Source organism: Mesorhizobium sp. WSM4820, from assembly GCF_055811075.1.
On the sequence record NZ_JBVVQN010000027.1, the window covers coordinates 1 to 94,588 of the forward strand.

At 63.3% G+C, this 94,588-nt stretch carries 96 protein-coding genes, 1 tRNA gene, 1 other RNA gene and 2 pseudogenes; 64 read left to right on the forward strand and 36 right to left on the reverse strand.

Annotation, left to right across the window (positions count from 1 at the left end):
• Together AC0L2R_RS30265 and AC0L2R_RS30270 are read right to left on the reverse strand one after the other, a co-directional pair.
• Nucleotides 1-471, reverse strand: a 471-nt coding sequence (locus AC0L2R_RS30265) for an aldo/keto reductase (RefSeq protein ID WP_473513235.1), incomplete at its 3' end; no start/stop codon positions are given.
• 213 nt (nt 472-684) lie between these two features.
• Nucleotides 685-1,347: a YggS family pyridoxal phosphate-dependent enzyme gene (locus AC0L2R_RS30270; RefSeq protein ID WP_473513236.1), complete on the reverse strand. Its 663-nt coding sequence runs from the start codon at nt 1,345-1,347 to the stop codon at nt 685-687.
• A gap of 146 nt (nt 1,348-1,493) precedes the next feature.
• Between AC0L2R_RS30270 and leuS the strand changes: the two genes are divergently transcribed.
• On the forward strand, nt 1,494-4,118 hold the full coding sequence (leuS, locus tag AC0L2R_RS30275; protein ID WP_473513237.1) for a leucine--tRNA ligase: 2,625 nt from the start codon (nt 1,494-1,496) through the stop codon (nt 4,116-4,118).
• Nucleotides 4,105-4,692: an LPS assembly lipoprotein LptE gene (locus tag AC0L2R_RS30280; protein WP_091600163.1), complete on the forward strand. Its 588-nt coding sequence runs from the start codon at nt 4,105-4,107 to the stop codon at nt 4,690-4,692. The genes leuS and AC0L2R_RS30280 overlap by 14 nt, the downstream gene beginning before the upstream one ends.
• Nucleotides 4,693-4,818: 126 nt before the next feature.
• Here AC0L2R_RS30280 and fsa read toward each other — a convergent pair whose 3' ends face one another.
• Complete coding sequence (fsa, locus tag AC0L2R_RS30285; protein ID WP_236384724.1) at nt 4,819-5,472, reverse strand: fructose-6-phosphate aldolase; 654 nt, start codon at nt 5,470-5,472, stop codon at nt 4,819-4,821.
• Between the two features lie 189 nt (nt 5,473-5,661).
• On the opposite strand from fsa, the gene AC0L2R_RS30290 reads away from it, so the two are divergent.
• The 7 genes from AC0L2R_RS30290 (at nt 5,662) to AC0L2R_RS30320 (ending at nt 13,974) form a co-directional block, all read left to right on the forward strand.
• Nucleotides 5,662-7,845: a primosomal protein N' gene (locus tag AC0L2R_RS30290; protein WP_473513240.1), complete on the forward strand. Its 2,184-nt coding sequence runs from the start codon at nt 5,662-5,664 to the stop codon at nt 7,843-7,845.
• 292 nt (nt 7,846-8,137) lie between these two features.
• Nucleotides 8,138-8,533 carry an AGROH133_08824 family phage infection protein gene (locus AC0L2R_RS30295; RefSeq protein WP_473513242.1) on the forward strand — a complete coding sequence of 132 codons (396 nt, stop codon included), beginning with the start codon at nt 8,138-8,140 and terminating at the stop codon, nt 8,531-8,533.
• Between the two features lie 246 nt (nt 8,534-8,779).
• On the forward strand, nt 8,780-9,340 hold the full coding sequence (locus AC0L2R_RS30300) for a F0F1 ATP synthase subunit delta (protein ID WP_023800087.1): 561 nt from the start codon (nt 8,780-8,782) through the stop codon (nt 9,338-9,340).
• Nucleotides 9,340-10,869 carry a F0F1 ATP synthase subunit alpha gene (gene atpA / locus AC0L2R_RS30305; RefSeq protein WP_023800086.1) on the forward strand — a complete coding sequence of 510 codons (1,530 nt, stop codon included), beginning with the start codon at nt 9,340-9,342 and terminating at the stop codon, nt 10,867-10,869. Before AC0L2R_RS30300 ends, atpA begins: the two co-directional genes overlap by 1 nt.
• Before the next feature lie 34 nt (nt 10,870-10,903).
• Nucleotides 10,904-11,788 (forward strand): F0F1 ATP synthase subunit gamma, encoded by an 885-nt coding sequence (locus AC0L2R_RS30310; RefSeq protein ID WP_287247004.1) that lies wholly within the window; start codon nt 10,904-10,906, stop codon nt 11,786-11,788.
• 73 nt (nt 11,789-11,861) lie between these two features.
• Nucleotides 11,862-13,445 carry a F0F1 ATP synthase subunit beta gene (gene atpD, locus AC0L2R_RS30315; RefSeq protein ID WP_473513243.1) on the forward strand — a complete coding sequence of 528 codons (1,584 nt, stop codon included), beginning with the start codon at nt 11,862-11,864 and terminating at the stop codon, nt 13,443-13,445.
• Between the two features lie 121 nt (nt 13,446-13,566).
• The gene (locus AC0L2R_RS30320) at nt 13,567-13,974 is read left to right on the forward strand and encodes a F0F1 ATP synthase subunit epsilon (RefSeq protein ID WP_473513245.1); all 408 of its coding nucleotides are present in this window, start codon (nt 13,567-13,569) and stop codon (nt 13,972-13,974) included.
• A 238-nt stretch (nt 13,975-14,212) separates the two neighbouring features.
• On the opposite strand, the gene AC0L2R_RS30325 is transcribed toward AC0L2R_RS30320, so the two are convergent.
• The gene (locus AC0L2R_RS30325; RefSeq protein ID WP_473513247.1) at nt 14,213-15,697 is read right to left on the reverse strand and encodes a mannitol dehydrogenase family protein; all 1,485 of its coding nucleotides are present in this window, start codon (nt 15,695-15,697) and stop codon (nt 14,213-14,215) included.
• 176 nt (nt 15,698-15,873) lie between these two features.
• Here AC0L2R_RS30325 and uxaC point away from each other — a divergent pair, with 176 nt between their 5' ends.
• From uxaC to recQ, 9 genes are all read left to right on the forward strand, one after another.
• Nucleotides 15,874-17,283, forward strand: a complete 1,410-nt coding sequence (uxaC, locus tag AC0L2R_RS30330) for a glucuronate isomerase (protein ID WP_473513249.1) — start codon at nt 15,874-15,876, stop codon at nt 17,281-17,283.
• A 36-nt stretch (nt 17,284-17,319) separates the two neighbouring features.
• Nucleotides 17,320-18,297 carry a TRAP transporter substrate-binding protein gene (locus AC0L2R_RS30335; RefSeq protein WP_287050659.1) on the forward strand — a complete coding sequence of 326 codons (978 nt, stop codon included), beginning with the start codon at nt 17,320-17,322 and terminating at the stop codon, nt 18,295-18,297.
• Between the two features lie 103 nt (nt 18,298-18,400).
• Nucleotides 18,401-18,928, forward strand: a complete 528-nt coding sequence (locus AC0L2R_RS30340) for a TRAP transporter small permease (protein WP_091600171.1) — start codon at nt 18,401-18,403, stop codon at nt 18,926-18,928.
• A gap of 4 nt (nt 18,929-18,932) precedes the next feature.
• Nucleotides 18,933-20,213, forward strand: a complete 1,281-nt coding sequence (locus tag AC0L2R_RS30345) for a TRAP transporter large permease (RefSeq protein WP_292597357.1) — start codon at nt 18,933-18,935, stop codon at nt 20,211-20,213.
• 9 nt (nt 20,214-20,222) lie between these two features.
• Nucleotides 20,223-20,999 carry a FadR/GntR family transcriptional regulator gene (locus AC0L2R_RS30350; protein ID WP_473513250.1) on the forward strand — a complete coding sequence of 259 codons (777 nt, stop codon included), beginning with the start codon at nt 20,223-20,225 and terminating at the stop codon, nt 20,997-20,999.
• A 27-nt stretch (nt 21,000-21,026) separates the two neighbouring features.
• Nucleotides 21,027-21,884, forward strand: coding sequence for a 5-dehydro-4-deoxy-D-glucuronate isomerase (kduI, locus tag AC0L2R_RS30355; RefSeq protein ID WP_473513252.1), 858 nt, complete (start codon nt 21,027-21,029; stop codon nt 21,882-21,884).
• Nucleotides 21,881-22,648 (forward strand): 2-dehydro-3-deoxy-D-gluconate 5-dehydrogenase KduD, encoded by a 768-nt coding sequence (gene kduD / locus AC0L2R_RS30360; RefSeq protein ID WP_287072167.1) that lies wholly within the window; start codon nt 21,881-21,883, stop codon nt 22,646-22,648. The genes kduI and kduD overlap by 4 nt, the downstream gene beginning before the upstream one ends.
• A gap of 28 nt (nt 22,649-22,676) precedes the next feature.
• Complete coding sequence (locus AC0L2R_RS30365) at nt 22,677-23,015, forward strand: cupin domain-containing protein (protein ID WP_473513255.1); 339 nt, start codon at nt 22,677-22,679, stop codon at nt 23,013-23,015.
• Nucleotides 23,016-23,437: 422 nt separating this feature from the next.
• Nucleotides 23,438-25,282 (forward strand): DNA helicase RecQ, encoded by a 1,845-nt coding sequence (gene recQ / locus AC0L2R_RS30370; protein WP_473513257.1) that lies wholly within the window; start codon nt 23,438-23,440, stop codon nt 25,280-25,282.
• 36 nt (nt 25,283-25,318) lie between these two features.
• Here recQ and AC0L2R_RS30375 read toward each other — a convergent pair whose 3' ends face one another.
• The 3 genes from AC0L2R_RS30375 to AC0L2R_RS30385 form a co-directional block, all read right to left on the reverse strand.
• A complete protein-coding gene (locus AC0L2R_RS30375) occupies nt 25,319-26,140 on the reverse strand; it encodes a DUF1186 domain-containing protein (RefSeq protein WP_473513259.1) in 822 nt (273 codons plus the stop codon).
• Nucleotides 26,141-26,464 (reverse strand): hypothetical protein, encoded by a 324-nt coding sequence (locus tag AC0L2R_RS30380; RefSeq protein ID WP_473513260.1) that lies wholly within the window; start codon nt 26,462-26,464, stop codon nt 26,141-26,143.
• Between the two features lie 78 nt (nt 26,465-26,542).
• Complete coding sequence (locus tag AC0L2R_RS30385; protein WP_473513262.1) at nt 26,543-27,436, reverse strand: alpha/beta fold hydrolase; 894 nt, start codon at nt 27,434-27,436, stop codon at nt 26,543-26,545.
• A gap of 189 nt (nt 27,437-27,625) precedes the next feature.
• On the opposite strand from AC0L2R_RS30385, the gene AC0L2R_RS30390 reads away from it, so the two are divergent.
• Nucleotides 27,626-28,606, forward strand: a complete 981-nt coding sequence (locus AC0L2R_RS30390) for a Tim44 domain-containing protein (RefSeq protein WP_287345563.1) — start codon at nt 27,626-27,628, stop codon at nt 28,604-28,606.
• An 82-nt stretch (nt 28,607-28,688) separates the two neighbouring features.
• On the opposite strand, the gene AC0L2R_RS30395 is transcribed toward AC0L2R_RS30390, so the two are convergent.
• From AC0L2R_RS30395 to AC0L2R_RS30405, 3 genes are all read right to left on the reverse strand, one after another.
• Entirely contained in the window at nt 28,689-29,582 is an 894-nt protein-coding gene (locus AC0L2R_RS30395; protein WP_473513264.1) for a LysR family transcriptional regulator, read from the reverse strand.
• A gap of 134 nt (nt 29,583-29,716) precedes the next feature.
• A complete protein-coding gene (locus AC0L2R_RS30400) occupies nt 29,717-30,127 on the reverse strand; it encodes a cyclophilin-like fold protein (RefSeq protein ID WP_473513266.1) in 411 nt (136 codons plus the stop codon).
• Between the two features lie 65 nt (nt 30,128-30,192).
• Nucleotides 30,193-31,311 carry an alpha/beta hydrolase gene (locus tag AC0L2R_RS30405; RefSeq protein WP_473513267.1) on the reverse strand — a complete coding sequence of 373 codons (1,119 nt, stop codon included), beginning with the start codon at nt 31,309-31,311 and terminating at the stop codon, nt 30,193-30,195.
• A gap of 202 nt (nt 31,312-31,513) precedes the next feature.
• On the opposite strand from AC0L2R_RS30405, the pseudogene AC0L2R_RS30410 reads away from it, so the two are divergent.
• Nucleotides 31,514-31,664: pseudogene (locus AC0L2R_RS30410) on the forward strand (IS481 family transposase); the annotation flags it as partial.
• A 192-nt stretch (nt 31,665-31,856) separates the two neighbouring features.
• On the opposite strand, the gene AC0L2R_RS30415 reads toward AC0L2R_RS30410, so the two are convergent.
• Both AC0L2R_RS30415 and AC0L2R_RS30420 read right to left on the reverse strand, forming a co-directional pair.
• Nucleotides 31,857-32,573, reverse strand: coding sequence for a pentapeptide repeat-containing protein (locus AC0L2R_RS30415; RefSeq protein WP_473513354.1), 717 nt, complete (start codon nt 32,571-32,573; stop codon nt 31,857-31,859).
• Nucleotides 32,574-33,045: 472 nt separating this feature from the next.
• Nucleotides 33,046-33,135 (reverse strand) — tRNA-Ser (locus AC0L2R_RS30420).
• A 322-nt stretch (nt 33,136-33,457) separates the two neighbouring features.
• On the opposite strand from AC0L2R_RS30420, the gene AC0L2R_RS30425 reads away from it, so the two are divergent.
• The 3 genes from AC0L2R_RS30425 to AC0L2R_RS30435 all read left to right on the forward strand — a co-directional run bounded on the left by AC0L2R_RS30425 (nt 33,458) and on the right by AC0L2R_RS30435 (nt 35,222).
• Complete coding sequence (locus AC0L2R_RS30425) at nt 33,458-34,150, forward strand: 50S ribosomal protein L21 (protein WP_473513269.1); 693 nt, start codon at nt 33,458-33,460, stop codon at nt 34,148-34,150.
• A gap of 99 nt (nt 34,151-34,249) precedes the next feature.
• Nucleotides 34,250-34,519, forward strand: a complete 270-nt coding sequence (rpmA, locus tag AC0L2R_RS30430) for a 50S ribosomal protein L27 (protein WP_023678077.1) — start codon at nt 34,250-34,252, stop codon at nt 34,517-34,519.
• A gap of 115 nt (nt 34,520-34,634) precedes the next feature.
• Nucleotides 34,635-35,222: a GNAT family N-acetyltransferase gene (locus AC0L2R_RS30435; RefSeq protein WP_473513271.1), complete on the forward strand. Its 588-nt coding sequence runs from the start codon at nt 34,635-34,637 to the stop codon at nt 35,220-35,222.
• A 170-nt stretch (nt 35,223-35,392) separates the two neighbouring features.
• Here AC0L2R_RS30435 and AC0L2R_RS30440 read toward each other — a convergent pair whose 3' ends face one another.
• Nucleotides 35,393-36,262 (reverse strand): endonuclease/exonuclease/phosphatase family protein, encoded by an 870-nt coding sequence (locus tag AC0L2R_RS30440; RefSeq protein WP_473513273.1) that lies wholly within the window; start codon nt 36,260-36,262, stop codon nt 35,393-35,395.
• A gap of 179 nt (nt 36,263-36,441) precedes the next feature.
• Between AC0L2R_RS30440 and obgE the strand changes: the two genes are divergently transcribed.
• The 5 genes from obgE to AC0L2R_RS30465 all read left to right on the forward strand — a co-directional run bounded on the left by obgE (nt 36,442) and on the right by AC0L2R_RS30465 (nt 42,217).
• Nucleotides 36,442-37,470: a GTPase ObgE gene (obgE, locus tag AC0L2R_RS30445; protein ID WP_128168566.1), complete on the forward strand. Its 1,029-nt coding sequence runs from the start codon at nt 36,442-36,444 to the stop codon at nt 37,468-37,470.
• 2 nt (nt 37,471-37,472) lie between these two features.
• Complete coding sequence (gene proB, locus AC0L2R_RS30450) at nt 37,473-38,669, forward strand: glutamate 5-kinase (protein ID WP_128245913.1); 1,197 nt, start codon at nt 37,473-37,475, stop codon at nt 38,667-38,669.
• Between the two features lie 3 nt (nt 38,670-38,672).
• Nucleotides 38,673-39,959, forward strand: a complete 1,287-nt coding sequence (locus AC0L2R_RS30455) for a glutamate-5-semialdehyde dehydrogenase (protein ID WP_473513275.1) — start codon at nt 38,673-38,675, stop codon at nt 39,957-39,959.
• A 115-nt stretch (nt 39,960-40,074) separates the two neighbouring features.
• Nucleotides 40,075-40,662: a nicotinate-nucleotide adenylyltransferase gene (locus AC0L2R_RS30460; protein WP_473513277.1), complete on the forward strand. Its 588-nt coding sequence runs from the start codon at nt 40,075-40,077 to the stop codon at nt 40,660-40,662.
• A 259-nt stretch (nt 40,663-40,921) separates the two neighbouring features.
• The gene (locus AC0L2R_RS30465) at nt 40,922-42,217 is read left to right on the forward strand and encodes an MFS transporter (RefSeq protein WP_473492135.1); all 1,296 of its coding nucleotides are present in this window, start codon (nt 40,922-40,924) and stop codon (nt 42,215-42,217) included.
• 21 nt (nt 42,218-42,238) lie between these two features.
• Here AC0L2R_RS30465 and AC0L2R_RS30470 read toward each other — a convergent pair whose 3' ends face one another.
• Entirely contained in the window at nt 42,239-43,093 is an 855-nt protein-coding gene (locus AC0L2R_RS30470) for a mechanosensitive ion channel family protein (RefSeq protein WP_473513279.1), read from the reverse strand.
• A gap of 240 nt (nt 43,094-43,333) precedes the next feature.
• On the opposite strand from AC0L2R_RS30470, the gene rsfS reads away from it, so the two are divergent.
• The 8 genes from rsfS to AC0L2R_RS30510 all read left to right on the forward strand — a co-directional run bounded on the left by rsfS (nt 43,334) and on the right by AC0L2R_RS30510 (nt 51,673).
• Nucleotides 43,334-43,711: a ribosome silencing factor gene (rsfS, locus tag AC0L2R_RS30475; protein ID WP_023800052.1), complete on the forward strand. Its 378-nt coding sequence runs from the start codon at nt 43,334-43,336 to the stop codon at nt 43,709-43,711.
• A gap of 81 nt (nt 43,712-43,792) precedes the next feature.
• Nucleotides 43,793-44,275, forward strand: coding sequence for a 23S rRNA (pseudouridine(1915)-N(3))-methyltransferase RlmH (rlmH, locus tag AC0L2R_RS30480; RefSeq protein WP_473513281.1), 483 nt, complete (start codon nt 43,793-43,795; stop codon nt 44,273-44,275).
• A 146-nt stretch (nt 44,276-44,421) separates the two neighbouring features.
• Nucleotides 44,422-45,828, forward strand: a complete 1,407-nt coding sequence (locus AC0L2R_RS30485) for a murein hydrolase activator EnvC family protein (RefSeq protein WP_473513282.1) — start codon at nt 44,422-44,424, stop codon at nt 45,826-45,828.
• Nucleotide 45,829: 1 nt separating this feature from the next.
• Nucleotides 45,830-47,155 (forward strand): S41 family peptidase, encoded by a 1,326-nt coding sequence (locus AC0L2R_RS30490; protein WP_473513284.1) that lies wholly within the window; start codon nt 45,830-45,832, stop codon nt 47,153-47,155.
• Between the two features lie 130 nt (nt 47,156-47,285).
• A complete protein-coding gene (locus AC0L2R_RS30495; protein ID WP_473513286.1) occupies nt 47,286-48,497 on the forward strand; it encodes a divergent polysaccharide deacetylase family protein in 1,212 nt (403 codons plus the stop codon).
• A 2-nt stretch (nt 48,498-48,499) separates the two neighbouring features.
• Nucleotides 48,500-49,021 (forward strand): RNA pyrophosphohydrolase, encoded by a 522-nt coding sequence (locus AC0L2R_RS30500; RefSeq protein WP_473513288.1) that lies wholly within the window; start codon nt 48,500-48,502, stop codon nt 49,019-49,021.
• Between the two features lie 89 nt (nt 49,022-49,110).
• The gene (gene alr / locus AC0L2R_RS30505) at nt 49,111-50,262 is read left to right on the forward strand and encodes an alanine racemase (protein WP_473513290.1); all 1,152 of its coding nucleotides are present in this window, start codon (nt 49,111-49,113) and stop codon (nt 50,260-50,262) included.
• Between the two features lie 154 nt (nt 50,263-50,416).
• Nucleotides 50,417-51,673, forward strand: coding sequence for a D-amino acid dehydrogenase (locus tag AC0L2R_RS30510; protein ID WP_473513292.1), 1,257 nt, complete (start codon nt 50,417-50,419; stop codon nt 51,671-51,673).
• A 95-nt stretch (nt 51,674-51,768) separates the two neighbouring features.
• On the opposite strand, the gene AC0L2R_RS30515 is transcribed toward AC0L2R_RS30510, so the two are convergent.
• Entirely contained in the window at nt 51,769-52,650 is an 882-nt protein-coding gene (locus tag AC0L2R_RS30515) for a LysR family transcriptional regulator (protein ID WP_473513294.1), read from the reverse strand.
• Between the two features lie 232 nt (nt 52,651-52,882).
• On the opposite strand from AC0L2R_RS30515, the gene AC0L2R_RS30520 reads away from it, so the two are divergent.
• From AC0L2R_RS30520 to AC0L2R_RS30530, 3 genes are all read left to right on the forward strand, one after another.
• Nucleotides 52,883-54,379, forward strand: a complete 1,497-nt coding sequence (locus tag AC0L2R_RS30520) for a CoA-acylating methylmalonate-semialdehyde dehydrogenase (protein WP_473513296.1) — start codon at nt 52,883-52,885, stop codon at nt 54,377-54,379.
• 430 nt (nt 54,380-54,809) lie between these two features.
• Nucleotides 54,810-55,109, forward strand: a complete 300-nt coding sequence (locus tag AC0L2R_RS30525) for a hypothetical protein (protein WP_473513298.1) — start codon at nt 54,810-54,812, stop codon at nt 55,107-55,109.
• A 320-nt stretch (nt 55,110-55,429) separates the two neighbouring features.
• Nucleotides 55,430-55,684, forward strand: coding sequence for a hypothetical protein (locus AC0L2R_RS30530; protein WP_473513300.1), 255 nt, complete (start codon nt 55,430-55,432; stop codon nt 55,682-55,684).
• 67 nt (nt 55,685-55,751) lie between these two features.
• On the opposite strand, the gene AC0L2R_RS30535 is transcribed toward AC0L2R_RS30530, so the two are convergent.
• Nucleotides 55,752-56,444 (reverse strand): GntR family transcriptional regulator, encoded by a 693-nt coding sequence (locus AC0L2R_RS30535; protein WP_473513302.1) that lies wholly within the window; start codon nt 56,442-56,444, stop codon nt 55,752-55,754.
• Between the two features lie 68 nt (nt 56,445-56,512).
• Between AC0L2R_RS30535 and AC0L2R_RS30540 the strand changes: the two genes are divergently transcribed.
• The 13 genes and pseudogenes from AC0L2R_RS30540 (at nt 56,513) to AC0L2R_RS30600 (ending at nt 71,074) form a co-directional block, all read left to right on the forward strand.
• Nucleotides 56,513-57,406, forward strand: coding sequence for a dihydrodipicolinate synthase family protein (locus AC0L2R_RS30540; protein WP_473513303.1), 894 nt, complete (start codon nt 56,513-56,515; stop codon nt 57,404-57,406).
• A gap of 106 nt (nt 57,407-57,512) precedes the next feature.
• On the forward strand, nt 57,513-57,827 hold the full coding sequence (locus AC0L2R_RS30545; protein WP_473513305.1) for a GNAT family N-acetyltransferase: 315 nt from the start codon (nt 57,513-57,515) through the stop codon (nt 57,825-57,827).
• 34 nt (nt 57,828-57,861) lie between these two features.
• Nucleotides 57,862-59,115: an NAD(P)/FAD-dependent oxidoreductase gene (locus AC0L2R_RS30550; RefSeq protein ID WP_473513307.1), complete on the forward strand. Its 1,254-nt coding sequence runs from the start codon at nt 57,862-57,864 to the stop codon at nt 59,113-59,115.
• Between the two features lie 12 nt (nt 59,116-59,127).
• A complete protein-coding gene (locus AC0L2R_RS30555; RefSeq protein WP_473513309.1) occupies nt 59,128-60,129 on the forward strand; it encodes a 4-hydroxyproline epimerase in 1,002 nt (333 codons plus the stop codon).
• A 335-nt stretch (nt 60,130-60,464) separates the two neighbouring features.
• The gene (locus tag AC0L2R_RS30560) at nt 60,465-61,367 is read left to right on the forward strand and encodes a branched-chain amino acid ABC transporter permease (protein ID WP_473513311.1); all 903 of its coding nucleotides are present in this window, start codon (nt 60,465-60,467) and stop codon (nt 61,365-61,367) included.
• A 106-nt stretch (nt 61,368-61,473) separates the two neighbouring features.
• A pseudogene (gene livM, locus AC0L2R_RS30565) lies at nt 61,474-62,967 on the forward strand (high-affinity branched-chain amino acid ABC transporter permease LivM); the annotation flags it as partial.
• Nucleotides 62,967-64,112: an ABC transporter ATP-binding protein gene (locus tag AC0L2R_RS30570; protein WP_473513313.1), complete on the forward strand. Its 1,146-nt coding sequence runs from the start codon at nt 62,967-62,969 to the stop codon at nt 64,110-64,112. The pseudogene livM and the gene AC0L2R_RS30570, both read left to right, overlap by 1 nt.
• The gene (locus tag AC0L2R_RS30575; RefSeq protein WP_473513356.1) at nt 64,112-64,840 is read left to right on the forward strand and encodes an ABC transporter ATP-binding protein; all 729 of its coding nucleotides are present in this window, start codon (nt 64,112-64,114) and stop codon (nt 64,838-64,840) included. Before AC0L2R_RS30570 ends, AC0L2R_RS30575 begins: the two co-directional genes overlap by 1 nt.
• Nucleotides 64,841-64,857: 17 nt before the next feature.
• Nucleotides 64,858-65,205 carry a DUF6867 family protein gene (locus tag AC0L2R_RS30580; RefSeq protein WP_027152865.1) on the forward strand — a complete coding sequence of 116 codons (348 nt, stop codon included), beginning with the start codon at nt 64,858-64,860 and terminating at the stop codon, nt 65,203-65,205.
• A gap of 139 nt (nt 65,206-65,344) precedes the next feature.
• Complete coding sequence (locus AC0L2R_RS30585; RefSeq protein WP_287240313.1) at nt 65,345-66,463, forward strand: branched-chain amino acid ABC transporter substrate-binding protein; 1,119 nt, start codon at nt 65,345-65,347, stop codon at nt 66,461-66,463.
• A 227-nt stretch (nt 66,464-66,690) separates the two neighbouring features.
• Nucleotides 66,691-70,149, forward strand: a complete 3,459-nt coding sequence (gene pyc, locus AC0L2R_RS30590) for a pyruvate carboxylase (RefSeq protein WP_473513315.1) — start codon at nt 66,691-66,693, stop codon at nt 70,147-70,149.
• 160 nt (nt 70,150-70,309) lie between these two features.
• The gene (locus tag AC0L2R_RS30595; RefSeq protein WP_023800031.1) at nt 70,310-70,570 is read left to right on the forward strand and encodes a DUF2312 domain-containing protein; all 261 of its coding nucleotides are present in this window, start codon (nt 70,310-70,312) and stop codon (nt 70,568-70,570) included.
• A 48-nt stretch (nt 70,571-70,618) separates the two neighbouring features.
• Nucleotides 70,619-71,074: a hypothetical protein gene (locus tag AC0L2R_RS30600; RefSeq protein ID WP_128181502.1), complete on the forward strand. Its 456-nt coding sequence runs from the start codon at nt 70,619-70,621 to the stop codon at nt 71,072-71,074.
• Between the two features lie 22 nt (nt 71,075-71,096).
• Here the strand turns inward: AC0L2R_RS30600 and AC0L2R_RS30605 are convergent, their stop codons facing one another.
• Nucleotides 71,097-71,606: an arsenate reductase ArsC gene (locus AC0L2R_RS30605; RefSeq protein WP_473513317.1), complete on the reverse strand. Its 510-nt coding sequence runs from the start codon at nt 71,604-71,606 to the stop codon at nt 71,097-71,099.
• 217 nt (nt 71,607-71,823) lie between these two features.
• Here AC0L2R_RS30605 and AC0L2R_RS30610 point away from each other — a divergent pair, with 217 nt between their 5' ends.
• A complete protein-coding gene (locus tag AC0L2R_RS30610) occupies nt 71,824-72,168 on the forward strand; it encodes a hypothetical protein (protein ID WP_473513319.1) in 345 nt (114 codons plus the stop codon).
• Nucleotides 72,169-72,228: 60 nt separating this feature from the next.
• Here the strand turns inward: AC0L2R_RS30610 and msrB are convergent, their stop codons facing one another.
• The 6 genes from msrB to AC0L2R_RS30640 all read right to left on the reverse strand — a co-directional run bounded on the left by msrB (nt 72,229) and on the right by AC0L2R_RS30640 (nt 76,528).
• Nucleotides 72,229-72,633, reverse strand: coding sequence for a peptide-methionine (R)-S-oxide reductase MsrB (msrB, locus tag AC0L2R_RS30615; RefSeq protein ID WP_473513321.1), 405 nt, complete (start codon nt 72,631-72,633; stop codon nt 72,229-72,231).
• Between the two features lie 108 nt (nt 72,634-72,741).
• Complete coding sequence (locus AC0L2R_RS30620; protein WP_473513323.1) at nt 72,742-73,563, reverse strand: MBL fold metallo-hydrolase; 822 nt, start codon at nt 73,561-73,563, stop codon at nt 72,742-72,744.
• Nucleotides 73,564-74,754: a vWA domain-containing protein gene (locus AC0L2R_RS30625; RefSeq protein WP_473513324.1), complete on the reverse strand. Its 1,191-nt coding sequence runs from the start codon at nt 74,752-74,754 to the stop codon at nt 73,564-73,566.
• Nucleotides 74,755-74,757: 3 nt separating this feature from the next.
• Nucleotides 74,758-75,018, reverse strand: a complete 261-nt coding sequence (locus AC0L2R_RS30630; protein ID WP_473513326.1) for a type II toxin-antitoxin system HicB family antitoxin — start codon at nt 75,016-75,018, stop codon at nt 74,758-74,760.
• A gap of 46 nt (nt 75,019-75,064) precedes the next feature.
• Nucleotides 75,065-75,511: a GNAT family N-acetyltransferase gene (locus AC0L2R_RS30635; RefSeq protein ID WP_473513328.1), complete on the reverse strand. Its 447-nt coding sequence runs from the start codon at nt 75,509-75,511 to the stop codon at nt 75,065-75,067.
• 177 nt (nt 75,512-75,688) lie between these two features.
• Complete coding sequence (locus tag AC0L2R_RS30640; protein WP_473513329.1) at nt 75,689-76,528, reverse strand: AAA family ATPase; 840 nt, start codon at nt 76,526-76,528, stop codon at nt 75,689-75,691.
• Between the two features lie 181 nt (nt 76,529-76,709).
• Between AC0L2R_RS30640 and ssrS the strand changes: the two genes are divergently transcribed.
• The 4 genes from ssrS to AC0L2R_RS30660 all read left to right on the forward strand — a co-directional run bounded on the left by ssrS (nt 76,710) and on the right by AC0L2R_RS30660 (nt 79,292).
• Nucleotides 76,710-76,865: non-coding RNA, 6S RNA (gene ssrS / locus AC0L2R_RS30645), on the forward strand.
• A gap of 93 nt (nt 76,866-76,958) precedes the next feature.
• Nucleotides 76,959-77,546: a 5-formyltetrahydrofolate cyclo-ligase gene (locus tag AC0L2R_RS30650; protein ID WP_473513331.1), complete on the forward strand. Its 588-nt coding sequence runs from the start codon at nt 76,959-76,961 to the stop codon at nt 77,544-77,546.
• A gap of 81 nt (nt 77,547-77,627) precedes the next feature.
• Nucleotides 77,628-78,452 carry a TIGR00282 family metallophosphoesterase gene (locus AC0L2R_RS30655; RefSeq protein ID WP_023800020.1) on the forward strand — a complete coding sequence of 275 codons (825 nt, stop codon included), beginning with the start codon at nt 77,628-77,630 and terminating at the stop codon, nt 78,450-78,452.
• 72 nt (nt 78,453-78,524) lie between these two features.
• The gene (locus AC0L2R_RS30660; protein ID WP_473492175.1) at nt 78,525-79,292 is read left to right on the forward strand and encodes a TerC family protein; all 768 of its coding nucleotides are present in this window, start codon (nt 78,525-78,527) and stop codon (nt 79,290-79,292) included.
• Between the two features lie 294 nt (nt 79,293-79,586).
• Here AC0L2R_RS30660 and AC0L2R_RS30665 read toward each other — a convergent pair whose 3' ends face one another.
• Genes AC0L2R_RS30665 through AC0L2R_RS30675 form a run of 3 tightly spaced genes read right to left on the reverse strand, consistent with a single transcriptional unit; the run spans nt 79,587 to nt 80,937 of the window.
• Nucleotides 79,587-80,048 carry an SRPBCC family protein gene (locus tag AC0L2R_RS30665; protein WP_473513332.1) on the reverse strand — a complete coding sequence of 154 codons (462 nt, stop codon included), beginning with the start codon at nt 80,046-80,048 and terminating at the stop codon, nt 79,587-79,589.
• Nucleotides 80,049-80,075: 27 nt separating this feature from the next.
• A complete protein-coding gene (locus AC0L2R_RS30670; protein ID WP_473513334.1) occupies nt 80,076-80,438 on the reverse strand; it encodes a hypothetical protein in 363 nt (120 codons plus the stop codon).
• Nucleotides 80,439-80,454: 16 nt separating this feature from the next.
• Nucleotides 80,455-80,937, reverse strand: a complete 483-nt coding sequence (locus tag AC0L2R_RS30675) for an SRPBCC domain-containing protein (protein ID WP_128170691.1) — start codon at nt 80,935-80,937, stop codon at nt 80,455-80,457.
• 51 nt (nt 80,938-80,988) lie between these two features.
• Between AC0L2R_RS30675 and AC0L2R_RS30680 the strand changes: the two genes are divergently transcribed.
• The 3 genes from AC0L2R_RS30680 to AC0L2R_RS30690 all read left to right on the forward strand — a co-directional run bounded on the left by AC0L2R_RS30680 (nt 80,989) and on the right by AC0L2R_RS30690 (nt 82,678).
• Entirely contained in the window at nt 80,989-81,312 is a 324-nt protein-coding gene (locus AC0L2R_RS30680) for an ArsR/SmtB family transcription factor (protein WP_023800015.1), read from the forward strand.
• A 225-nt stretch (nt 81,313-81,537) separates the two neighbouring features.
• Nucleotides 81,538-82,287 (forward strand): YebC/PmpR family DNA-binding transcriptional regulator, encoded by a 750-nt coding sequence (locus tag AC0L2R_RS30685; protein ID WP_023800014.1) that lies wholly within the window; start codon nt 81,538-81,540, stop codon nt 82,285-82,287.
• A gap of 64 nt (nt 82,288-82,351) precedes the next feature.
• Nucleotides 82,352-82,678, forward strand: coding sequence for an Rdx family protein (locus tag AC0L2R_RS30690; RefSeq protein WP_023800013.1), 327 nt, complete (start codon nt 82,352-82,354; stop codon nt 82,676-82,678).
• 29 nt (nt 82,679-82,707) lie between these two features.
• On the opposite strand, the gene AC0L2R_RS30695 is transcribed toward AC0L2R_RS30690, so the two are convergent.
• Nucleotides 82,708-83,187: an anthrone oxygenase family protein gene (locus AC0L2R_RS30695; protein WP_473513336.1), complete on the reverse strand. Its 480-nt coding sequence runs from the start codon at nt 83,185-83,187 to the stop codon at nt 82,708-82,710.
• Nucleotide 83,188: 1 nt separating this feature from the next.
• The gene (locus tag AC0L2R_RS30700) at nt 83,189-84,022 is read right to left on the reverse strand and encodes an NAD(P)H-binding protein (RefSeq protein WP_473513338.1); all 834 of its coding nucleotides are present in this window, start codon (nt 84,020-84,022) and stop codon (nt 83,189-83,191) included.
• 111 nt (nt 84,023-84,133) lie between these two features.
• Between AC0L2R_RS30700 and AC0L2R_RS30705 the strand changes: the two genes are divergently transcribed.
• The gene (locus AC0L2R_RS30705; protein ID WP_091593561.1) at nt 84,134-84,775 is read left to right on the forward strand and encodes a TetR/AcrR family transcriptional regulator; all 642 of its coding nucleotides are present in this window, start codon (nt 84,134-84,136) and stop codon (nt 84,773-84,775) included.
• A 69-nt stretch (nt 84,776-84,844) separates the two neighbouring features.
• Here AC0L2R_RS30705 and rpmE read toward each other — a convergent pair whose 3' ends face one another.
• Nucleotides 84,845-85,066, reverse strand: coding sequence for a 50S ribosomal protein L31 (rpmE, locus tag AC0L2R_RS30710; protein ID WP_006327661.1), 222 nt, complete (start codon nt 85,064-85,066; stop codon nt 84,845-84,847).
• Here rpmE and AC0L2R_RS30715 point away from each other — a divergent pair.
• Together AC0L2R_RS30715 and AC0L2R_RS30720 are read left to right on the forward strand one after the other, a co-directional pair.
• Nucleotides 85,049-85,237 carry a hypothetical protein gene (locus AC0L2R_RS30715; RefSeq protein WP_139172593.1) on the forward strand — a complete coding sequence of 63 codons (189 nt, stop codon included), beginning with the start codon at nt 85,049-85,051 and terminating at the stop codon, nt 85,235-85,237. The two genes, rpmE and AC0L2R_RS30715, sit on opposite strands and share 18 nt — an antisense overlap.
• A 35-nt stretch (nt 85,238-85,272) precedes the next feature.
• Nucleotides 85,273-87,075, forward strand: coding sequence for an ABC transporter transmembrane domain-containing protein (locus AC0L2R_RS30720; RefSeq protein WP_473513341.1), 1,803 nt, complete (start codon nt 85,273-85,275; stop codon nt 87,073-87,075).
• A 93-nt stretch (nt 87,076-87,168) separates the two neighbouring features.
• Here AC0L2R_RS30720 and AC0L2R_RS30725 read toward each other — a convergent pair whose 3' ends face one another.
• Nucleotides 87,169-88,668, reverse strand: coding sequence for a carboxypeptidase M32 (locus AC0L2R_RS30725; protein ID WP_473513343.1), 1,500 nt, complete (start codon nt 88,666-88,668; stop codon nt 87,169-87,171).
• Between the two features lie 188 nt (nt 88,669-88,856).
• Between AC0L2R_RS30725 and AC0L2R_RS30730 the strand changes: the two genes are divergently transcribed.
• Nucleotides 88,857-89,210, forward strand: coding sequence for a DUF1304 domain-containing protein (locus AC0L2R_RS30730; RefSeq protein WP_023800007.1), 354 nt, complete (start codon nt 88,857-88,859; stop codon nt 89,208-89,210).
• Between the two features lie 93 nt (nt 89,211-89,303).
• Here the strand turns inward: AC0L2R_RS30730 and AC0L2R_RS30735 are convergent, their stop codons facing one another.
• The 6 genes from AC0L2R_RS30735 to efp form a co-directional block, all read right to left on the reverse strand.
• Nucleotides 89,304-89,729 carry a hypothetical protein gene (locus AC0L2R_RS30735; protein ID WP_473513345.1) on the reverse strand — a complete coding sequence of 142 codons (426 nt, stop codon included), beginning with the start codon at nt 89,727-89,729 and terminating at the stop codon, nt 89,304-89,306.
• A 227-nt stretch (nt 89,730-89,956) separates the two neighbouring features.
• The gene (locus AC0L2R_RS30740) at nt 89,957-90,988 is read right to left on the reverse strand and encodes a peptidoglycan -binding protein (RefSeq protein ID WP_473513347.1); all 1,032 of its coding nucleotides are present in this window, start codon (nt 90,986-90,988) and stop codon (nt 89,957-89,959) included.
• Nucleotide 90,989: 1 nt separating this feature from the next.
• Nucleotides 90,990-92,015: a MotA/TolQ/ExbB proton channel family protein gene (locus AC0L2R_RS30745; RefSeq protein WP_473513349.1), complete on the reverse strand. Its 1,026-nt coding sequence runs from the start codon at nt 92,013-92,015 to the stop codon at nt 90,990-90,992.
• A gap of 115 nt (nt 92,016-92,130) precedes the next feature.
• The gene (gene trhA / locus AC0L2R_RS30750; protein WP_473513350.1) at nt 92,131-92,838 is read right to left on the reverse strand and encodes a PAQR family membrane homeostasis protein TrhA; all 708 of its coding nucleotides are present in this window, start codon (nt 92,836-92,838) and stop codon (nt 92,131-92,133) included.
• A 122-nt stretch (nt 92,839-92,960) separates the two neighbouring features.
• Complete coding sequence (locus tag AC0L2R_RS30755; RefSeq protein ID WP_473513352.1) at nt 92,961-93,758, reverse strand: inositol monophosphatase family protein; 798 nt, start codon at nt 93,756-93,758, stop codon at nt 92,961-92,963.
• Between the two features lie 138 nt (nt 93,759-93,896).
• Nucleotides 93,897-94,463, reverse strand: coding sequence for an elongation factor P (efp, locus tag AC0L2R_RS30760; RefSeq protein WP_023800001.1), 567 nt, complete (start codon nt 94,461-94,463; stop codon nt 93,897-93,899).
• Nucleotides 94,464-94,588: the final 125 nt, after the last annotated feature.

The window sequence follows — 94,588 nt, forward strand, 5'->3', positions numbered from 1 at the left end:
GACCTTACCGCTGGCAACCAGATCGTCGAGCGCCCTGAGCGTCTCGTCGATCGGCGTTACCGCGTCGGTGCCGTGCAACTGATAGAGATCGATATGGTCCAGCTGCAGCCGTTCGAGACTGCCGTCGACCGAATCCATGATGTGGCCGCGCGAGGAGCCGCGCTGGTTGGGGCCGTCGCCCATGGCGCCATGGACTTTGGTGGCGATGATCACGTCCTGCCGCTCGATGCCGAGATTGCGCAGCGACTGGCCGAGAAACCGTTCTGATGCGCCGAAGGAATAGACATCGGCCGTGTCGAAGAAATTAATGCCGGCGGCGAGCGAGCGCTGGACGATCCTGTCGACGCCATCCTGGTCGAGGCTGGCGATCAGGCCCCATTGGTTGTTTTGGTCGGCGGCGCCGAAGGTCATGGTGCCGAGACAAAGTTCGGAGACAAACATCCCCGTGTTTCCAAGTTGACTGTAGCGCATGGTGCGGCTCCGGAAAGTTTTGGAATGACCCGGCCGATATAGGAACGATACGTTTCGTTTCTACTTGTTGGCGTAACGGCCTGGTGGTTCTGGACCAAGCTCCGCGACCGACGATCCGGTGCAACGGGAAACAGGTCAGATTGTCCAAGGGTCGAGGACCGTCACCGGGCCCGACTATCAAGGCTGATCGCTAAACTGCCGCTAAAATGCCCGCTAGCGGCTGCCGAAGATCGCCGAGCCGACCCTGATGCTGGTCGCGCCGAAGGCGATCGCGGTTTCGTAGTCGCCGGACATGCCCATCGAAAGCGTCTCCACCCCTGCCTCCGTGCCGAGCTTTTCCAGCAGCGCGAAATGCGGGCCGGGGTTCTCATCGGCCGGCGGAATGCACATCAGGCCTTCGATGGCGAGGCCATGGACCTCGCGGCAGCGCGTAACGAAGGGTACGGCTTCGCGCGGTTCGATCCCTGTCTTTTGCGGTTCCGAGCCGGTGTTGACCTGAACGTAGAGTTTTGGTGACCGGCCTTGCCTGGCGATTTCCTTGGCGAGTTCGGCGGCGATCTTCTCGCGATCGACCGTCTCGATGACGTCGAACAGGGCGACTGCTTCCTTCGCCTTGTTCGATTGCAGCGGACCGATCAGGTGCAGTTCGATGTCGGGGAAGCCTTGCTTCAGCGCTGGCCATTTGGCTTGTGCTTCCTGGACGCGGTTCTCGCCGAAGACGCGCTGCCCGGCGTCGATGACCGGGCGGATATCGTCGGCGCTGAAGGTCTTCGAGACCGCGACCAGCGTCGCCGCGCCGGCTTGCCGTCCTGCCTCGCGCTCGGCGGCGGCGATCCTCGCCTTGACCGTGAAAAACTGTTCGACGGCGCTCGCCATGCCTATATCCTGACTCTGGTTTTTGTCCTGGCCGGGGCGTCGCAGTTGACGGGTCCGGCAATCCATGGTGAACACCGCGACGACATTTCCTGAGCCGCCGGGCATGTCCGGCTGTTCGCGCATGCTTTTTAAGTGAAAAACACCCAATGGCAACCGAACGATACAATCCGCGCGCATCAGAGCCCAAATGGCAGAAGGCCTGGGACGCCAAGAAGCTGTTCGAGGCTGACAACGACGACCCGCGTCCGAAATACTACGTGCTCGAGATGTTTCCGTATCCGTCGGGGCGCATCCATATCGGCCATACCCGCAACTACACGATGGGCGACGTGGTGGCGCGCTACAAGCGGGCCAAGGGTTTCAACGTGCTGCACCCGATGGGCTGGGACGCCTTCGGCATGCCGGCCGAGAACGCGGCGATGCAGAACAAGGTCCATCCCAAGGACTGGACCTATCAGAACATCGCCGCCATGCGCGAGCAGCTCAAGGTCATGGGCCTGTCGCTCGACTGGGCGCGCGAATTCGCCACCTGCGATGTCGACTACTACCACCGCCAGCAGATGCTGTTCCTCGATTTCGTCGAGAAGGGGCTGGTGACGCGCAAATCCTCCAAGGTCAACTGGGATCCGGAGGACATGACGGTGCTTGCCAACGAGCAGGTCATCGACGGACGCGGCTGGCGCTCCGGTGCGCTGGTCGAGCAGCGCGAGCTGACGCAGTGGTTCTTCAAGATCACCGACTATGCGCAGGACCTGCTGGACTCGCTGGAAGGCCTCGACGAATGGCCGGAAAAAGTGAAGCTGATGCAGGCGAACTGGATCGGCCGTTCGGAAGGCCTGCTGATCCGCTGGCCGCTGGCCACTCCAGTTGACGGCGAAGATGAGCTGGAGGTCTACACGACGCGGCCCGACACCATCTTCGGCGCCTCCTTCATGGCGGTCGCAGTTGACCATCCGCTGGCCAAGAAGGCGGCCGAAAACAATCCGGCGCTGGCCAAGTTCATCGATGAAGTCCATCACATGGGCACTTCGGTGGCAGCACTGGAGACAGCCGAGAAAAAGGGCATGGATACCGGTATACGAGTCGTCCATCCGTTCGATGCGAACTGGACTCTGCCTGTCTACGTCGCCAATTTCGTGCTGATGGAGTACGGCACCGGCGCCATATTCGGTTGCCCGTCCGGTGACCAGCGCGACCTCGACTTCGCTAACCGATATGGCCTGCCGGTCATTCCGGTGGTGATGCCGGAAGGCGAGATCCAGGGAAACTTCCAGATCATCGACGAGGCCTATGTCGGCGACGGCGTGATGATCAATTCGCGCTTCCTCGACGGCATGAAGCCTGATCAGGCGTTCGACGAAGTGGCCAAGCTGCTGGAACAAAAGACCATCGGCAACCGGCCGATGGCCGAGCGCAAGGTCAACTTCCGCCTGCGCGACTGGGGCATTTCGCGCCAGCGCTACTGGGGCTGCCCGATCCCGATGATCCATTGCGAGGATTGCGGCGTGGTGCCGGTGCCGAAGGCGGACCTGCCGGTCAAGCTTCCCGACGACATCGAGTTCGACCGGCCGGGCAATCCGCTCGATCGCCATCCGACATGGCGGCATGTCAAATGCCCGCAATGCGGCAAGGATGCACGCCGCGAAACCGACACGATGGACACGTTCGTCGATTCGTCGTGGTATTTCGCGCGCTTCACCGCGCCCCGGGCGAACGACCCAACCGATCCCAAGGCAGCTACCGAATGGCTGCCGGTCGACCAGTATATTGGCGGCATCGAGCACGCCATTTTACACCTGCTCTATTCGCGCTTCTTCACCCGCGCCATGCGTGAGACCGGCCATGTCGACCTCGCCGAGCCGTTCAGGGGCCTGTTCACGCAAGGCATGGTGGTGCACGAGACCTATCGGGTCGGCAGTGGCGCGAACAGCCGCTGGCTTGCGCCCAGCGAGGTGCGGCTGGAGGACGTCGATGGCAAGCGCCGCGCCATAGAAATCGCGACCGGCGAAGAGGCGGTGATCGGCCCGCTCGAAAAAATGTCGAAGTCGAAGAAGAACACGGTGAGCCCCGAAGAGATCACCGACGGCTACGGCGCCGACACCGCGCGCTGGTTCATGCTGTCGGACTCGCCGCCCGAACGTGACGTCGAATGGACCGACGAGGGCGCCGCCGGCGCGCACCGCTTCATCCAGCGCATCTGGCGCCTGGTGTCGACAGCCGCCGAATCGCTCGCCGGAATCCAGCCGGCAGCGGCGAAGCAGGGCGAGGCAGGGACTGTTTCCAAGGCCACGCACAAGATCCTGAAATCGGTGGGTGAGGACATTGAAAAGCTCGCCTTCAACCGCGCCATCGCCCGCATCTACGAACTCGCCAATGCGCTCAACACGCCGCTCAACGAGGCGGCCGAAGGCAAGGCCGATCCGGCGCTCAAGGCTTCTTGCCGGCAAGCCGTCGACATCCTCGTGCATTTGATTGCGCCGGTCATGCCGCATCTGGCCGAGGAATGCTGGCAGGCGCTCGGCGGCACCGATCTGGTCGCCGAACGGCCCTGGCCTGTCTTTGATCCGTCGCTTGTCGCCGACAGCGAGATCGTGCTGCCTGTCCAGGTCAACGGCAAGAAGCGCGGCGATTTGACAATTGCCCGCGACGCGGACCAAGGTGCCGTCGAAAAAGCGGTTCTGGCTCTCGACTTCGTGCAGAAAGCGCTCGAAGGTAAGGCACCGCGCAAGGTGATCATCGTCCCGCAGAGGATCGTCAATGTCGTTGCCTGATCCGAGGAAGACAGAAGTGACGCATTTGCTGCGCCGTGCCGCGCTGTATGGGCTGGTCGCTTCGGTTGCGCTGGTTTCGGCCTGCACGGTGCGCCCGCTCTATTCGAGCGCGCCGCTGTCGGCCGGTTCGCAAGTTGGCGCTGCCGCCGAACTCGGGTCCATCTCGGTCAAGCCGGTCAACACGCGCTACGCCCAGCAGGTCCGCAACAATCTGATTTTCGCGCTCGGTCAGGGTGCGGGCGAGCCGGCGTCGCCCGCCTATTCGCTCGATCTCGGCGTTACCGAACTTATTGAATCCGCTGCAAAGGTGCAGGTCACGACCGATGACGACGAACCAACCGCGGGCACGGTGACACTGACCGCGAATTATGTGCTGACCGACGCCAGGACCGGCACGACGATCGCGACCGGCAAGCGCTCGATAGCGTCGTCCTTCGACCGGCCCCGTCAGGAGTTCGCCTCCTACCGGGCGCAAATCGACGCCGAGAACCGCGCGGCGCGCGAACTGGCGGACCTGCTGCGCCTGTCGATCGCCCAGGCTCTGGTCAAGCACGGCAAGACGGTGGCGGGTTAGCGCCGTTCGGCCTGGATCGAGACGTTCCGGCTACCGCCGAGGCCTGATTGCTGGCACAAAAAAAGGCCGATTGCTCGGCCTTTTCTACGGGAACACGGCGTTTGATTTCAGCCGATCTTCTTGATTTCAGCCGATTGTCTGGCCGGTCTTGGCCCAGTCGGCGAGGAACTGCTCCAGGCCCTTGTCGGTCAGCGGGTGCTTGACCAGCGCCTTCAGCGTCGCCGGCGGCGCGGTGATGACGTCGGCGCCGATCAGTGCGGCCTGCTTGACGTGGTTCACCGTGCGCACCGAGGCGGTCAGGATCTCGGTCTGGAAATCATAATTGTCGTAGATGGTGCGGATATCGGCGATCAGTTCCATGCCGTCCCAGCCGCTGTCGTCGATGCGGCCGACGAAGGGCGAGATGAAGGAGGCGCCGGCCTTGGCGGCGAGCAGCGCCTGGGTAGCCGAGAAGCACAGCGTGACATTGACCATGCGGCCGTCCGAGCGGATGTCCTTGCAGGCCCTCAGGCCGTCGAGCGTCAGCGGCACCTTGATGCAGACGTTGTCGGCGATCCTGGCCAGGATCTTGGCCTCCGCCATCATGTCCTTGTATTCGGTGGCGACGACTTCGGCCGAGACCGGGCCCTTGACGATCTCGCAGATCTCTCTGGTGACTTCGGCGATCTTGCCGCCGGATTTGAGGATCAGCGAAGGATTGGTGGTGACGCCGTCGAGCAGCCCCAAATCGTTCAGTTCACGGATTTCCTTGACATCGGCGGTGTCGACAAAAAATTTCATGACGGTCTCCTGAAGATTTTTATCGCATCGGCCCGAAAATCGAATCGATTTTCGGAAGCACGATGCGAGGTTTAAAGTTCTAGAGCGTACTTTGTGCGTCCGGATGGACGCACGTCGCTCTAGTGCATGTCATGCACCTCTGAGGGTCGGACTTTGATCTAGACGAAAGTCGGGGCAAGGTCACGCCTCATGATCGAAGATTCGCCCTTTGTCGCGGCCGCACCGGTGCTGGTGCCGATGCCCGCCGAGCGGCCCTACACCTATGCCGTGCCCGCCGGCATGCGCGTGGTGCCGGGCTCGATCGTGCGCGTGCCGCTCGGTCCGCGCCAGGTCGCCGGCATCGTCTGGGACGGCGCCGTCGAAAAGGTCGATGCCAAAAAACTGCGCTCGATCGAGCAGGTCTTCGACTGCCCGCCGATCGGCCGCGCCATGCGCCGCTTCGTCGACTGGATTGCGCAATACACGCTGTCGCCGCCCGGCATGGTGGCGCGCATGCTGCTGCGGGCGCCGGAGGCCTTCGACCCGGAACCGTGGATCGAAGGCCTGCAACGCACCTTGGCCAGACCCGACCGTGTGACGGATGCGAGGATGCGCGTGCTGGAGACAGCCGAAGGCGGGCTCGCCTGGACGCGGTCCGGGCTGGCGCATGCGGCCGGCGTGTCGTCGACGGTCATCGACGGGCTGAAGGCGCAAGGCGTGTTCGAGACCGTCATGATCCCGCCGCGACCGGTGGTCGCAGCACCCGACCCAGGCTACGCCCAACCATCGCTGATGCCGGACCAGCGCGATGCAGCCGAGATGCTGCGCAGCAATGTCGCGGCCGGCGCATTCGGCGTCACGCTGCTCGACGGGGTGACCGGATCGGGCAAGACCGAGGTCTATTTCGAGGCGGTGTCGGCGGCGCTCGACCGCGGCAAGCAGGTGCTGATCCTGCTGCCGGAGATCGCGCTGACCCACGCTTTCCTCGAGCGCTTCCAGGAACGGTTCGGCGCCAAGCCGGCCGAATGGCATTCGGACCTGCCGCCAAGAATGCGCGAGCGTGTCTGGCGGCAGGTGGCGGAAGGTGGCGTGCGCGTCGTTGCCGGCGCGCGTTCGGCGCTGTTTTTGCCGTTCAGGGAGCTTGGGCTGATCGTCGTCGACGAGGAGCACGACCCCGCCTACAAGCAGGAAGACCGCGTCTTCTACAATGCCCGCGACATGGCGGTGGTGCGCGGCCACATCGGCGGCTTTCCGGTCGTGCTCGCCTCGGCGACACCGTCGGTCGAAAGCCGGGTCAATGCGAGCCAAGGCCGCTATAGCAGGGCGGTGCTATCGGCGCGCTTTGCCGAAGCGGCGCTTCCCGACCTGAAGACGATCGACATGCGCCGCGCCCCGCCGGCACGCGGCGGCTTCCTGTCGCCGGTGCTGCTTGGCCATATGCGCCAGACACTGGAGAAGAAGGAACAGTCGCTGCTGTTCCTCAACCGGCGCGGCTATGCGCCGCTGACGCTGTGCCGGGTCTGCGGCCATCGCTTCGGTTGCCCGGTCTGCTCGGCCTGGCTGGTCGAGCACCGCTTTCGCGGCCAGCTCGTCTGCCACCATTGCGGGCACAATGAGCGGCGGCCCGAGGCCTGCCCGGAATGCGGCACGCTCGACCATCTGGTCGCCTGCGGGCCGGGCGTCGAGCGCATCGCCGAAGAGGTCGTCGCGCATTTCCCCGACGCCCGCACCATCGTCCTGTCGTCCGACCTGATGGGCGGCGTGCGGCGGCTGAGGCTGGAGCTTGAAGCCATCGCAAATGGCGAGGCCGACATCGTCATCGGCACGCAGCTCGTCGCCAAGGGCCACAATTTCCCCAACATGACACTGGTTGGCGTGGTCGACGCCGACCTCGGCCTGGCCAATGGCGATCCGCGCGCCGCCGAGCGCACCTTCCAGCTGCTCAGCCAGGTGACCGGCCGCGCCGGCCGCACCGGCAAGAAGAGTCTTGGCCTGCTGCAGACCTTCCAGCCCGACTACCCGGTCATGCGGGCGATCGTCTCCGGCGACGCCGAGGCTTTTTACGAGCGCGAGATCGCCGAGCGCGAGCGGGCGGTGCTGCCGCCTTTCGGCCGGCTCGCCGGCGTCATCGTCAGTGCTGCGACGCGGGCGGAAGCGGAGGGCCATGCGCGGGGTTTGCGGCGCGCCGCACCTCAGGCCGCCGACCTGTTCGTGCTCGGCCCGGCCGAGGCGCCGCTGTCGCTGATCGGCGGCCGCCATCGCTTTCGCCTGCTGATCCAGGGCGAACGGCGCGCCGACATTCAGGGGTTCATTCGCGCCATGCTGGCCGAGGGACCGAAGCTGCGGGGCTCGGTGCGCGTGCAGGTCGACATCGACCCGCAGAGCTTTTTGTGAGGCGTTTGGAGTTAGCCTAGTCAGCCGCAGGCGGGTCTTGCAATATATTCCAGCACCACACCTCGAGCGCCTCACTCCCTGTGTGGTCTCATGTGGTCATAATGCATAGCGTTCCATAAAGGAGGAACAGCCCGTCATGAAGCTCTTGGTACGACGCGCATCCATACCGAGGCGGCGGTCGTGTTCGCGTTGGACTGATGCGCGCCCGTAATTCGTGACGCGCATCTGGCGCATGGCTCTTGCTTCGCTAGAATGCCCGAAATTTCGAAACAGCCATTTGCGAGGGGACAGTATGGAATTTGCGTTTCCGTGGCCGATGAGCCAGGGCGAGTGGCTGGCGTGGTCGAGCGCCGTCGTGACCTTGCTGTTCGGGCTGATGTTGTTCCTGGCGCCGGCACTGGCTTTCCGGATACTCAGACTGCAGGTCAAGCCCGAAAAGGCGGCGGCGATCGCCGAAGGGCGCGGCAGGATGTCGGGCTTCTATCTCGGCGTCGGCCTGTGCTGCATTCTGCTTGCGCAACCGCTGCTCTACATGGCGCTTGGCTTTTCCTGGCTGTTCACCGCCTTCGGCCGCCTGCTGTCGATGATGTCAGATGGCGCCAACACGCCCTTCAATTGGGTTTCCATCGTGCTGGAACTGGTGCTGGCGGCGCTGCCGCTTGCCTTCGCCTTCGGCTTTGTGCCTTGAATCAAAGGCTAATTCGGGACCGGCGGTCGAACCGCGCCGCCGGATGCGACAATAGTGCCTGAAAACCATGCGGGGCGACGCATTGCGGTCTTAAAATGCCTGTGCTAGACGGCAATCGACTTTCGGCCGGGGATAGCGGAAGCCGCGTCTTCGTGCTTGGAAAAATGCAGTAAGGTCAAAGATTTAGCCAGAGTTTTCGCTCGCGCCAATAATCTGCGGCCTGTCAGACAAGAGAAAAGACGGTCCGTGGCCCAATCGTCATCGCCAATCTCAGGTGTCGCAGAGCGCTATGCGGGTTCGCTGTTCGAGCTCGCGCTCCAGGCGAATTCGGTCGGCCAGGTCGAGGCCGACCTCAACAGTTTCGCGGCGATGCTCGAAGGCAGTGCTGATCTGACCCGCCTGATCAATAGTCCGGTGTTCTCCAGCGAGGACCAGGCCAAGGCCATTGCGGCGATCGCCGACAAGGCGGGGATCACCGGCCTTACCGGCAATTTCCTGCGCGTCGTCGCCCAGAACCGCCGTCTGTTCGCCATCCCCGGCATGATCAAGGCATTCCGCCAGATCGCCGCCGAGCATCGTGGCGAGACCGCCGCTGAAGTGACCTCGGCGCATGCGCTGACCGACGCCCAGCAAACCGAGCTGAAGGCGGCGCTGAAAAGCGTTGCCGGCAAGGATGTCGCGATCACCGTGACCGTCGATCCGTCGCTGCTCGGCGGGCTGGTGGTCAAGATAGGCTCGCGCCAGATCGATACGTCGCTCAAAACCAAACTCAATTCGCTCAAGCTTGCACTGAAAGAGGTCGGCTGATGGACATCCGCGCCGCGGAAATTTCCGCAATTCTGAAAGACCAGATCAAGAATTTCGGCAAGGAGGCCGAGGTCTCCGAAGTCGGCCAGGTTCTGTCCGTCGGTGACGGCATCGCCCGCGTCTATGGCCTCGACAATGTCCAGGCCGGCGAGATGGTCGAATTCCCCGGCGGCATCCGCGGCATGGCGCTCAATCTCGAAGCCGACAATGTCGGCGTCGTCATCTTCGGCGCCGACCGCGACATCAAGGAAGGCGATATCGTCAAGCGCACCGGCGCCATCGTCGATACGCCGGTCGGCATGGGCCTGCTCGGCCGCGTCGTCGATGCGCTCGGCAACCCGATCGACGGCAAGGGCCCGATCCAGGCGACCGAGCGCAAGCGCGTCGACGTCAAGGCGCCCGGCATCATTCCGCGCAAATCGGTGAACGAGCCGATGTCGACCGGCCTCAAGGCCATCGATGCGCTGATCCCGGTCGGGCGCGGCCAGCGCGAGCTGGTCATCGGCGATCGCCAGACCGGCAAGACCGCGATCATCCTCGACACGATGCTCAACCAGAAATCGGTGCACGAGCACGGCCCGGAGAAGGAAAAGCTCTACTGCGTCTACGTCGCCGTCGGCCAGAAGCGCTCGACCGTTGCGCAGTTCGTGAAAGTTCTCGAAGAGCGCGGCGCGCTCGATTATTCGATCATCATCGCCGCCACCGCTTCCGATCCGGCGCCGATGCAGTTCCTGGCGCCGTTCACCGCCTGCACGATGGGCGAATATTTCCGCGACAACGGCATGCACGCGCTGATCAGTTACGACGATCTGTCCAAGCAGGCCGTCGCCTATCGCCAGATGTCGCTGCTGCTGCGCCGCCCGCCTGGCCGCGAAGCCTATCCGGGCGACGTCTTCTACCTGCATTCGCGCCTTCTGGAGCGTGCCGCCAAGCTCAATGACGACAATGGCGGCGGTTCGCTGACGGCTCTGCCGATCATCGAGACCCAGGCCAACGACGTGTCGGCCTATATCCCGACCAACGTCATCTCGATCACCGACGGCCAGATCTTCCTGGAAACCAATCTGTTCTTCCAGGGCGTCCGCCCGGCGGTCAATGTCGGCCTGTCGGTGTCGCGCGTCGGCTCCTCGGCGCAGATCAAGGCGATGAAGCAGGTCGCCGGCTCGATCAAGGGCGAACTCGCGCAGTACCGCGAAATGGCGGCCTTCGCCCAGTTCGGCTCCGACCTCGACGCCGCGACGCAGCGCCTGCTGAACCGCGGTGCACGCCTGACCGAACTCCTGAAGCAGCCGCAATTCTCGCCGCTCAGGGTCGAAGAACAGGTCGCGGTGATCTTCGCCGGCGTCAACGGCTATCTCGACAAGTTGGCGATCGACCAGGTCAGCAAATTCGAGCATGGCTTGCTCAGCCACATGCGCTCGGCCGGCAAGGAGGTGCTCGACGGCATCCGCAAGGAGAAGGCGCTGTCGGACGATCTGCGCGCCAAGCTGAAGGCGGAGATCGACACCTTCGCCAAGACCTTTGCTTGAACGACGGCCGGACGGACGAGATCAGGTTTGAAGCATGCCTTCACTAAAAGACCTTCGTAACCGTATCGCCTCGGTCAAGGCGACGCAGAAGATCACCAAGGCGATGCAGATGGTCGCCGCGGCGAAGCTGCGCCGCGCACAGGAGGCGGCGGAAGCAGCGCGCCCCTATTCAGAGCGCATGGGTGCGGTGCTGGCCAACATCACCCAGGCGATCGGCGGCGGCGGCGAGGCCCCGGCGCTGATGACCGGCACCGGCAAGGACGACGTGCATCTGCTCGTCGTCTGCACCGCCGAGCGTGGTCTGTGCGGCGGCTTCAATTCGCAGATCGCACGCCTTGCCCGCGACCACATCCGCAAGCTTTTGGCCGACGGGAAACAGGTCAAGATCATCTGCGTCGGCAAGAAGGGGTTCGACATCCTGCGTCGCGACTATGCGGCGCTGATCCTCGAGCGCGTCGACTTGCGCGAGGTGAAGACGCTGGGCTTCGTCAATGCCGATGGCATTGCCAAGAAGGTCATCCAGCTCTTCAACGAGGGCGGCTTCGACATCTGCACGCTGTTTTATTCGCAGTTCAAATCGGTGATCAGCCAGATCCCGACAACCCAGCAGATCATCCCGGCAGGCGTGCCTACCGCTCCCGCCGAAGCGACGGACGGCGGCAGTGCCGTCTATGAATACGAGCCGGAGCCGGGCGAAATCCTCTCCGACCTCATTCCGCGCAACATTTCCGTACAGGTTTTTCGCGCTCTGCTCGAAAACGCCGCCGGCGAGATGGGCGCCAAGATGAGCGCCATGGACAATGCGACGCGCAACGCAGGCGATATGATCAACAAATTGTCGATCACCTACAACCGCCAGCGGCAGGCGCAGATCACCAAGGAATTGATCGAAATCATTTCGGGCGCCGAGGCGCTCTAGGCGCGCTCCCATGAAGGTCAGCGACCTTCAGGCGGATCGCGTGAGAAACAAAGAGACGAAAAGGGTAAAGACGATGGCGAAAGCAGCGACCCCCCAGAAGGCGGCCCCGAAGACCGCCGCGACGGCGGCAGCACCGGCAAAGGCTCCGGCGGCGGCAGCGAAGACGGCTCCGGCCAAGAAGGCGGCAGCGCCCGCCAAGGCTGCCGCGGCGAAGGCGCCGACCGTTGCCATCAACAAGACCGGCTTGGCTGGCAAGGTTCGCCAGGTCATCGGCGCTGTTGTCGACGTTCAGTTCGGCGAACATCTGCCGGCGATCCTGAACGCCCTGGAAACGTCCAATGTCGGCAATCGTCTCGTGCTCGAGGTGGCTCAGCATCTCGGCGAGAACACGGTGCGCTGCATCGCCATGGACTCGACCGAAGGTCTGGTTCGCGGCCAGGACGTCTATGACACCGGCGCGCCGATCACCGTGCCGGTCGGTCCGGGCATGCTCGGCCGCATCATCAACGTCATCGGCGAGCCGGTCGACGAGGCGGGCCCGGTCGACGGCATCGAGATGCGCTCCATCCACCAGCCGGCGCCGACCTATGTCGAGCAGTCGACGGAAGCACAAATCCTGGTCACCGGCATCAAGGTTCTCGACCTGCTGGCACCCTATGCCCGCGGCGGCAAGATCGGCCTGTTCGGCGGCGCCGGCGTCGGCAAGACGGTGCTGATCCAGGAATTGATCAACAACGTCGCCAAGGCGCATGGCGGCTTCTCGGTGTTCGCCGGCGTCGGTGAGCGCACCCGCGAAGGCAACGATCTCTATCATGAGTTCATCGAGTCCGGCGTCAACAAGAAGGGCGGCGGCGAAGGATCCAAGGCGGCGCTCGTCTATGGCCAGATGAACGAGCCGCCGGGCGCGCGAGCCCGCGTCGGCCTAACCGGGCTGACAGTTGCCGAATATTTCCGCGACCAGGGCCAGGACGTGCTGTTCTTCGTCGACAACATCTTCCGCTTTACGCAGGCTGGCTCCGAAGTGTCGGCGCTGCTCGGCCGAATTCCTTCGGCCGTGGGCTATCAGCCGACGCTGGCCACCGACATGGGCGCGCTGCAGGAGCGCATCACGACGACGACCAAGGGCTCGATCACCTCGGTGCAGGCGATCTACGTGCCGGCCGACGATCTGACCGATCCGGCGCCCGCGACCTCGTTCGCCCACCTCGACGCGACGACCGTGCTCAACCGCGCGATCTCGGAAAAGGGCATCTATCCGGCCGTCGATCCGCTCGATTCGACCTCGCGCATGCTCGACCCGATGGTCGTCGGCGAAGAGCACTACCAGGTCGCCCGCCAGGTGCAGTCGATCCTGCAGCGCTACAAGTCGCTGCAGGACATCATCGCCATCCTGGGCATGGACGAGTTGTCGGAAGAGGACAAGCAGACGGTGGCCCGCGCCCGCAAGATCGAGCGCTTCCTGTCGCAGCCCTTCTTCGTCGCCGAAGTGTTCACCGGCGCGCCGGGCAAGCTGGTCGATCTCGCCGACACCATCAAGGGCTTCAAGGGCCTCTGCAACGGCGACTACGACCACCTGCCGGAAGCCGCCTTCTACATGGTCGGCGGCATCGAAGAAGCGGTCGAGAAGGCACAGCGCCTGGCGGCCGAAGCGGCGTGATTGGTGAATGGTCAACAGTGAATTGTGAATTGTGAATGGGGAGCAGCGGACAGGAAATCGGGGCTGAGTGAAGGTCTTCGGATCGTTCACCATTCACCATTCACCATTCGCTGAGTTGATCATGCCTGAAGCTTTCAAATTCGAACTGGTCTCGCCGGAGCGGCTGCTGGTTTCCGAGCAGGTCGAATCCGTCGTCATTCCGGGCGCCGAAGGTGAAATGACCGTCATGGCCCATCACGCGCCGGTCATGACCACGATCAAGCCCGGCGTCGTCACGGTAAAGACCGCGGAAGGCAAGGCAGAGCGCTACGTCGTGTTCGGCGGCTTTGCCGACATTGTTCCGGCCGGCTGCACGCTGCTGGCCGAATCGGCTGTAGCCGTCGGCGACATCGACCGCGCCGACCTCGCCCGCCGTATCCAGGAAGCCAGGGAAGACGTCGCCGACGCCAAGGACGACGAGACGCGCAGCAAGGCCGAGCAGTTCCTTAGCCAGCTCACCACACTCGAAGGCGCGATTTTGTCGGCATAGAGGCCACGAATCCTCGGCCGGGCGCCACTTCCCTTCTCCCCTTGTGGGAGAAGGTGGATTGGCGCGCAGCGCCAAGACGGTTGAGGGGTATTGGAAGAAATGAGGCGTCGGCGTTCTCGGGAACACCCCTCATCCGACCGCGCTTCGCGCGGCCACCTTCTCCCACAAGGGGAGAAGGGAAGTGCGTTGCCCAGCCCGTTCGCGATCTACCGCGCGCATGGCGCGTTGCAGGCCGGCCTCATGGCTTTTTACTGACTATCCCCAGCGCTGTGAAAGCAGCAGCCACGCCGCCCTGGCGCAGGCGTTCGAGATGGGCGGCCGCGAGGTCGATCAGCGTCAGGCGCTCGGCACCGCCCTTGGCGAAGCCGGCCAGGTCGAACACCGCCACCACCGCTTCGCCAGCCGACAGATGCCGAGTGTCGAGTGCGGCCAAAGCCAGGTCGAGCGGGTCGGTGAAGTGGTTTTCCGGCAAGGCTTTGCCGCGCGCCTCGCAAGCCGCGATCCAGGCGGCGACCACCAGCATCAGATAGGCGGGCGGGGCACCGTCACTCATCCGTTCCATTGCCGAGGCAATGATGCGCTGGGGCAGTTTCTGGCTGCCATCATTGGCGATCTGCGCCGTCCGATGGGCGAGCGCGGTGCTCGAATAGCGCTTGGCAAGCTGGGCCGTGTAGTCGGTCGTGTCGAGCCCGGCGTCCTTCGGCAGTGTCGTGATCGCCTCGGCCCACAATCCGTCGACAAATTGCTGGATCGCCGGATCGGCGAAGGCGCGGTCGACCGTCTCAAAGCCGCTGAGCAGGCCAAGATAGGCGATCGCCGAATGCGAGCCGTTGAGCAGGCGCAGCTTCATGTCCTCGAACGGCCCGACGTCACCGACCATGGTGACCCCGAACCTTTCCCAGGCCGGCCTGCCCGCCGGGAAATCGTCTTCGACCACCCATTGGCAGAACGGCTCGGTCATGACAGGCCAGGCGTCATCGACGTCGAGCTGGCCTGATATCCGTGCCCGGTCGGCATCGGTGGTCGCCGGCACGATGCGATCCACCATGCTCGACGGAAACGCCACCTCATCGGCGATGTGGCGGGCGAGATCGGTACCGCGCAAAGCGGCGAATTCGACCAGCAGCCGGCGCAGCGTGGCGCCGTTGGCCGGGAGATTGTCGCAGCACAGCACTGTGAATGGCTGGATACCGGCGGCGCGGCGGCGCGCAAGCGATTCGGCCAGAAAACCATGCGCCGTTCGCGGCATTTGCGGGTTGGCCAAATCGTGGACGATGTCGGCTTGGGCTGTGTCCAGTCCGCCACCTGCCGCCCTGAGATAGGCTTTTTCGGTGATCGTCAGCGTGACGATGGCGGTGCGCGGATCGGTCAGCGCGGCCAGCACCGCGCCGGGATCTTCCGGGGCCACCAGCATCGACAGGATCGAGCCGACGACGCGCAGGCTTTCGCTGTCGCTGCTCCTGACCGCCAGCGTGTAGAGCCCGTCCTGCGGCGCCAGCGCGTCGCGTGTGTCGGCGCTGCGCAGCGAAACGCCGACAATGCCCCAATCCATCTCTCCCGCCGCCAGGCAGTCGTCGACATAGGCTGCCTGATGGGCGCGATGGAATGCGCCGACGCCGAGATGGACGATGCCGGGTACGGCACGGTCGCGGTCGTATCCGGGGACCGCGACCGAGGCCGGCAATGCCTGCCGCGTGCTGTTGGAAAGGCGTCTGTCTGTCATCGTGCGATGGGTCTGATCGAGCTCGTGCCGGGCGTGGCAGGCATGCGGCGTAACATCCGTTTCGTTCCCGCACAATGGGCTGACGTTGCGTTAAAGTCATCATACAACAATCTATTTTTTGTATGTTGACATTATTTCTTTCCGATCCTACCGATGGCCGGGTTGGGAGGAACGACGTGGCCGTATTGACCGATCCGGATTTGCTGTTTCCCTCGGAGGCGCGTCCGCTGTCGCTCGCCCGCGACCTTTACGCCGCTGTCAAGGATCTGCCGATCGTCAGCCCGCACGGTCACACCGATCCACGCTGGTATGCGCTCAACGAGGCGTTTTCCGATCCGGCGCAATTGCTTGTTGTGCCGGACCATTACATCTTCCGGATGCTGTTCAGCCAGGGCGTCCGGCTCGAGGATCTCGGCGTGCCAACGCTCGACGGCTCACCGGTGGAGACTGACGGCAGAACGATCTGGCGGCGCTTCGCCGAGCACTATCATCTGTTCCGCGGCACGCCGACGCGGCTGTGGTTCGACCATGTGCTTGCCCATCTGTTCGGCATCGAAGAGCCGCTGACGGCCGCAACCGCCGACGGCCATTACGACACGATCTCGTCCTTGCTGCAGTGGGAGAATTTTCGCCCGCGAGCCCTGTTCGAGCGCTTCAACATCGAGGTCATCGCGACGACCGAAGGCGCGCTCGACGATCTCAGATGGCACCAGATGATCCGCGACAGCGGCTGGGAGGGCCGCGTCGTCACCGCCTACCGGCCGGACGCCGTCGTCGATCCCGATTTCGAAGGCTTTTCTGCCAATCTCGATCGACTCGGCGACATCACCGGCTGCGATACCGGCAGCTGGGCCGGCTATCTCGATGCGCATCGCCAGAGAAGAGCCTTCTTCAAAAGTTTTGGCGCGACCGCGTCGGATCACGGCCATCCGACGGCGGAGACCGCCAATCTGTCGGATGCTGCCGCGCATGAACTGTTCAACCGCATCCGCCGGGGCTCGGACGACGAGCGTGAGCGAAAACTGTTTCGCGCCCAGATGCTGACCGAGATGGCCAAGATGAGCCGCGACGACGGGCTGGTCCTGCAGATCCATCCCGGCTCCTGGCGCAATCATTCGCCTGCCGTCTTCCACAAGTTCGGCAGGGACAAGGGTTTCGATATCCCGACCAGAACCGACTATGTGACGGCGCTGAAGCCGCTGCTCGACTGCGTCGGCCTGGAGCGCGACCTTGCAATCATCCTCTTCACGCTCGACGAGACCAGCTATGCGCGCGAACTGGCGCCACTCGCTGGCGTCTATCCTGCGCTGAAGCTCGGGCCGGCCTGGTGGTTCCACGACAGCCCTGAGGGCATGCGCCGGTTCCGCGAGATGACCACCGAGACTGCCGGCTTCTACAACACCGTCGGCTTCAACGACGACACCCGCGCCTTTCCATCCATCCCGGCCCGCCATGATGTGGCGCGTCGGGTCGATTGCGCCTTTCTTGCGCGTCTCGTCGCCGAGCACCGGCTCCGCGAGGACGAGGCGCACGAGCTGGCGCAGGAACTTGCCTATACGCTCGCAAAAAAGGCGTACCGGCTCTAACGGCGCTTGCCGCCATCGTTCAAACGGGAGGAACCAATGCTGCATTTTTCTAGACTGGCGGGAGCTACGCTACTGGCCGCCGCACTGATGGCCGGAACGGCAAGCGCCCAGACGGTCCTGCGCTCGTCCGACACGCACCCGGACGGCTATCCGACGGTCGAGGCTGTCAAATATTTTGGCGAGCTGGTGAAGGAGCGCACGGCCGGCCGCTATTCGGTCGATGTCTATCATTCCGCGCAGCTCGGCGAGGAAAAGGACACGATCGAGCAGGTGCGCTCGGGCGTGATCGACCTCAACCGCGTCTCGATGGCGCCGTTCAACGGACTCATCCCCGAAACCACCGTTCCCTCGCTGCCCTACATCTTCCGCTCGGAAGACCATATGCACAAGGTCATGGACGGACCGGTCGGCGACCAGATCGCGGCGGCGTTCGAACAGGTCGGGCTGGTGCTGCTCGCCTTTTATGACGGCGGCGCGCGCTCCTTCTACAATTCGAAGAAGCCGATCAACACTGTAGCCGATATGGCCGGCTTGAAATTCCGCGTCATCCAGTCCGACATCTTCGTCGACATGGTGGCCGCACTCGGCGCCAACGCGACGCCGATGCCGTATGGCGAGGTGTATTCGGCGATCGAAACCGGGGTCATCGACGGCGCGGAGAACAATTTTCCGAGCTACGACACCGCCAAGCATGCGGAAGTCGCCAAGCACTATTCGCTCGACGAGCACACGATGGTGCCGGAAGCCTTTGTCATGGCAAAGTCGAGCTGGGACAAGCTGACGCCGGAAGACCAGGCGATCTTCAAAGCGGCCGCCAAGGAAAGCGTCGCCAAGCAGCGTGAGCTGTGGGCCGCCAAGGTCAAGGAATCGCGTGCCAAGGTCGAGGCGGCCGGTTCGCAGATCACGACGCCGGACAAGCAGCCCTTCATCGACGCGATGGGACCGGTCTACGAAAAGCACGTCAAGGACGACAAGCTGAAGGCGATGGTCGAAGCCATTAGGGCCGTTCAGTGATCAAGCGGCGGCGCGGGCATTACGCGCCGCCACCCTCTTGCGGAGAGAACCAGTGACCTCCAGCTCAGAACAGAGACCGTCCCTGTCCGGCATCGCGCGCGTGATGTCCCGCGTCAGCACGGCGGCGCTGTGGATCGCCGGCATCGGGCTGGTGCTGATGACCGCCTTCGTCGCCTGGCAGGTGTTCGGCCGCTATGTTCTGAACCGCTCGCCGAGCTGGACCGAGCAGGGCTCGGTGATGCTGATGAGCTGGTTCATTTTCCTCGGCGCTGCCGTCGGGGTGCGCGAGAACTATCACCTCGGCTTCGACGTCCTGCTCTACGTGCTGCCGAAAGGCGGAAAGCGTTGGCTGAGGATGATCTCGGATCTCGTCGCGCTCGCCTTCGGCATCGGCATGATCTGGTATGGCAGCCAGCTGGTCGCGCTGACCTGGGGCGCCACCTTGCCGTCGCTCGGCATATCGGGGGGCTGGGACTACGTCCCGCTTGTCGCGGGAGGCGCGCTCATCGTGCTGTTCACGCTGGAGCGCATCGTGCTTCGCCTCTCCGGTGCGCCGATCGACGATGCGCTCGATGAGCTGCCGCCGGCGGAAGTCGCAGCCGAACTCGACACAGCCAACGTGAAGGTCTGACGCCATGGAACTCTGGATACTCTTTGGCGTCTTCACCGTCCTGATGCTCATCGGCACGCCGATCGCTTTCTGCCTCGGCGTCGCAAGCTTTGCCACCGTCCTCTATATCGGCCTGCCGCCGCTCATCGTGTTCCAGCGCCTGAATTCCGGCATGAGCGTCTTTTCGCTGCTGGCCATTCCGTTTTTCATCTACGCCGGCGACCTGATGGTGCGCGGCGGCATCGCCAGCAAGATCGTTGCCTTCGCCGGCTCGCTCGTCGGCCACATGCGCGGCGGCCTCGGGCAGGTCAACATCGCGACCGCTACACTGTTCGGCGGCATTTCGGGCTCCGCGGTGGCGGAGGCAGCGGCGGTCGGCGGCTTGATGATCCCGCAGATGAAGGCGCGTGGCTATGGAGCGGATTACGCCGTCAACGTCACGTCGATGGCGGCGCTGATCGCGCTGCTGCTGCCGCCGTCGCACAACATGATCATCTATTCGATCTCGGCAGGCGGAAAGATCTCCATCGCCGACCTGTTCACCGCCGGCATCATCCCGGGCCTGCTGTTGGCCCTGGCACTGATGATCACCGCCTATTTCGTGGCGCGCTCACGCGGTTATCCGACCGAGCCGTTTCCGGGCTTCGCCGCCGTCGCGCATCTCTTCGCCGTCGCGGTGCCTGGCCTGCTGCTGATCGCGATCATCTTCGGCGGCGTGCGATCGGGCGTTTTCACGGCCACAGAGAGTTCCTGCATCGCCGTCATCTATGCATTGCTCGTGACTGTCCTGGTCTACCGGCAGATGACCTGGGAAGGTTTCGTTCATGCCACCCATGGCGCCGTGCGCACCACGGCCATGGTGCTGCTCATCATTGGCATGGCAGCGGCGTTCTCGTGGTTGATGGCCTTCCTCAAAGTGCCGGCAGCGCTGATAGCCTCGATGAACGCGATCTCGGAAGATCCGCTGGTCGTGCTGCTCCTGCTCAACCTCTTGATGCTGTTCCTCGGCACCTTCATGGACATGGGACCGACGATTATCATCTGCACGCCGATCTTCCTGCCCGTGGCACAGGCCTACGGCGTCGATCCGGTGCATTTCGGCGTCATCATGATCCTCAACTTCGGCATCGGGCTGAACACCCCGCCGGTCGGCGCAGTGCAGTTCGTGGCGTGCGCGGTGGGCAAGATATCCGTCTGGGAAGCGATGCGCTCGATCTGGCCGTTCTATGGGGCCGGCCTCGTGGTGCTGGGGCTCGTCACTTACATTCCGGCCATCTCGCTATGGTTGCCGAGCGTCTTCAAATAGGGGCTGGCAATGGCATCGGATATGGCAATCAACCTGAAGGTCGAACGCAAGCCCAAGCTGTCGGAGACCGTGGTCGCGGCGATCCGCAAGCAGTTGCAGGCGGGCGAGATCCAGCCAGGCCAAAAGCTGCCGACCGAGGGTCGGCTGACCGAAACCTTCGGGGTCAGCCGCACCGTCATCCGCGAAGCGCTGGCCAAGCTTGCCGCCGACGGTCTGGTCGAGCCGCGCCAAGGCGCCGGGGTCTTCGTCACCGAGCACATTTCGACGATGTTCGGCACGCTGGCCGCGGACATCCGCAGCAAGGATTCGATCGCGCTCAACGTGCTGGAGGTGCGCCTGGCGATAGAGATCGAATCCGCCGGGCTGGCCGCTATCCGTCGCAATGCCGCGCAGGAAGCGGCGATCCAGGAGGCGTTCTTCGAGTTCGAGCGGCTGCTGTTGAACAGCGAGCCGACAGGTCCGGCCGACCTCGCCTTCCACCGGGCGATCGCCAGCGCCACCAACAATCCGTTCTATGTCGAGATGCTCGACGTGCTCGGCCGGCGCGCCATTCCTTGCGACGTGACATCGCCGTGGTCGACAGAACTCGCCCAATCCGACGCCTATCAGCGCGGCCTGCAAGACGAGCATCTGGTGATCCTGAACGCCATTACATCAGGCGATGCCGAGTTGGCGCGCGAAGCGATGCGCGCGCATCTCAGCGCCAGCCAGCAGCGCTATCGCGAGCGCCTGCATGCACGTCAGATTTTTTATGCCGATTCGGTCAAGGCCGCGGCAACCGAATGACCAATGAGGCAGCCCAATGGGACAGCAATGAATCACACTGAAAACCACACCGACTTCACCTCGCGCTTCGCCATCGACCCTGTCACCGCCGCGGCAATGGGGACGGACGAGCTCCGCCACAATTTTCTGATCGAAGGCCTGTTCCAGCCCGGCCGCATCGGCCTGACCTATACGCATTACGACCGCATGATCGTTGGCGGCGCCATGCCTGCCGGGACACCGCTTCCGCTGCAGGCGATCAAGCCGACCGGAACAAAGAACTTTCTCGATCGCCGCGAAATGATCGCCGTCAACATCGGCGGCGCCGGCATCGTGAAAGCCGGCGGCCAGTCCTACGAGCTGCAGCCGCGCGACATGCTGTATCTCGGCATGGGCGCCAATGAGGTGTCATTCGCCTCAGTCAATCCAGCCGAGCCGGCCAAGTTCTATCTGCTCAGCGCGCCGGCGCATCAGAGCCATCGCAGCCAGCTGATCCGCATCGGCGATGCCAAGCGCCTCGATCTCGGCAGTCAGGCGACCTGCAACGAGCGCTCGATCTTCCAGTTCATCCATGCCGAGGGCGTCAAAACCTGCCAACTCGTCGTCGGCATGACCCAGCTCGCCCCAGGTTCGGTCTGGAACACCATGCCGTGCCATGTGCATGACCGGCGCATGGAGGCCTATCTCTATTTCGACCTGCCGGAGACGGCGCGGGTGTTTCATTTCATGGGCGAGCCGGACGAGACGCGCCATCTCGTCATGCGCAACGAGGAAGCGGTGCTGTCGCCGGGTTGGTCGATCCATTCGGGCGCCGGCACCTCCAACTACGCCTTCATCTGGGCGATGGCCGGCGACAATGTCGACTATACGGATGTCGACCCGGTAACGATGGAAGAGCTGCGATGAGCGACCTCTCGGCTTTCAGCCTGGCCGGCAAGCGCATTCTCGTCACCGGCGCCAACACCGGCATTGGCCAAGGCATCGCCCTGTCGATCGCGCGCGCCGGTGGTGCGGTGGTCGGCGTCGGCCGCTCTGCAATGGATGAGACCGCGGAAAAGATCGCTGCTGCGGGCGGCGGCTTCGAGGCGGTGCGCTGCGATCTTGCCGACCACGCCGCCGCCCAGGCGATGCTCGATCGCGTCTGGGACGAAACCGGGCCGCTCGACGGACTGGTCAACAATGCAGGGATCATCCGGCGCGCCGACGCCGTCGATCTGGGGCAAGCCGATTGGGAGGATGTCATGGACGTCAACCTGAAGACGGTGTTTTTTCTCAGCCAGAGCTTCGCCCGGCGCGTGCTTGCCGATCCCGAACGGCGCGGCAAGATCGTCAACATCGCCTCGGTGCTGAGCTTCCAGGGCGGCATCCGCGTCGCCTCCTACACCGCCTCGAAACATGGCGTGCTCGGCATCACCCGGTTGCTCGCCTGCGAATGGGCGTCGAAAGGCATCAACGTCAACAGCATTGCGCCCGGCTACATCGAAACCAACAACACCGAGGCGCTACGTGCCGACCCGGACCGCAGCACGGCCATTCTGGCGCGCATTCCGGCCGGGCGCTGGGGCGGGCCGGAAGACATCGGCGACGCGGCCGTCTTCCTGCTGGCGCCGGCGTCAAACTACATGCATGGCGCGGTTGTGCCGGTGGACGGCGGCTGGCTGGCACGATGAGGCGCATGCCCATGATGAGGATGTGGCGATGACCGGAACGAAGATCTTTGCGCATGCCGGCGAGGGCGCGTGGACGCCGACCGCGGATGGTAACCGCAGGCGCGTTCTGCTGCACACGGACGAACTGATGATGGTCGAGTTTGGGTTCGACAAGGGCGGTGTCGGCGCGCTGCATTCGCACCCGCATGTCCAGGCGAGCTATGTCGCCGAGGGCCGCTTCGAGGTCACCATCGACGGCACGACCGAGATCCTGGAAACGGGAAGCAGCTTCATCGTCCCTTCCAACCTGATCCACGGCGTCAAGGCGCTCGAGGCCGGCCGCCTCGTCGACAGCTTTACCCCGCATCGCGCCGATTTCCTCGTCTGACGAGAACCCCGCAGGTCACTACGAAGCGGCAGCCGATCTCGGAAGCAAAAAGCCCGCGCCTCCGGAGAGACGCGGGCGTGTTGCCTGGGCGCTTGTGGCGCCGCGGTACTCAAAACATCACCGCAGGACCTGACCCTGCCGAATCATGGTGAAGATAGGATTAATCGGCCCGAGCCGTTGCGCGATATTCACAGCCAAAGTGAATAGAGGCTGGAATCACGCTCGCATATCCGCCAATGAGGGGGATAACTTTTCAGACGGAGCCGACGGAGACAGGACTTGAGGAGCGTTCGAATGTCCGAATCGGCTGTCCAAGCGGTCACCCGACGATTCGCCAGGGAGCTTTGGCAGGTAACGTCGCCGCTGACTCGGGCCGTTCCCCCAATGCCTTTTCGGGCAGCGCCGATCATAGAAATTCCCTGATGCAGGCAGCGGCGGCGAGCGTCCCGGCGGAGGATCCCAAGCGGCGCGTCCTGAAGGACGTGTTCGGCTTCGACGATTTTCGTCCCGGCCAGGACGCCGTGACGGAGGCGCTGCTGGCCGGGCGTCATGTGCTGGCTGTCATGCCGACCGGCGCCGGCAAATCACTCTGCTACCAGGTTCCGGCGCTGGTCCTGGGCGGCCTCACCATTGTCGTTTCGCCGCTGGTGGCGCTGATGCAGGACCAGGTCGCCGCATTGCGTCTTGCCGGCGTGGCGGCCGATACGATCAATTCCTCGCTCGACCGCGATGCCAATGTCGCCGCATGGCGCCGCGTCGCGGCGGGCCAGACGCGCCTGCTCTATCTTGCACCCGAGCGGCTCATGACCGCGCGGATGCTCGAGGCGCTGGCCAGGCTCGACATCCGGCTGATCGCTGTCGACGAGGCGCATTGCATCTCCCAGTGGGGGCCGTCGTTCCGGCGCGAATATGAAGAGTTGTCGCGGCTGCGCGACATTTTCCCTGATGTGCCGATCATTGCGCTGACGGCGACAGCGGACGAGGCGACGCGCACCGACATCGCCGGACAGCTGTTCGCCGGGCGTGTCGAAACCCTGGTGCTGGGCTTCGACCGGCCGAACATCAAGCTTGGCGTCGAGGCCAAGCACGACAGCAAGCGCCAATTGCTGGGCTTCGTACAGCGTCATGCCGGCCGCAGCGGGATTGTCTATTGCCTGTCGCGCAAGAAGACGGAAGAGATGGCGGCGTTCCTCGAGAAGAACGGCGTGCGCGCCCTGGCCTATCATGCCGGCATGAGCAAGGACGCGCGTGAAGCAAATCAAAACGCTTTCATGACCCTGTCGGGCGTGGTGATGGTGGCGACCATCGCCTTCGGCATGGGGATCGACAAGCCTGACGTCGCCTATGTCTTCCACACCGACCTGCCGGGCAGCCTCGAAGCCTATTATCAGGAAATCGGCCGCGCCGGCCGCGACGGGCGGGCTGCCGAGGCACATATGCTCTTCGGTCTCGGCGACATTCGCATGCGGCGGCTTTTCATCGACGACGAGGACGCGCCGGCGGAACATAAAAGGCGCGCGCATGGCCGGCTCGATACGCTGATCGGCTATTGCGAAACGGCCCAGTGCCGTCGCCAGATCCTGCTTGGCTACTTCGGCGAACCAGCAATGCCTTGCGGCAATTGTGACAACTGCCTTGACCAGACGCCGCATGCGGATGGCGAGGCGGAGGCGCGGATCGTCTTCGCGGCCATCGCGCAGACCGGCGAGCGTTTTGGCGCCGCCCATGTCGTCGATGTTCTGCTCGGCCATGAAACCGAGAAAGTTCTGGCCAGGAACCACCACAGGCTTGCCAGCTTCGGGACCGGTGTGGCGCACAAGAAGGATGTCTGGCAGTCGCTCATCCGCCAACTCGTCGCGGGAGGGTTTCTGACGTTGGACTCAGGCGGCCATGGCGGCCTTGCCATCGCCGAAAAGGGCCGTGAGCTGGCCCGCGGCGAGGTTCCGTTCCGGTATCGCGTAGAGGTGCGGAACCGCGCGGCACGAGACAAGACTCGTCCCACCCCGAATGCTACCGCGGGTACTGAAGACCTGGATACCGCGCTTTTGGCCACGCTCAAGGCGGTTCGGCTGCGTCTCGCCCGGGAGCGCCAGGTGCCGGCCTTCGTCATCTTCTCCGATCGCACGCTGATCGACATGGCCGAACGCTGCCCGCGCGACCTCGACGCCTTCGCAGCAGTCAACGGCGTAGGTGCCGCAAAACTCAGGGAATTCGGCGAGATCTTCCTCGGCGCAATCGCTGCGCACCAATCCCGTGGATCGGCCTGAGACAGCCAAGGATCAAGTCCGCGGTGCTGCAGCAGGTCAATTTGCGAGACAGCATTTCTTCGCTTTCTTGACGCGGCCGTCGTACCACGCGCTGTGAACCAGCGGCGCCAGATCGCGCAAGCCAAGCCGGGCGATTGCCTCCAGCCAGGCGATCCAGGCGAAATCGTCGTCACCGGCCAGCCTCTCGGTGTGGAATCGCTCGAGAAAATCTCGCATTCGGTCACGCTCGATGCGGCCTTCCCAGGTCAGGAAGGTCGCTGCGCCCAAAGCTGCATCGCGGACGTATTCATCGACAGAGCGGTCGCTGATCAAGCTGAACAAAGCGTCGGCGTCGCCATCAAATACGCCGGCGACGATACGCGCCATGCTCTCGGTCACCACGTCGCCGAGCAGGTCATCGAGCTCGCGTCCCGGACGGCGCAGCAGGCGCAACAAGGGCCCGAACGTTCGAGTGTCGCGAGCGCCGCCCAGGATGTAAAGCCGCATCTCATCATCCCGCGACAGATCCTCTCCTTCGGCCGCTCTTGCGATGACCGCCCGCAACGCGGGAGCGGATTCTTCAATCCTTGCGATGCAGTGGGCGATGGCGACGTCCGGAAATTGCCCTTCGCGTGCCAGGTCATGCAGTTGATCTTCAATCGGACCCAGATCGAAGCCGGGCCCGCCACGGCCAAGGACGGTTTCCAGCTCTTCCTTCTTCATGGCATCCTCGCTGTCGTTCGTGCCTGGCAAATCTACGACAGACCGGCTGCCTTTCAACAGTTCATCCGCCGCACGAACGGCAAATACCTGTGCAGAAGGTCTCAGACTCGCGGGATCGCTTCGACAATGCTCGGCCTTCGGCAGCAGGCGCCGCAATCAGCACCTGCTTCGTCTCACAGCTGCGATCGCAGCCTCCTGCTGCTGCAATTGCTCGATTTTCGCGTTCTGGCGGGCAGTGACGGTAGTGGCGACACGCCGGGCTCCCCATAGCCAGTTCGGAATGTTGGTTTTCGCGACTTTGCCCCGGGTGATCGCTGTCGCCGACAGCTCCTTGGCGACTTCGCCCATGGCCACGTTGAGTTCGACGCAACTCATCCTGTCGTATTTCGCTGCATCAAAGGATGCATAGAAGGGCGAAGCGCAACCTCCGACAAACACGAGACTGCATGTCAGGGCCGTGGCTGTAGAGATGGCTTTCATTTTATCAAGCAGATTTGATGCCGGACGGGCGAATGAGGCATGTGAAGCTCTACAACACTCTGCCCTGGGCGTCATTCCCTATTCAACCGCGAAGAATTTCGAGAGAGCCGCTGCGGTCTGGTGAGGGTGCTCTTCTGGAAAGAAGTGCCCGCCCGGAACGGGACCTCCTTCAACTCTGTCGGCCCATTTCCTCCAGATAGCCAGCGGGCCGCCTTGCTCCGCATACCAGGTCTCGAGGCCGCCTTGGCTACTCCACAGTGCCAGGAGCGGACATTTGATGCGACGACCGTTTATCTGGTCCAGCGCGTCATGCTCACGATCGATCGTGGCAGCGGCCCGATACTCTTCGCAAATCGCATGAATATGAACGGGATCGCGAAGCGCCTTGACATAAGCCTCCCTGATCGTTGCAGAGAACATTTCTGCCGGCGATCCCCACTGCACAATCGCATTGTCGACGATGGCATCGGGCGCCGCGCCGATCAGCCGCTCCGGCAGCGGTTCCGGTTGCGCAAGAAGGCTCCAGGGCCAGAAGCCGAGAGCCAGTCTGGCATCCGCCCTGTCCCACGCGGCGGCGGTCGGGATGACGTCGAGGACCGCGACCTTGGACATCTCATCGGGGTGATCGAGTGCCAGGCGATAGGCGACCCGCCCACCGCGGTCGTGTCCGGCAACCATGAACCGCTCAAAACCCAACTGCTGCATGACTTGAACCATGTCTGCGGCCATGGCGCGTTTGGCGTATGGGCTATGATCGGCCGAGGAGACCGGGCAGCCACTTTGCCCATAGCCGCGAAGATCGGCGGCGACGACTGTGAAGCGGGGCGCCAGGGCCGCGGCAATATCCCTCCACATCAGATGCGTTTCTGGAAAACCATGAAGCAGCAGCAGCGGCGGACCGGTTCCGCCGACCCTTGCGAAAATGGTCGTGTCGTCCAGTTGCAAGCTGGTGGCCCTGAAACCTGCAAACACCGTTTTTCTCCTCGGTGTGCCTCAGGCGACAACGCACAAGGTGGCAGAAGGATCACTGTCGGCTGCTTTGCCTGAATTTGTGGCGGCCCTGGAATTCTCCTCAATTGCCAGGTACGGAAACTGCGGCCACTGATATTTCGATCGGCGCACCCCATATAGCGCCAGAGTGTCGCTTGAGGATTTGCCAAGATGATTTCGCGTTCGAGCCGGTTTGCCGTTTTGTTTGCAGGACTGTTCCTGGCTTTTTCCATGGTCACGGCCGATTACGCCGAGGCGCGGCGTGGCGGCAGCTTCGGCAGCCGCGGCACGCGCACGTTCCAGTCGGTCCCGCCGACCAGGACAGCGCCACAGCCGGCCGCGCCGGTCGAGCGCTCGATGACGCCCAACACCGCAACGAACAATGCGGCGCGCCAGACACCGGCAGCCCAACGACCAGGGATCTTCAGCGGCCTCGGCGGTTCGATGATGCGCGGCCTGCTGCTCGGCGGTCTGATCGGACTTCTTTTGGGCCAGGGGTTCGGCGGCTTGGCTGGCATGTTGGGCCTGCTGCTGCAAGGACTGCTGATCGGCGGCGCGATCATGCTGATCATCCGCTTTTTCCGGTCGCAATCGGCACGCAACCAGGCGCCTGCCATGGCCGGTGTGCCGCGGAGCATGGGCAATTTTGGGCGAAACGCGGCAGCCCAGCGCGAGGCGGACAACGTCACATCTTTCCCCATTCCAGGCATCGGGTCTGGCTTTGGCCGGACGGCTCCAGCCAACGATCAAATTACGATGACGCCGGCCGATCTCGATACATTCCAGCAGCGGTTGACCGAAGTTCAGGAAGCGTTCGGGCGTGAAGACCATGCTGGCTTGCGCCGGCTGGCGACCCCCGAGATGGTGTCGTACCTGTCCGAAGAACTTGCCGACAATGCCAAAAACGGCATCAGGAACGAGGTGTCGAACGTCAGCCTGCTGGAGGCCGATATTGCGGAGAGCTGGCGGGAAGATGATCGTGACTACGCGACGGCTGCCCTGCGCTACGAGTCTCTTGACGTGATGCGTGATCGCGCCAGCGGCAAGATCGTCGCCGGCGAAGCCGATCGGCCGACGGAAACAACCGAACTGTGGACCTTCACGCGCCAGAACGGCGGCGACTGGAAGCTGGCGGCAATACAGCAGCCCTGACCGATACGCTGCAGCCTCGGCGGTTCACGTCCTCTGGCGATGGCTTCAGTGGCAGGAACGTCGAAGCCCGCGGCATCGATAGTCACTCGCGATGGCGCAGCGCATCGACCAGGGCAACGAAAGCAGGCGAGGATTGCCGGCGGCTCGGATAATAGAGATGGTAGCCATCCCAATAGGGCGACCATCCTTCCAGGACCCGCGCCAGCCGCCCTTTGGCGATGTGGGGAAGGGCCATTTCTTCCGGAACATAGCCGAGGCCGCGGCCGGCCAGCGCGGCGTCCAGGACATGAAAGATGTTGTTGAAGACGAGTTGCCCATCGACGCGAATTTTGATCTCGCGGCCGTTCTCCTCGAACTCCCACACATAAAGAGCCCCGGACGTTGGAAAACGGTAGTTGATGCAATTGTGCTGCACGAGGTCCTGCGGCTTCTCCGGCGCGGGATGCTCGGCAAAGTAGGATTCATCGCCGACGACTGCGAAGCGGAAATCCGGTCCGATGCGAGCCGAGATCATGTCTTTCGCAAGCTGTTCGCCCATGCGGATCCCGGCGTCGAAGCGCTCCGTCACGATGTCGGTGAGGCCGTTGTCGAGCAGGAGTTCGACCTTGATGTCGGGATATTTCGGCAGAAAGCGTTTCAGCTTGGGCCAAAGGATGCTGCTGATTGCATAGTCAGGCGCTGACAGCCGGATGGTTCCGGCGGGCTTTTCTCTCAGTTCGTTCAGGGCATCGACCTCGATTTCGATCTGGTCAAAGTGCGGCCCAATCCGCTGCAAAAGCCTCTCACCCGCCTCCGTGGGAGCCACCGCGCGCGTCGTGCGGGTGAGCAGGCGAACGCCAAGGCGCGCTTCGAGTTGACGGATGGTGTGGCTTAGCGCGGATTGCGATATGCCGAACCGGGCTGCGGCGCGCGTAAAACTACGCTCCCGAGCAACAGCCAGGAACGCGAGCAGATCATTGACATTCTGCCGCGACACTCATGAATCCTTGTAATAGCCAGAACTCGATTATACCGGATAAATCGAAGGCGAACACAGAGACTTCATTGAGCGGCAGCTATTCAATCCGCCGCTCGCCCCCGGCGACGAACTACGAGCGGATTGCGCAGGTTTCAGTCGGCGCGTTCAACGCGGATGGTGACCGGACCGGGACGGTCAAAGATCGAGACATCGCCAGTGACCTGCCCGAGCCTGATGATGCCAGGCGCCGGGAGGCGACCGCTCCGATAGTAGATCACGAAATGATCGGAACTCCACAACCCAAGCGTGCCGACAGAGAACTCGCGCTGCCGCGCCAGCTCGGGCAAGGCGGAAGGCAGATTGCCGGTCTTTTCCTGGCGCAGATGATCGGACATCTCTATCGTGAGCGGCAGCATCTGCGCCAGAGATTTTGCGGCCTCGTTATCGGCGAGATCGGCTGTGACCTCGCCCCAATCCGAAGAGATGCGAATGCGTTCTTGAGCCATGGCAGGTCCAACCGTTCCGATTGCGATAACAGCGGCGCTCAGCAATAGTTTCAGCATGCGGTCGTATCCCCGATCAATGCTGATGGAGCCTGTACCGTCTGGTACAGGCTCCATCGCGCCGTTCACGCAGAGAGATGCTGATTGAAGAAGCTGGTCAGCTTGTCGAACGGGATCAGGTCGACGCGATCGTAGAGATCGACGTGCCCGGCGCCGGCAACCCACACAAGCTCCTTCGGCTCGGCCGCTCGCTTGTAGGCATCCTCGCTGAACTCGCGGGAGTGGGCCTGGTCGCCGGCGATGAACAGCATCGGGCGCGGCGAGATCGTCTCGATGTCGTTGAACGGGTAGAAATTCATGAACTTGACATTGCTGGTCAGCGTCGGATGCGTGGTGATCTGCGGGTTTGCGCTTGCGGGCGTGAATTCACCCCGCGTCGTGCGGTAGAAGTCATAGAATTCTCGCTGGATGGGATGGGTGCCGGCGGTCAGCTCGTGCACAGTGCCGCCGGTATATTCGACCGCGGCGCCTTCAGACTCGGCCCAGCGCTGCTCGGCAGCTGCAGCAATGATCTGCTTGCGCTGTTCGATGCTCAGCGAATGATTGAGCGCGTCGCGATTGGCGGCCCCCATGTCGTACATGCTGACGGTCGCGACGGCGCGCATCCGCGGGTCGATCTTGGCCGCGCTGATGACGAAGCTGCCGCTGCCGCAGGCGCCGATCGCGCCGATGCGGTTTCTGTCGACGAATGGCCGCGTACCGAGGAAATCGACGGCGGCGCTGAACGCTTCGGCGTAGACGTCAGGCGAAACGATCTGGCGGGCCTCGCCCTCGCTTTCGCCCCAGAACGGCAGGTCTATGGACATCGCGACGAAGCCCTGTTCGGCCATCTTGGTGGCATAAAGATTCGCGCTCTGCTCCTTCACCGCACCCATCGGATGCCCGACGACGAGCGCCGGATGGCGCGCATTGCGGTCGAGCTTGTTGGGAATGAACAGATTGCCCGCAACGTTCATCTCGTATTGGCTCTTGAAGGCGATCTTTTCCAGCGTCACCCGATCACTGGTGTAGAAGTTGTTGGCGCCGTTTGACATGTCTTGAGCCTTTGCGAAGGGGATGTTGAACAGCGACGCCGCACCGAGCGCGGCAACGCCGGCGCCGGTCAGCTTCAGCAGATCACGCCGGCCAAAGTCGACACTGGACTGTGGTTCCGCCGTGCTCTCGATTCCGATCTGCTTGTTCATGCCTGTCTCCTTTGATCGTCCTGAACTGTCGCAGGGCTGCCGGGCCATGCTCATTTCCTCGGCATGCGCGGCAGTGTTGCGAATGTGTGAAATAGAATAGCGACGACGCCGGCGATCGATTAGGCGGCAAAATCCGCATGTCGTTATGAGGATGATTCATCAATCGAATAGCGCAGGCTCGTCCCGAAGGTGAACAGATTCGTCCGCCTCCGGCCGCATCTGCATGCACAGGAAGAAGATCGTCACCGTGCCCGCCGATCAAGGTCGGCGTCAACGAGTTCGACGATGGCATTTGGCCCTTGAGCCTCATGCCCTATGATCTTGGATACTTCGACCTGGAACAGAGGACATTGGCAAAGCCCCATCCCACATTCTTGGCGCAGCCGGGACTAGCCACCTCTGCGAACGGTGCGGAAAGCACGAGTTCATGCATGTCGAGACGCAAAACCAACCGCTCGGGAACGGCGGGGCATTCGGGTTAGGCGGCTTGCCGAAAGGTTCGAATCCTGTCGGGTGCAGCATTGCCGCAGTTCGCTTGCCGACAACTATTCCTGCTCGAATTGACAGGGCCAATCTTCAGGCCTCGTCAAGCCAGAAGGCAACTCGGTCCGGGCGTCTCCGCAAGCCATGTTGAGCTGCCACTGGGACAGACCCGCCGAATTGGAAAGGTCGACGCCCTCGATATGGGTCAGAAAGAAAAAGGCGTGGTCAAAGTCTATCGACGCGGTGAACGTCGCTCCTCGGAAGTCCGCGCGTGCGAGATTGGCAAACGAGAAGCGGCTGCCGCTGAGATCGGCGCCATGGAACTGCGCACGCCCCAATTCTGCCTTTGTGAAATCAACGTTGGTCAGATTGGCGTCCTGGAAATTCGAGCGCTGCATTTCCGCGCTCGCAAACACAGCGCCCTGCGCGTCCATACGGCTGAAGTCGGTCCTGTAGGCCTCGATTCTGTCGAACCGGGCGCCTTTGGCGGTCGAGTCGGCCAGGGAAGCACGCACAAGCGTTGCCTTCTCAAGATTTGCCGCAAGGAGATTGCTGTTCCTGAGGTCGGTCGAAGTGAAATCAACACCGAACAGGTTCGCCCCGCTCAGGTCCTGTCCTTCCAGGATGAGAAGCTTCTTGTCACACTCGTGCCAATTGACGCCAGGCGTCGCGGCTGCGTGGCAATTGTGAGCAGCAGTGGCGTTCTGCCAAGCAAACACAGTGCAAATCGCCAGAACCAAGCCGGATGCGGCGTAAGCTCTGGTTCGCCTCAAAGTCATGGTTGCTGGACCTCTGCTACTCGCCGACACTCAACCTGACCACATCTGCTGACACTCGAGAGTGCTCCTCGTCTACACCACCGTCAACCCGGGAGCAGAGAACCTGGCGACGGTCGCCGCAGATGCCCAGCGGACGTCAACAATGGGAACCCTGCTCGGGTGCTGACCGCCACCGCCGGCGTCCGCCGCCGACAAGCGTGAATCCGCTTGGGTCCGCACCGATCGGTACTTCCCGACGGCGAGGTTGACCCGGCACGGGGTGCTAGTCGCGTATCCTGATTCCGCTGTCGCTACCCCACGACTTCGCTTAGCGAGGCCGAAGTTGATCTGTGCCATCTACCAGTTCGAAGCATGAACCCCGCATATTTGTGTCGTAAGCTGACGTGCCGCGAATACGGCGTTTTCGGTAGGCGGGCTTTATGGCGGGCGCGCAACCTATTCTTTGATTTTTATCAATGTAAACAATGTCGTATGGCGGAGAGGGAGGGATTCGAACCCCCGATGGGCTTGCACCCATGCCGCATTTCGAGTGCGGTGCATTCGACCACTCTGCCACCTCTCCGCGGTCATGGTCCGCCGTTGCCGGCGCGGCGCACTAGATAACGGCTGGACGGACAGGTTACAAGGGCCAATCTGCCTGATATCAGGCTTCTCTCCGGGCCGTATTGGTCGTTGTTCGCTACCTCCGCCGCCTGTGCCAACGGCACCGTCTTGCTTTCGGCCGTTTGCCTTGACTCGCGCTGCACCTTCGGCTAGGGACAGCGCGCAATCGGCGTGGAGGGCTCTTCCGCGCCGCTTGCTTTTTGAACCCGCAGACTGACAAAAAGACGGCCGAACCGCCTGAAGCGGTTCGTCAAGGCCGACCGAACAGCGAAAGGCAAAAAATGTTCGCAGTCATCAAAACGGGCGGCAAGCAGTATCGCGTTGCCGCCAACGATCTCCTGAAGATCGAAAAAGTCGAAGGCCAGGTCGGCGACATCGTCGAGATTGGCCACGTGCTCGCGCATGGCGAGGGCGAGAATGTCACATTCGGCGCGCCGTTCGTCGACGGCGCTTTGGTCACCGCCGAAGTTGTCGAACAGGGCAAGAACCGCACCGTCATCGCTTTCAAGAAGCGCCGCCGGCAGAATTCGCGTCGCAAGATCGGCCATCGCCAGCTGTTGACCACCGTGCGGATCGCCGAGATCCTGCTGGGTGGCGCCAAGCCGACGAAAAAGGCCGCGGCCAAGGCCGAAGCGAAGGCCGAGATTGCCGCAAAGGCCGAGGCGAAGGCTGAAGCCGCCCCGAAGACCGAAGCGAAGACCGAGGCAGAGGCTGCGCCGAAGAAGGAAGCCAAGGCAAGCGAAACCGCCGCGCCGCTGTTCAAGGCGCCGAAGGGCGAGCCGGACGATCTGACCGTGATCAAGGGCATCGGTCCGGTTGCGGCCGGCCAGTTGAACGAGCAGGGCATCACGACCTTCGCCCAGATCGCCAAGCTGTCGGACAAGGATATCGCCAAGATCGACGAGCATATGCCGTTCAGCGCCGACCAGATCATGGACTGGCGCGAGCAGGCCAAAGATTTGGCGAAGAAGTAAAGCGGACCGGCGCGATCGCCGTCGGTTCGGACTTGAAACGGAACGCGAACGCGTTCATAAGACCCTTTAAGCGCCTAGCGGCGCATCGGAGTTAGTTAGATGGCACACAAGAAAGCTGGCGGTTCGTCGCGCAATGGTCGCGACTCCCATTCCAAGCGGCTCGGCGTGAAAAAATTCGGCGGCGAAGCCGTGATTCCGGGCAACATCATTATTCGTCAGCGCGGCACGACGTGGCATCCCGGCACCAATGTCGGCATTGGCACGGATCACACGCTGTTTGCGCTCGAAGCTGGCGCAGTCACCTTCAATAAAAAAGCCAATGGCCGAACCTACGTATCGGTGAACCCGATGACCAAGGCCGCGGAGTAGCCGGTTCCGCACGAGAACACCGGCACCCATCTCGGGAACCGGTGTCTGGCCAAGCCAGGAAATGGATCAGGGGAGATGGGTTCCATCTCCCCTTTTTCTTGCCTGGAGGACTGACATGGTTGCCGAAGCGGATGACACAGACGGTGAAAGTTACGCGATAGATTGTCCGGTCCTGGTGACCGAGCGGCTGGTCCTGCGGGCACCGCGCGAAAGCGACATCGAGCAACTGGTGGCGCTCGCCGACAATCGCCATGTCGCCGAAATGCTGGCCCGCATGCCGCACCCCTATGGCGAGGCCGAGGCACGCGCCTTCCTCGCGATGACGGCATCGCGCCGGGCCGGCATTGCCTATGCCTTGACCCTGGCCGGCACCGAAACCTTCGTCGGATGCGCCGGCCTCAACACCACCGATCGCGGGCTGGAGCTCGGCTACTGGATCGGCGAGCCCTACTGGAAGCGCGGCTATGCGACGGAGGCCGCGCATGCGCTGGTCGACCTCGCCTTCCAGAAGACGGCGATCCAGGTGCTGCATGCCTCGACGCGGGTGATCAATCCGGCCTCGCGCCGGGTCATCCACAAATGCGGCTTCCAATATGCCGGCCAGGGCATGCTGAACTCGATCGTCGCCGGCCAGGTGCCGGTCGAGCGCTACCGCCTCGATCGCAAGACCTGGACCAGCCTGCGGAACTGGGTCCATTTCTAGGCATGTCGATCTTCAGGTGAGGCCGGCCTGCAAATGGCGGCTTCCTGCGCTTCCGGTGCTCACGTACCAAAAGTACGCTCCGCTCCGGTTCTCGGAAGCCATCATTCTCGGCGCGGCCTGACCTGAATCTCAACACGCCTAGGCGCGAAGGTTGCGGACCGAATTTGGGTTCAAACCATCTCGACCCAGACCGGCAAGTGGTCCGAACCGACTGCCTGCTGGTCGACCCACAGGCGCTTCAGCGATTTGGCCAGCGAGGCGCTGGTGAAGACATAGTCGATGCGCTTGTGGCGGCTGGCGTCGCCAGGCCGCTTGGGGTCGACCCAGGTGACGAGATCGGCGCCTGCGGCGGCAAGGCGCAGGGCGGCATCGACGGCAAGATCCGCGGTTACCGGCATGCCGAATTCGTGATCCAGGTGGCCGACGAATTCGACATGTTCCGGCGATCCGGCCAGCATGTTGAAGTCGCCCATGACGACGAAGCCTTCGGGACAAGGCAGGTCGGGCAGGCCGACCTCGGCGACACCCGACAGCGCGCCGCCCTCGATCGCATAGTTCAACAGGCGCCGGCGCAGAAACCGGATCTGGCTGGCGCGTTCGACCGGGCTGCGATGGTCGAGATGGGTGGAATAGAAGCGGATAAAACCAAGCGGCGTCTCGATTAGCGCCTCCAGCGCGCCGCGCTGGAAATTCATCACTTCGAAACTGCGGCTGCGCGGCAAGAGGAGATTGCGCGACAGATGAACGGGGGTTTTCGACAGCACCATGTTGCCGAGTTGGAAGGTGGTGGTGATGGCGCGGCCGTTTTCCAGACGCGAGCCCACATTGGCCTCGAAATTGCTGCCGTAGACGGCGAAATATTCGGGCAGCGCCTCGCCAAGCTCGGCCACCATGTCGCGGCCGCCATTGTTGGGGTTGTTGCGCGAGACCTCCTGCAGCGCGATCACGTCAGCGCCGCGCACGGCATCGGCTATGCGGCCGACATCGTAGCGGCCGTCAAGACCGACGCCGTAGTGGATGTTGTAGGTTACAAGCTGCATTGCGACTCCGGCGATGTTCAGACTCGGCCATGTTCAGGCTCGGACCATGTTCAGACTCGGACTATGTCAGACTGGGGCCATGTTGATAAACAGCCTCGCCCTTCGCGCCACCTTGGTTTAGAGCAGTGCCAAACGTTAGAGCAATGCCGCAAGGCCGTTAGCAGAAACTCAGCAATACGATGAAATTTCTCGATCAAGCCAAGGTCTATGTCCGCTCCGGCGATGGTGGCGCCGGATCGGTGTCGTTCCGGCGCGAAAAGTTCATCGAGTTCGGCGGTCCCGACGGCGGCGACGGCGGCCGCGGCGGCGACGTCTGGGTGGAGGCGGTCGATGGGCTGAACACGCTGATCGATTATCGCTACCAGCAGCATTTCAAGGCCAAGACCGGCACGCACGGCATGGGCCGCAACATGACCGGCGCCAAGGGCGCCGACGTGACGCTGAAAGTGCCGGCGGGAACGCAGGTCTTTGCCGAGGACAACGACACGCTAATCTGCGACCTGACCGTCGTCGGCCAGCGTTTCCTGCTGGCCAAGGGCGGCAATGGCGGCTTCGGCAACCAGCATTTCAAGACCTCGACCAACCAGGCGCCGCGCCGCGCCAATCCGGGTCAGCCGGGCGAAGAGCTCAACATCTGGCTCCGGCTCAAGCTGATCGCCGATGCCGGCCTGGTCGGCCTGCCCAATGCCGGCAAGTCGACTTTCCTCGCCGCTGTCACCGCTGCCAAGCCGAAGATCGCCGACTATCCCTTCACCACGCTGCATCCGGGCCTCGGTGTGGCCCGCATCGACGGGCGCGAGTTCGTCATCGCCGATGTTCCCGGCCTGATCGAAGGCGCGCATGAAGGCGTCGGCATCGGCGACCGTTTCCTCGGACATGTCGAACGCACGCGGGTCCTCCTGCACCTCGTCTCGGCGCAGGAAGAAAATCCGGGGAAGGCCTACAAGACCGTGCGCGCCGAACTCGACGCCTATGGCCATGGGCTGGTCGAGAAGGTCGAGATCGTCGCACTTTCCCAGGTCGACACGCTCGATGCCGACGCGCGCAAGAAGAAGGTCGCTTCGCTGAAACGCGCCGCCGGCCGCGCGCCGATGCTTTTGTCCGCGGTCACCGGCGAAGGCGTCGAAGCCGTTCTGCGCGCGCTGATGACGGTCGTCGCCGAGGCGCGCGAAGCTGTCGCCGCTCCGGTCGAGACGCGCTGGAGATAGCGATGGCCGCGCAGTCGCTGAAAAAATACCGGCGCATCACCGTCAAGATCGGCTCGGCGCTGCTTGTCGACCGCACGGCGGGGCTGAAGCGCGACTGGCTGGCCTCGCTTGCCGACGACATTTCAGTGCTGGCCGAGAATGGCGCCGAGATCCTGGTTGTGTCGTCCGGCGCCATCGCGCTTGGCCGCACCATTTTAGGCCTCGGCAAGCGGGCGCTGAAGCTCGAGGAAAGCCAGGCGGCGGCGGCCGTCGGGCAGATTGCGCTGGCCGGCGCCTGGTCGGATGCGCTCGGCAAGGGCGGCCTGAAATCGGGCCAGATCCTGCTGACGCTCGGCGACACCGAAGAGCGCCGCCGTTATCTCAATGCGCGCGCGACGATCTCGACGCTGCTCAAGATGAAGGCGGTGCCGGTCATCAACGAGAACGATACGGTGGCGACCTCGGAAATCCGCTATGGCGACAATGACCGGCTGGCGGCGCGGGTGGCGACGATGATGGGCGCGGACCTTTTGGTGCTGCTCTCCGACATTGACGGGCTCTACACGGCGCCGCCGGCGCGCGACCAGCATGCCAGGTTCGTCGCTGTCGTCGACCGCATCACGCCTGACATCGAGGCGATGGCGGGTGCGGCCGCTTCGGAGTTTTCACGCGGCGGCATGCGCACCAAGCTCGACGCCGGCAAGATCGCCACCGCCGCCGGCACTGCCATGATCATCACATCAGGCACGCGGCTGTCGCCGCTGCTGGCGATCGAGCGTGGCGAGCGGGCGACGTTCTTCCGGCCGAGCGCCAATCCGGTCAAGGGCTACAAGACATGGATCGCCGGGCAGCTCGAACCGGCAGGCCGGCTGACAGTCGATGCCGGCGCCATCGGCGCGCTGCTGTCGGGCAAGTCGCTGCTGCCGGCCGGCGTCAAGCTGGTCAGCGGCAATTTCTCGCGCGGCGACACGGTGGCGATCCTGTCGCCCGAAGGCCGCGAGATCGCGCGCGGACTGGTTGCCTACGATGCCGCCGATGCCGTAAGGATCGCTGGCTTGAAAACAGCCGAGATCGAAACGGTGCTCGGCTATGAAGCGCGATCGGCGATGATCCACCGCGACGACCTTGTGGTGAGCCATTCCAGTGACCAAGTACAGGCCGGCGACCAAGTACAGGCCGCTGACCAAGCGGTCGGTGACGAGGTGAATAGCGGAGGATGAGCCATGCTGAAGCTGCATGAAAAATCCCGGGACGATACGGTGGCGCTGATGGCCGATATCGGCCGCCGCGCCCGCGCTGCCGCCCGACCGCTGGCCGTCGCCACAGCCGAGCGCAAGCACGCCGCATTGATCGGTATGGCGCAGGCGATCCTTCGCCACGAGCAGGATATTCTCGACGCCAACGCCATCGACATCAAAAATGCCGAGCAGTCGGGGCTTTCGCCTTCTTTCATGGACCGGCTGAAGCTTGATCCCGGCCGCATCCGTGCCATGGCCGACGGCATCAGTGAAATCGCCGGGCTGCGCGATCCGGTCGGCGATGTCATTGCCGCGTGGGACCGGCCGAACGGCCTGCATATCGAGCGCGTGCGCACGCCGCTCGGCGTTGTCGGCGTCATCTACGAAAGCCGGCCGAACGTGACCGCCGATGCCGGCGCGCTGTGCCTCAAGGCCGGCAATCCGGTGATCCTGCGCGGCGGCTCGGATTCGCTCAACTCCTCGGCGGCGATCCATGCCTGCCTGGTCGAAGGGCTGAAAGCGGCCAAGCTGCCGCAGGATGCCATCCAGCTGGTGCCGACCGCCGACCGCGCCGCCGTCGGCGAGATGCTGAAAGGACTTTCCGGCAATATCGACGTCATCATTCCGCGCGGCGGCAAGAACCTGGTCGAACGCGTACAGAACGAGGCGCGGGTGCCGGTCTTCGCGCATCTCGAAGGCATCTGTCATCTCTACATCGACGGCTCGGCTGATCTCGACATGGCGGCCACGATCGCGGTCAACGCCAAGATGCGGCGCACCGGCGTCTGCGGCGCGGCCGAGACGCTGCTGGTCGACCGCGCTGTTGCCGCAACTCATCTGGTGCCGATCCTCGGGGCGTTGCGCGACGCCGGGTGCGAAATCCATGCCGACGCCGAGGTGCTGAAAGTGTTTACCGACGCCCAGCCTGCGACCGACGCCGACTGGGTGAGCGAATATCTCGATGCCATCATCGCAGTAAAACTGGTCGACGGCGTTGCCGGTGCGATCGAGCACATCGAGACTTTTTCCTCGCACCACACCGAGGCGATCGTCGCCGAGGATGCCGACGCCGTCGAACGGTTCTTCAACGAGATCGATTCGGCGATCCTTCTGCACAATGCCTCGACGCAATTCGCCGATGGCGGCGAATTCGGCATGGGCGCCGAGATCGGCATCGCCACCGGCAAGATGCATGCGCGCGGCCCGGTCGGTGTCGAGCAACTGACCTCGTTCAAGTACCGCGTGCGCGGGACGGGACAGGTGAGGCCTTGAGCTTATTCGCGGTTAGAGCCTGACAGGCGTGCGCCCAGCCACCCCCTCTGTCCCGCCCGGTGCCTGACACATGCTATCCCCGTCCGAACAACCCGTCCCCTCTCGCTACCTTCATATGCCGCATGCCGAAAAGGGCCTGGCCGTCGGACTGTTCGGCGGCTCGTTCAATCCTGCCCATGCCGGCCATGCGCTGGTCGCCGAGATCGCGCTCAGGCGCCTGGCGCTCGATCAGTTGTGGTGGATGGTGACGCCGGGCAATCCGCTCAAGAGCGCGCGGGAACTGGCGCCGCTGGCCGAGCGGCTGCGCCTGTCCGAGCAGATTGCCCGGAACCCGAAGGTCAAGGTCACCGCCTTCGAGGCGAGCCATTATGTCCGCTTCACCGCCGACACGCTGGCCCTGGTCAAGGCGCGCAACCTGGGTGTCGACTTCGTCTGGATCATGGGCGCCGATTCGCTGCGCGATTTTCATCGCTGGCAGCGCTGGCGCCAGATCGTGATGACGTTTCCGATCGCGGTGATCGATCGCCCTGGCGCGACGCTGTCGTTCCTGTCGTCGGTTGTCGCCAAGACGTTCGACTACGCGCGTGTCGACGAGGGCGACGCGCCGCGGCTCGCCCGCATGAAGGCGCCGGCCTGGACCTTCATTCACGGCCCGCGCTCGTCGCTGTCGTCGACCGCGATCCGCAAGATGGCGCAGGGATAGGAGTCTCTTTCTCCTTCTCCCCTTGTGGGAGAAGGTGGCCGAGCGAAGCTCGGTCGGATGAGGGGTGCTGGCAGGATCACTACCCTGAAGAACTAAGCGATTGAAAGCTCTATCTTTCTACGCTTCATTTCTTCCAGCACCCCTCATCCGTCCCGGCGCTACGCGCCGATCCACCTTCTCCCACAAGGGGAGAAGGCAAGTCGGGCGATGTCGCATTTGCGGCTGCCTTTCCTCGGTCCGTGAGCGATCCTGCGCGGGCATGGCGATTCTCGAACGAAACCAGACCAGACGCGACCCGGCACAGGGCAGCCCGCCGGCCCCGGCGATCGCCATCGCCAGCGTCGTCCTGTCGATGGCGCTGGTAGCGGTCGGCAACGGACTGATGTTCGCCTATATCCCGGTCCGGCTCGGCGCCGAGGGCTTCGATCCGACCTGGGCCGGGCTGATCGTCACCGGCCTCTCGGCCGGCGGCCTGGCAGGCTGCATCCTGACCGGTCCGCTGGTACGACGCGTCGGCCATGCGCGCGCATTCATGGTGCTGTCGGCGTTGATCGTGCTGTCGAACGCCGCCGTCGGGGCCGGACCGCACCCGCTGTCGTGGATCGCGGCACGCGCGCTCTACGGCTTTGCCATATGCGGCCTGTTCATCGTTGCGCAAAGCTGGCTGAACGACGTCATCGCCAACGCCATACGCGGCAGGGTCATGGCCTTCTTCTACGTCGCCTATGTCGCCGGGCTCGGTGTCGGCTACTCCACACTGGCGCTGATCGACATAAGGGCAGCGGACGCGCCGCTGGTCGGCATCGCCTTCACCGCGCTGTCGATCCTCCCCGTCGGGTTGACGCGGCTCGCACAGCCGCCGCCGCCGCAGGCGGCGTCGGTGGCGCTTGGCCGGGCCTGGCGGATTTCGCCGGTCGGCGTCGCCGGCATGCTTGCCGTCGGCGGCCTGTCGATGACGATTTCAGGCTTTGCGCCGATCCATGCCACGGCCAAGGGCTACAGCCAGGCCGATGTGGCACTGCTCCTGTCGGCGATGCCGATCGGCACATTGATCCTGCAGATCCCGCTCGGCTGGATTTCCGACCGCACCGACCGCCGCTTTGTGCTGGTCGCCGCTTCGGCGCTTGCCATGGTGGCGGGCCTGTTCGCGCTGGGCTTCGATGGTGGTGCGCTGGCGGCGCTGGTCGTCATCTATGTGGTCTGGGCCGGCGCGTCGGAATCGATCTATTCGCTGGCCAGCGCACATGCCGCCGACCGCGCCGGCAAGGACGACATGGTGGCGCTGTCCAGTTCACTGCTGTTCGCGTGGTCGCTGTCCGGCTTCATCGTGCCCGGCATCGTGACCGGGCTTTCCGCCGTCTACGGAACCCAGGCCTTCATCCATGTGGCCGTCGTCATTGCCACCGTTTTTTGCCTGTTCGTGCTGTGGCGCGTGGTGGCGATGTCGCCTGTTCCCGCCGCCGAGACCGGCAATTTCGCGCCGATGAGCGCGCAGGCACCGCTGCCCGTCGATCTTGCCTTTCCGTCCGAAGAGCAGCGCCGCGCGGATAAATAGCTATGCCGGGAATCGATCGTCTCACTGTCTGGTGACGGCTTCCTGCCGCGGTGCTTCCGGTGGTGGCGCGGGTATAGAAATGCCTTCGCTGTCGAAGGCCTGCTTGGCGCGTTTGGTGAGATCGATCTGGGTCGCGAAGAAATCGGCAGCCGAGGTCCAGTAGCGCAAGGTGATGGCGACGTTGCTGTCGCCGACGGTCGCCACAAAGGCAATCGGCGCCGGCTCCCGCCTGACGCGTCGCTCGTCGGCGGCGACGCCCAGCATGGTCTTTTGAGCGAGATCGATATCGTTCCACGAGCCGATGGTCAGGGTGATATCGGCGCGGCGGATGCCGTTGCGTGTATAATTGCGGACGGGCTGGTTCCACAGCGTCGAATTGGGAGCGAGCACGTAAACGCCTTCGACCGTTCTCAGCGTGGTGGCGAACAGCCCGATTTCCTCGATGGTCCCGGAAATGACCCCGACCTCGACATATTCGCCGATGCGGAATGGCCGCAGCGCCAGCAGCATGATGCCGGCGGCAATGTTCTGCAGCGTGCCCTGCAGCGCCAGGCCGATGGCCAGGCCGATGGCGCCAATGGCGGCAATGATCGAGGTCGTCTGGACGCCGAACTGGCCGAGCACCATGACGACGACGAGGATCAGTATGGCGTAGCGGACGATCCGCGAGAAGAAGTGGCGCAGCGTCGTGTCGAAGCCATGGATATGGCCGAGGCCGGCGTAGATCGAGCGCTGGGCAAGGCCGGCGACGATATAGCCGAGGACCAGCAGGATGACGGCGCCGATGGCCGAGAACGAGTACGAGACGATCAGAGCGCTGAGCTGCGCAAGGCCGGACTGCACGGTGAGGAGAGCGTTCTGAGGGTCGACAGGCATGAGGGGGGATCCGATTGGTCAATGCGCCGATAACCCTCGCCAGGCGGCAAGAGTTCCGATTTTTCTTCAACTGCGGAACCGGAAGAACGGTTCGTCGTTGGCTACGGTAGGGTTGCCGTCTTGAAACTGCAACGCAACTCTGCCTATCTAAGGGTGTCACCTGCTTTGAAGGGTGATTTGGTTGTTCTTGCTGCGAAAGGAAATACACTGAGAACAGCACTTTGGAAGAAGGCCGACATCGTGCCTTCGCCGGCCGGGATCAGCGTAAACGACGCCGTGTCCCGCGCCATCAAGACAGTCCTTGCCAGTCTGGAAGACTCCAAGGCCGAAAACATCGTCTCAATCGACATTCAGGGAAAATCGAGCCTCGGTGACTATATGGTCATCGCGTCCGGCCGATCGCACCGTCATGTCTCGGCTGTCGCCGATCATCTCCTCAAGGCGCTCAAGGATGCCGGGCTCGGCACGGCGCGCGTCGAGGGACTGGCCGGCGCCGACTGGGTCCTGATCGATTCGGGCGACATCATCGTCCATGTCTTCCGCCCCGAAGTCCGCGACTTCTACAATCTCGAAAAGATGTGGCAGGCGCCGGACCTCGAGGAAGAGACCCTCCACTGAGCCGTATCGGTTGATGCATGTCGTTTACCAAAACCGGTGACCACTTTTGGTGACATGCATTAGCGGCTCTTCGAGGCAGGGATGAAAATCACCGTTCATGCCGTGGGCCGGATGAAAGCCGGCCCCGAGAAGCTGCTCGCCGACCGGTATTTCGAGCGCTTCGCCAGGAGCGGGCCGGCCGTCGGGCTCGAATTCTCAGGGGTCGTCGAGATCCCGGAGGGCCGCGCCCAGACCGCCAACGAGCGTCGCCGCGAAGAGGGCCAGAAACTGCAGGCGCAGTTGCAGCCTGGTGCCGCGCTGATGCTGCTCGACGAGCGCGGCAAGAGTTTTTCCTCCGAGGATTTCGCCGGGCGCATCGGCCTGCTGCGTGATAGCGGCCGCAAGGCGCTGGTCATCGCCATCGGCGGCGCCGACGGTCATGACCAGTCGCTGCGCGATCAGGCCGACCTGATGGTGTCGTTCGGTGCGCCGACATGGCCGCACCAACTGGTCCGTGTCATGTTGGGCGAGCAGCTTTACCGGGCGGCCACAATCCTGTCCGGCCATCCCTATCATCGCTCGTGAGCCGTTGCAGATTCGACCGAAACCGGTGGATTGGCGTGAGCCGCCCGGATTTTCGCCTCAATGCGTCACGAGGCTGTTTTCGGTCGGCGGGCTCTCGAACATGGTTGATTGTTCGTTAACGAAGCCACGCATAAAGTCGGGCTTCAATGGCTGAAGGTTGGAAATCGCGAACGGGCTTTTGGCGCGCAGGCTGCGGCTTGGCAGCGGCGGTGCTTATGCTGTCGCTCGGTGCCGCGCGGGCGCAGAGCAGGCTCGACATGGCGCCCGACCCGGACCAGAGCCGCGCCGAATACGAACGGATATCGCAGGAGATCACGCTGTCGTCGGAGCGGCTGGCCAGGCTCGCCGCCGACATGGCGACTGTCAAGAAGGACCATGCCTCGATCACCGCGGCGCTGATCCAGTCGGCGATGACCGAGCAGAAGCTCGGCCAGGACATCGAGGACATCGGCGCCAAGCTGGAAGGGCTGAAGAGCGACGAGCAGAAAATCCGTGCCTCACTGGCTGCCAGGCGCGACGTTCTGGCCGAGGTGCTGGCCGCGCTGCAGCGCATGGGGCTCAATCCGCCGCCGGCCATCCTGGTCAAGCCTGAGGACGCGCTGTCGTCGGTGCGCAGCGCCATCCTGCTCGGCGCCGTGGTGCCGGAACTGCGCCAGCAGACCGAGATATTGCTGGCGGAACTCAAGGAGCAGTCACGGGTGACGGCCTCGATCGAGGCGGAGCGGGCGCGGCTGACGGCGGCAGTCGCCGAGCAGACGGCGGAAAAGAAGCGGCTCGGCATGCTGCTCGAAGCCAAGCAGAAGCTCGAAGCCGAGACGCAAACGGCCCTGGCGGCGGAAAAGCAGCGATCCGCGGCACTGGCGGCCAAGGCCGGCAGCCTGAAGGAACTGATCGCCTCGCTCGAGGCCGACAAGGCCCGCAAGGCCGCGGGCGCGGCGAAGGCAGCCGAGCAGAAGGCAGCCGAGCAGAAAGCCGCGGAGCAGGAAGCCGCGGAGCAGAAGGCAGCGGGCGCCGACAAGGCCCCGGCGCAGACGGCTCCGGCACAGAAGGCCCCGGAACAGACGGAACTGGCGGCCCTGCCGGTGCCGGAAGCCAACCGGCTCACCGCCGCGGCGCCGTTTTCGGCGCTTCAGGGGCAGATCGCGTTGCCGGTCACCGGCAAGATCAAACGGCGGTTCGGGGCCAGCGACGGTAACGGCGCAGTGATGCTCGGTGACATGGTTGCGACACAATCGGGAGCCATCGTCACCGCGCCGGCGGACGGAAATGTGCTTTATGCGGGACCTTTTCGCTCTTATGGTCAACTCTTGATCCTGAACGCAGGAGACGGCTATCATGTCGTTCTCGCGGGGATGAGCAGAATCAGCGTCGCGTCTGGCCAGTCGGTGCTCGCAGGAGAGCCGGTCGGCGCGATGGGAGAGGCCCGGGTGGCGAGCACCTCGGCATCGAAGAATGGAAATGCCACGCCGGAACTCTATGTTGAGTTCCGCAAGGATGGAAAACCCGTCGATCCGACCCCATGGTGGGCGGACCGTTTGTCTGGAAGGACGTGAGATGATGCGGAAACTGTCGCTTCTGTTTGCCGGTGCGCTGATGGGCGCATCCGCGATGAGCCTGGTCTATGGCGCGCCCGGCTCGACGGCGAACGCTGCGGGCTCCGAGACCTATAAGCAACTGGCGATCTTCGGTGATATTTTCGAGCGGGTGCGGGCGCAATATGTGACGCCGCCCGACGACAAGTCGCTGGTCGAAAACGCCATCAACGGCATGCTTACCTCGCTCGACCCGCACTCCTCCTATATGAACGCCGAAGAGGCGCAGGACATGCGCGTGCAGACCAAGGGCGAGTTCGGCGGCCTCGGCATCGAGGTCACCATGGAGAACGACCTGGTCAAGGTGATCACGCCGATCGACGATACGCCGGCTGCCAAGGCGGGCGTGCTTGCCGGCGACTATATTGCCAAGATCGACGGCGAGGAGGTTCGCGGCCTGAGCCTCAACGATGCGGTCGAGAAGATGCGTGGGCTGGTCAACACGCCGATCAAGCTCACCATCCTGCGCCAGGGCGCCGACAAGCCGATCGAACTGACGGTGGTGCGCGATATCATCAAGGTCAAGGCGGTCAAGTTCCGGGTCGAGAACGACATCGGCTACATCAAGATCACCTCCTTCACCGAAAAGACCCATGATGATCTCGAGAGCGCCATCGATACCATCGAGAAGCAGGTGCCGAAGGAAAAGCTCAAGGGCTACGTGCTCGATCTGCGCCTCAATCCGGGCGGGCTGCTCGATCAGGCGGTGAGCGTGTCCGACGCCTTCCTCAACCGTGGCGAGATCGTCTCGACGCGCGGCCGCGATCCGAAGGACGTCACCCGCTTCGATGCGCGGCCGGGCGACGATATCGACGGCAAGCCGCTGGTCGTGCTCGTCAATGGCGGCTCGGCCAGTGCGTCCGAAATCGTCGCCGGCGCGCTGCAGGATCTGCGCCGTGCCACGGTCGTCGGCACGCAGTCGTTCGGCAAGGGTTCGGTGCAGACCATCGTCCCGCTCGGCGAGAACGGCGCGCTGCGCCTGACGACGGCGCTCTATTACACGCCGTCCGGCAAGTCGATCCAGGGCAAGGGCATCACGCCCGACATCAAGGTCGACCAGCCGTTGCCGCCGGACCTGCAGGGCAGGGACCTGACGCGCGGCGAGTCGGACCTCAAGGGCCACATCAAGGGCAGCGAGGAGGGCGATGCCGGTTCAGGTTCGGCAGCCTATGTGCCGCCGGAGCCGAAGGACGATCTGCAGCTCATCTTCGCCCAGCAGTTGCTGCGCGGCGAGAAGACCGATCCGGCGTTCCCGCCGAATCCGGACAAGGCTGTGCTGAACCAGTAGGGGCCGTGCTGAACCAGTAAAAGTCGATCGGCCGGACAACAGGTCTGGCTGCCTGATCGAAGCGATGTAATGCTGCCGGGGCCGCAAGGCCTCGGCAGTTTGATTCGGGGACCGCGGCTGGGGATGCGGCTTGGCTGACATCGGTAGTGACATCGAACGCCCACTCGGGCAGGCCGTCCGGCCGCCGCGCGCGGCCCGCAGGATCAGCGCTGGCGTGCTCGCGGCCACTGTCGTGGTGCTGGCCGTGATCGGCGTCTCCGGGGCGATTGCGCTGCGTGAAAGGCCGTTTCGAAAGCCGGAAGAAGTCGCCGTTTCGACGCCGATGGCGACAGCCGTGGTCGAACCCGCAGCGCCGGTCACTGAACCGGCGCCGAAGGCCGAAGCAGCATCCAAGGCGAGCATACCCAAGACGGGCGGGTCCAAGGCAAGCGGATCCAAGACCGGCGGGCCGCAGATCATCCACATGCAGGCCGAAGCGGGCGACGGTCCACCCGGGGCCATCGTCATCCACGACCCTTCGACGACCGGCCAGAACCTGAGGATCGCGCATATTCCCGACAGGGCGCTGGTCGAGTCCGGCGAAACCGGTCCGTTGCCGGTTCGTGCTGCCGACGGCAGGCGGCCATTCGATGTCTATGCGCGACCGTGGTCCGGTGCGCGCGGTGCGCGCGTGGCGATCGTCATCGGCGGGCTTGCCGTGTCACAGACCGGCACGCAGGCGGCCATCGCCAAGCTGCCGGCCGAAGTGACGCTGGGCTTCGCGCCGCAGGGCAACAGCATCGGCCGCTGGATGCAGGCGGCGCGGCAGAGCGGCCATGAGATCGTCATGCAGGTGCCGCTCGAACCGTTCGATTATCCGAATGTCAATCCCGGCCGCAACACGCTGACGGTCGTGGCGACACCCGACGAGAATTTGGAGAATTTGCGCTGGGCGCTGTCGCGGACGACCAATTACACCGGCGTCATGAACTATATGGGCGCTCGTTTTTCGGCCGATGCGGCGGCGATGGGGCCGCTGATGGCCGAGCTTGGCAGGCGCGGCCTGGCCTATGTCGACGACGGTTCGTCGGCACGCAGCCTGGCGCCCGAACTGGCGTTGAAGAACGGTGTGCCGTTCGCCGCCGGCGACACGTCGATCGACGCCGTGCGCGACCGCGGCGCCATATTGAAGAAGCTGGACGAACTGGAAGCAACCGCGCGGGCGAAAGGCTTTGCCGTCGGCATCGGCTCGGCCTTCGACCTGACGGTCGACACCGTGTCGTCCTGGGTGATCGAGGCCAAGAAGCGCGGCATCGAGATCGTGCCGATTTCGGCGGTGGCGGTGGATCCGGAAAAAGGTTGAGCATGGCGAAGAAAAAACCGGTCGACCCCGAGACGCTGCCCTATCGTCGTTGCGTCGGAGCGATGGTCCTCAACGGAGACGGGCTGGTCTGGGTCGGGCATCGCATTGCCGAGCCGGACAGCGAATTCGCCGGCACGACGCAGCTCTGGCAGATGCCGCAGGGCGGCATCGACAAGGGCGAAGAGCCGCTGCAGGCGGCACAGCGGGAACTCTACGAAGAAACCGGCATGCGCAGCGTCTCGTTGCTGGATGAGGCGCCAAACTGGATATTTTACGACCTGCCGGCCCATCTGGTCGGCATCGCCTTCAAGGGAAAGTATCGTGGCCAGACGCAAAAATGGTTCGCCTTCCGCTTTCACGGCGATTTGAGCGAGATTGAGATCAATCCGCCGCCGGGCGGCCACACCGCCGAGTTCGACAGATGGGCCTGGCGACCAATGGAGGAATTGCCCGACCTGATCGTTCCGTTCAAGCGTCAGGTCTATGAGGATGTGGTTGCGGCATTCCGGCATCTGGTTGCGTAGCTTGGCGCAAGCCGCGCTCGCGCCAACCACGGTTGCCGCGTCGGCGCGGTGGCCTTATTGATGGCCAATCCGCTGCAGACGGGATTGGCATGAACGGCACTTCCAAAAAATCTCTTTCCGAAAGGGCCGCCGTCAAAGCCGCGCCGATCAGCGAAGCGGCGGCCGGCGCCATATTGACCGTCGATCTCAGCGCCATCCGCGAAAATTACCGGCGGCTCAAGGCGCGGTTGGGCGGTGTCGGCTGCGCCGGTGTCGTCAAGGCCGACGGCTACGGGCTCGGCGGGCCGCAGGTGGCCGCGGCGCTGGCGGCCGAAGGCTGCGCTGTTTTTTTTGTCGCGCATTTGGCCGAGGGTGCCTTGCTGCGCCAGGCGCTCGGCGCACGGGCGGCGATCTATGTGCTGAACGGCATTCAGCCGGGCGCCGAAAGCGAAGCCGTCGCAGCGGAGCTGGGCGTGGTCATCAACAGCGCCGGCCAGCTCGCCGCCTGGCGCGTGGCGGCGCAGCGGGCCGGCCGCAAGCTCAGGGCTGCAATCCAGGTCGACAGCGGCATGTCGCGGCTCGGCATGGCGGCAGCCGAGGTGGAGGCCGTCGCTACCGACCCGCAAGCTTTCGACGGTATCGACGTCATCTTCGTGATGAGCCATCTCGCGCGCGCCGACGAGCCCGGACATCCGGCCAACGAGCAGCAGCGGCTGGAATTCGAGCGGCTGCGAAGGATGCTGCCAAAGGCGCCGGCCTCGCTCGCAAATTCCTCCGGCATCTTTCTTGGGCAGTCCTTTCACTACGACCTTGCCCGGCCCGGTGCGGCGCTCTACGGCATCAATCCGACGCCAGCGCAGGAAAATCCGATGCTGCCGGTGGTGCGGCTTCAAGCAAAAATCATCCAGACGCGCAGCCTCGAGAGGGGAGCCGGCGTCGGCTATGGCCATATTTTTCACGTCACCGATTCGCTGATCGCCGCAACGATCTCGCTTGGCTATGCCGACGGCTGGCATCGACGTGCGGCCTCGGCCGCCTGGTTCGAAAATGTGCGCTTGCCGTTCCTGGGCCGTGTGTCGATGGATTCGATCGTCCTCGACATTTCGGCCCTGCCGCCCGGCAGGCTGAAGGCGGGCGACCTCGTCGAACTGATCGGTCCGTCGCAGACGGTCGACCAGGCGGCCGGCCATGCCGGCACCATCGGCTATGAAATCCTGACCAGCCTCGGACACCGCTTTCACCGGCGCTATGTGAATGGATAGCGCGCGGGCTTTTTTTTAGGCATGTGTCGTCGTCCCAAAACCTCCTGCCTACTTTTGGGCGACATGCTTGGGCACTTGGCGGACGCGGTAAAATCCGGCAGACAGAAAGCCACGATGCGCCCGCTGACAAGACATCGTTCTGGAGAGCTATGCGATGAAGATCTTCGTGCTGGGCGGCGGCGTCATCGGGGTCACCACTGCTTATTACCTGGCCGAGGCCGGCCATGAAGTGACGGTGATCGACCGCCAGAAGGGCCCGGCGCTGGAAACCAGCTTTGCCAATGCCGGCGAGATCTCGCCAGGCTACGCCTCGCCCTGGGCCGGTCCCGGCGTCCCGCTGAAGGCGATCAAATGGCTGCTGATGAAGCATGGGCCTCTGGTGGTGCGGCCGACTCTCGATCCACGTATGTGGGTATGGCTGGTCAGGATGCTGCGCAACTGCACGGCCGAGCGCTATGCAGTCAACAAGGCGCGCATGGTGCCTTTGGCCGAATACAGCCGCGACACGCTGAAAGCGCTGCGCGAGGCGACGGGCATCGCCTATGACGAGCGCAGCAAGGGAACGCTGCAGCTTTTTCGCACGCAACAGCAGCTCGACGGCACAGCCGGCGATGTCGAGGTGCTGAAGACATATGGCGTTCCCTACGAGATCCTTGATCCCGACGGCTGCATCGCGGCCGAGCCGGGCTTGGCAGGGATCCGTGAAAAGTTCGTCGGCGGCCTGCGGCTGCCGGGCGACGAGACCGGTGACTGCAAGATGTTCACTGACCGTCTGGCCGAGCTCTGCGCAGCGCGCGGCGTCACCTTCGAATACGACACGTCGATCAGGCGCATCGTGCGCAAGCGCAACCAGATCGCCAACATCAATACGAGCAAGGGATGGAAGGCCGCCGACGCCTATGTGATGGCGATGGGCAGCTATTCGGCCAAATTCATGCGCTATCTGAAACGACCTATCCCGGTCTATCCGGTCAAGGGTTATTCTATCACCGTGCCGATCAAGGATGCTGCCGCAGCACCGGTGTCGACGGTGATGGACGAGACCTACAAGGTGGCGATCACCAGGCTCGGCGATCGCATCCGGGTCGGTGGCACCGCGGAGATTTCCGGCTTCGACCTGACGCTGCATGAATCGCGGCGGCGCACGCTCGAACATTCGCTCGGCGACCTTTTTCCAGGCAGCGGCGACATACGGTCGGCGACCTTCTGGTGCGGGTTGCGGCCGATGACGCCGGACGGGCCGCCGCTGATCGGCCGCACCGAGTTTTCCAACCTCTATCTCAACACCGGCCACGGCACGCTCGGCTGGACCATGGCCTGCGGCTCGGCCAAGGTCCTGGCCGACATCATTTCCAGCCGGGTGCCGGACATCGATGTCCGCGATCTCGGACCGGAGCGATACCAGCGGTAGGATCGGAAGGATTCTTCACGCATTTGAGCTGAGGAACTTGCCGCGTGACTCGGCATCAGGCTCCAGCACACCTCGCCGCGTCAGAGAAAATATCGTCAGACGAACAGGCTTCGCTCCCGTTCCACCGCCCTGGTGATGAAGCTCGCGACGATCTGGACGCGGCGCAGCGGCCTGACCGATTCGTGATAGACCAGCCAGTAGGCGCGGCGGATGGGCGCGACGATGTCGACGGCCACCAGTTCCGGCATCGAGTGGGCGACGAAGGTGTGCAGGATGCCGATGCCGGCACCGGAGCGCACCGCTTCGGCCTGGCCGAGCGCCGAGGAGATGGCGAAGCTCGTGCGCCAGTCGGCGCTGAACTCGGCCGCATAGTCGAGCGAGGGGCTGACGATGAGGTCCGGCACATAGCCGATCAGCGTGTGCCGGCCGAGCTCGGCCGGCGTCTGCGGCAGGCCATGCGCGTCGGCATAGGCGCGGGACGCGAACAGGCCGAGCGTGTAATCGACCAGCTTTCCCGCCACCAGCCTGCCTTCCGTCGGTCGCTCCACGGTGATGGCGATGTCGGCTTCGCGCCTGGACAACGAGAAGGAACGCGGCACCGGCACCAGCTGGATGGTGAGTTCACGGTGAAGCGTCGTCAGCGCGCCGAGGCGTTTGGCCAGGAAGGCGACGCCGAAACCATCAGGCGCGCCGATGCGCACGGTGCCGGAGACGTCGTCACCTTCGCCCGCGACGGTCGCGCGGGCGGCAATCATGTCGCCTTCCATGCGCTCGGCGATGTCGAGGAAACGCTCGCCCGCCGGCGTCAGCTCGCTGCCGGTGGTCAGCCGGCGAAAGAGTTTTGTGCGCAGCGCATCCTCGAGCGCGGCGACGCGGCGCGATACTGTGGCGTGGTTCAGCTCCAGCCGCTTGGCCGCGCCGAGGATCTGGCCGGTACGCGCCACCGCCAGAAAGATGCGGACGTCATCCCAGTTCATGAGGAGGGTCCGGATGACAATCGTCGACGTTGCGTTCCGTGGAACGGGGCGCGAAGGAACTCAATTTCTCAATCCTTGCCGCTAAGGGACCTGCATCCCTATCATTTGCGGCAATTGATGCACAGGCGTCGCTCGCACTCTATTTACCGCACAACGGTTGCGTGTTCGCTCGCGTTGCCATCGGCGGCGCAAAGGCGGACAATGCCGCATCACAAATACAGGGAGAGAGACCATGATCGACTACGGTCATTTCATCGGCGGCAAGCGTGTCGCCGGGACCAGCGGCCGCAAGCAGGACGTCATGCAGCCGATGGACGGCACGGTGCGCGGCACCGTGGCGCTGGCTTCGCAGGCGGAGCTGCGCGCAGCCGTGGAGAACGCCAAGGCGGCGCAGCCCGGCTGGGCGGCGACCAATCCGCAGCGGCGCGTGCGCGTCCTGATGAAATTCCTCGAACTGGTCGCCCGGGAATACGATGCGCTGGCCGACATTCTGGCGCGCGAGCACGGCAAGACCATCGCTGACGCCAAGGGCGACATCCAGCGCGGCCTGGAAGTGGTCGAGGTCTGCATCGGCGCGCCGCACATGATGAAGGGCGAGTTCACCGACGGCGCCGGCCCCGGTATCGACGTCTATTCGATGCGCCAGCCGCTCGGGGTCGTTGCCGGCATCACGCCGTTCAATTTTCCGGCGATGATCCCGTTGTGGAAGATCGCGCCTGCTATCGCTTGCGGCAACGCCTTCATCCTGAAGCCTTCGGAGCGCGACCCGGGCGTGCCGATGCGCATCGCCGAGCTGTTCATCGAGGCCGGCCTGCCAGCGGGCATTCTCAACGTCGTCAACGGCGACAAGGAGGCGGTCGACGCCATCCTCGATGATCCCGATATCAAGGCCATCGGCTTCGTCGGCTCGACGCCGATCGCCCAGTACATCTATTCGCGCGGCTGCGCGGCCGGCAAGCGCGTGCAGTGCTTCGGCGGCGCCAAGAACCACATGATCATCATGCCCGACGCCGACATGGACCAGACCGTCGACGCGCTGATCGGCGCCGGCTACGGCTCTGCCGGCGAGCGCTGCATGGCGATCTCGGTGGCTGTCCCGGTCGGCAACGATACCGCCAATCGGCTGATGGAAAAGCTGGTGCCGCGCGTCGAAAGCCTGAAGGTCGGCCCTTCGACGGATTCGTCCGCCGATTTCGGCCCGCTGGTGACGGCGCAGGCGCTGGAACGGGTCAAGGGCTATGTCGACATCGGCGTCAGGGAAGGCGCCAAGCTGGTCGTCGACGGGCGCGGCTTTTCCATGCAGGGCTATGAGAACGGCTACTATATGGGCGGCTGCCTGTTCGACAACGTGACCGCCGATATGCGCATCTACAAGGAAGAGATTTTTGGGCCGGTGCTCTCGGTAATGCGTGCGCCGACCTACGAGAACGCAATCAAGCTCACCAACGATCACGAAATGGGCAACGGCGTCGCCATCTTCACCCGCGACGGCGATGCCGCCCGCGATTTCGCCTCGAGGGTCCAGGTCGGCATGGTCGGTATCAACGTGCCGATCCCGGTGCCGATCGCCTACTATACGTTCGGCGGCTGGAAAGCGTCTTCCTTCGGTGACCTCAACCAGCACGGACCGGACGCATTCCGGTTCTACACCAAGACCAAGACGGTGACTTCGCGCTGGCCGTCCGGCGTGAAGGACGGCGCCGAATTCGTCATCCCGACGATGAATTAGCCGGACGGTTGCTTGTCCTGTGCGTCCTCGCCTTCGGCTGCGGGCGCGCGGGCAGGCGTGAAGGACGACGCCGAATTCGACATCCCGACGATGAATTAGCCGGACGGTTGCTTGTCCTGCGCGTCCTCGCCTTCGGCTGCGGGCGCGCGGGCAGGCGTGAAGGACGGGGCCGAGTTCGTCATCCCGACGATGAATTAGCCAGTCGACAAACAGCTCCAGATTAATGATTGAAGACGAAGAAGGCCCGGCCAGAAACCGGGCCTTTTTGCTGACCGGTCGCGGCGGCGTGTATGCCTGAACGCTAATGTGATGGAACCAGGCGGACAGCAGAAGCCTTAACTTGCAATCCTGCCGCAAAGGAGACGCGGCAGATCGACCAACGGCGCTGGCGACAGCTTCGGGGGCTACGGCCGGCGCAAGGAGGTGTGAGATGACACGTCTCATGGTGTCGCTACTTGGCGCGGCGGCTGCCGCGTTTTCCGCGGCCCCGGCAACAGCGGCCGAACAATGCGCGCTACGGGCCGACATGATCAAGGCGCTCGGCGAGAAGTTCCGGGAAAATCCAACCGCGATCGGCGTCGTCAATCCGAATGTGATTGTTGAAGTCTTCGTTTCCGATCAGGGCACCTGGACCATCCTCGCCAGCGACACACGCGGTCAAAGCTGCGTGGTTTCGGTGGGTGAAGGCTGGGAGAGCGCGGTGAAGACAGCGGCGCTGCCAGGGACCTGAGCCGCCTAGCGGGTGGCAGCCGCCTTAGCATAGCCGCGCAGGCCGCGGTTCTCGGTGACGACCATGAAACGGATCCACAGGCGCCCCAGCGGGCGCCTGCTTGCGCTTCTTTGTTGCCGACACCATATGGAACATAGTGGGAACATTTGGAATCGTCCCGCTGATGACAGACCGGAACACGGAAAGGAACGACGCGATGGTGATGACGTCGGGACCGGCCTGGATCGTTCCGGCAAAATGAGGGCTCTTCCTTTGCCGGACGTGATGGCAAAGGAGATGCCCTATGGCGCGCAAAACTGATTCTTGCTGGCGCATTGGCGGTGGGTACGAACGCCGCAAGCGCCCAATATCACTACTGCGTTGAACATCGCGATCTCGTCGCCCACCTGAGCGAGCAGTTCCAGGAAAGACAGTTTGCTTTCGGGCTGATCGGTCAGATGGCGATTATGGAAGTCTATGTCGCCGACAGCGGAAGCTGGACGATCATCGTCACCGACGTCGCCGGCAGAAGCTGCATCGTCGCGGCCGGCGAACATTGGGAAAACGTGGTGATCCCGACCGACCAGGACGCATGACGAATTGAGCGATGCTCAGCGCCTGTGGGCGGAACTCAAAGAGCCTGCCGAAGCTTGCTGCCGAACTCTAGCGCGTAGCGGCCGCCGCGGCATGGCCGCGCAGCAGCGCCATCAGGCGCTTGGCATCCTTGGCGGCGGCGTCTTCGTCGCCGTCGAGGATCGAGCGGATCAGGGCGACGTGGTGCTCGGCCGATTCGGCAAGCCCGGTATCGGCCTTGTAGCGGAACCAGAAGCGGCGGCTGTGGGTCTGCAAGGGAGCCGCCAGCCGCGCGGCGAAGGGGTTGTCGGCCGCCAGCGCCAGCGCCTCGTCGAGCGCCTTGTCGGCCTGAATGAAGGCCAGCACATTGCCCGATATCACCGCCCTCTGCATGGCCAGTGCCGCGTCGTGAAACAGGTCGGCGGCCTCGCGGGTGACGAAGCGGGCGGCCGAGCGGGCAAGAACCACCTCGGCGCCACGTCGTGCATCGAGAACGCGCAACCAGTCGCCGGGATGCAGCGGGGCAATGGCGATGCCGGCACGCGGCCGGACATCCAGCAGTCCCTCCCACGCCAGCCGCTGGATCGCCTCGCGCACCGGCGTGCGGCCGAGCCCCAGCCTGTCGATCAGCGCGCCTTCGGTGATGAAGCTTGCTGGCGCCAGTTCGAGCGTCACGATCATGTGCTCGAGCACGCGGTAGGCTTTCGCCGCCACGGGCTCGAATGCCGGGCTTGTTTCATTGAATATCAAAGGCGGGCTCCTGATATATTTTTGGTATATCATAGCGAAATCCGTGTTGACGTCCGTTTCTTAATAAATATACGACTGATATATCAGATGGAGCGACCGCTATGTGGACCGGAGTTTTCCCCGCCGTCACGACCAAATTCACTGAGGACGACAGCCTCGACCACGCCGAGATGGAGCGCTGCTTTGCGCTGCAGATGGAGGCCGGCTGCGACGGCATCATTGTCTGCGGCTCGCTCGGCGAGGGGCCGATGCTCTCGCATGACGAGAAGATCGACGTGCTGAAGACCGCGCAGAAGATCGCCGGCAACAAGCCGGTTCTGCTGACTGTCAACGAAGCCGGCACCCGCGAGGCGGTGGCGATCGCGCGCCGCGCCGCCAGAGAGGGCGCAAACGGGCTGATGGTGGTGCCGAGCCCGATCTACCACACCAATGCGGAGGAGACGGTCGCCGCGTTGCGCGCCGTCGCCGAGGCCGGCGACCTGCCGGTGATGATCTATTCCAACCGGCTTGCCTATCGCGTCGACGTCACCGTCGATCAGATGGAGGAACTGGCGAAGGACAAGCGCTTCGTCGCCATCAAGGAATCCTCCGACGACATCCGCCGTTCGACCGAAATCATCAACCGCTTCGGCGACCGCTACGATTTGTTCACCGGCGTCGACAATCTGGCGTTCGAGGCGCTGTCGGTCGGCGCCATCGGCTGGGTGGCCGGGCTGGTCACCGCGTTTCCGCGCGAGACGGTCGCGATCTACCAGTTGATGAAGCAGGGCCGCCGCGAGGAGGCGCTGACAATCTACCGCTGGTTCCGGCCGCTGCTCGACCTCGACGTGTCGACCTATCTGGTGCAGAACATCAAGCTCGCCGAAGTCCTGGCGGTGAACACCAACGACCGCGTGCGCATGCCGCGCCAGCCGCTGTCGGGCGAGCGCCGCAAGATGGTCGAGAAGATCGTCCGGGATGCGCTGGCGGCGCGGCCGGAGCTGCCGAGGTTTTGAGGAAGGTTTTATGCCGTCTCGGATCCGTCTCAAACGCGTCGAAAGCGATGGAGATTGGGCGGCATATCACCGTATTCGTAAGCGGGTTCTTTGGGAGAACCGGGGCTTGGATGGATATGACGAACAGCATCCCGACGACCGTCTTACGAGCAATCACCCACTGCTCCTCATGCACGATGGCAAGCCGGTAGGCACTGCCAGACTAGACGTTGCTGGTCCGCGCCTCGGCGTTGTCAGGCTTGTTGCCATCGAACCGAATCTGCAGCGGCGTGGCCTAGGCCGGATTCTCATGCAGGAAGTCGAGAGCTATGCCCGCCATGTTGGTTTGGAGCGGCTTGAAGTCAATGCCGCTAAGGAGGCAGAGGGGTTCTATCAAAGCCTCGGCGGGGTGGCCGTTCGGTCCGACGGAAAAACCCATTGATGACAAAGTCCCTCAGTCCTGGAGAAATCCAATAGTGGCGGCGCCAAACCAGACGGTCGACATCGCCATTATCGGCGGCGGCATCATCGGCATCTGTGTCGCCGCCTATCTGGCCGAGGCGGGGCGAAACGTCACGATCTTCGATCGGACGGGGATCTGCGAGGAAACGAGTTCCGGCAATGCCGCCGCCCTGGCGTTTTCCGATGTGCTGCCGCTGGCCCACAAGGGCATGATCAGGCATCTGCCGAAATGGCTTGCCGATCCGCTCGGCCCGCTCAGCATCCCGCCCACCTACCTGCCGAAGTTGCTGCCCTGGCTTATTCGCTTCTGGCGCGCCGGACGAAGCGACCGCTACGCAGCCAGCCTCGCGGCGCAGACCGGGATGATGCGGCTCGCCGGGGCCGAATGGGCCGGGCTGATGGCGCGCTCAGGCACCGAAAATATGCTGCGCGAGGACGGCTCGCTCGAACTTTACGAGAGCGAGGCCGAATACAAGGCGTCGCTGCCCGGCTGGGCGGCGAGGCAACGCTTCGGCATCGGCTTCAGCCAAGTCGAGGGCGATGCGCTCGCCGCCTTGCAGCCGGGCCTGTCGCCGCGGTTCGTCAAGGGCACTTTCGTGCCGGGATGGAAGACCGTTACGGATCCGAAATTATTGGGCAAAGCGATCTGGGCCTATGCCGAAACCAAGGGCGCGCGTTTCGAAAAGGCTCGGATCGACCACGTCGGGGCGGGACAGGACGGCGCGACATTGACGCTCGCCGACGGCACGGTGCGGCAGGCAAGATGCCTCGTCATCGCCGCCGGCGCCTGGTCGCATCTCCTGGCGAAACATATCGGCGACCGCATCCCGCTCGAGACCGAGCGCGGCTACAACACGACGCTGCCGAAGACCGCCTTCGACGTGAAGCGGCAACTGATCTTCTCCGGCCACGGCTTCGTCGTCACGCCGCTTGAAACCGGCGTGCGCGTCGGCGGCGCGGTCGAGCTCGGCGGCATTGAGCGGCCGCCCAACTACGCCCGCTCGAAAGCGCTGCTCGACAAGGCACAGAAATTCCTGCCGGGGCTTGACCCGGCCGGCGGCCGTGAATGGATGGGATTGCGGCCATCGCTGCCGGATTCGCTGCCGGTGATCGGTGGCGCCAGGCGGGCCGGCACGATAGTCTATGCCTTCGGCCACGGCCATCTCGGCCTCACCCAGGCGGCTGCCACCGGACGCCTGGTTCGCGATCTCATTCTCGGCCAAAATCCGGTGTTTGATCTGTCTCCGTTTTCTCCGAACCGCTTCTGACGGGATCTAGAAATGGCGCGCCACTCCTTCTTCTGCATCGACGGTCACACCTGCGGCAATCCGGTGCGGCTGGTCGCCGGGGGCGGACCGCTGCTCAACGGCGCGACGATGATGGAGCGGCGCGCGCATTTCCTGGCCGAATATGACTGGATCCGAACAGGGCTGATGTTCGAGCCGCGCGGCCATGACGTGATGTCCGGCTCAATCCTTTATCCGCCGACGCGGCCCGATTGCGATATCGCCATCCTGTTCATCGAAACCTCGGGCTGCCTGCCAATGTGCGGTCACGGCACCATCGGCACGGTGACGATGGCCATCGAGCACGGGCTGGTCAAGCCGAAGACACCGGGCTTGCTCAGGCTGGACACGCCGGCCGGCCTGGTCACCGCCGAGTACAGGCAGGTCGGCGAATATGTCGAGGAGGTGCGCATCACCAACGTGCCGTCCTTCCTACATGCGGAGGGTCTGACTGTCGAATGTCCGCAGCTCGGCGAGATCAGCGTCGATGTCGCCTATGGCGGCAATTTCTACGCCATCGTCGAGCCGCAGAAGACCTATCGCGACATGGCCGACCACTCTGCCGGCGACCTCATCGCCTGGAGCCCGGTGGTGCGGCAGCGGCTCAACGAAAAATACGCCTTCGTGCATCCCGAGAATCCCGGCATCGAACGGCTGTCGCACATACTGTGGACGGGCGCGCCGACCGACAGCCAGGCTGATGCGCGCAACGCCGTCTTCTACGGCGACAAGGCGATCGACCGCTCGCCTTGCGGTACCGGCACCTCGGCGCGGATGGCGCAGCTTCACGCCAAGGGCAAGCTTGGGACCGGCGACGAATTCGTCCACGAATCGATCATCGGCTCGCTGTTCAAGGGCAGGGTCGAGAAGCAAGTCACGGTGGCGGGCAAGCCGGCGATCATTCCCTCGATCGGCGGCTGGGCGCGCATGACCGGATTGAACACGATCTTCATTGATGACCGCGATCCGTTCGCGCACGGATTCGTCGTCAAATAGAGAGAATCCTGACGCAGGGGAAACGAACGAAACGCAAAGATTGATCGCTGCGACGGCGCAACGATCCCGCTCATCAACTTATTTTTACGGCGATTCCTTCGAAGCAGCGTGCATTTTGACGACGAATCGCCAAAGACATTGCGTTAGGCCAATGATAGGGTCGGCGATAGTCCAGAGGCCGGGAAGGGAAGAACGGGCAATCCGATTGCGTGCTTCAAAATCACGCATGCCGATTAAAGAATGACGTTGCAATCCGGGCTCGAAACTTTACGACTAGGGGAAATACGAAAAGGAATGCGTCTGCATGGGCGACATTCCAGGGGAGCCACGACAGCATGCAGTATTTTGTCCAGCAGCTTATCAATGGGCTGACGCTGGGATCGATCTATGGACTGATCGCGATCGGCTACACGATGGTCTACGGCATCATCGGCATGATCAATTTCGCCCATGGCGACATCTTCATGGTCGGCGCCTTCGCCGCCCTCATCGTTTTCCTCATCCTCGGCGCGATGTTCTATTCGGTGCCGGTGGTGATCGCGCTGCTGGTCATGATGATCGTCGCGATGCTGCTGACCAGCCTGTACAACTGGACGATCGAAAAGGTGGCCTACCGGCCGTTGCGCGGGTCGTTCCGGCTGGCGCCGCTGATCACCGCGATCGGCATGTCGATCGCGCTGTCGAACTTCGTCCAGGTGACGCAGGGGCCGCGCAACAAGCCGATCCCGCCGATGGTGTCCAAGGTCTATAATATCGAGGGCGTCAGCGTGTCGCTGAAGCAAATCGTCATCGTCGTCGTCACCGCGCTGCTGCTGGCGCTGTTCTGGTACCTGGTCAACAAGACCTCGCTGGGTCGAGCCCAAAGGGCGTGCGAGCAGGACCGCAAGATGGCGGCGTTGCTCGGCATCGACGTCGACCGCACCATCTCGATCACCTTCGTCATGGGTGCGGCCCTTGCCGCCGTCGCCGGCACGCTGTTCCTGATGTATTATGGCGTCATCGCCTTCTCCGACGGTTTCACGCCCGGCGTGAAGGCGTTCACCGCGGCCGTGCTCGGCGGCATCGGCTCGTTGCCCGGCGCCGTGCTCGGCGGGCTTATGATCGGCTTCATCGAAAGCATGTGGTCGGCTTATTTCTCGATCGACTACAAGGACGTCGCGGCCTTTTCCATCCTGGCGATCGTGCTGATCTTCCTGCCTTCCGGCATTCTCGGCCGGCCAGAAGTCGAAAAGGTCTGAGTTCATGGCGGTCACCACGTCTCCGGAGCGCGACATCGTCGCCACTCCCATGCAGCGCGCTACCCGCGAAGCGCTTTATGCCGGCGCCATCGCGCTCGGCCTGTTCGTGCTGTTCATCGGCCTGAGGACCGATCAGAACATCTCCAACGAGCTGATCCTTGTACAGCGCTGGTGGCTTCTTGCAGTCGTGGTCGTGCTGACCATGGCTGGCCGTTTTCTCTATGTCGCCTACGGACAGCCTTTCCTGGCAAATCAGAAGATCGTCGACGTCGCCACCGGCCTGCTGCCGCAGAGCATGGCGGCGCGGTTCTTCCGCTTGCCGTATTTTATCGCTGCCATCGTCATAGTGGCCGTGCTGGTTTTCCTTGCCGGCTCCCTTGACGGATTGCTGGGCCCCGGCCTGGCCGGTTATGCACGGTTCCTGAGAGCGCTGGCGACCATCTACGCCCTGGCCTCGGTGATGTTTTATTTCCGAACCTTCATCCATGCCCATTTCTCGGCATTGGGCATAACCGCACTGGCGCTCTACCCAATCATCGTTGTGCTGGTGCTTGCTGTGTATGGAGGATCGGTGGCCGCCGGGTTCCAGGGTTCTCTGAAATGGGTCGACAATTACGGCATTCAGATCCTGATCTATGTCATGCTGGCCTGGGGGCTGAACATTGTCGTTGGCCTCGCCGGCCTGCTCGACCTTGGTTATGTCGCCTTCTATGCCGTCGGCGCCTATGCCTATGCGCTGCTCGGCACGCAATACGGCCTGTCGTTCTGGATCCTGCTGCCTGCCGCCGGCGCCATGGCCGCCTTCTGGGGGGTGCTGCTCGGCTTTCCGGTGCTGCGCCTGCGCGGCGACTACCTGGCGATCGTGACGCTGGCCTTCGGCGAGATCATTCGTCTCGTGCTGATCAACTGGCGTGAGGTTACCAACGGCTCGGCCGGTATCTCCGGCATTCCCAAGGTCACGTTTTTCGGGCTGATGTCGTTCAACGTCTCGGATCCGAACTATATCGCCAAGGTCTTGGACATCGCCACGTCGAGCGCCTATTACAAGATCTTCCTCTACTACCTGATCCTCGGGCTCTGCCTGCTCACCGCCTTCGTCACCATAAGGCTCAGGCGCATGCCCGTCGGCCGCGCCTGGGAAGCGCTGCGCGAGGACGAGATCGCCTGCCGCTCGCTCGGCATCAACACCACCACCACCAAGCTCACCGCCTTTGCCACCGGCGCCATGTTCGGCGGCTTCGCCGGCTCGTTCTTCGCCGCGCGGCAAGGTTTCGTCAGCCCCGAATCCTTCATCTTCCTGGAATCGGCCATCATCCTCGCCATCGTCGTGCTCGGCGGCATGGGTTCGCTGGTCGGCATCGCCGTCGCTGCCATGGTGATGATCGGTGGCACCGAGGTGCTGCGCGAACTCGATTTCCTGAAGCAGGTCTTCGGTCCCGACTTCACGCCGGAACTCTACCGCATGCTGCTGTTCGGCATGGCCATGGTCATCGTCATGCTGTGGAAGCCGCGCGGCTTCGTAGGCAGTCGTGAACCGACAGCCTTTCTCAAGGAGAGCAGGGCTGTATCCGGCTCCTTCACCAAGGAGGGCCACGGCTGATGAGCGATGCGAGCCCATCCGTGAACGATGCCATCCTGCAGGTCGAACATCTGTCGATGAAGTTCGGCGGTCTGGTCGCCATCGGCGACCTGTCCTTCCAGGCCAGGCGCGGCGAGATCACCGCGCTGATCGGGCCGAACGGCGCCGGCAAGACCACCGTGTTCAACTGCATCACCGGCTTCTACAAGCCGTCTGAGGGCATGCTCACACTCAACCGGCGCGACGGCTCGAGCTATCTGCTCGAACGGCTGCCGAACCATGAGATTCCGGCGCGAGCCAAGGTGGCGCGCACCTTCCAGAACATCCGCCTGTTTTCCGGCATGACGCTGCTGGAGAACCTGCTGGTGGCGCAGCACAACAAGCTGATGAAGGCGTCCGGCTACACTGTCCTCGGCTTGTTTGGCTTCAGCGGCTACCGGACGGCGTCGGCCGAGTCGATCGATCTCGCCAAGCACTGGCTGGAAAAGGCCGACCTCGTCGATCGAGCCGACGATCCGGCCGGCGACTTGCCCTACGGCGCGCAGCGGCGCCTGGAGATCGCGCGGGCGATGTGCACGGGTCCGGAACTGCTCTGCCTCGATGAACCGGCGGCAGGGCTCAATCCGAAGGAATCAATGGCGCTCAACGCGCTCCTTATGGACATCAAGGACAACACCGGCACCTCGATCCTGCTGATCGAGCACGACATGGCGGTGGTCATGCAGATTTCCGACCATGTCGTGGTGCTCGAATACGGGCGCAAGATCTCGGACGGCAGTCCGCATGCGGTGCGCACCGACCCGCGTGTCATCGCCGCCTATCTCGGCGTCGAAGACGAGGATGTCGAGACGGTGCTGATCGAGGTCGGTGACGAAGACGTCATCGAGCAACTCGACACCGGCCCGGATTCGACGCACGGTCCGGGCTCGTCGTCCTCGTATTTCGCCGGACCGGTGACCGAAACGGTCGGACACAGTGAGGGCGAACGCGTCACGGTGTCGAAGGGCGCGTCGAAAGCCGGGCAGGTCGATGCAAGGTCGGGCGCGGCGGCAAAGCCCGCATCGCCGGCCGAAGCCAAACCGACGGAGGAACCTTCCGCCGCGAAATCCCCCGCGGCAAAGCCCAAGACACCGGGCGACTCCAACCGGGGCGGAGGGAATGAATGATGGCCTGCACAACGCTGCTCGACATCAAGGGCGTCCAGACCTATTACGGCAACATCAGGGCGCTGAACGGCGTCGATGTCACCGTCAAGCAGGGCGAGATCGTGGCGCTGATCGGCGCCAATGGCGCCGGCAAGTCGACGCTGATGATGACCATTTTTGGTGCACCACGGGCGCGGGCGGGCACCATCACCTTCGCCGGCACCGACATCACCCAGTTGCCGACCCATGAGATCGCGCGCATGCGCATCGCCCAGTCGCCGGAGGGCCGGCGCATCTTCCCGCGCATGACGGTGATGGAAAACCTGCAGATGGGCGCCAGCCTCGACGACCTCAAGCACTACGATGAGGACGTCGAGAAGGTGTTCACGCTGTTTCCACGCCTGAAGGAACGCATTGCCCAGCGCGGCGGCACGCTGTCGGGCGGCGAGCAGCAGATGCTTTCGATCGGACGTGCGCTGATGGCGCGGCCGAAACTGCTCTTGCTCGACGAGCCGTCGCTGGGCCTGGCGCCGCTGATCGTCAAGCAGATCTTCGACGCCATCCGCGAGTTGAACCGCACGCAGGGGCTGACCGTGTTCCTGGTCGAGCAGAACGCCTTCGGCGCGCTGAAGCTCGCCACGCGCGGCTATGTCATGGTCAACGGCAACGTGACGATGAGCGGCACCGGCAAGGAGCTGCTCGCCGATCCGGACGTGCGCGCCGCCTATCTCGAAGGCGGCCATCACTGAGTTCAGGAGTCTTCATTATGCAGGGCATTCTCTATGAGGAACCCTCGGTCTGGCAGTTCTTCTTCGTCACCTGCCTGCTTGGCGGCTGGGCGGCGTGGATGACGGGCAAGGCCTGCGCCCAGACATGGCGCAGCGTCGTCCAATTGTTCGCCTATTTGCTCGGCCTCGGTATAGCCGTAAGGTTCATCCATCACGCGCTGTTCGGCGGCACGATGTTTTCGCTGCACTACTACATCGTCGACACCATCGTCCTGATGATATTGGGCTTCATCGGCTATCAATACACGCGCACCAACCAGATGGTGACACAGTATAGCTGGCTCTACGAAAGAGCATCGCTTTTGAGTTGGAAACCAAAAGGTTGACGTTCATCATTAACGCCTTTTCGCGGATGAATCGGCGTGACAAGTGCCTGAAAATCGGCAAAGTACGCTTTCTGCGAGTAAAGGTGGGCATCGCATGAAAGCATCATCCACGCCCACTCTGTAAATGGGAGCGTTTTACATGAGAAAATCACTTTTGTCCGCCGTCGCCCTGACCGCGCTCGTCGCGTTCAGCGGAAGCGCGTGGGCTGACGTCCTGATCGGCGTTGCCGGTCCGATCACCGGCCCGAATGCCGCCTTCGGCGCGCAGTTGCAGAAGGGCGCCGAACAGGCTGTCGCCGACATCAATGCGGCCGGCGGCATCAACGGCGAGCAGGTCAAGCTCACGGTCGGTGACGACGTCTCCGATCCGAAGCAGGGCATTTCGGTCGCCAACAAGTTCGTCGGCGACGGCGTCAAGTTCGTGGTCGGCCACTTCAACTCGGGCGTTTCGATCCCGGCATCGGAAGTCTACGCGGAGAACGGTATCCTCGAGATCACCCCGGCCGCGACCAACCCGCAGTTCACCGAGCGCGGCCTGTGGAACACGTTCCGTACCTGCGGACGCGACGACCAGCAGGGCAGCATCGCCGGCGCCTATCTCGCGGAGAACTTCAAGGATGCCAAGATCGCGGTCGTCCACGACAAGACGACCTATGGTCAGGGCCTTGCCGACGAGACCAAGAAGGCGATGAACGCTGCCGGCGTGACGGAAGTCATGTATGAAGGCGTCAATATCGGCGACAAGGACTTCTCGGCGTTGATCGCCAAGATGAAACAAGCCGGCGTTTCCATCATCTACTGGGGTGGTCTGCACACCGAAGCCGGACTGATCATCCGCCAGGTGGCTGACCAGGGCCTCAAGGCCACGCTGGTTTCCGGCGACGGCATCGTGTCGAACGAACTGGCCTCAATCGCCGGTGACGCGGTCGAGGGCACGCTGAACACGTTCGGCCCGGATCCGCGTCTGATCCCGGAGAACAAGGAACTGGTCGAGAAGTTCCGTGCGCAGGGCTTCGAGCCGGAGGCCTACACGCTTTATTCCTACGCCGCCATGCAGGCGATCGTGGGAGCCGCCACAGCCGCCAAGTCGAACGATCCGATGGAAGTTGCCAAGGCTCTCAAGGCCAATGGCCCGTTCAAGACCGTGCTGGGCGATCTTTCCTACGACGAGAAGGGCGATCCGACGCTGCCTGGCTACGTCATGTACGAATGGAAGAAGGGCGACGACGGCAAATACACCTACGTCCAGAAAATGTAAGCCTGCCGACGACGACAATTTCGGAATGCCCGGCGCCTCGCGCCGGGCATTTTCTTATTGTGGCATTTTAGCCGTTGTTGGAGTGCCTTGCGCGTCCGCGTGGCGCTCTAACGCAGAGATTCGGGTTTAATCGGTTTAACTACCTCACCTGATTTTGTTTGCGCTGCAGCATTTTCGCGTTAATCATGGCTCCAGTTCCCTTCCCGCCAGCGTCCGGAGCCTTGTCCTTGGCAATCACGAAGATCCTTGTCGCCAACCGGTCCGAAATCGCCATCCGCGTCTTCCGCGCGGCCAACGAGCTCGGCCTCAAAACCGTGGCGATCTGGGCCGAGGAAGACAAATACTCGCTGCACCGCTTCAAGGCGGATGAAAGCTATCAGGTCGGCCGCGGGCCGCATCTGAACAGGGATATGGGGCCGATCGAAAGCTATCTGTCGATCGAGGAAGTGATCCGCGTCGCCAGGCTTTCGGGCGCCGATGCCATCCATCCGGGCTATGGGCTGTTGTCGGAAAGCCCTGAATTCGCCGAAGCCTGCGCCAAGGCCGGCATTATTTTCATCGGACCCAAGCCGGATACGATGCGCAGGCTCGGCAACAAGGTCGCCGCACGCAACCTGGCGATCGAGGTCGGCGTGCCGGTAATCCCCGCCACCGAGCCGTTGCCGGACGACATCGAGACGGTGAAGGCGCTCGCCAGGACCATCGGCTATCCGGTGATGCTGAAGGCGTCGTGGGGCGGCGGCGGCCGCGGCATGCGCGCCATCCGCTCGGAAGCCGATCTCGCCCGCGAGGTGACGGAGGGCAAGCGCGAAGCGAAAGCCGCCTTCGGCAAGGACGAGGTCTATCTCGAAAAGCTGATCGAGCGCGCCCGCCATGTCGAAGTCCAGGTGCTGGGCGACACACACGGCAATGCCGTGCACCTGTTCGAGCGCGATTGCTCCATCCAGCGCCGCAACCAGAAGGTGGTCGAGCGCGCGCCGGCGCCGTATCTCGAAATGTCGCAGCGCGAAGAGCTTTGCGGCTACGCGCTCATGATCGCGCGCGAGACGAGCTATATCGGCGCCGGCACGGTCGAATTCCTGCAGGATGCCGACAGTGGCAAATTCTACTTCATCGAGGTGAATCCACGCATCCAGGTCGAGCACACGGTCACCGAGCAGGTGACCGGCATCGACATCGTCAAGGCGCAGATTCATATCCTCGATGGCTTTGCCATCGGCACGCCGGAATCGGGCGTGCCGGCGCAGAAGGATATCAGGCTCAACGGCCACGCGCTGCAGTGCCGCATCACCACGGAAGATCCCGAACATAATTTCATCCCCGACTATGGCCGCATCACCGCCTATCGCGGCGCCACCGGTTTCGGCATCCGCCTCGATGGCGGCACCGCTTATTCGGGCGCGGTCATCACCCGTTTCTACGACCCGCTGCTGGAAAAGGTGACGGCCTGGGCGCCGACGCCGGCCGAGACCATCGCCCGCATGAACCGGGCGCTGCGCGAGTTCCGTATTCGCGGTGTGGCGACCAACCTCACCTTCCTCGAGGCGATCATCAATCACCCGAGTTTCGCCGAAAATTCCTATACGACCAAATTCATCGATACGACACCGGAACTGTTCGCGAGCGTGAAGCGGCAGGATCGCGCGACCAAGCTGCTCAACTACCTGGCCGATGTCAGCGTCAACGGCCATCCCGAAACCCGCGGCCGGCCGCAGCCTAAGGCCGATGCGGCGGCACCCATGGTGCCCTACCTCAACGGCAACGTGCCCGATGGCAGCAAGCAGAAGCTCGACGCGCTTGGGCCGGAGAAATTCGCGGCCTGGATGCGCGCATGCAAAGAAGTGCTGGTCACCGACACGACGATGCGCGACGGACACCAGTCCCTGCTCGCGACGCGCGTGCGCACCTATGACATCGCCGGCATTGCCGGCACCTATGCACGCGCGCTGCCGCAGCTTTTGTCGCTCGAATGCTGGGGCGGGGCGACCTTCGACGTCGCCATGCGCTTTCTCACCGAGGACCCGTGGGAGCGGCTGTCGCTGGTGCGCGAGGCAGCGCCCAATCTGTTGCTGCAGATGCTTTTGCGCGGCGCCAACGGCGTCGGCTACACCAATTATCCCGACAATGTCGTCCAGCATTTCGTCAAACAGGCAGCAAGCGGCGGCGTCGACCTGTTCCGCGTCTTCGACTGTTTGAACTGGGTCGACAACATGCGCGTCGCCATGGACGCGGTCGGCGCCGAAGGCAAGCTGATCGAAGCAGCGATCTGCTACACCGGCGACATACTCGACCCGGCCCGAGCCAAGTACGACCTCAAATACTACGTCGCGCTGGCCAGGGAGTTGCAGGCGGCCGGCGCCCATATCGTCGCGGTCAAGGACATGGCCGGGCTCTTGAAGCCGAATGCCGCCCGCGCACTGTTCAAGGCGCTGCGCGAGGCGACCGACCTGCCGATCCACTTTCACACGCACGACACGTCAGGCCTGTCGGCGGCGACGGTGTTGGCGGCGGTGGACAGCGGTGTCGACGCCATCGACGCGGCGATGGATGCCCTGTCCGGCAACACCTCGCAGCCTTGCCTGGGCTCGGTCGTCGAGGCGCTGAAGGGCACCGAGCGGGATCCGGGCCTCGACCCGCAATGGATCAGGAACATCTCGTTCTACTGGGAGGCGGTGCGCAACCAGTATGCTGCCTTCGAAAGCGACCTGAAGGGGCCGGCCTCGGAAGTCTACCTGCACGAAATGCCGGGTGGGCAGTTCACCAACCTCAAGGAGCAGGCGCGCTCGCTCGGGCTGGAGACGCGCTGGCACGAAGTGGCGCAGACCTATCACGACGTCAATCTGATGTTCGGTGACATCGTCAAGGTGACGCCGTCGTCCAAGGTCGTCGGCGACATGGCGCTGATGATGGTGAGCCAGGACCTGACGGTTGCCGATGTCGAAAATCCGGCCAGGGATATCGCCTTCCCCGACTCGGTCGTGTCGATGCTGCGCGGCGACCTCGGCCAGTCGCCGGGCGGCTGGCCGGAGGCACTGCAGAAGAAGGTGCTGAAAGGCGACAAACCGATCACCGTGCGGCCCGGTTCGCTGCTGAAAGCAGCCAATCTCAAGGCCAGCCGCAAGGAGATCGAAGACAAGCTCGAGCGCAAGCTCAGCGAATTCGAATTCGCCTCGTGGCTGATGTACCCGAAGGTCTTCTCCGACTTTACCGCAGCGCAGGAAACCTATGGGCCGGTGAGCGTGCTGCCGACGCCGACCTATTTCTACGGCATGAAGCCGGAGGACGAGATCTTTGTCGACATCGAGAAGGGCAAGACGCTGGTGGTGCGCTGCCTGGCCATCGGCGATGTCGACGAGAAGGGCATGGTCACCGTGTTCTTCGAGCTCAACGGCCAGCCGCGCCGGGTCAAAGTGCCGGATCGGGCCCACGGCGCTTCCGCCGCCAAGGCGCGGCGCAAGGCCGAGCCCGGCAACGAGGCGCATGTCGGCGCACCGATGCCGGGCGTCGTCTCGGCGCTCGCCGTTGCCGCCGGCCAAGCGGTCAAGGCCGGCGACGTGCTTTTGTCCATCGAGGCGATGAAGATGGAGACGGCATTGCATGCCGAGCGCGACGGCACGATAGCCGAAGTGCTGGTCAAGGCCGGCGATCAGATCGACGCCAAGGATCTGCTGATCGCCTTCGGATGAGACAGAAATGTTGCCCGGGCAGAGTAGTCTGTGTCTGGCGGCAGCCCTTCATGCCGCATCGATAACAGCTTGACCGGTCGGCTCCGGTCGGGCATCGAACCGCTGCAAATTCGCCGCGACGGTTCGTGAGTCGCGGCATGGAAAACGACGCGGAGAAAAAATGGCCGACGACATCACCGAGACCAGCCAGACTGTTGCCGCCGGCCAGCTGCGAGCCTTCATCGAGCGCATCGAGCGGCTCGAGGAAGAGAAGAAGACGATCGCCGACGACATCAAGGAAGTGTTCGCCGAGGCCAAGGGCACCGGCTTCGACACCAAGGCGATGCGGTCGATCATCCGGCTGCGCAAGAAGGATCAGGCTGAGCGGCAAGAGGAGGAAACCATCCTCGATCTCTACAAAGCCGCACTCGGCATGGTGTAAGGCTGGTAACAGCCCTGGGCGCCGGTTGCGCCCGCAACGGGTCGAACCATGAGCGAATTCGACTTTGGCGGCCGCCGCGCTTCTGAGTTCCGCCAACGCGGCTTCTGGACGCTGTTCGCGGAACGGCATCCGGAAGAAAGGCCTCTGATGGCGCGGCGCGGACCCTGGTTCTGGCAGCGCGGGCTGCCCGACTTCGCATTGGTCCTTTCCATGTATGTCGCGCCGGCGCAGAACCATGTCGGCGTTTTCTTCGGCCGCAACGAGAAGTTCGGTGCCACGCAAGCCTGGTCGCGGTTGAAGCCGTTCCAGCCGGCGATCGAAGACAGGTTGAAGCTCAGGCCGGAACAGAGTTGCGAGGGCCTTGGCATCAATTCGCTGTGGCGCGTGAACTGTTTTGCCGAGGACAATTGGCCGGCCATGGCCGACTGGCTGGTGACGGAAGCATCGCGTTTCGAGCGCGCCGTTGCCGAGGTGCTGGGCGAGGGTGGCGAAGCCGGTTCGTGAATTCGCGTCGCAGTGGCTTGAGTTAGTTCGGCTTCGCCGTGTCGCGGCCAATCCGATCGAGATGCTGTTGCAGCGCCAGATGGTCGAGCGCATCCATCCGCAGATTGGTGAACAGCGAGATGCGGTTGTTGAGCATGCGATAGGCATCGGCAAAGGCAAGATGCAGTTCGGCTTCGGTGCCGTCTGCCTTGGCTGGGTCCGGTATCGACCAGAGCGCGGTCATCGGATGACCCGGCCAGATCGGACAGGATTCATTCGCGGTGCTGTCGCAAAGCGTGAAGATGAAATTCATTTCCGGCGCGTCGGGCTCGGCAAACTCGTCCCAGCCTTTCGAACGGGCGAAGCTCGTATCGTAGCCGAGGCTTTCGAGCAGCTGCAGTGCGTAGGGATTGACCTCGCCCTCCGGTTGCGAACCGGCGGAAAACGCCTTGAACCTGCCGCCACCGATCCGGCTGAGAATGGCTTCCGCCATGATCGATCGCGCCGAATTGGCGTTGCAAAGAAACAGCACGTTGTAGACATTATCGCTCATCTCAAGACCTCCCTTGGCAGGCGACTGGATGATGGGGGCGGCAGAGTCCGGCAAGGTGTCTTTGCCGAAACGCCAACAAGGGCCACGTAGAAAGGTTTCACGACCGTTTGATGACAATTTGTCAAATCATACGCTTGCGTGGCGATGATCGATTTGCGTTGACAGGCTTGCTGCTTTGGAAATCTCTGCGGCTGTCGAATGAGGGAAAGCCGCGTCGATGAGTGCGCCAGAGACTTTCGAAGGCGAAGACGGCAAGGCAGGCCATGCGGCGGGTTTCTTCCGCTCGCGCTGGCAAGGCACGGCGCCGCTAGACCGGCTGTTCTGGCGCGATCTTGTCCTTGTCGGCACGGCGATCAACATCGCCGTGTCGGTGCTGGCGCTGATCCTGCTCGGGCTGAAGCTGCCGCTCGCTCTCGTTCTGGCGGTGCATTTCGCACCGGTGCCGTACAATTTCTTCCTGACTTTTGCGGTGTGGCGGACCGCCGAGAAAACCGGCGGCGTCAAGGCTTCGCTGATGACGCTGGGGGCTGTGCTGTGGCTGATCCTGGTGGTGGTGATCTGACGGACAGTGCTGCCGGCAAAGGCCGGCGGAAGCCGTTGTTTGACAACGTCTGGATTCCAGTCAGGCAGCCGGCTCGAATTTCAGCGCGACCCCGTTGATGCAATAGCGCAGGCCGGTCGGCGGCGGGCCGTCCTCGAAGACGTGGCCGAGATGGCTGCCGCAGCGGGCGCAGTGGCATTCGGTGCGAACCATGCCGTAGCTGCGGTCGACGGTCGTCTCGACCGAACCGGGCACCGGATCGTTGAAACTTGGCCAGCCGGTACCGCTCTCGAACTTCAGCTTGGATTCGAACAAGGGCTGGTCGCAGCCGGCGCAGGAAAATGTGCCGGCGCGCTTCTCGTGAAGCAGGGCGCAACTGCCCGGCCGCTCGGTGCCGTGGTTGCGCATCACCGCATATTGCTCCGGCGTCAGCCGGGCGCGCCATTCGGCATCGGTGCGGGTAACAGGGTAGGTATGACCATCCATTTTTGCCTCTTAGCTCATGCCGCTCTTGGGCTGCTTTCCCAAGTTCGCCTAAAATAGGCATTTGTTACGGCGTTTGCCCGTATTTCCAATCCTGCCACGAAGAATTCATCAGGCGATCGCTGCCAGATAGCGCGCAACAGATCTTGCAAATGCCGTCTTTGCATCGCCGATGACGTTCTGGTTCCACCATGCGCCATAGATATGATCGAACGCGAAAGGCTCCAGTGCCGACGCGATGCGGAGTACCTTCGGCGCATTGAGCGGGATGTAGTTCGGGTAGCTGTACATGAAGCTGACATGGCGGCGGGTTGGCGTCACCTGCAAGATGTCGCCGGCCAGGATGGCGTTGCCGCCGTCGCGCTTCCAGTGCAGCACCTGGCCACCGGCAAAGTGACCGCCGCAACGGATAAGTGTCAGCGACGGGTTCAGGGCGCGCGTCTCACCCTGCCAACTGACAACAGCCGAATGCGGCCGCATGATCCACTTGCGGTCATCGGTATGCAGATAGATTGGCACGCCGCCAAAGGCTTCGCTCCACTCGACCATCGCCGAATAATAATGGCAGTGCGAAATGGCGATCGCGGCCAGGCCGCCTCGTCGGTTGATTTCGGCCACCGCCTCGTCGCTGACCATCGAGATGCAGTCCCACAGCACATTGCCGTGCGGCGTCTGTGCCAGCAGCGCCCGCTGACCGATGGCGAAGCGCGGCTCGATGCCGAAGGCGAGCACGCCGGCGTCGTCTTTCATCACGACCCGATGCCCGGCGGCGAGCTCTTGCGGCGTGATCCAGGCCTGGCCCTCCCAGCGCACATATTGCCGCTCGTCCTCGCAGATCGGGCAATGGTCCGGCGGCGCGGCTGCCGCCGCGAACTGGACGCCACATTGCAGGCAGAGGAAACAGGTCGGCCGTCCTGTTTTGCGTGAATCCATTCAGTGCTTCCTTGAAAGTTGCTTCGTCGCGGCCTCGAGCCCGGCGAGCGTCAGCGGAAACATGCGGCCGCCGAAGATGTCGCGGATCATGGCGATCGAATGGGTAAAACCCCAGTGCTTTTCGCTTTCGGGGTTGAGCCATACCGCGTTCGGCCATTGCTGCAGCAGACGCCCGAGCCAGACGACGCCGGCCTCCGGATTCCAGTGCTCGACCGAGCCGCCGGGATGCGCAATCTCATAGGGGCTCATCGAGGCATCGCCGACGACGATCACCTTGTAGTCCGGACCGTATTTGTGGAGGAGATCGAAGGTCGGAATCACCTCCGCATGGCGACGGCGATTGTCCTTCCACACACCCTCGTAGAGGCAGTTGTGGAAGTAAAAATATTCGAGCTGGCGGAATTCGGCGCGGGCGGCCGAAAACAGCTCCTCGACGCTTCTGATGTGATCGTCCATCGAGCCGCCGACATCGAAGAACATCAGCAGCTTCACGGCATTGCGCCGCTCGGGCCGCGTCTGTACGTCGAGATAGCCATGCTCGGCCGTGGCGTGGATGGTGCCGGGCAGGTCGAACTCCTCCTCGGCGCCTTCGCGCACCCAGCGACGCAGGCGCTTCAGCGCGATCTTGATGTTGCGGGTGCCGAGCTCGACGGCATCGTCGAAATTCCTGAACTCACGCTTGTCCCAGACTTTCACCGCACGGCGGTTGCGGCTCTCATGCTGGCCGATGCGAACGCCTTCGGGATTGTAGCCATAGGCGCCGAATGGTGAGGTGCCGCCGGTGCCGATCCATTTCGACCCGCCCTGGTGGCGGCGCTTCTGTTCCTCCAGCCGCTTTTTCAGCGTTTCCATCAGCTTTTCGAAACCGCCCAGCGCCTCGACCAGCTTTTTCTCTTCATCGGTCAGGTGCTTTTCGGCAAGCCGCCGCAGCCATTCCTCCGGGATGTTTTCGACGTCGATCGGGTTTTCGCCAGCCAGCGTTTCGACACCCCTAAAGACGTGCGAAAAGACCTGGTCGAAACGATCGATGTGGCGCTCGTCCTTCACCAATGCCGAGCGGGCGAGATAGTAAAAACCCTCGACGTCATAGTCGACCAGCCCCGCCTCCAGCCCTCCCAGCAGCGACAGATATTCCCGGAGCGAGACCGGAACCCGCGCAGCCTTCAGTTCGAGGAAGAAAGGGATGAACAATTGCTATCTGTGCCTCACGATCATGACGGATTCACGCCCGGGCCTGTCGATTTCGCCGGATCGCAGCAAATCGGCTACCGTCCTTGGGTTGGGTATGGGTAAGTGCTTTGCAATGCGTGCTTCGATCCATTCGCGGGTGGCGGACGTCGCGTCGGCAATTGCTTCCTCGGGGCTCGCGCCGCCGCCGTGGCAGCCGGGAAGATCGGGCACCCGCACTCCCCAGACATCATCTGCGCCGTCAAGGATTCCGACATAGTGGGTCATGATTTGTCCTCAAATCCTTCCGGCAAGCCGGGCGATCGACCGTTCATCACATCAGATCATATTCGATGAAGCCGGTCCTGCGCGCCACGTGGTCGTAGAGCTTGCGCGCGGTGGTGTTGGTCTCGTGCGTCATCCAGTAGACGTTCTTGACGCCGATCTTGCCGGCTTCCTGCTTGACCGCCTCGATCAGTGCGGCGCCGACGCCTTTGCCGCGCACATCCGGGTCGGCGAACAGATCCTGCAGATAGCAGTTGTTTTTTTCGGACCAGCAGGAGCGATGATAGAGATAGTGCGTCAGGCCGACCGCCTTGCCGCCGAGCGTGGCGATGAACCCCTTTGGTTCGAACTCCCCCGCCGTGAAAAGCCGCTTCCAGGTGACAGCGTAGACGTCTTCCGGCAGCTTGGTTTCGTAGAAGGCGAGGTAAGCAGTCCACAGACGCTGCCAGTCGGCATGGTCGGATTGTGCGAGTGGGCGGACGGTGATCTCGGTCATTTCATTTCCTTCCGAAGCTTCGGGCCAAGGCTGCCCCGGTGCCCGGCCGGCGGCAACGGTCCAGCAACGGGAAAGCGCTGTCCGATCCGCATGCCCGGTCCTGCGCTATGGCTTCGGGCGTTCGTCGATCGAAAAGCCAAATCGTTGGCTTTTCGTCGGCCTTTGGCCGACCGCTCCTCACCCCTGCCTTCTCGCCATAAAGGCCAGCCGCTCGAACAGATGCACGTCCTGTTCGTTCTTCAACAGCGCGCCGTGCAGCTTGGGCAGTGCGTTTTTCGGATCGCCGCGCAAATCCTCGGGCGCGATATCGTCGGTCACGAGCAGGCGGATCCAGTCCAGTGCCTCGGAGGTCGACGGCTTCTTCTTCAGGCCCGGCACGTCGCGGATTTCGTAGAACTGGGTGAGTGCGGCGCGCACCAGGTTCTGCTTGATGCCGGGATAGTGCACGTCGACGATCCGATGCAGCGTCTCGACGTCGGGAAAGCGGATATAGTGGAAGAAGCAGCGGCGCAGGAAAGCGTCCGGCAGTTCCTTCTCGTTGTTGGAGGTGATGATGACGATCGGGCGCACAGCGGCGCGGATCGTCTCGCCGGTCTCGTAGACGAAGAACTCCATTCGATCGAGTTCCTGCAGCAAATCGTTGGGGAACTCGATGTCAGCCTTGTCGATCTCATCGATCAGAAGCACGACCTTCTTGGCCGTCGCGAAGGCATCCCACAGCTTGCCACGCTTGATATAATTGCTGATGCCGTTGAAGCGCTCGTCGCCGAGTTGGCTGTCGCGCAGACGCGACACGGCGTCATACTCGTAGAGGCCCTGCTGCGCCCTTGTCGTCGACTTGACATGCCATTCGATCAGCTCGAGGCCGAGCGCGGCCGCCACTTGCCTGGCCAGTTCGGTCTTGCCGGTGCCGGGCTCGCCCTTGACCAGCAATGGCCGCTCCAGCGCGATCGCCGCATTGACCGCCACCATCAGATCCTTGTCGGCGACATAAGCCGCCGTGCCTTCGAAACGCATTTTTGCTCCTCGGTTTTCATGGCAACCGTAAGGAGACAGCCCAGCCCATGCAAGGCGCAGCGGCGAGGGCGCGGTGACCCCATGTGCCGCGCAGCTCCCAGGCAGGGCCTTGCGACGAATAAAGCCGCCGAACATGGCCGTCTCTCTGGCGCTTGGCCTGCCATCGGCCTATATTGGGCGTGACGGTCTGCGCTTCCCGGCAGGAGAACATTTTCCCCGGGGCCTTAATGATCCCTAGGGAGCTGTCCCTGGGAAGACCCGTGGGTTTTCTCATACGGCGCCCACCTACTTTGTAGGTTCCCGGGATCGCTCTCTCCACCGGTTGTGTGGATCGTCACTTGACGCAAGGATCCACGCTTCGGTGGATCATGCGGTGGAAAACGTCGCTCCTAAAACTCCATCCAAATCTGACCTTTTCTATCGTCGGCGCATGACATCCTCGAAAGACCTGAAAAGACAGTTGCGACGCGAAGCACTCGGGCGCCGCGACGCGCTCGATCCGTTCTGGCGGGTGGAGGCAGCGCTCGAAATGGCCGAGACGGCGCGGGACAGCATTGCGATGGAGCCGGGCCAGATCGTCTCCGGCTTCTGGCCGATGCGCTCGGAAGTCGACGTCCGGCCGTTGATGTTCGCCTTGCGCGAAAAAGGTGCACGGCTTTGCCTGCCGGCGATTCTCGACAAGACCACCATCGTCTTTCGCGAACTGGTGCGCGGCGCGCCGATGATCGACATGGGGTTCGGCACCGTCGGGCCGCATGAGGAGGCCGAGGTGCTCGATCCCCAGGTGATGCTGGTGCCGCTCGCGGCTTTCGACGCGCGCGGCCACCGCATTGGCTATGGCGCCGGCTATTACGACCGTGCCATCTCGCGGCTGGTCGACAAGGGGCAGCCGCCGCGGCTGATCGGCATTGCTTTCGACTGCCAGCAGGTGGCGCTGGTGCCGGACGAGCCGCATGACGTGACCATTCCGGAAATACTCACCGAGAGCGGGTTGCGCCGGTTCGCGCCGAAATTGTAGATAAGTTCCTGGACGCATGGTCTTTTCCGGAAGTCATGCAGCTTTTTGCTTCGCTGACCTTCGGTTCGGGATCATGTTTAGATGAGACTTCTCTTCCTCGGCGATATGGTCGGCAAGACGGGACGCACGGCGGTGTGGGAACAACTGCCCGGCCTGATCTCGGATTTCAAACTCGACTTCGTCATCGTCAATGGCGAGAACGCCGCCGGCGGCTTCGGCATTACCGAAGAGATCTTTCGCGAGACGATCTCGGCGGGCGCCGACGTCGTCACCACCGGCAATCATGTCTGGGACCAGCGCGATGCGCTGGCTTTCGCGCCGCGCGAGGAACGCTTTCTGCGTCCGTCCAATTTCCCCAAGGGCACGCCGGGGCGGGGCTCGGGCGTCTACATCGCCAGGAACGGCGCGCGCGTTCTGGTCGCCAACATCATGGGCCGGGTGTTCATGCATCCTGAACTCGACGATCCATTTCAGGCCGGCGAGCGCGAGCTTGCCGCCTGCCCGCTTGGCGAACAGGCCGATGCGGTGGTCATCGATTTCCATGCCGAGGCGACCTCTGAAAAAATGTGCTTTGCGCACTTCGTCGACGGTCGCGCCAGCCTGGTCGTCGGCACCCACACGCATCAGCCGACCGGCGACCACCATATCCTCAACGGCGGCACCGGCTATATCTCAGACGCCGGCATGTGCGGCGACTATGATTCTTCGCTCGGCATGGACAAGGAGGAGCCGCTCAACCGGTTTCTGTCGAAGGTGCCGAAAGGGCGCTTCGAGGCGGCGAGCGGCCCGGCGACATTGTGCGGCGTCGGCGTCGACATTTCGGATCGCAGCGGCCTGACCGAGCGGATTGCGCCGTTTCGCCGCGGGCCGCGGCTCGAAGAAACCGCGCCCTCGTTCTGGTCATGACATTGATGTAAGCGATTGCAGTACCTAATTGCCGGCCACGCCTGCTTCAGATCGTAATAGGGGACGACCTCCATGCAGCTCATCGAATTCCTGGCGCCACATTTCGCCTTTGTCTCCGATCCGACTGCATGGGTCGCGTTGCTGACGCTGATCGTGCTGGAGGTGGTGCTCGGCATCGACAATCTGATCTTCATCTCGATCCTGACCAACAAATTGCCGGAGGCGCAGAGGGCCCGCGCCCGGCGAATCGGTATTTCGGCGGCGCTGATCATGCGGCTGGTGCTGCTTGCCACCATCTCGATCATCGTCCAGTTGACGGCGCCGGTGTTCACCGCTTTCGGCCATGGTTTCTCCTGGCGCGATCTGATCCTGATCGCCGGCGGCCTGTTCCTCGTCTGGAAAGCGACCAAGGAAATCCACCACACGGTCGATCTCGAGGACCATCAGGACACGATGATCGGCGAAACGCTGCAGCTTTCGCTGGGCGGCGCCGTCTTCCAGATCCTGCTGCTCGACCTCGTCTTTTCGATCGATTCGATCATCACCGCGGTCGGCATGACCGACGAGATCGCCATCATGTATATCGCCGTGATCGTGGCAGTCAGCGTGATGATGCTGGCGGCCGGGCCGCTCGCCAACTTCATCGCCAAGAATCCCAGCATCGTCATGCTGGCGCTGAGCTTCCTGCTGATGATCGGCATGACGCTGATCGCCGACGGCATGGGCTTCCATGTGCCGAAGGGCTACATCTACGCCGCCATGGGCTTTTCCGCTCTTGTCGAGGGCCTCAACATGCTGGCGCGACGTCGGAGGAAGGCAAAGGCCGGCGCGGGGCACTGAGGTTGGCGGGGCGAAGCGACGGCGCGAAGGCCTGAGCTCTGCCTCACTTGTCGCGGCCATGCAGAACCTTTGAGACGTCGGAGGGACAGCACCCCCTCTGTCCTGCCGGACATCTCCCCCTCAAGGAGGGAGATTGGCAGCTTTAGCGCTCCGCTCGTCCTGCAGCGTTGGAGATTGGCGAAAGCCTCAGCGACATCCGATCTCCCCCTTGCGGCCCATTGCGGGGAAGATGTCCGGCAGGACAGAGGGGGGGTGGGAAGGATCGCTGCAGAATGGCTTTTGGCACCCGGCGACTTAAGCGGTCGGCACGCCCTTCGGATGACGGTCGCCGATCAGGCCAAGCGTCAAGCCTTGCTCCAACCAGGCCTTGGCGCCGGCGAGCACCAGCGCGAAGCCCTCGGTCGAGCCGATCGCCTGCTTGACCTGCTCATCGGGGCTGCCGGCAAAACCGAAATTGCGAACCTCGACAAAGGTCGCGCCGCCCGGCACCTCGGTAAAAGTCCAGACCACCGTGGTCGGCCTCCATTGCATGACGATCTTTTCGTTCCTGACGATCTCGCTGACCGTGACCGGCGTCGAAACGCCATACATCCGCCATTCCCAGCGAATCTCGTTGCCGCTGTCGAGCCTGTCGCTGCCATGGGTGAACCAGAACTTCGTCGTGATCGCCGGATCGACGATGGCTTCGAACACTTCTGCAACCGGCCGCCGGATCAGCATGCCGGCTTCGGCGGTCGGTATCTCACGGATGTCCATTTCGTCCTCCTTCCGAACCGGTCTCCGTCACCAGGCGTCGGGTTCGCGCACCAGGTGAATGATGTTGGCCGGATTGGTGATCCAGCCGCCACGAAAACCTTCGCCGAGCGCCTCGATGGCGTCGCAGCGCACGACACCGGCCTTGGCGAGATGATCGGCGGCGGCCGAAAAATCATCGGTGAACAGTTCCAGCCAGACCTCGGCCTGGCTCAGCATCGGCGCCTCGTCGATCCACAGGCGATTGGGGCCGAGCTCGAATCCGATGGCCGGCGCCTTGGCCGTGAACGGTTTTAGGCCGACGACATCGCGGTAGAAGGCGATCGTCTCCTGGTGTTGGTGGGGCGGCACTTTCATGGCGATGTTGATGCCGCCGGTGATTTTCGCAGCCATTCTTTCCTCCGTCTTCTCAGATATTGTCTTCATTGGCGGGCTCGCCCTTCATCTCGCTGCGATAGTAGCCGTCGCGCAAATTGATGCCGTATTCGACATAGGCCTTCATGCAGGCCAGCATCTGCGACCAGCCCTCGCAATTGAGGTAGGACTTCTTCAGGCCGACCGCGTCCTCGTGCCAGCCGGCCTCGGCGATGGTGACGAAGGTGCCGCCGTCGTCCAGCGGCTCGAAATTCATCTCGATGCGGGTCTTGTAGGCCGGCTTGCCGTCGGCGTCGGTGGCGTCCCAGCGCAGCACGATGCGGTTGTCTTTCTCCACCTCGTCGACCTCGACCGGGACCTTGCCCCACCAGACGACCCTGGCGCCGGCCACCAGCGGGGCACTGGCGCCGCCGATGGTGGTGAAATAGCCGCTGAGCTTGTTCGGATTGACGACCGCATCGAAGACTTCGGCAACCGGTTTGCCGATGCGGCCCGAAACTCTGAATCCAAGAGACATATCCACAGCTCCTTCCTTGATCGGATCGATATTATGTTATAAAAATATAACATGTCAAGCAAGGCGCAGGATGACAATGTTTTCAAGGCGCTGGCGCATCCGCGCCGGCGCGCGCTGCTCGACGAGCTAAAGGACGCGCCGCGGACCACCGGCATGCTGTGCGATGCCTTTCCCGACATGGACCGCTGCACCGTCATGCTGCATCTGAAAGTGCTGGAGGAAGCCGACCTGGTGGTGGCGCGGCGCGAGGGGCGCGAACGCTGGAACCATCTCAATGCGCTGCCGATCAAGCAGATCCACGACCGCTGGATCAGCCAGTACGCCACGCATGCGATCAGCATTCTCGACCGGCTGAGATCCGATCTGGAGGAGTGAGCGTTCGCAGGAAAGCAGCTGGCGGTTACCTTGCCGCACCATCCTTACGGCGCGGCTGGACGAATTGAGCCGATTTATCTATAAGCCGGCCATTCCGAGATAGAGCGCCGTACGTCCATCCGGACGCAGCAGGGACGTTCTGAAATTTTGACTTCGAGCATTTTGGCAAAGGCGAGGTGACTACCTCGCTGCAGGATGCTCTGCCAAGAAAACGACAGGGGTGCCATGGCAGGCCATTCACAGTTCAAGAACATCATGCACCGCAAGGGCCGCCAGGATGCAGTGCGGTCGAAAATGTTTTCCAAGCTGGCGCGCGAAATAACCGTCGCCGCCAAGAGCGGCACGCCGGACCCGTCGATGAACCCGCGCCTGCGTCTTGCCGTGCAGAACGCCAAGGCGGTGTCGATGCCGAAAGACAACATCCAGCGCGCCATCAACAAGGCATCGATGGGTGACGCCGAGACTTACGAAGCCGTGCGTTACGAAGGCTACGGGCCGGGTGGCGTCGCGCTGATCGTCGAGGCGCTGACCGACAACCGCAACCGCTCGGCGTCGAATGTGCGTGCCGCCTTCACCAAGGCCGGCGGGGCGATGGGCGAAACCGGCTCGGTGTCGTTCATGTGGGACCGTGTCGGCGAGATCTTCTATCCGGCGTCGGTCGGCAGTGCCGAGAAGGTCATGGACGCGGCGATCGAGGCCGGGGCCGACGACGTCCAGTCGGACGAGGAAGGCCACACGATCTATTGCGCCTTCGAGAATCTTGGTGAGGTGTCGAAGGCGCTGGAAGGCGCGCTCGGCGAGGCTGAATCAGTGAAGCCGATCTGGAAGCCGCAGACCAACATTGCGGTCGATGAGGAGCGGGCACAGTCGCTGATGAAGTTGGTCGCCACGCTCGAGGACGACGACGACGTGCAGAGCGTCTACGCCAATTTCGAGGTCGACGACGAGACCATGGCGAAGCTCAGCGCGGCATGAGCACAGCTCAGCCCGAGAATATGAGCGGAGCTCAATTTGACATATGAGCGGAGCTCAATCTGACATGACCGAAAAGCCGTTGCCCCAGGTCCGCATCACCTATTGCGCGCAGTGCCACTGGCTGCTGCGGGCCGGCTGGATGGCGCAGGAGCTGCTGTCGACCTTCGCAACGGATCTGGGCGAGGTCACGCTGGTGCCCGGCACCGGCGGCATCTTCACCATTTCCTGCAACGAGACACTGGTCTGGGACCGCAAGCGCGACGGCGGCTTTCCCGATGCCGCAAGGCTCAAGCAACTGGTTCGCGACGTGATCGATCCGGACCGCGATCTCGGCCATGCCGACCGCAAGAGCGACAAGTCAAAAGATACCCCGTCAAAAGACCCTGCCTGACGCAAGGTCTTTTAGATTTCTGCCCTCGTTCACCGCCACGCCACGATGAAGCAGGCCAGCGCGACGATGGCGGTGATGGTACGGACGTGGTTCCACATCACCCAGTCCCTGAGATAGGTGGCCCAAACGGCGGCGCCGTTGGCGCTTGCCGGATCGACGGCGGCCAGCGCGTTGTTGAGCGGCACGTTGAAAATCATCGTCACGATCAGGCTGCCGACGACATAGATCAGGGCGCCGGCGAGAAGCCACAACGAGCCCGGTTGGCCCCAGCCGATGACAGCGCCGACGACGAGGACGAGGCAGATCAGCCCGGTGCTGAAAAGCGCGGTCATGAACAGCGGCGTCACCGCAGTGACGTTGATCGAATTCATGGCGGCGATACCGCCCACGGCAGGCATGCGGGCGAGGCCCGGCATGACGAAGCTGGAGAAGGCGAAGAAGACACCAGCGACGACGCCCGAGCCGAGCGCGGCGATGAAGGTGAGGCTGGGAAGCAGTTTCATGATCATGTCAGTCACTCCATATGCCCGTACCAGCGGTTTCGGTTGCATAGGCGGAAAAGTCCTTTGGGGCGCGGCCGAGCACGCGCTCGACGCCGTCGGTCAGCGCCTCGTTGCGACCGTCGAGCACTTCGGTGAACAGCTCGTTGAGCAGCCAGGCGAACTCGGCAGGCAACTCGTATCCGGCTACTGCGGCGGTGAACTCGGCATGCGAAATCCTGACAAAGCGGATGTCGCGGCCGGCCGCCTTGCCGATCTCGGCGACCGCGTCGGCGAAGCTCAGCAGACGCGGCCCGGTCAGCTCGTAAAGCTGGCCGACATGGCCTTGCCGGGTAAGCACCGTCACGGCGGCATCGGCAATGTCGTCGGCATCGACGAACGGTTCTCCGACAGTGCCGACCGGCAAAGCCACCTCACCGGCCAGCAGCGGATCGAGCAAAAAACTCTCGCTGAAATTCTGGGAAAACCAGGCGCAGCGCAGGATCGTCCAGTCGGCGCCTGAGGCTTTCAGCATCTCTTCGGCACGTTGCGCTTCGATCTCGCCGCGCCCCGACAGCAGCACCAGCCGGCGCACACCGCTTGCCACGGCAAGGTTGGCGAAGGCGCCGACCGCTTCGGCCGCGCCGGGCACCGCAAGATCGGGATAGTAGCTGATGTAGGCGGCACCGACACCATCGAGCGCGGGTTCCCAGGTCGTATCGTCTTCCCAGTCGAAGGGCGGGGTGCCCGAGCGCGAGCCGATCCGTACCGGCAGGCCCTGCGCCGTCAGCCTGTCCGCGAGACGACGGCCGGTTTTGCCGGTTCCGCCGAGGATCAAAATCGGTTTTGCTGCTGTATCGATCATGGCGATTTCCTTTGCTCACAAATATGAATAATCCTCACATTTGCAAAACGTGATAAACCCTCGTATTTTGTGAGTCAAGCCAGTTTGTTGATCATTCGCCAGGAGACAGTGATGGAAGGCTCGAGCGTAGCGGGTTCACAGGATGGCCAGATCGCATCGCCGCGCCGGGCGCCCAGCCAGCAGCGCAGCCGCGAGCGGGTCGAGCGGATGCTGGCCGCCGCCTCTGCGCTGATCGCCGAGCGAGGCAGCGATGTCATGCGCATGGGCGAAGTTGCGGAACGGGCCGGCGTGTCGATCGGCTCGCTCTACCAGTTCTTCCCGGACAAGCGGGCGATCATCTGGACGCTGGCCGAGCGCCACACCGCCGAAAGCCAGGCCTGCATCGCGGCAGCGCTTGCACAGGTCAGCGACGCCGAAGGGCTGCGGCGGGCATTTTCCGAGCTGGTGGATATCTATTACGGGCTGTTCCTGGCCGAGCCGGTAATGCGCGACATCTGGTCGGGCACACAGGCCGACAAGGCGCTACGCGAACTCGAGCTCGCCGACAGCCGGGCCAACGCCGAATTCCTCACCGCGGTGCTGAAGCGGCTGCGGCCTACCGCCGATCCGGCGGCGCTGGAAACGACGGCGTTTCTCATCTGGCAGATGGGCGAGGCCACCATGCGGCTGGCGATCTCGGTCGGTCGAAAGGAAGGCGACGACCTGGTCGCCGCCTACAAGCGCATGGCGCTGCGCGAACTGGTCGACGAATAGAGCCGCATTCCGGCAAGAAAAAACCCGCCACGAGGGCGGGTTCCTTCTGATCCGAAAAAGGCTTACGGCTTACAGCCCAAAACCTTCGAAACGCTTCTTGAACTTCGACAGGCGGCCGCCGCGGTCGAGCAGGGTCTGCTGGCCGCCGGTCCAGGCCGGATGGGTGGTCGGGTCGATGTCGAGGTTCATCGTATCGCCTTCCTTGCCCCAGGTCGAACGGGTCATGTATTCGGTGCCGTCGGTCATGACGACCTTGATGGTGTGGTAGTCGGGATGGATATCGGTCTTCATTGTGCTATTCCTGGTTCGCTGGCGCCGCTGACGGGCGTAAAGCCTGCGTCGATGCGCCCCTTTTTAAAACTCGAAGCCGCAGCTATTGAGGAGCCACGGCTTTTAAAAACGGTCGGCGAGCCTATACATCAGCCGGAATTGAATCACAAGGCCGCGGTAAGCGCATATTGAGGCGCATGCCCAGAAGGCGGCCAGAGGAAACGGTCATGGCGCACACCAGCGGCGATGCAGACGAGCGTAGGCGCTCGCTCAAGCCGCTGCGGCGCCTGTTCCCCTACATCACCCGCTACCGGAAAATGGTCATTGGCGCGGTCGTCTCGCTGACCGTTGCTGCGGCGACGACGCTGGCGCTGCCGCTGGCCGTGCGGCGCATGATCGACCATGGCTTTTCCGCTTCCGATTCCATTTTCATCGCCGAGTATTTCGCCATGCTCGTGGTGATGGCTGCCTTGCTCGCTGCGGCGTCGGCCAGCCGCTATTATTTCGTCATCACGCTGGGCGAGCGCGTCGTCGCCGACATCCGCAGCGACGTGTTCCGCCATGTCACGACGCTGTCGCCATCCTTTTTCGACACCGCCCAGTCGGGCGAGATCGTCTCGCGGCTCGCCGCCGACACGACGCAGGTCAAGTCGGCGGTCGGTGCCACCGCATCGGTAGCGCTGCGCAACGTCATTCTTGGGCTTGGCGCCGTGGCTATGATGGTCTTCACCAGCCCGAAACTGTCGGGCCTCGTCATCGCCGCCATCCCGGTGATCGTGCTGCCGCTGGTCGCCTTCGGCCGCTCGGTGCGGCGCAAATCGCGGCTGGCGCAGGACACACTGGCCGACGCCACGGCCTACGCCAGCGAGCAGATCGGCGCGGTGCGCACGCTGCAGGCCTTCACCAATGAGAAGCTGGTCACCGGGCATTTTTCAGCTGCCGTGGAAGCCGCTTTCGCGGCGGCGCGATCCTCGATCTTTGCCCGCTCCTTCCTCACCTTCTTCGCCATCTTCATGATCTTTTCCTCGGTGGTGGCGGTGCTGTGGTTCGGTTCGCGCGACGTGCTCGACGGCACGCTGTCGCCGGGCACGCTCGGCCAGTTCCTGCTCTATTCGGTGTTCGCCGCCGGCGCGCTTGGCGCGCTGTCGGAAGTGTGGGGCGAGCTTTCCCAGGCGGCGGGTGCTGCCGAACGGCTGACCGAGATCCTGGCCGAGAAGCCCGCGATCCAGGCCCCAGCGCATCCGAAACCGCTGCCGGCGACGGCCAGAGGCGCAATCAGTTTCGACGACGTGTCCTTCTCCTATCCGGCCGGGCCTGACCGCGCTGCCGTCCACGGCCTGAGTTTCCAGGTCAAGCCCGGCGAGACGGTGGCGATCGTCGGCCCATCGGGTGCCGGCAAGAGCACCGTCTTTTCGCTGCTTCTGCGCTTCTACGACCCCGAGACCGGCAAGATCATGATCGACGGCGTCAATGTGCGCGAGGCCGACCCCGTCGCCATCCGAGAGCGGATCGCCATCGTGCCGCAGGACGTCACCATCTTCGCGGCCAGCGCGCGCGACAATATCGGCTTCGGCCGTCCGGACGCCAGCCAGGCCGAGATCGAGGCGGCGGCCAGGGATGCGCTTGCCGACGAGTTCATCCTGAAACTCGAGAAAGGCTATGACAGCCAGGTCGGCGAGCGCGGCGTGACCTTGTCCGGCGGCCAGCGCCAGCGCGTGGCGATTGCCCGCGCGATACTGCGCGATGCGCCGATCCTGCTGCTCGACGAGGCAACCTCGGCACTGGACGCCGAAAGCGAGACGCTGGTGCAGACGGCGCTGGAGCGGCTGATGCAGGACCGCACCACGATCGTCATCGCCCACCGGCTGGCGACGGTGCTGAAGGCGGACCGGATCCTGGTCATGGATGGCGGCTGCATCGTCGAGGAAGGCACCCACCAGAGCCTCGTCGCCAAGGGCGGCATCTATGCGCGGCTGGCCAAGCTGCAGTTCGAAACCGGGGCGAACGCCTTCAGGGGCGCCGCGGAGTAGTAGGACGACGCTGCCAAACGGCTTCGTCTTTTGCAAATGGCGCTGGTCGGCGGCGACGAAAGTGCCGCCGCGTTCGATGCGCTTGAAGATATGTCAGGCGCCCTTCAGCACCTTCCCATAGCGCTTGCGCAAATGCTCGGTGAAATGCGTGGCGTTGAGCTTCTCGCCGGTGGCGCGCTCGAGCAGTTCGGGCGTCGACCAGCGTGAGCCTTGCGACCAGATCTTTTGCCGGCGCCAGTCGTTGATCGCCGCGAAATTTCCCTTGGCGAGGTCTTCGTCGGCGGAGGGATGGTCTCTGGTCAGGGCGGCCCATTGCTGCGCCGCCATCATCGCGCCCAGTGTATAAGACGGGAAATAGCCGAAGGCAGCACCCGGCCAGTGCACGTCCTGCATCGGCCCGTCGGCCGGGTTGTCGATGGTCGACAGGCCGAGATAGTCGCGCATCCTGGCGTCCCAGGCCTCGGGCAGGTCGGCGGCCTCCAGCCGCCCCGAGACAAGCTCCTGCTCCAACTCGTAGCGCAGGATGACGTGCAGCGGATAGGTCACCTCGTCGGCGTCGACGCGGATCAGGCCGCGCTCGACCCGGTGTACATGCGGCAGGATGTCTTCGATCGACCAGGCCTCGCCGAGGTGCTTTTCGACCACCGGCAGCGCCCAGCGCCAGAATTCGGGGTTGCGGCCGATCTGCTTCTCGACGAACAGGCTCTGGCTTTCATGCACAGCCATGCCGCGCGCCTTGCCGAGCGGCCACTGCGCCCACGCCTTCGGCAGGTTCTGTTCGTAAAGCGCGTGGCCGGTCTCGTGCAGCACGCCCATCAGCGCCGACAGGAAATCGGAGGTCTTGTAGCGGGTGGTGATGCGCACGTCGCTCGGCACGCCGCCGCAGAACGGATGATGCGATACCGACAGCGAGCCGTGGGTGAGATCGAAGCCGACCGCCGCCATCATGGCGAGGCCAAGCTCGCGCTGCTTTTCGATCGCATAGCTGCCCGAAAGCGGTTTTAGCGGATGTTTCGCCAGCCGCTCATCCTGCACCGCCAATGCCTCCGGTACGAAATCCCGCAGGAACGTCTTCAACTCGGCGAAGACCGGCGTGATGTCGGCGGCGCGGTTGCCGGGATCGTACTGCTCCATCAGCGCGTCGTAGGGATCAAGGCCGAGCACGTCGGCGCGCAGGGCTGCTTCCTCGCGCACCAGTGCGACGACGCCTTCTAGCGCCGGCAAAAAGCCGGCCCAGTCGTTCTTTGCACGCAAGTCGCGCCACAACTGCTCGGAGCGCATCCGGGCGGTGGTTTGGCGCTCGACGAATTCGACCGGCAGACAGGTCAGGTTGGTGTATTGCCGCCGGAATTCCTTGACCGCTGCCTGCTGTTCTTCGTTCAGCGTTTCCTGTTCGGCCGCTGCGATCCAGTCGGCGATCTCCGGCGCTGTCGCTCTGGCGTGATGCATGCCGGCCAGCGCCGACATCGCCTCGGCGCGCTTTTCGCCGCCGCCGACGGCCATGTGGGTCGCCTCGTCGGCGCCGAGAATGGCGAGCGCATGCTCCAGTGCTTCAAGCTTGTGGCCGAGGTCGTCGAGTTTTTGAAAGGACATTGTGGCTTCCGCTGAATTTGAACGGCGGGAAAAGATACCAATGCGCTGATATTGGCAACCCTGAAAGACCGTCGGCGATGGGCACATGGTTGCTGGCCAGGATGCACGCTGCAATGGGTCTTGCGGGAGCGGTGGCGTGCGTGATCAATGTCGCGAGGCGGCGGCGCGTCGCATCGGGGAGACGAAGCATGATCGCCAATGTGCTGGTCGGGTTGGTGGCGCTGATCCACCTTTACATCGTCTATCTGGAGATGGTGCTGTGGGACACGCCGCGCGGCCACAAGGCGTTCAAGCTGACGCCGGAATTCGCCAGCGCATCGAAAGTGCTTGCGGCCAACCAGGGACTTTACAACGGCTTTCTCGCAGCCGGGCTGATCTGGGGGCTTTACCTCGGCGCGGCTGGTTTCCAGATCAAGGTGTTTTTCCTGCTCTGCGTCGCCATCGCCGGCCTCTACGGCGCGGCGACGGTCGGCAGGAAAATCCTCTACATCCAGACCGTGCCGGCTGCAGTTGCTCTGGTCGCAGTTTGGCTGGGCGCATAACCCCGAAATCGGACTCGATTTTTGGAAAAGCTCCCTGCCTGGGGCTTCGGTGCGGAACGGATCCTGCGCAAAATCAACAGATCATGCGCAAGATCAAAGTGCGGCGCTGTAATGGATGATTTCAGCCTTTGGATAGTTTGGGCCGTAGCCGTTCGGATAGTACCCGCCATCGCCACCGCTGCCGATGAGGAAGGCGCTGCCGGTTGCAGCCCGCAGCCTTTGGCTGACATGATCGAGCTCAGCCAGCAATTGATGATATTGCGTGGCCGGCATCGTTCCATCTCGCGCGGCCCTCTGCGCGGCCCGATCAAGTTGAGCGACCTGCGTGCGCAAGCCACGCGCTTCGTCCAGCTTGATCCTGTTCGCCTGCATGGCGCCTCGGATACCGGTATCCACGCTCTCTATCTGGTTGATCAAAGCTGCCTCATGCGGGCCGGCGTCGGCGCCGGCAAACGGAACGGTGACGAGAAGTGCGGCGAGCGTTGCAGTCCTGAGGGTCTTGGGAGTGAAAGAGCGCATGTTGCGTCTCCTTTTACAGGGAGGCGGCGATTGGGAGGGCCACCTTCCGGCCGTGGGCCGTCGGTTCCGTCGGGTCGCAATGGACGCTTCCACCGCCGGCGGTTTTCGGCCCCGTGACATAGCTAGGAGCGATCCTCGGCAAAGTGTAATCAAAAAAAGGTAATCTTTTCAGGCCTTGCCAGCCTGCATCGCCGCCCTAAGTGCGGCCGCCGCCTGGAGCCGGGCGATCAGCGCTCGGTCAGTTTCAGCTCGATGCGGCGGTTCTTGTTGCGCGCGTCTTCGGTGTCGGCGGGGTCGAGCGGCTGGAATTCGCCGAAGCCGGCCGCAACCAGGCGGTTGGCCGGTACGCCGTTCTCGATCAGGAACTTCACCACCGAGGTCGAGCGCGCCGTCGACAATTCCCAATTATCGCGGTAGCGGCCAGTGCCCGACAGCGGCTTGTCGTCGGTGTGGCCGTCGACGCGCAGCACCCAGTTGATCTCCGGCGGGATCTCCTTCTGCAGGTCGATGATGGCGTCGGCGAGCTTCTTCATCTCGTCCTTGCCGGCATCGTTGATCACTTCGGAGCCTGTCGGGAAAAGCACTTCCGACTGGAAGACGAAACGGTCGCCGACGATGCGGATGTTCTCGCGGTCTGCGAGGATTTCGCGCAGGCGCCCGAAGAAGTCGGACCGGTAGCGGTTCAGTTCCTGCACGCGTTGCGCCAGCGCGACGTTCAGGCGGCGGCCGAGATCGGCGATCTTGGTGTTGGACTCGCGATCGCGCGCTTCGGACACGTTGAGCGCTTCTTCGAGCGCTCCGATCTGCCGGCGCAGCGCCGAGATCTGCTGGTTGAGGATTTCAACCTGGCTCAGTGCCTGCTGGCTGATCTGGCGCTGGTCGTCGAGTTCGCCCGAAAGCGCCGCTGCCCGCTGGTTTGCGGCGTCGCCGGCACCGGCGCCTTGCGCCAGCAATTGCTCGAGCCGGCTCTTTTCGGCCTCCGACGCCGACAGCGACGCCTGCAAATTGGCGAGCGAATCTTCCCTGTCCTGCGTCGTCGAGCGCTCCAGTGCCAGAAGCTGGGTCAGTTCGTTGATCTGCGAATTGAGGCGGTTGAGCACCGTGTCCTTGCCGGAGATTTCGCGGCCGAGCAGGAACTGCGCCAGCACGAAGACGGTAAGCAGGAACATGATCGCCAGCAGCAACGTCGACAGCGCGTCGACGAAGCCCGGCCAGTAATCGATACGGCGATCGGCACGCCGGCTCCTGGCGAGAGCCATGCTAATGGACTCCAGTCTTCTTCAGGGCGTCGGCGATCTTCTCCAGAGTGTTGCGCATCGCCTTCTGCTCGTCCGACTGGGCCTCGACCCAGTCGCGCATGATCTGCTGCTCCGAGCGCATGTTCTTGACCAGGCCCGAAATGCCGTCGGCAAGGTTGGCCATGGCGGTGGCGACACGCGGATTGGCGCCGCCGCCGTTCTCTTGCATGCTGCGCAGTCTTTCCGACAGGACGCGGATCTCGTCGGAGGACTCGACCTTGGGCGGTTCGGCGACGACGATGTCGGAGGACAGGTCGGTGACCGAGGACAGCCAGTTTTCGAGCTCGGTGTAGAAGCGTGTCTGGGCGCGGCCAGCCTGCAGGTCGAGGAAGCCGAGCACCAGGGAGCCGGACAGGCCGAACAGCGACGACGAGAAGGCGGTGCCCATGCCGGCAAGCGGCGCGGCAAGCCCGGCCTTCAGCGATTCGAGCACGGCGGCGGCATCGCCGGTGCCGGGATCGAGCGAGCCGATGGTTTCGCGGATCGAGCCGATCGTGTTGAGCAGCCCCCAGAAGGTGCCAAGCAGACCAAGGAACACCAGCAGCCCGACAAGATAGCGCGAGGTGTCGCGGCTTTCGTCGAGGCGGGTGGCGATCGAATCGAGCATGGTGCGCATTGAGCTGGTCGAGAAGGCGATCGTCGGCGAGCGGCCGATCATCGCCTTCATCGGCGCCAGCAGCACCGGTTCGGTGGTTTCGGAGCCGGCCCGAAAAGAGTTGACCCAGCGCACTTCGCGAAACAGCCGGCCGACCTGCGCGAAGGCCAGCAGGATGCCGACCGCAAGCACGCCGACGATCAGGCCGTTGAGACCGGGATTGGTGGCGAAGGCTGTCGAGATCTGCCGGGTCAGTATGGCGGCGATGAAAGCGACGATCATCAGGAAGATGACCATGGTCAGCAGAAAGACCTGCGGGCTCGACAATTTGTGCGGATCGTACATCAGCACGTCGGAGCGCCTGCCCATGCCGAAGGATTTGAAAAAAGCCATCCGTGCCCCGTTTCCGATGCCGCCGCCGCCGCCAATTCACGTTTGACGGCGACTCTAAACGCAATTGTGACCAAATTGAATGGCGCTTGGCAATATTGCCAAGCGGACCATTGCGTTAGGGTCGGTTGATGACCAGGCAGTCGACCATGGCGGCAAGATGCAGGCCGGCGCCGGTGACGACAAAGCCGTGCCACAGCGCGTTGTGGAAGCGCAGGCCTTTCCAGGCGAAGAAGATGACGCCGCAGGAATAGACGATGCCGCCGGCAACGATCAGCGCGATCGATGTCGTCGGCAATGTCTGGACGAGCGGCTCGACAAGAACGATGCCGCTCCAGCCGATGGCGAGATAGAAGACGATCGCCAGCCGGTCGAAGCGTCCGGGAAGAAGCACTTTGATGGCGATGCCGATCGCTGCCGCGGCCCAGACCAGGACGATCATCGAGATGGCCAGCGGCGAGCCGTCGAGCTGGGCGAGGAAAGGCGTGTAGGTCGCGGCGATGAGCAGATAGATCGCGGCATGGTCGAAGCGCCGCAGTATCCACTTGGCTTGCGACGACACCGGCCACAGATTGTAGGCCAGCGACACCGACAGCACGGCGAGCAGCGAAATCACGTAGAAAGCGGCGGCGATATATTCGGCCGGACCGGTATGGGAGGCAGCCAGCGCCAGCAGCGTCGAGCCAGCGGCAATGGCGAGCACGATGCCAACCGCATGGACGATGCCGTCGGCGATCATTTCGGCGCGCGAATAGTGCCAGCGTCCCATGAAGGGGATTTCGATCTGGGGTATCTCGATCTTTGATTCCGGGCCGATATGCGTCATGAAGGATCCTGCATCCACCTATTTGGGCGGATGCCGGACAGCATTTCAAGCTTTCGTTGCGGTTTTGCGACTGCGGCGGTTCAGCGCGCCAAATCCGGGTTCATGCTTTTCGGGATCATGGTCTAGCGCGTCACCGGCTTCCTGACGGTCTTCAACAGCGCACGCTGGATGGTCTCGTTGCCGACGATGATCGACCCGCCATCCAGCATGTTCTGCCCGCCGGCGAAGTCGGAGATGAAGCCGCCCGCCTCGCGGATCAGCAGGATGCCGGCGGCGACGTCCCAGGCCGACAGGCCGGTTTCCCAGAACCCGTCCATGCGGCCGGCAGCGACGTAAGCGAGATCGAGCGAGGCGGAGCCGAGGCGGCGCACGCCCGAAACTTCGGCCATCACGTTGCGCAGCTCGATGAGGAAATTGCCATGCTGGCCGCGGCCGAGATGAGGCACGCCGCAGCCGATCACCGTGTCGATCAGCTTGGTGCGGCCGGCAACCCGCAGCCGGCGGTCGTTCATGAATGCGCCGCCACCGCGCTCGGCGGTGTAGAGTTCGTCCATCGCCGGATTATAGACGACACCGGCGACGATCTGGCCCTGGCGCTCCAGCGCGATCGAGATGGCGAAGAGCGGAATGCCGTGCAGGAAATTGGTGGTGCCGTCGAGCGGGTCGACGATCCAGCGGTGCTGGCTGTCGTCGCCTGCGATCAGGCCGCGCTCCTCCATCAGGAAGGCATAGCCCGGCCGCGCCTTCGACAGCTCGGTGAAGAGGATTTCTTCTGCCTTGCGGTCGGCCTGGCTGACATAGTCGCCCGGCCCCTTCATCGAGACCTGCAGGTTCTGCACTTCGCCGAAATCCCGCGACAGCGAGCGCCCGGCCTTCATAGCGGCCTGGACCATGACATTGAGGATCGCGGAACGCGCCATTGCTCTTCTTCCTGCCGCTGCGCCTATTTGCCTTGAGGCATGATCTTATCCAAAAAGTCTGCAACTTTTTGGGCTGATACTATTTGCTTTGAGACATGATCTTGTCCAAAAAAGTCTGCAACTTTTTGGGATCATGCCTTAGTCGGCGCGGCGCACATAAGTGATTTCGTTGGTGTCGACGATGATACGCTCGCCCGAGCCGATGAAAGGCGGCACCAGCACGCGAATGCCGTTTTCCAGCATCGCCGGCTTATAGGACGAGGCGGCGGTCTGGCCCTTCACCACCGGGTCGGCCTCTGTGATCGTCAGCGTCACCTGGTCGGGCAGCGAAATGCCGATCGGCCTTTCGTCATAGAGCTGGACCGTCACCATCATGCCGTCCTGCAGGAAGGCAGCGCGATCGCCGACGAAATCCTTTTGCAATTCAAGCTGCTCGTAGCTTTCGGTGTCCATGAACACCAGCGCTTCGCCCTGTTCGTAGAGGAAGGAGAAATCCTTCATCTCCAGTCGGATCTGCTCGACTGTCTCGGCCGAGCGGAAACGCTCATTGAGCTTGGTGCCGTTGATCAGGTTCTTCAGCTCGACCTGGTTATAGGCGCCGCCCTTGCCTGGTTTGACAGCGTTGGTTCTGACCGCCACCCACAGGCCGCCATCGTGCTCGATGACGTTGCCGGGACGGATTTCGTTGCCATTGATCTTGGCCATGATGATGTGATCCGGAATGAGATTTCGCGACGAAAGCGATTTGGCGCCTCCAAGACCACAAATCGCCAGGAGAGGCAAGCGATTGGGCAAGAGGGGGATTGGGCAAGAGGGGGAGTGGGCAAGAG

Excerpts from the sequence above, each read along its gene's own strand:
- AC0L2R_RS30655 (WP_023800020.1), top strand. The coding sequence starts at position 77,628 with ATGAGACTTCTCTTCCTCGGCGATATGGTCGGCAAGACGGGACGCACG.
- AC0L2R_RS30605 (WP_473513317.1), bottom strand. The coding sequence starts at position 71,606 with ATGAGCGATAATGTCTACAACGTGCTGTTTCTTTGCAACGCCAATTCG.
- AC0L2R_RS30670 (WP_473513334.1), bottom strand. The coding sequence starts at position 80,438 with ATGGCTGCGAAAATCACCGGCGGCATCAACATCGCCATGAAAGTGCCG.
- AC0L2R_RS30290 (WP_473513240.1), top strand. The coding sequence starts at position 5,662 with ATGATCGAAGATTCGCCCTTTGTCGCGGCCGCACCGGTGCTGGTGCCG.
- AC0L2R_RS30735 (WP_473513345.1), bottom strand. The coding sequence starts at position 89,729 with ATGCGCTCTTTCACTCCCAAGACCCTCAGGACTGCAACGCTCGCCGCA.
- AC0L2R_RS30350 (WP_473513250.1), top strand. The coding sequence starts at position 20,223 with ATGGCATCGGATATGGCAATCAACCTGAAGGTCGAACGCAAGCCCAAG.
- AC0L2R_RS30435 (WP_473513271.1), top strand. The coding sequence starts at position 34,635 with ATGGTTGCCGAAGCGGATGACACAGACGGTGAAAGTTACGCGATAGAT.
- AC0L2R_RS30720 (WP_473513341.1), top strand. The coding sequence starts at position 85,273 with ATGGCGCACACCAGCGGCGATGCAGACGAGCGTAGGCGCTCGCTCAAG.
- AC0L2R_RS30555 (WP_473513309.1), top strand. The coding sequence starts at position 59,128 with ATGGCGCGCCACTCCTTCTTCTGCATCGACGGTCACACCTGCGGCAAT.
- efp (WP_023800001.1), bottom strand. The coding sequence starts at position 94,463 with ATGGCCAAGATCAATGGCAACGAAATCCGTCCCGGCAACGTCATCGAG.
- fsa (WP_236384724.1), bottom strand. The coding sequence starts at position 5,472 with ATGAAATTTTTTGTCGACACCGCCGATGTCAAGGAAATCCGTGAACTG.
- AC0L2R_RS30270 (WP_473513236.1), bottom strand. The coding sequence starts at position 1,347 with ATGGCGAGCGCCGTCGAACAGTTTTTCACGGTCAAGGCGAGGATCGCC.
- AC0L2R_RS30675 (WP_128170691.1), bottom strand. The coding sequence starts at position 80,937 with ATGTCTCTTGGATTCAGAGTTTCGGGCCGCATCGGCAAACCGGTTGCC.
- AC0L2R_RS30465 (WP_473492135.1), top strand. The coding sequence starts at position 40,922 with ATGGCGATTCTCGAACGAAACCAGACCAGACGCGACCCGGCACAGGGC.
- AC0L2R_RS30320 (WP_473513245.1), top strand. The coding sequence starts at position 13,567 with ATGCCTGAAGCTTTCAAATTCGAACTGGTCTCGCCGGAGCGGCTGCTG.
- AC0L2R_RS30425 (WP_473513269.1), top strand. The coding sequence starts at position 33,458 with ATGTTCGCAGTCATCAAAACGGGCGGCAAGCAGTATCGCGTTGCCGCC.
- AC0L2R_RS30585 (WP_287240313.1), top strand. The coding sequence starts at position 65,345 with ATGAGAAAATCACTTTTGTCCGCCGTCGCCCTGACCGCGCTCGTCGCG.
- AC0L2R_RS30640 (WP_473513329.1), bottom strand. The coding sequence starts at position 76,528 with ATGCGTTTCGAAGGCACGGCGGCTTATGTCGCCGACAAGGATCTGATG.
- AC0L2R_RS30440 (WP_473513273.1), bottom strand. The coding sequence starts at position 36,262 with ATGCAGCTTGTAACCTACAACATCCACTACGGCGTCGGTCTTGACGGC.
- AC0L2R_RS30730 (WP_023800007.1), top strand. The coding sequence starts at position 88,857 with ATGATCGCCAATGTGCTGGTCGGGTTGGTGGCGCTGATCCACCTTTAC.
- leuS (WP_473513237.1), top strand. The coding sequence starts at position 1,494 with ATGGCAACCGAACGATACAATCCGCGCGCATCAGAGCCCAAATGGCAG.
- msrB (WP_473513321.1), bottom strand. The coding sequence starts at position 72,633 with ATGGATGGTCATACCTACCCTGTTACCCGCACCGATGCCGAATGGCGC.
- AC0L2R_RS30515 (WP_473513294.1), bottom strand. The coding sequence starts at position 52,650 with ATGAACTGGGATGACGTCCGCATCTTTCTGGCGGTGGCGCGTACCGGC.
- AC0L2R_RS30415 (WP_473513354.1), bottom strand. The coding sequence starts at position 32,573 with ATGACTTTGAGGCGAACCAGAGCTTACGCCGCATCCGGCTTGGTTCTG.
- AC0L2R_RS30280 (WP_091600163.1), top strand. The coding sequence starts at position 4,105 with ATGTCGTTGCCTGATCCGAGGAAGACAGAAGTGACGCATTTGCTGCGC.
- recQ (WP_473513257.1), top strand. The coding sequence starts at position 23,438 with ATGCAGGCAGCGGCGGCGAGCGTCCCGGCGGAGGATCCCAAGCGGCGC.
- AC0L2R_RS30740 (WP_473513347.1), bottom strand. The coding sequence starts at position 90,988 with ATGGCTCTCGCCAGGAGCCGGCGTGCCGATCGCCGTATCGATTACTGG.
- AC0L2R_RS30500 (WP_473513288.1), top strand. The coding sequence starts at position 48,500 with ATGGCGAAGAAAAAACCGGTCGACCCCGAGACGCTGCCCTATCGTCGT.
- AC0L2R_RS30635 (WP_473513328.1), bottom strand. The coding sequence starts at position 75,511 with ATGACCGAGATCACCGTCCGCCCACTCGCACAATCCGACCATGCCGAC.
- AC0L2R_RS30680 (WP_023800015.1), top strand. The coding sequence starts at position 80,989 with ATGTCAAGCAAGGCGCAGGATGACAATGTTTTCAAGGCGCTGGCGCAT.
- alr (WP_473513290.1), top strand. The coding sequence starts at position 49,111 with ATGAACGGCACTTCCAAAAAATCTCTTTCCGAAAGGGCCGCCGTCAAA.
- AC0L2R_RS30610 (WP_473513319.1), top strand. The coding sequence starts at position 71,824 with ATGAGTGCGCCAGAGACTTTCGAAGGCGAAGACGGCAAGGCAGGCCAT.
- AC0L2R_RS30695 (WP_473513336.1), bottom strand. The coding sequence starts at position 83,187 with ATGATCATGAAACTGCTTCCCAGCCTCACCTTCATCGCCGCGCTCGGC.
- AC0L2R_RS30595 (WP_023800031.1), top strand. The coding sequence starts at position 70,310 with ATGGCCGACGACATCACCGAGACCAGCCAGACTGTTGCCGCCGGCCAG.
- AC0L2R_RS30620 (WP_473513323.1), bottom strand. The coding sequence starts at position 73,563 with ATGGATTCACGCAAAACAGGACGGCCGACCTGTTTCCTCTGCCTGCAA.
- AC0L2R_RS30580 (WP_027152865.1), top strand. The coding sequence starts at position 64,858 with ATGCAGGGCATTCTCTATGAGGAACCCTCGGTCTGGCAGTTCTTCTTC.
- AC0L2R_RS30690 (WP_023800013.1), top strand. The coding sequence starts at position 82,352 with ATGACCGAAAAGCCGTTGCCCCAGGTCCGCATCACCTATTGCGCGCAG.
- AC0L2R_RS30540 (WP_473513303.1), top strand. The coding sequence starts at position 56,513 with ATGTGGACCGGAGTTTTCCCCGCCGTCACGACCAAATTCACTGAGGAC.
- proB (WP_128245913.1), top strand. The coding sequence starts at position 37,473 with ATGGCCGCGCAGTCGCTGAAAAAATACCGGCGCATCACCGTCAAGATC.
- rlmH (WP_473513281.1), top strand. The coding sequence starts at position 43,793 with ATGAAAATCACCGTTCATGCCGTGGGCCGGATGAAAGCCGGCCCCGAG.
- atpD (WP_473513243.1), top strand. The coding sequence starts at position 11,862 with ATGGCGAAAGCAGCGACCCCCCAGAAGGCGGCCCCGAAGACCGCCGCG.
- AC0L2R_RS30490 (WP_473513284.1), top strand. The coding sequence starts at position 45,830 with ATGATGCGGAAACTGTCGCTTCTGTTTGCCGGTGCGCTGATGGGCGCA.
- AC0L2R_RS30400 (WP_473513266.1), bottom strand. The coding sequence starts at position 30,127 with ATGCTGAAACTATTGCTGAGCGCCGCTGTTATCGCAATCGGAACGGTT.
- AC0L2R_RS30715 (WP_139172593.1), top strand. The coding sequence starts at position 85,049 with ATGGATATCGGTCTTCATTGTGCTATTCCTGGTTCGCTGGCGCCGCTG.
- rpmE (WP_006327661.1), bottom strand. The coding sequence starts at position 85,066 with ATGAAGACCGATATCCATCCCGACTACCACACCATCAAGGTCGTCATG.
- AC0L2R_RS30470 (WP_473513279.1), bottom strand. The coding sequence starts at position 43,093 with ATGCCTGTCGACCCTCAGAACGCTCTCCTCACCGTGCAGTCCGGCCTT.
- AC0L2R_RS30380 (WP_473513260.1), bottom strand. The coding sequence starts at position 26,464 with ATGAAAGCCATCTCTACAGCCACGGCCCTGACATGCAGTCTCGTGTTT.
- AC0L2R_RS30685 (WP_023800014.1), top strand. The coding sequence starts at position 81,538 with ATGGCAGGCCATTCACAGTTCAAGAACATCATGCACCGCAAGGGCCGC.
- obgE (WP_128168566.1), top strand. The coding sequence starts at position 36,442 with ATGAAATTTCTCGATCAAGCCAAGGTCTATGTCCGCTCCGGCGATGGT.
- atpA (WP_023800086.1), top strand. The coding sequence starts at position 9,340 with ATGGACATCCGCGCCGCGGAAATTTCCGCAATTCTGAAAGACCAGATC.
- AC0L2R_RS30325 (WP_473513247.1), bottom strand. The coding sequence starts at position 15,697 with ATGACAGACAGACGCCTTTCCAACAGCACGCGGCAGGCATTGCCGGCC.
- AC0L2R_RS30460 (WP_473513277.1), top strand. The coding sequence starts at position 40,075 with ATGCCGCATGCCGAAAAGGGCCTGGCCGTCGGACTGTTCGGCGGCTCG.
- AC0L2R_RS30535 (WP_473513302.1), bottom strand. The coding sequence starts at position 56,444 with ATGATATACCAAAAATATATCAGGAGCCCGCCTTTGATATTCAATGAA.
- AC0L2R_RS30725 (WP_473513343.1), bottom strand. The coding sequence starts at position 88,668 with ATGTCCTTTCAAAAACTCGACGACCTCGGCCACAAGCTTGAAGCACTG.
- AC0L2R_RS30570 (WP_473513313.1), top strand. The coding sequence starts at position 62,967 with ATGAGCGATGCGAGCCCATCCGTGAACGATGCCATCCTGCAGGTCGAA.
- kduI (WP_473513252.1), top strand. The coding sequence starts at position 21,027 with ATGAATCACACTGAAAACCACACCGACTTCACCTCGCGCTTCGCCATC.
- trhA (WP_473513350.1), bottom strand. The coding sequence starts at position 92,838 with ATGACGCATATCGGCCCGGAATCAAAGATCGAGATACCCCAGATCGAA.
- AC0L2R_RS30700 (WP_473513338.1), bottom strand. The coding sequence starts at position 84,022 with ATGATCGATACAGCAGCAAAACCGATTTTGATCCTCGGCGGAACCGGC.
- AC0L2R_RS30525 (WP_473513298.1), top strand. The coding sequence starts at position 54,810 with ATGACACGTCTCATGGTGTCGCTACTTGGCGCGGCGGCTGCCGCGTTT.
- AC0L2R_RS30335 (WP_287050659.1), top strand. The coding sequence starts at position 17,320 with ATGCTGCATTTTTCTAGACTGGCGGGAGCTACGCTACTGGCCGCCGCA.
- AC0L2R_RS30665 (WP_473513332.1), bottom strand. The coding sequence starts at position 80,048 with ATGGACATCCGTGAGATACCGACCGCCGAAGCCGGCATGCTGATCCGG.
- AC0L2R_RS30485 (WP_473513282.1), top strand. The coding sequence starts at position 44,422 with ATGGCTGAAGGTTGGAAATCGCGAACGGGCTTTTGGCGCGCAGGCTGC.
- AC0L2R_RS30405 (WP_473513267.1), bottom strand. The coding sequence starts at position 31,311 with ATGAACAAGCAGATCGGAATCGAGAGCACGGCGGAACCACAGTCCAGT.
- kduD (WP_287072167.1), top strand. The coding sequence starts at position 21,881 with ATGAGCGACCTCTCGGCTTTCAGCCTGGCCGGCAAGCGCATTCTCGTC.
- rpmA (WP_023678077.1), top strand. The coding sequence starts at position 34,250 with ATGGCACACAAGAAAGCTGGCGGTTCGTCGCGCAATGGTCGCGACTCC.
- AC0L2R_RS30755 (WP_473513352.1), bottom strand. The coding sequence starts at position 93,758 with ATGGCGCGTTCCGCGATCCTCAATGTCATGGTCCAGGCCGCTATGAAG.
- AC0L2R_RS30600 (WP_128181502.1), top strand. The coding sequence starts at position 70,619 with ATGAGCGAATTCGACTTTGGCGGCCGCCGCGCTTCTGAGTTCCGCCAA.
- AC0L2R_RS30390 (WP_287345563.1), top strand. The coding sequence starts at position 27,626 with ATGATTTCGCGTTCGAGCCGGTTTGCCGTTTTGTTTGCAGGACTGTTC.
- AC0L2R_RS30650 (WP_473513331.1), top strand. The coding sequence starts at position 76,959 with ATGACATCCTCGAAAGACCTGAAAAGACAGTTGCGACGCGAAGCACTC.
- AC0L2R_RS30705 (WP_091593561.1), top strand. The coding sequence starts at position 84,134 with ATGGAAGGCTCGAGCGTAGCGGGTTCACAGGATGGCCAGATCGCATCG.
- AC0L2R_RS30455 (WP_473513275.1), top strand. The coding sequence starts at position 38,673 with ATGCTGAAGCTGCATGAAAAATCCCGGGACGATACGGTGGCGCTGATG.
- AC0L2R_RS30560 (WP_473513311.1), top strand. The coding sequence starts at position 60,465 with ATGCAGTATTTTGTCCAGCAGCTTATCAATGGGCTGACGCTGGGATCG.
- AC0L2R_RS30340 (WP_091600171.1), top strand. The coding sequence starts at position 18,401 with ATGTCCCGCGTCAGCACGGCGGCGCTGTGGATCGCCGGCATCGGGCTG.
- AC0L2R_RS30520 (WP_473513296.1), top strand. The coding sequence starts at position 52,883 with ATGATCGACTACGGTCATTTCATCGGCGGCAAGCGTGTCGCCGGGACC.
- AC0L2R_RS30660 (WP_473492175.1), top strand. The coding sequence starts at position 78,525 with ATGCAGCTCATCGAATTCCTGGCGCCACATTTCGCCTTTGTCTCCGAT.
- AC0L2R_RS30345 (WP_292597357.1), top strand. The coding sequence starts at position 18,933 with ATGGAACTCTGGATACTCTTTGGCGTCTTCACCGTCCTGATGCTCATC.
- AC0L2R_RS30745 (WP_473513349.1), bottom strand. The coding sequence starts at position 92,015 with ATGGCTTTTTTCAAATCCTTCGGCATGGGCAGGCGCTCCGACGTGCTG.
- AC0L2R_RS30295 (WP_473513242.1), top strand. The coding sequence starts at position 8,138 with ATGGAATTTGCGTTTCCGTGGCCGATGAGCCAGGGCGAGTGGCTGGCG.
- AC0L2R_RS30310 (WP_287247004.1), top strand. The coding sequence starts at position 10,904 with ATGCCTTCACTAAAAGACCTTCGTAACCGTATCGCCTCGGTCAAGGCG.
- AC0L2R_RS30510 (WP_473513292.1), top strand. The coding sequence starts at position 50,417 with ATGAAGATCTTCGTGCTGGGCGGCGGCGTCATCGGGGTCACCACTGCT.
- AC0L2R_RS30365 (WP_473513255.1), top strand. The coding sequence starts at position 22,677 with ATGACCGGAACGAAGATCTTTGCGCATGCCGGCGAGGGCGCGTGGACG.
- AC0L2R_RS30630 (WP_473513326.1), bottom strand. The coding sequence starts at position 75,018 with ATGACCCACTATGTCGGAATCCTTGACGGCGCAGATGATGTCTGGGGA.
- AC0L2R_RS30575 (WP_473513356.1), top strand. The coding sequence starts at position 64,112 with ATGGCCTGCACAACGCTGCTCGACATCAAGGGCGTCCAGACCTATTAC.